The sequence below is a fragment of the Euzebyales bacterium genome, assembly GCA_036374135.1.
GTDB lineage: Bacteria > Actinomycetota > Nitriliruptoria > Euzebyales > JAHELV01 > JAHELV01.
In genome coordinates this window covers 1-115343 of sequence record DASUUK010000065.1, presented here as the reverse complement: position 1 = coordinate 115343, position 115343 = coordinate 1, and the positions used below count along the sequence as shown (strand labels likewise).

Below are 115343 nucleotides of genomic sequence, written 5' to 3'. Positions count from 1 at the left end.
CCCGCCGCCCGGCGCAGATCCTGGCCGGTCAGCACCATGCCTGAGCGCACCGGCGCGAGCAGCCAGGCGATGAAGGCGTCGCGGGAGGCGTCCGGCGGGGGCTGCCGCGGTGATGCGGTGCGCAGGTGCAGTGGCGGGTCGGCCGGCGCGGGCCGCCGGGCGGCGTCCGCGCGCAGCGCCCGCTCGACCAGGAGCGCCCACCGGGGGTAGGGCGCCGCCGCCAGCGCGCGCACGCGCGCGAGGTACAGCGGCAGCCAGGACAGCAGGTGCTCGTGCAGCAACGCGTCTGCCGCGCGGGTGGCCGGCCCGTCGGGCGCGCCCTCCCGCAGGTGGCTGTAGGCGGTGAGCAGCACGGCGAGGTGGTCGGGGTCGGGTCCGGGCACGGCGTCGAGCGCTCGGAAGAAGCCGGCGACGCGGTCCCGGGCCTCACCGCCGAGCTTGCCCTCGGGTCCCAGGTGGACGCTGGCGTAGGGATAGAGGTTGAACACGAAGCAGTCGGTGTGTGCGGCCGCATCGGGCGCAGACGGCAGGTCGAGCAGGGCGGCCAGCCGGACGTGCGATGGTCCGGGCTCCTCGGCGAACGCGGCGAGCGCGCGCAGCAGCTCCATCAGGCTGGGGCGCTGGTCCGGGACTCGCGGTCGGCCGGCAGCGCCCAGGCCTCCCGCTGGGGCCGCAGCGGGCGCTTGAGCCAGTGCGGGCGCCGCTCGCCGGTGGGCGAGACGTCATCGGCCGGCCGGGTCCTGGCCAGCCACTCCATGTAGATCTCGCGCATCCGGACGGTGTCGGCCACGACGTCACCGTAGGCGTCGCCGGGACCGGCGCGTCGGATCCGGACCGGCTGGTGCCAGCAGTGCTGACCCGAGATGGGGTCCGGGTGCACCGGGAAGGTCATGTTCTGATGCACGCCGATGTCGGACCACCAGATGCGCCGCAGATCGGGATCGATCATCGCCGCCGGGTCCGGCAGGGTACGGTCGGCCAGCCGCCACCGCTCACGGTCGCGCACCACTGTGACGTCGGCGGTCTGCATCCTGGGCCCGGGCCGGTCGGCGCCCTCGGTCTCACCATGCGGCTTCCAGCGTCCCATGTGGTGGCTGCACGCGACGACGCCCGGGCGGATCCCCTCGGTCACCCATGCCTTGACGACGAAGTGGCCCGCGCGGGTGTCGACGCGGACGAGATCGCCCGTGGCGATGCCGAGGTCGCGGGCGTGGCGCGGGTGGATCCACAACGGGTTGGTGTGCGCCAACTCGTTCAGCCACTTCGCGTTCGCGCTGCGGGTATGGATCTGCACCGGCAGGCGGAACGTGGAGATCAGCGGCACCTCGCCCTCGTCGAGCCGGTCGGGATGCACGTGGCTGCGGATGTAGGTCGGCAGCGCGTACTCGCGCCACCCCCATGCCGCCAGCGTCGAGGACCAGAACTCCAGCCGACCGGACGGTGTGGGGAACCCGCGGCGCACGACGCCGTCGACCATCACGCCCGCGGCACGGCGGCCCTCGTCATCGGGGTCGGGGCTCGCGCCCGTGCCGTAGCTGATCGCCGGTCCCGGCGCACGGCTGTAGACACGACCTGTGCCGCTGACGGCGACGTCCTCGAGCTCGTCGTCCGGGAGCGCCTCCTCGTGGATCGACCCGACGCCCCTGCTCACCTCGAACCCGCCGTAGCGCCGCATGTACTCCAACGGCGTCAGCCCCTCCGCCTCGGCGGCCTCCGGCAGGCCGGGCACGCCATTGGCGAACACCCAGCCGTAGTAGTCGTCGACGGTCATCTTCGTGCCGGGGCGGTCCGGTGCCTCGTAGTGCCGACGGATCCCCAGTGCTCCGTCGGGATCGATCCGCCACGTCAGCTCGATCCAGAATTCGTTCTCCTCCCAGACCTCGCCGGGGTTCGTCTGCCGCGTGTCGGTGACGGTCTCGCCCAGTCGCTCACGCGCGGCGCGCAGCACGGGCTGGCGGAACCCGATCCACTGCCCGTCGTACTGCTCGTAGGACACGATGTCGTGCCGCTCGGAGCTGTGACCCATCGGCAGCACGTAGTCGGCGAGGTAGGCCGTCTCGTTCCATGTCGGCGTCAGCGCCACGTGACAGCCGACCTTGTCGTGATCGGTCAGCGCCTCGATCCAGCTGAACCCGTCCGGGTTCGTCCACACCGGGTTGTAGACGCGCGTGAAGTAGGTGTCGATGCGTCCACGACCGTCCTCCAGGAAGTGCGGCAGCAGGAACGACAGCTCGTACATCGCCAACGGGTATTCCAGCGGCAGGTGCAACTCGTTCCACACGTCCGGGTGTGCCGGGTTCACGGGCGTCTTCGGCTTCACCTGGTTCCACCCGCTGGGGTAGAAGCCCCCAGGCACCGCGACGGCTCCCATGAGCGCGTTGAGCAGGAACAGCGTGCGCGCCACCTGCCAACCGCCCTCGTTGCCGGCCGCCGCCGAGCGCCAGTTGTGCGTCGACAGTCGGGTGCCCGCACCCGCCACGTCGCGGGCGACCGCCTCCAACGTGGCCTCGTCGACGCCGGACTCGGCAGATGCGAACGCGAAGGTGTAGTCGGCGTACAGGGTCGCCAGTACCTCCTCGAACACCTCGAACGTCGGATCGCGATCCGAGTGCTCGGCGCGCAGGTACTCCTCCCAGTTCCACCAGCGGCGTACGAACTCGCGGTCGTACGCCTTCGTCCGGATGAGGTTGTTGGCGATCGCCAGGCAGATCGCCGGTTCGGAGCCCGGCCACGGCGCCAGCCAGTGGGTTGCGTGCGTCGCGGTGTTCGACAGCCGCACGTCCATTACGATCAGCTTGGCACCGTTGGCGATGCCCTCCATGATCCGTTGGGCGTGCGGGTTGAAGTAGTGACCCGCCTCCAGGTGGCTGGAGATCAGCAGGATGACCTCGGCATTGGCATGGTCAGGGCTCGGGCGGTCCTGGCCACACCAGAACTGGAATCCCGCGCGGGCCCCCGACGAGCACACGTTGGTGTGCGAGTTGTGACCGTCGACGCCCCACGCCGACAGCACCTCCTCGGTGAACCCCAGCTCGCCCGGCCGGCCGACGTGGTACACGACCTCGTCGCGGCGGTCCTCCACGATCGCCGCCCGGATGCGCCCGGCGATGTCGTCCAGCGCGTCGTCCCACGACACGCGTTCCCACCGCCCGTCACCGCGTTCCCCCGCCCGTCGCAGCGGGTGCAGGATGCGATCCGGGTCGGTGACCTGCGTGATCGTCGCCGGGCCCTTGGCGCAGTTGCGCCCGCGCGAGCCGGGCGCCTCGGGGTTGCCCTCGAACTTGCGGACCTGCAGCGAGTCGCGGTCGACGTAGGCCAGCAGCCCGCAGCCGGCCTCGCAGTTGAAGCACGTCGTGGGTACCAGCATGAACCGGCGCTCCTCACGACGCGGCCATGCCTTCGCGTCGTACTCGACCCAGTCGTCCCAGCGCTCCTTCGGCGGGAACATCGCCAGGTGCACACGGCTCGGCCCCGGGTAGAAGGTCTCGCCCCGGGCCTCCGTCTCGGCCCGCGCCGCCGACACCCGGGCGTTCAGTGCATCGAGGTCGGTGTCCACGTCGGGGCTCCTCATCACGCGAGCGGTACGGACTGGCCGGCCTGGACGTAGGCGTGCTCGTGGGCCAGCAGGCCCGCCAGCGCCGGCAGTGCGGCGGCGACACCGACCCATGGCGCCAGCACACCCAGTGCGCACAACACGACGCCGGCGACGAACAGGCGGTGGAAGCGTCCGCCGACCAGTTCGTGGACCGCCATGCGGGCGTGCGCCGTCGGGTGCGCGAGTGTCACCTCACCGGCGACCATCAACAGGTGCACCACCGTCGCGACCGCCAGCACGATCCCTGTCGCCCCGACCGCGTCCGGCGTGAGCCACGCGGCGAGCGGCACCAGCACCGCCGCGCCCGCCAGCAGTGCCTGCACCGCGAAATGTGGTGGCAGCAGTGGGTTCTGCCACAGGTCGCGCGCGGTGGCCTGGGCGAACAGGAACGCCGTGTAGGCCGCGGTCGCCAGCGCGGCCGGAACACCGACGACCAGCAGGGCGACCTGCGGTGCCGTCGCGCCGACCAGGCTCGCACCCATGTGCAGGGTCAGGGCAGCGCCGAAGACCGCGATGATCACGCCGCCACGCACCAGCCAGCTGCGCCACTGCGGCCGCGTGAAGATGTAGTAGAAGCGGGACGAGTGCTCGAGGTCCCAGATGAGGATCGCCCCGGTCAGCGCCAGGAATGCCGCGGACAGCACGGGCACGACCCAGCGCCACAGCACGTCGTCGGTGCCGAGCCACGGGGTCGCCAGCAGCAGTGCGGCGACGAGGTAGACTCCCGCCGCGATCGACTTGGTCCAGGTGTACAGCCCGACCCGCCAGTCCCACGGCACGTCGTGGCCGATGTCGTAGCTCAGCAGTGCCGCGGCCGAGCTGGTCGTCGGCGCGGCCGTGCCGTCCCGCTGCGCCACGGGATCGACCGGAGTGCCCGAGTTGATGCGGTGCGGGTCGGTCTCGGGGTGCTGCTGCGCCCACGCGAAGATGTCCACCTCTGGGCGGCGCGCGGCCAGCGGGTCCAGCGTCGCCTGGCTCGCGCCCTTGTAGTGGACCTTGGGTCGGGTGTCCTTCTCGGGGCGGCGGACCTCGGTCGGGCTGCGCCCGAGCTCCCCCGACACCCGCGACGCCGGGTCGTTGATGTCGCCCACGAGGATCGCCTCGACCGGGCACACCACGACGCATGCCGGCTCGAGGCCCATGTCGATGCGGTGCGCGCAGAAGTTGCACTTCTCGGCCGAGTGGTCGTCAGGGTTGATGAAGATCGCGTCGTAGGGGCACGCGGCCATGCAGGCCTTGCAGCCGATGCACGCCTGCTTGTCGAAGTCGACGATGCCGTCGTCCCGGGTGAACATGGCCGACGTGGGGCACGCGGTCACGCACGGCGCGTCCTCGCACTGGTTGCAGCGCGTGACCTGGAAGTTGCGCCGGACCTGGGGGAACTCGCCGACGTCGACCGCCTTGACGTACGTGCGCGTCACGCCCACCGGCACCTCGTGCTCCGACTTGCAGGCCGTCGTGCACGCGTGGCAGCCGATGCACTTCGTCTGGTCGAGGACCTTGACATAGCGCGGCGCCCGCTGCTCAGGCGCGACGAGCGGCAGCGACCGCGCGGGCTCGGAGGGAACAACGGCCACGCACTGTCCGATCCTCGACGGCTGACGCTGACGTTCGACGGCGGGCACCGGGCGATCGGGACGGAGCATCGCTCGCTGTGACGGGCGCGCGCCGCTGCACGGTCGCGGCCGGCCGCCGGTCGTCGCAACGTCCACTGTGCACCCTCCGGCGGCGCTCCGGTAGGACTGAGCTGCGGTGGAGGTCATACAGTTGGTACATGACCACCCACTGGCCGGATCTTGCGACGCTCGAGTTGCTTCTGCTTGTCGACGACCACGGCAGCATCGGCCGGGCGGCAGGTGACTTCGGCATCTCCCAGGCCTCGGCGAGCCGCCGCCTCAACACGTTGGAGCGCACGTTGGGGGTGCCGCTGCTGGAGCGCAGCACCACGGGGACGCGCCTCACGCCGCAGGGCGCGGTCGTCATCGACTGGGTGCGCGCGACGCTCGAGGCGGCGTCGGACCTGATGACCGGCGTCACCGCCCTGCGTCGCCAGCGTGCGGCAACGCTGGGGGTCGCCGCCAGCATGACGGTGGCCGAGTACCTGGTGCCCGGCTGGCTGACCGCGTTCAGACGGGCCCGTCCCGACGTCGAGGTCGGCCTGGACGTCGCGAACTCCGAGGCGGTCGGCGAGATGGTCGGAAGCCGGCGCATCGACATCGGATTCATCGAGTCACCCTCGATCGCCGACGGCCTGGCGCACCGGCAGGTGGCTACCGACGAGATGCGCCTGGTCGTGGCGCCCGGGCACCCCTGGGCACGTCGCCGGTTCGTGTCGACCACCGAGATCGCCGCCACCCCGTTGGTCGTGCGCGAGCCCGGATCGGGCACGAGGACGGCGCTCGAGGACGTGATCGGCCCAGCGCAGATGGCCGACCCGCTGCTGGAGCTGCCGTCCAACGCCGCGGTCAAGGTCGCCGTCGAGAGCGGGGCGGCGCCGGCGGTGCTCAGCGCGCTCGCGGTCGCCGACGCGGTGCACGAGGGGCGCCTGGTCACGCCGCCGACCGACCTGGTCGTCACCCGGGCGCTGCAGGCCGTGTGGTCGGCCGAGCGACGCCTGTCGCCGCCCGCCGCGAGCCTGCTGCGGATCGCCGAGGCGATGGGTGAGGCCGCGACACAGCCGGTGTGAGCATGGGCGCAATGCGGTGCCGCACAGCACCGGCTCGTCCTCCCCCCGCATCGCCCGCAACGCCGGTGGACTGAGTAGGCATGGAGCGACAAGTGGTGGTACACACCGACGGTGATGAACCGATAACTGGATGGAACCACGTCGATTGAACCACAGATGAACCGTTGACGGGTCCTGGGTCCAGGACTACGTTCAAGCTGTCGAGAGAACTGGACAGCCACACCGTTCCGAGGAGATGTGGCACCGGTTGAGTCGGGCGCCGGAGCCATGCGGGGGCGGTCTCGGCGATGCGCAGCACACGCTGCGTCGAACGGATGACCATGGCGGGCCGCGCAACACCGTCATTCCGGTGGGATCCGGCCGTCACGTCCCGTCACCGTGCGCGGGCGCCTCCCTCCCGATCGGATAATCCAGCCTCGTGGTGCAACGAGCAGTGGTTTTCAGATCGGGGAGGAAGGCTGAGCTCAGCCTACCTCCAGCGTTTCGCGACCAATCGTTCCAATGCCTGTGCCCGCGTACACGTGGCGCAGGCCGCGCGACAGACTCTGGAGCAGATGATGAAGCTTCGAAAGGTAGTTGTAGGCGTACTCGCATTGGCGATGTTGCTGGCGATGTCGGTGCCGGCGCTGGCGGGCAATCCACACTTCGTTGGCCAGCCGCAGGTGGACAACGTCGACGGCGTCCTCACGGTCTCGGGCAAGGTCGCAGGACTCGGCAACGAGGAGCAGATCTTCGTCGAGGTGACCGCCCTCGCCGAGTGCGTGAACCCGGGCGGCAAGAAGCCGTCCGCGGAGAACAAGGATGAGGTGTCCATCAGCGGCACGTTCCCCGTGCAGAACGGCAAGGCGGACTTCTTGCTCGAGCTCGACGGTGCTGCGCAGATCACTCCGTCCTGTGAGCCGCCGATGACGATCGAGTACAGCGACGTCTTCATCGGGGTCGACACGAATGGAGATGGCATCGCTGATCTGACCCGCTTCTTCGCGGGTCCGTTCTAGGATTTCGGCGCCATCGGAGGGGCGGGGCCACCCGCCCCTCCGACTGTTGTCTGGCGGTCAAGCCGTCGACGCGATTGCGTGTAGATGATGCTGGGGGCGCCGTAGCACGGCATGCGTTATTATGGACTCATGAATCCTGAGCGTCTCACTGTAAAGTCCCGCGAGGCCCTCCAGCAGGCGGTCGCTCTGGCGGCGGCCCGGGGGAATCCCGACATCGACAGCCTGCACCTGCTGCACGCGCTGCTCGACGAGTCCGAGGGTGCCGTGCAGCCGACCCTGCTGCGGTTGGGGGCCACGCCCTCGCAGCTGCGCGACACCGTGACCGCCGCGCTGGCGGCGCTGCCGGCCGCGCACGGCGCGACGACCCAGCAGCCGGGCATGAACCGGCGGCTGTCCGCGACGCTGGACCGCGCCGAGCAGCGGGCGGGCGAGCTCGGCGACGAGTACACGTCGACCGAGCACCTGTTGCTCGCGCTGGCCGATGACGACGGTCCGGCCGGCAAGGCGCTGCGCGACGCGGGCGTCCACGGTGATCAACTGCTCGCCGCCCTGCGTGAGGTGCGCGGCAACCAGCGGGTCACCTCGCCGACCCCTGAGGGCACCTACCAGGCGCTCGAGAAGTACGCGGTCAACCTGACCGACGCCGCCCGCAAGGGAGATCTCGATCCAGTGATCGGTCGGGACGAGGAGATCCGGCGCGTCGTGCAGGTGCTGTCGCGGCGCACGAAGAACAACCCGGTGCTCATCGGCGATCCCGGCGTCGGCAAGACCGCGATCGTCGAGGGCCTCGCCCAGCGCATCGTGGCCGGCGACGTGCCGTCGAGCCTGGCCGACCGGCAACTGGTCGCCCTCGACCTGTCATCGATGATCGCCGGTGCGAAGTACCGCGGCGAGTTCGAGGAGCGGCTCAAGGCCGTCCTCAAGGAGATCCAGTCCGCGGAGGGTCGCATCATCACCTTCGTCGACGAGCTCCACACGATCGTGGGCGCCGGCAAGGCGGAGGGCGCCGTCGACGCGGGCAACATGCTCAAGCCGATGCTCGCGCGCGGCCAGCTGCGCATGATCGGTGCCACCACCCTCGACGAATACCGCGACGTCGAGAAGGACAAGGCGCTCGAGCGACGGTTCCAGCCGATCATGGTCGGCGAGCCGAGCATCGAGGACACCGTTGCGATCCTCCGCGGGCTCAAGGAGCGCTACGAGGTGCACCACGGTGTGCGCATCACCGACTCGGCGCTCGTCGCCGCGGCGCGCTTGAGTGACCGGTACCTGACCGAGCGGTTCCTGCCCGACAAGGCGATCGACCTCATCGACGAGGCCACCAGCCGCCTGCGCATCGAGATCGACTCGATGCCCCACGAGATCGACGTGCTCGACCGCCGGGCCAAGCAGCTCGAGATCGAGCGCACCGCGTTGGAGGACAACGTCGAGGATGACCCGGCGGCCGCCGAGCGACTCGACCAGATCACGGCCGAGCTCGGCGAGCTCACCAACCAGCTCGCCGAGCTGAAGGCGCACTGGGAGGCCGAGAAGGCGGCGATCGCTCGGATCCGCGACCGTAAGCAGGCGATCGAGAAGGCGCGTGAGGAGGCCGAGCGGGCGGAGCGCGACGGCGAGCTGCAGCGGGCGGCGGAGCTGCGCTACGGCACGATCCCGAATGCCGAGCGGGACCTGGAGGTCGCGAACGCGGCGCTCGACGAGCTCCAGGCCGAGCGACGGATGCTGCGTGAGGAGGTCGACGCCGAGGACATCGCCGAGGTCGTCAGCCGCTGGACCGGCGTGCCCGTGTCCCGGCTGGTCGAGGGCGAACGCGACAAGCTGCTGCGCCTCGAGGACACGCTCCACGAGCGGGTCGTCGGTCAGGAGGAAGCCGTCAAGGCGGTCGCCGACGCGGTGCGTCGTTCGCGCGCCGGACTGGCCGACGCCGATCGTCCGCTGGGATCGTTCCTGTTCCTCGGGCCCACCGGCGTCGGCAAGACCGAGCTGGCCCGCACGCTGGCCGAGTTCCTGTTCGACGACGAGCGCGCGATGATCCGCCTGGACATGGGTGAGTTCCAGGAGAAGCACACCGTGTCCCGACTGCTCGGCGCCCCACCGGGCTACGTCGGGTACGAGGAGGGTGGCCAGCTCACCGAGCCGGTCCGCCGCCGCCCGTACTCGGTCGTGCTGCTCGACGAGGTCGAGAAGGCGCACCCGGACGTGTTCAACGTGCTGTTGCAGGTGCTCGACGACGGCCGCCTGACCGACGGACAGGGCCACACCGTCGACTTCCGCAACACCGTGCTGATCATGACCTCGAACCTGGGCAGCCAGTTCATCCTGGACCCGACCGAGTCGGACGAGATCATCGCCGAGCGCGTCATGGCGGCGGTGCGCGAGCACTTCCGGCCGGAGTTCCTGAACCGACTCGACGAGACGCTGATCTTCAACCGCCTGTCGCGTGAGGATCTGCGCCGCATCGTCGACGTCCAACTCGAGCGGGTGCGGACGCGGTTCGCCCAGCGCGACCTGACGCTGGAGCTGACCGACGCAGCCAAGGACTGGCTTGCCGACCGCGGCTTCGACCCGGTCTACGGCGCCCGTCCGCTCAAGCGCGTCATCCGCAAGGAGCTCGAGGACCGCGTGGCGCTGGCGCTGCTGGAGGGCGGCGTCACCGAGGGCCAGGCCATCAAGGCCGACGTCAGCAACGACGAGCTGGTCATCAGCTGACGGGGTCGCGGTGCGCGATCGACGGGCGCAGGCGCGGGCCGCGATCGGTTACGGTGAGGTGATGCACCGCGCTCGACCTGACGGGACACCGCCGTGACCAAGACGCCTGACCTCGCCGCCACCGACGTGCTCGTGCAGGTAGGTGACGGGAGCAGGGCGCACGTCTTCCGGCCGCCCGCTCACTCGAACGCCAAGCGCTTCGAGCTGCGCGACGGCGGCACCGCCTACGACATCGCGCTGTGCGGTGCACGGGGCGCCCTGGTGGCCGCGCCGGACGACGCCGAGCTGTGCGCGTCCTGCAGCGCCGCACTCGGACGCGACTGACCCGATCGCGTCGCTATGCTCGCCGCCGTGGACACGGTGGTGGATCCCGGTGCGGTCCGACCGGACGAGGTCGATGCCGCGGTCGTCGGACTGCTCGACGCCCTCGAGGCGATCGACGACGACGGCTGGTATCCACGGCTCCACGTCGAGCGGCCATGGTCGCGGCACAACCCGGTCATCGCGGGGGAGTTCGCACGACCGCGCGCGATCCGCCGCTACCTGCGGCGTGAGCTGGCCGCGCTCGTTGGCCGGGGCGCCGTGCTCCGTGCGCGGCCCTCCCGCCGCGCCCTCGCGCTCGACGATCCGGAGGTGTTCGGCGCCCTCGACGAGGAGCGGTTCGACCTCCGGGCGAAGAAGCTGTTCCTGTTCGCGCCCGAGCGCATGGCGCTGTCGATGGACCGCCTGTCGCACTACACCGGGACCCCGGCGGAGTCGTTCGAGCGCCATGTGATCTTCACGAACTACGCGATGCACGTCGAGGCGTTCCGCGAACGCTTCTCCGACGCCGCGGGCCCCGACCGCGCCGGCCGCCAGATGCCGGCGTGGCACCACCGAACGCCCGAGGGGGACGGCGTCAGTCTCGTCAACATCGGCGTCGGGCCGGCCAATGCGAAGACCATCACCGATCACGTCGCGGTCCTGCGTCCGGACACGATGCTCATGATCGGCCACTGCGGCGGGCTGCGGAACCACCAGCGCATCGGGGACTTCGTACTGGCCACCGCGTACCAGCGGGCCGACCACGTGCTCGACGATGTCCTGCCGCTCGACATCCCGGTCATCTCGAACCACCGCCTCAACACCTTCCTGCTCGACGCGCTGGACGCGCACGACGCACGCCACCGGATGGGCATCGTCCACACCACCGACAACCGCAACTGGGAGTTCAACCAGCGCCGGACGATGGCGGCGGTGCGCGATGCGCGATGCCTCGCCATCGACATGGAGTCTGCGACGATCGCGGCCAACGGCTTCCGGTACCGCATCCCGACCGCCACGCTGCTGTGCGTCTCCGACAAGCCTGTGCACGCCTCGCCGAAGCTGGCTGCCGCCGCCGCGGCGTTCTACGAGGCGAGCAGGCGCAAGCACCTGGCGATCGCGCTCGCCTGCCTCGACCGGGTGCGCCGTGAGCATCCGGACGGCCTGCCGACCCACGACATCAGGTCGGCGGACGAGCCGCTGCTCGGCACCTGACAGCCGACCTCGGCCGTACGGGGCGCGAGGTTGACGGGGCGATTCCGTGCGGTGGCGGATACCGTCGGGGCATGAGCATCCCGTCCTGGCTGCAGGTCGCCCGCGACCAGTGGACGAACCGCGGGCAGCAGCGCCCGTCCTTCGCCGAGGAGCCTGGCCCCGGTCAGGAGTCGGTGTGGGACTACCCGCGACCGCCCGCCGTCGTCCCGGACGGGCGAACCGTCGAGGTCCGCCAAACCGACGGGCGGCTGCTCACCCGGACCGACCGTGCGGTGCGCGTGCTTGAGACGTCGCACCCGCCGACCTTCTACGTCCCACCGGACGCCGTGATCCCTGGGACACTCGTGCCCACGTCGGGCGCGAGCCACTGCGAGTGGAAGGGGCGCGCCGAGTACATGGCGGTCGCGGGCACAGCTGAGCCGGTCGGGTGGCGCTACCCGTCGCCCCACGAGCTGTTCGCCGAGCACGCGGGGTGGGTGGCGTTCCATCCCGGCCGGGTTGCCTGCACCGTCGATGGCGAACGTGTGCGGCCGCAGGCCGGCGCCTTCTACGGCGGCTGGATCACCGACGACGTCGTTGGACCGTTCAAGGGCGAGCCGGGAACCTCCGGCTGGTAGCCGCGTGCGCCCTGTCCGTCTCCATCGGCGGCGATGGGGCACCGGCGGGCTGGTGGCCGCGACAGCGGGCAGAAGTGCACCTTGACATGTGACCCTTTGGTCACATATAGTCTCCGGCGTGGACGAGGTGTTCAAGGCGCTGGCCGACCCGACGAGGCGTGAGCTGCTCGACGAGCTGTTCCGCACCGACGGGCAGTCGCTGAGCGCCCTCGAAGCGCGATTCGACATGACGCGGTTCGGTGTCGCGAAGCATCTGAGGCAGCTGGAGGAGGCGAACCTGGTCGTCACCCGGCGGCGGGGTCGCGAGAAGCTGCACTTCCTGAACGCCGTCCCGATCCGGCTGATCCACGACCGGTGGGTCAGCAAGTACGCGCAGGAGTGGGTCGCCACGCTCAGCGATCTGAAGACACGTCTGGAGCGGACCATGGAAAAGGTGTTCGAGATCTACATCCGCACGACGCCGGAGCGCCTGTGGGAGGCGATCACCGACGAGGAGACGCGGGCGCGGTTCCAGTTCGGCAACCGCGTGCACTCCGACTGGACGCCGGGGTCGACCTACGAGGTGACCAACCCGCGCTTCGACGGCGGGGCGCTGATCGAGGGTGAGAACCTCGAGGTCGACCCGCCCCGGCGCCTGGTGCAGACCTTCCACGCGCGCTGGGACGATGACGCGAAGGTGGCCGGCACGTCCCGGGTGACCTGGGAGATCGAGCCGGTCGGCGACTCGTGCCACCTGACCGTCACGCACGACCAGCTGCCCGAGGGCGTCGGCGCGCTGTGGGGCGGCTGGCCGATGATGCTGTCCGGACTGAAGACCTGGCTCGAGACCGGTGAGGAGCTGACCACCCCCGGCTCCCTGATGTACGGCTGACCACACCGCGTGAGGAGACCCGCCATGCCCGCATCCACCATCACCCAGGTCCGCTCGACGGCGATCAACGTCGCCGATCAGGACGCCGCTCTCGACTTCTACGTCGGGACGCTCGGGTTCGACGTCCGCATCGACACCGGCCCTGGCCCGATGGGTCGCTGGATCGAGGTCGCCCCACCCGGCGCCGTGACGACGATCGCCCTGATCGGTGACGCCGAGCCGGGGCACGCCGGTGCCGACACCGGCATCCGCCTGACGGCTGCCGACGTCAATGCCGACCACGCGGCACTGGCCGAAGCCGGTGCCGATGTCGACGCCGAGATCGCACGGTGGCCGGGCGTCCCACCGATGTTCTCGCTCCGCGATCCAGAGGGCAACACGCTCTACGTGCTCGAGGCCTGAGCCGGGCACGGCCCGCGGTCATCCACTGACGGAGGTACGACCATGACCACCGCGATGCCCCTCGACGGCGTCGAGGACGCCACCGGCCGCAGCTGGGACGAGTGGCGGACCGTGCTCGACGGCTGGAGCGCAGGGTCGATGACCCACGCCCAGATCGCGAAGCGCCTACAGGACACCGAGGACGTCGCCCACTGGTGGGCGCAGACCCTGACGGTCGCCTACGAGCAGCACATCGGGCGGCGGGTACCGGGGCAGGCGAGTGACGGCACGTTCCAGGTCTCGGCCAGCAGGACCATCAACGGCGACCTCGACGACGTGTTCACCCGCTGGCTGGACGTCGTCGCGGACCTCGACGACCGCGCCGACGTGGGGACCGCCCGCGAGCCCGAGACGACGACCAACGAGACCTACCGCTACTGGCGCGTGGGCTTCGCCGACGGTTCGCGCGTCAGCTTCGGTGCCTCGCAGGCGGAGCCGGGCAAGGTCAAGCTCGGACTAGGGCACCAGCGCCTGCCTGCTCCCGACGACATCGAGCGGTGGCGTCCGTTCTGGAAGGCGTTGCTCGCGGAGGTCTGACCGCCGATCGGTCGCCCGTGCGCTCGCGCGGGGCTGGCTACGATCGATCCACGTCCCGACCACGCCTGGAGCTCTCCCCATGACCATCGCCGTCACCGGTGCCTCCGGCCAGCTCGGTCGCCGCGCCGCCGAACTGCTGCTCGACGCCGTCGCCCCCGGCGAGGTCGTGCTCATCACCCGCAGCCCGGACGGGCTGGCCGACCTGGCCGCCCGCGGTGCGGACGTCCGCCACGGGGACTTCGGCGTCCCTGGGTCGCTGCCGGACGCGTTCGCCGGGGTGGACCGCGTGCTGCTGATCTCCACCGACGTTGTCGGTCAGCGTGTGGAAGGCCACAGGGCGGCGATCACCGCCGCCGCCACCGCCGGGGTGCGACACATCGCGTACACGTCGATCCCGCAACCGGTGGCGGACAACCCGGCGGCCGTCGTACCTGACCACGCGGCGACCGAGGAGGCCCTGCGCGACAGCGGCGTCGCGTGGACCTTCCTGCGCAACAACCTGTACGCCGACATGCAGGTGCAGGTCGTGCAGCGTGCCGCGGCCGCCGGCCAACTGGTGGCCAACACGGGCGACGGCGGCACGGCGTACGTCGCGCGCGGTGACTGTGCGGCCGCGGCCATCGGCGTGCTCACGGGCGACGGACACGAGGGTCAGGCGTACGACATCACCGGCCCTGAGGCGCTGACGGCGTACGACCTGGCCGCGCTGGCCGGCGAGGTGTCCGGTGGCCCGGTCGAGGTCGTCACGGTTGACGACCAGGCCTATGTCGACGGCATCGTGTCGGCGGGCATGCCAGCGGCCGTCGCCCAGATGCTCGCTTCCTTCGGGGCCGCGGGCCGGCTGGGGTACCTCGACAGGGTCAGCACGGCGGTGCGCGATCTGACCGGACGCGAAGCGACCGCGCTGCGAGACCTGGTGATCGGCGCGGCCGGCTGAACGCCGGTGCGCCGGCGGCGCAGTGCGCGGTGCCTGGGTAGGACGCGATCGCGCCGATGAGTCACCGGGCCGTGCGATGCGATACCGGTGTACGACATCGGACGGGGCGATGGTGACGACATTGCAGGAGACGGTCGACGCCCAGGTGGCCGCCGGTCGGGTACCCGGTGCCGTTGCACTGGTCTCGCGGGCCGACGACGTCACCGTGGCGACCTCCGGCGTCAGCGCTGTCGGCGGGCCGCCGATGACGCGGGACAGCCTGTTCCGAATCGCCTCGATCACGAAGCCGATCGTGGCGGCGGCCGCGATGGCACTCGTCGACCGCGGGGTGTTCGCCCTGGACGAGCCCGTCGACCGCTGGCTGCCCGAGCTGCGCGATCCCATGGTGCTCCGTCACCCGGACGCTGCTGTCGACGACCTCGTGCCGGCGGCACGGCCGGTCACCGTCCGCCACCTGCTGGCGTTCCAGGGCGGTCATGGATTGCCCGCCGACATGGACGTGCCCGTCGTGGCCCGCCTCGTGGATGATCTGCACCAGGGTCCACCTCGGCCCCAGGCGATGGCGCCGCCAGATGAATGGATGGACCGGCTGGCCGCCATACCGCTGCTCCATCAGCCGGGAGAGGGCTGGACCTACACCACGGGGAGCGACATCCTCGGCGTCCTGCTGGCCCGCGCGCAGGACGCCCCGCTGGGTGCTGTCCTGGACGACACAGTGCTCGGCCCGCTCGGCATGGTGGACACCGGGTTTGCGGTGCCGTCCGGTGGGCTCGACCGCATGACCGCCTACTACCAGCGCGATGCCGACACCGGAGCGTTCGATCTGATCGACCCGCCGGAGGGGCAGTGGGCCACAGTGCCGGCGTTTCCATCGGGCGCAGGGGGGCTGGTGTCGACGGTCGACGACTGGCACGCGTTCGGCCGCATGCTGCTCGCTGGCGGTGAGCACGGCGGGCGGCGGGTGCTGTCCGCCGAGGCCGTCCGGTTGATGACGACCAGCCACCTCGAGTCCGAGCCCGGCAATCCGTTCCTGGAGGGGCACGGGTGGGGGTTCGGCGGGAGCGTCGACCTCGCTGCGGTCGACCCGTGGAACGTCGTCGGCCGGTACGGCTGGGTCGGAGGCACTGGCACCGCGGCATACATCATCCCGTCGAGTGGCACGGTGGTCGTCTGGATGAGCCAGGTCGAGCTCGCTGGCCCTCGCGACTTCGCGGCGATGGCCGCCGTTCTCACCTGGGCGGCACAGCGGGCATGAATCAGGGCCGCCCGAGGCAAGCGCCCCGTTGGTCGCCCGCATGGCCAGCGCGTGCCGCGCTGCTCGCCGGCTACCGGTGGGGCGCAGGCGGTCGAACGCCGTGCCGACGTCGCGGCGCGGCCCGTGCACCGCGATGCCGACAGGTGCGAGACGTCGGTGCGCCTCGCCTACCAGCTGAGGTAACGTCGCAGCACGGCCGCCTCGGCGTCCAGCCGGTCGGCCCGGTCGTGGCGCTCCAGCCGGCGGTACTCCAGCGCGGCGCCGTCGCGGTCGGCGATCTCGGAGTAGAGCACGCGGTTGACCGTGGCGTCGTCCAGTCGGCGCCGTGGCACCTCGGCGGCGCCCAGTCCGAGCAGCGGTGGATCGATGCTGGAGCGCGCCGGCGCGGTGACCGCCTCGGCGTTGTCGATCGCTCCGAGCAGCGACCGGAGTGCCGCCGTGGCGGCCCGGTCCCGCGCCCGCATGGCGCCGCGCAGGTCGGCCGCCAGCTGTGCCCGCAGCCGCACGAGCCGGGCAGGGTGCTCAGGGTCCTCGACCACGGTGCCTCCGTCCACGCCCGTCGGTGTGTCGACGGACGAGCCTACGTTGGCGTTGGGTGGCGCACAGGTCGGACGGTCGCGACGGCTACGATCGGGTGCAGTGACGTTGGACACGGAGCCGGCCCCGGCACGCGGCGACGCCCCGTCTCCGGCGGGTCGCCGGGTGACGGTGCGCCGCGCCCTCCGCGTCGGTTGGATCGTTCTGCTGGTCGCCGCCCTGGTACTCGCGCTGCGGTCGCGCTGGAGCGAGGTCGCAGCCGACCTCGCGACGCTCGACATCGGGTGGCTGGTCGCCGCCGCACTCGCAGGCCTGATCGGTCTGGGCCTGAGCGCCGGCATCTGGCACACGATGCTCATCGGCATCGGCGAACCGCTGCCGGTCGGTGCGTCGCTGCGGGTCTTCTACGTCGGGCAGGTCGGCAAGTACCTGCCGGGGGCGGTCTGGCCGGCGGTCACCCAGGCTGCGCTGGCGCGGGACCACGGCGTCGCGCCGCGGGCGACGGTCTCGGCGATCACGTTGTTCCTGTGGGTGCACCTCGTGACCGGCGCGGTGGTGGGAGTGGCCGTGCTGGCGGCGACCGGCGTGCTGCCGCGCTGGTTGCTGGTCGGCGTGCCGTTCCTGCTGGCCCTGCTGGCTCCACCGGTGCTGCGGTGGTGTCTGCAGCGACTGCTCCGCCTCGCCCGCCGAGAGCCGTTGCGGGCGCTGCCCGACGGCCGCCACCTCATGGCCGCCTGTGCCTGGGCGCTCGGCATGTGGGCCGCGTACGGCGTGCACCTGCACGCCGCGACCGCTGCCGTCGGCCAGCCGGTGGGCCTGTGGCGCGGCGCGGGGGTGTTCGCTGCAGCGTGGGTCGTCGGGTTCGCGCTGCTCGTGGCCCCCGCCGGCGTCGGACCACGGGAGGCGGCGATGGTCGCGTTGCTGCCGCTCGATGCCGCCACGGGCTTGCTGGTCGCGCTCGTGTCGCGCCTGATCATGACCGGCGCTGATGCGGCGTGGGCCGTCGCGACGGGCGTGCGGCCGTCGCTGGTGCGGCCGTCAGCCGCGTCACGTCGACCTGGTACCCAGCAGGCGCCTCCGACGGCGACGACGGGCGACGGTTCCTAGCGCCAGGCCAGTGACCGCGACGCCGCCTCGGCGAGGTCGCCGGCGCTGTTGCCGGCACGGCTGCCGAGCTTGGCGATCGCAGCGCCGAGCAGTTGGCATGCCGCGCTGTCGGTGCGGTCGACGCCGTGCAGTTGCAGGGACTCCAACGCCCACTCGAGCGTGCGTGTCGCGTCCTGCGACAGCTGCGCGCACCGCACGAGCCGGTCGACGGCCGGGTGGTTCGCGGTGGCCGTTGCACCGTCGAGGTGTCGTGCGGCCATGCGGGCCTGCGTGATGAGCGAGGCACGAACGCTTGCCATGCTTCAGATGCTCCGTACTTGAAGGTCGAACGGGGGGTGGGTGGGACCGTCGGGTTCAGTTCCGACGCGCCCAGGTGATGGTCCACGGCAGTGGCTTCTCCACTGCCCGGATGCCGCCCACCTGACTGACGAACTTCAGGAACGACGGCGTGGACCAGTGGTTGAGGTGCCCGGGGGTGTTGCCCCAGTCCTGCACGTGGCGGCCCGCCAACAGGTTGCCCGCCCGGAAGATCGGTTCGCGTGGGACCGACAGCACAAGGTGCCCATCGGTCACGCGGGCCATCTCGGCCAGGCCGATGTGGGGATCGGCCAGGTGCTCCATGACCTCGACCGCGACCACGACGTCGAACGCGCCGTCGGCGAAGGGCAGCCGACCGGCGTCGCCGTGCACGTAGCGCGGGCCGGGGTGCTCACGCCACCAGCCGCGCAGGTCGGCGTCGGGCAGGTCGAGCGCGGTCACGTCGGCCCAACGCTGCTGCAGGCGCTTGGCGATCATGCCTTCGCCACACCCCACCTCGAGCACGCGTCCACGAGGAGCCTCGGCCAGCACGCGGTCGAGGATGCCGTCGAGGCGCGCCAGGAACCGGTTGGTGAGGAAGCGGATCGCCGGGTTGGCCGACCCGTACTTGTGGTGGTGGTTGCCGGTCACGACGTCGGGCGTCTCGGGCGCGGACTCCGGCGCGCCGGCCGGTGGCACGGTCTCAGTCATGGCGGTTCGTCCGCACGATCAGGTCGGCGAGCAGGCCCAGGCTGAACAGGATCAGGCCGCTGAGCACCAACATCGTGGCGTTGCCGGTGATGCGCAGCGACTTCGTGAAGATGTCGAAGATGATCTTGCCGGTGCCCAGCGTGAGCAGCGTCAACGCGACGGGCGCGAACACACGCAGCGGTTCGAAGTAGGTCACCATCCGCACGACCTGCAGGATGTAGCGGTAGGCGTCCTTGATCGGGTGGAAGTGGGACCGTCCCGCCCGCGGCGCGTACGCGATCGGGAGGTACTCGACCAGCAGGCCGTTCGCCAGGAACGCGAGCGTGATCGTCGTCACGCAGGAGAACCCAGCGGGCAGCAGCCCCAGGTACGGCAGCGCGTGCTCGCGGGAGAACGCGCGCAGACCCGAGTTCAGATCGGGGATCCGACTGTCCGACAGGTACTCCGCCAGGCGTCGGATGAGCCACTTCGCGGGCACGCGCAGGAACTTGTAGGTGCCCTCCTCCGACGTGCGGGCGCCGACGACCTGGTGGGCGTGGCCCTCGACCAGGTGGTCGACGAGTTCGGGGATCCGCTCGTTGGGATACGTCATGTCGGTGTCGGTCCACACGACGTACCGGCCGGCGGCCTCGAGCGTGCCGATCCGCCGCGCGGTCCCCGACCCGCGGTTGGTGGGGAAGCGCAGCAGGCGCACGAAGGGCATGCCCTCCACGCGGTCGCCGGTGCCGTCGGTCGAGCCGTCGTCGACGACGAGGATCTCGAATGCGTAGTCGGTCGCCTTCAGCGCTGCCGAGATGCGTTCGACCTCCGCGACGACGTGTCCCGCCTCGTTGTAGGCGGGCAGCACGACGGTGACGTCGAGCGTGGGTCGAGCTTCAGCCATGCGGCAGCCGGTGGGGACGGGGATGGACGGCGCCACGGAAGCATAGCGGTCACGACCATCCGCCGTTCGCCTGCCAGGGCTACGATCACCCGCCGTGAGGTACAGGCGCGCACTCGGAATCGCCGGTGTCCTGGTGGCCGCCGGCGTGGTTCTCGTGGTCGGCGAGATCGTCGCCGCCCGTGGTCGCACATATCTGGTTGACGTGCCGTTCACGTTGGAGCGCACGGTCGGGATGCCGGCCGCCGGGGCGCCGCCGTTGGAGCTGCGGGTGCTGGGTGACTCCACCGCCGCGGGCGTCGGAACCGATCGCGCACGCGACGCATTGCCGTCGTTGCTGGCCGAGCGCGTCGCGCGGCGCACGGGCAGGGCGGTGCACGTCGTCGGACACGGCCGGTCGGGGGCACGGACGGGCGATCTGGCGGAAGGGCAGATCCCGCGCGCCGACGACGCCGACGTGGTCGTCATCGTGATCGGCAGCAACGACGTCATCCACGCGACCGACCCGTGGCGCATGCGCCGGCACACCATCGAGATGCTCGACGAGGCGACCGCGAACGGTGCGCCGGTGGTGCTGGGTGGCATCCCGCGGTTCTACGGAGTCGGCGCCCTCGCCGAGCCGTTGCGTTCGATCGTCGACGGCTATGCGGCCGTGCTCCGCGACGTGCAACGCGACGTGGCAGCCGAACATGCACAGGTCACGTTCGTCGACATCGCCGCGCTCGCCAGTCCGCGGTTCCTCGGGGTACCCGAGTCGATGGCCAGCGACGAGTTCCACCCGAGCACGGTCGGCTACGGCTTCTGGGCCGACGCATTGGCGCCGGCGGTCGTTGCGGCCGGTCGCGCAGGCGGCGTCGAGACCTGACGTGGCCGTGCGCCTGCATGGCCGCCGCCGGACGTGCAACGCTTCGATGGTCCCACGGGTCTACCGTTGTCGTGCCACGCCAGCCGACCCACAGGGAGCGCACCGTGGAGCAGTTCGACGCCGTCGTGATCGGGGCCGGACAGGCCGGGCCCGGCGTCGCGGCCGCCTACGCCGCGCAGGGCAGGCGGGTCGCGATGACCGAGGTCGATCGCGTGGGCGGCACGTGCCTCAACCATGGCTGCCGGCCCACCAAGGCGATGCGGGCCAGTGCCCGTATCGCCCACCTGGCGCGTCGGGCGGGTGACTACGGGGTGCGCACCGGAGACATCAGTGTCGACTTCGCCGCGGTCATGCGTCGCATGCGCGACATGATCGACGACATGCGGTCCGGCATCGAGGAGTGGCTGGCCGGGGAGGACAACATCGAGGTGTTCGCGGGGGCGTCGTCGTTCGACGGCACCGACGACGGCCTGCACCGCGTGCGGACCGGCGACGCGGTCATCGCCTCGGAACGCGTGTACATCGACACCGGCGCACGGGCGACAGTCCCGCCGATCGACGGCATCGACGACGTCGACGTCATGACCGAGGTCGAACTGCTCGCGCTCGACGAGTTGCCGTCGCACCTGCTCGTGGTCGGCGGCGGCTACATCGGTCTGGAGTTCGGGCAGATGTTCCGGCGCTTCGGTGCGGACGTGACGATCCTCGCCGGCGGCGGCGTGGCTGGACGCGAAGACCCCGAGGTCTCGGCTGCACTGGCTGACATCCTCACCGGCGAGGGGGTGCGCCTCGTCGAGGGGCGCGCGTCGCGGATGCGTCCGCACGACGATGGCGTCGCGATCGCGGTGGGCGCCGAGGAGGTGGTGGGCAGCCACGTGCTCGTCGCCACCGGTCGGGCGCCCAACGCCGACCGCATCAACGCCGACGCCGTCGGACTGGAGCGCGACGACCGGGGCTACGTGCGGATCAACGGTCGGTTCGAGACATCGGTGCCCGGCATCTGGGCGCTCGGGGACGTCAACGGCCACGGTGCCTTCACCCACACGGCATACCACGACACGGCGATCCTGCTGGACCAGGAGCGCACCGTCGACGGTCGCATCACGACGTACGCGATGTTCACCGATCCGCCGCTCGGCCGGGTCGGCATGACCGAAGCGCAGGCGCGTGACAGCGGTCGTCAGGTCCTGCAGGCACAGTTGCCGATGTCGTCGATCAGCAGGGCGAGGCTCGATGGTGAGACGGAGGGTCTCATGAAGGTCCTCGTCGATGCCGAGACCGAGGAGTTTCTCGGCGCGGCGTTCCTCGGCATGCACGGCGACGACCTGGCCCAGGTCATCGGGTTCGCGATGCAGGCGGGTGTGCGCTACCCGCAGGTGCGCGACGCGCTGCCGATCCACCCGACGGTCGCCGAGTTCGTTCCCACGCTGCTCGGCGCGCTCGAACCGCTCGACTGAGGAGCCGGCCACCGTGCGGACCTCGCCCTCGCCAGTGCCGCGGCGCGCGTTCGCCCATGCGTCGCCTGCACCCGGGCGTCGGGCGCGCGTTGGAGATCATCGACGTGACTAGCAGCGCCGCACATCGTGCTCGGCACGCTGAACGTCAGGAGCCCGCCGCGCTGAGCAGGCGTGCCTCGATGTCGGGGTCGAGGCCGACCGGCTGGATGTAGGCGCGATCGGGTGGCACCGGCGGCGCGTCGAGCGACTGCAGCCACGCCGACGTGTCGGCGACGGTCTCGTACACGGGCCGGCAGTGCAGGCCGTCGCTGACCGCCTTCGACACGTCCGCGCCATGCATTGCGTCATGGTCCTCGCCGGGCGGCAACCAGATCGGCAGGTCGGTCCACGGCTGGACATCGGCGGCGAGGATCGGCTCCGGCGGCGTCCACCGCAACTCTGCGTCGCTGTCGGTCACCGCGACGCACGCCTCCAGCACGTCGCGCATGGAGGCGTGACCGACGGGGCTGACGACGTCGTAGGGACCGCCGAAGCCGTGCTCAGCCGTGTCGAGGACGAACGCGGCGAGGTCGCGCGCGTCGATGAACTGCACGCCGTTGTCCGCGGGCCCCGGCGCGAGCACCGGGCCACCGCGGGCGATGCGGTGCAGCCACCACGGCAGCCGGCCGATGTCCTCGCGGGGCCCGAGGATCAACCCCGCGCGTGCGAACAGCGCCCGGTCGCCGAATGCCGCCAGTGCGGCGAGCTCGCCGCCGCGCTTGGCCCGCTGGTAGTTGACGTCACCGTCATCGGGCGACGCGTCGCACATGGGCAGGTCCTCGGCGCCGCGCGCCGGCATCGGCCACCGGTAGACCGATCGACTGGAGACGTACACGTACCGGTCGACGCGGTCGACGAGCACGGCTGCCGCGTCGCGAACTGCCGATGGCGCGGACGCCCAGGTGTCGACGACCACGTCCCAGATGCCGTCGTGCAGTGCGGCGAGACCGCCGGATGACGTCCGGTCGCCCGTCAACGAGGTCACGCCGGCGGGTGCCGGCTGCGTGCCGCGGTTGAGGACCGTCACGTCCCAGCCGCGGGCGAGCGCGTCGTCGATGACGGCGGGTCCGACGAAGCTGGAACCTCCGAGGATGAGCAGTCGCTGAACCATGTGACGACAATATCACATTTGATATATCGCAACGCGACGGGTCGTGCATCGGACCCGCAGGTGCGCACGATGACGCCGATGTCACACAGCGCTCGCGCGTCGGTGCAGCCGACGCATCAGCACGACGGTGCAGACCAGCGACACCGCGACACCGACGACCGCCGCCGACACGGCGGCGGAAGGCGTCGCGGCCCACGACGTCCACAGCACCCATGACGTGGGTAGCGGCACGAACGCCCACCGGGCGGGACCGTCCATGAACCACGTCGCCAGCGGCAGGTACAGCGGCAGGCCGAGCCCCTTCATCACCGCCACGCCCTGCACCCGGTTGGTGGCCGTCGCCGCCATCAGCAGCGCCGGCACGACGCTGACCGCGCCTGCGGCGACGGCTGTCGCGGTCGTGCCGGCCGCGCCCGCCGGGTGCGGCACGCCGTCGAGCGGCAGCATCGCCGCCAGTGCGGTCGTCGTCAGCAGCGCCGTCACGCCCAGGCGGTAGGCCAGCAGCGTGGACAGTCCGGCACGCGTGACGTGCAGGGGGCCGAACAGTCCGGCGTCACGGTCCTCGAGCATGAGCAGGCCGGTCAGTGATCCGAACACCACAGGCGTGTGGACCACCAGCAGCAGTCCCTCGATCAGCGGGAGGTGCGGGACGAGTGCGACACCGTGCCGTTGTCGTGCCCACTCGGCGCCCACCGATGCGACCAGACGCGTGACACCTGTGAGCAACGGCACGCTGACCACCAGCGCCACCAGCATGCCGTCGCGCACCAGCGTCCGACGATCGGCGCGAGCGAACGATCGGATCGCCGTCCTCGGCCGATACCGGCGCCCGCGTCCGGGCCACGGCCGCGATGACGGGGACACCTGGACCGACGATGCGGGTCGCGTTGCCGCCGACGACCGTCGTGGCGCGCGTACGATCCACGCCGCCGTGACGACGGTCCACAACGTCAGCCAGGCGATGCCGCTCCACGTCGTCCGACCGAGCAGAAGGTCGACGGCGCTCGTCACCGGCGATGCATACAGCGCCGGTGATGTCGTCAGGCCGGCCAGGTGCGCCAGCGCGGGTGCGATCAGCGGCGCGGCAACGAGCGGCGCACGCATGAGCACGTCGGTCAGCGTCGCCGACGTCGCGGTCACCGCGTACGCAGTCAGACCGAGCAGCGCGGCGAGCAGCGCGACACCGGCGATCCGCGGTGGGACGTTCGCGACGCCCGCGCCGAGACAGACACCCAACCCGGCCGTGATCGACAGACCGGTGATCATCGCGATGCGCGCCGTGACACGCTCGCCCGGCCGGACCGGCGTCACGTGCAGGGCCGCCTCGATACCCTCCAGCCGCTCCAGCACCAGCAGCGCCGGAACGAACAGGAAGCCCAGTGCTGCGACGTCGGTCAGCAGCACGATTGCCGCTGCCGTGCTGCGCGCCGGGGCCGGCACCACCCGCACGACGGCGATCCAGAGCCCGGTGACCACCGCTGTGGCGGCGACCACGCCGAACCGCCACAGCAGTCGCGCCTCGGTGCGGGCCAACCGGCCGACGCGCTCCCGCCCTCCGCGTCCGGGGCCGCGGCTGGTGTGAGGTGAGACCCGCCCGGTGAGCGCGGTCACAGCCGCCGTCCGGTGATGTCGACGAACACGTCGTCCAGCGTCGGCTCGGTGGTGTGCACCGTCTCGACGTCGGGGTTGGCCAGCGCCGCGACCAGGTCGTCCCGGTCACCGTCCAGCGAGAACGTCCGGCTGTGCACCTGTCCGCTGTCCCGGTACTCGACGCGAACCCGGCGGTTGCGGTCGCGCATCGTCAGGGTGCGCGGGGTGTCGCACGCAGCGATGCATCCGTCGACCACGAACGCCACGCGGTCACACAGCAGGGCCGCCGTCTGCATGTCGTGGGTGGTCAGCAGGATGGTCGTGCCGCGGTCGTGCTCGGCCGCGATCAGCGTCCGGATGCTCCGGGCGGTGACGGGGTCCAGTCCGCTGGTGGGCTCGTCGAGGAACAACAGGCTGGGGCCGTGCAGCATCGCGCGCGCCAGGTTGAGCCGGACGCGCATGCCCTTCGACAACGTGCCGACCGCCTGACCCCCGGCTGCGGCGAGCCCGACGGCCTCGAGCAGCTCGTCGATGTCACGGGGCTCGGTCGCGTGCAGCAGCCCGAAGTGCGACAGGTCCTCGCGGACCGTCAGTCGCGCATAGCCGGCTGGCAGTTCGAAGCTGACCCCGATGTGGTCATAGAGCTCGCGCCCCCACGACTGCAGGTCGCGTCCGAGGATCGTGACCGTGCCCGTCCACCCCTCCAGCAGGCCGGTCAGGATCTGCTGGGTGGTCGTCTTGCCGGCGCCGTTCGGTCCGAGGAACCCCAGGATCTCGTTGTCGTGCACCGTGAAGCTCATGCCGTCGACCGCTGGGCGCGACGCCCGGGGATAGGTGAAGCGCAGGTCCTCGACCACGACCGCCACCCGGTCGCTGACCATGTCAGGCGTACTCCACCGTGGATGCCGCACCGTCCCGCAGCGTGGCGTGGGTCGCGAACACGTCGGTCAACAGGTCTGCCAGCGGTCGGCGGCCGTCGTCGCGCTGCCACGCGTCGACCGCCACCTCGAGCAACGAACCCGCCACCGCCACGACGATCCGCGCCCGGTCCGTCGGCACGCCACCCTCCGTGAACACCTCGGCGAGGGCGGTTCGCAGTGCACGGGCGTTGCGGTCCGCGGCCGCCAGCAGTGCCGGCTCCGCGTAGATCAGGCGCGCGCGGTCGAGCGCGATGTCGCGTTCGCGGTCGTAGACGTCATCGAGTAGGTCGACGAGCGCGTCCCGCACGGCGTCGAGTGGGGCGTGCGTCGCGAGACGATGCGCGACGGCGGACAGGATCGGCGGGTCGAACTCGTCCCAGATGACCAGCGATTCCTTCGTTCCGAACCAGCGGTAGACGCTCATCGGTGACACCTCGGCGACGGCGGCGATCTCCTCGACCGTCACCGCGTCGAAGCCCTGCTCGCGGAAGCGTTGGAGCGCGACACGCTGCACCCGCTTCATCGCGTCCAGCCGCTTGCGCTCGCGGAGCGAGGCGGGTCGGTTTGCGTTAGTGACTACCATGAGATAGTAGCTTACAGTTGCTGACCATCGTGCGCTGTGATGGGCGTGGCCCGACTGCCGGTCGCGGGAGTTGCTGAGCAGCTCGCCACGCGGTCCGGCCTCCTCGGAGTACGGACCTGGGGGTTGTCGTAGGTCAGCATCTTCAGGGTCAGCGCCGGCGCCGGACCGTTGCAGCGTGCGCCGGTGTCGGTGCGGCCCACCGTGCCTCGCCGCGGACAGTCGTTGCGTTCGTTCGCGGTGGTCACGACGGGGGCAGGATGGAACCGATGACGACAAGGGGCTCCGCCGTGCCAGTGATCGAGCCGACCGAGCTGTACCACCTCGATGACATGCTCCCCCACCAGGACCGCGCCGTGAAGGACCGTGTGCGGGTATGGTGCGACAAGGAGGTCGTGCCCTACGCCAACGCGCGTTGGGAGGCGGCGGAGTCGATGACCGACCTGCTGCCCGGCATCGTGGAGCTCGACATCGCCGGCGGGACAACGACGGGTTACGGGTGTGCCGGCCTGTCACAGCTCGCCAACGGGCTGGTCTCGTTGGAGCTGGCGCGCGCTGACGGCAGCTTCTGCACGGTCTTCGGCGTGCACTCGGGCCTGGCCATGGGCACCATCGCCATGTTGGGCTCCGACGAGCAGAAGCAGCGCTGGCTTCCGTCGATGGCACGTATGGAGAAGCTGGGCGCGTTCGGGCTGACCGAACCGGAACACGGCTCGGACGCGGTGGCGCTCGAGACCCGCGCCAGGCGCGACGGCGACCGCTGGGTGCTCGACGGCCGCAAGCGCTGGATCGGCCTCGGCGACCGGGCCGACATCGTCATCGTGTGGGCACGTGACGACGATGGCGACGTCGGCGCGTTCATCGTCGAGCACCCCGACGGGCGCAAGGTCGACGGGTTCAAGGCCGAGGTGATCACCGGGAAGATGGGCCGCCGGGCCGTGCTGCAGTCGGACCTGTGGTTCGATGGGGTCCGCATCCCCGCCGAGAACCGACTTGTGCTCGCGAAGTCGTTCAAGGACACGCAGGCGTTCCTCGGCAAGAGCCGCATGGGGGTGGCGTGGGAGGCGGTCGGCCACGCAGAGGCCGCGTACACGTACGCGCTGCAGTACGTGATGGAGCGGGAGCAGTTCGGCCGCTCGATCGCGAGCTTCCAGCTGATCCAGGACAAGCTCGCGCGGATGGTGGCCGAGATCACCGGCATGCGCCTGATGTGCATGCGGATGGCGGAGCTCGCGGCCGAGGGTCGGGCGACGGGACCCGTCGCGTCAGTCGCCAAGATGCACTGCGCCGCGACCGCCCGGACCGTGTGCCAGGACGCCCGCGACATCATGGGCGGCAACGGCCTGCTGATCGAGTACCAGGTCGGCCGGCACCTGGCCGATGTCGAGGTGACCTACACCTACGAGGGCACTGACACCATTCAGGCACTCATCGTTGGCCGTGAGATCACGGGTATGCAGGCGTTCGCCAACTGACGTGCTCCGCGGCGCGCCGCCGCGATCCGCGCGCGGCCGCCGTGGGATACTTCCTCGTATGACCGAGGCCGAGGTGCAGGAACTGCTCGACGCGCTCCCGGGGACGAGGCTGTTCGTCGCGTCGGAGGAGAACGGCTCGCCGGAAGCGGCCTGGGGTGACACGTTCTGCTACTACGACCCCGATGGCACCAACGACCAGAAGTGGCCCTTCGCGACCATAGTCACACACGACACACTCGGGTGGGACGAGGTCTCCCATCTCGATCGGCCCGACGCCTTCCGGCTGAACCTGCATGTGGGTCGAACGCACGTCCCCCCGGCCAGCGACGACATCGACTACAGCGGCAGCAACGCCGTCCTTCCCCACCCGCAGTACGCCGCCCAGGGCTGGGTGGCCATCGTCAACCCGACCGACCGTGACAAGGTCGCGCGGATGGCGTCGCTCGCCCACGATCGCGCCGCGGCGCGGAAGCGGGGCTGACCCTCGCGGCTCCGGGCGGGTGCCGGGACTGCGCTCTGCTCGACCGAGGTGTTCCAGCAGAGCCGTTCGCAAGGCGGAGGTGAACTGCGTGATGGGATGCCATCCTCGACCAGCGCCTGCTTGAAGGGCTGCACGGCGGGATGCGGGTCGCGCCATCGGCCCGTCGCGGACATGGCGGTGGCGCGATTCCAAGATGCGGCTACCCATCAGGATCATCGGGGGTCACGGAGCCGATCCTCCCAACACCTCGGTACGGGACGCGCGATCGTGCGGTCGACCCCGAACCTGATCATGTGTCGCCACTCCGAGAGTCGGCTGACACCAACGGTCGGTGGTTGGCTCGAGCGTGCTGACCGGCGGTCACGGCCGGTTCGGGAGGAGGCTGTGGCCGGTACCGCCCACAGTCGGTCGGCGGTGGAGTGCTGACGCGGGGTACCGTCGGTGGGTGCCATCCACCACAGCGCAGGCCGTCGATGCGGCTGAGCGGTCCGTCCGCGAGTTGCTCGTCGACCCGACGTTCGGGCGCTACTTCGCGGGCAACCTGATCTCCAACTGCGGCAACTGGATCCAGAACGTGTCGGCCGCGACAGCGGTGTTCGCGATCACGCGGTCGGCCACGCTGACCGGGGTCGTCTCGGGCGCGCTGTGGTTCGGCTCGCTGGTGCTGCAGCCCTACGCCGGAGCGGTCAGCGACCGCGTCGACCGACGTCGCATGCTGCTGGTCGGCCAGACGCTCTCGCTGATGGCCTCGGCCACCCTCGCCGTCTGGACCTGGCTGGTCGGGGTCGACGGCCTGCCCGGACCTTGGCCGATCATCGGTGCCACGGTCGTGATCGGGATCGGGCAGGCCATTGCGATCCCGGCGATGCAGGCACTCGTGCCGGCGCTCGTCCCCCCCGTCGATCTCGACCAGGCCATCGCGCTCAACTCAGTGACCTTCACGCTGGGACGCGCGATCGGACCCGGGCTCGCGGCCGGCGTGCTGCTGTTGGGTGGACCGCGACTCGGGTTCGTCGCGAACGCCATGACGTTCGTCCCACTGGTCGTCGTGCTGCTGCTCATCCGTCAGCGCCAGGTCGAGCGCTCCGGCGACACCGACGGTTCGGTGCGCGAGGTGCTGCGCCTGGTGCGCGGTGACCGGAACCTGCTCGTGCTGCTGGCGGCGACGACCACGATCGGCTGGACCAGCGACCCGATCAACACGTTGACGCCGCCGATGGCGGACCTGCTCGGCGCGGGCGAGGCCGCCGTCGGCGTGTTCGTCGCCTGCTTCGGTGGCGGCGCGGCGCTGCACAGCCTGGTGCTGCGCCGGTCCCGCCAGCGACTTGGACAGGACCGTCTCGGCGTCTGGGGTCTCGCGGGGTTCGGCTGCGGCATCATCGGGTTCGCCGTCAGTCCCAGCGTGTGGGTCGCGGCGGGCGCACTGCTGGTCGCCGGGTTCTGCTTCCTCGGTGCGATCACATCCGTCACGACCCGCATGCAGCGCAGCATCGACGAGGACGTCCGCGGCCGGGTGATGGCGCTTTGGGGCGTCACCTTCCTGGGCAGCCGGCCGATCTCGGCGATCGTCAACGGCGGGCTCGCCGATCTCACAGGACCGCGCTTCGCGACCGCGACCGCCGCATGCGCCGCACTCGCGGGCGCGATGCTGCTCGTGTGGGACCGCCGCTACCGCGAACGCACCGCCGCGGTCGCGCACACGTCGGCGGCGTACGCTGCGTCGGCACCGGACGCCGAGCGAGGAGCCTGACCGGTGGGTGCGCCGATCGATCCGATCGATCTCGTGGATGTCGACGCGCTGCTGTCCGGCGACGAGCGGCGCTGGCGTGACAGCACGCGTGAACTTGTGCACGCCCACGTTCTCGATGACGTCGAGGCCTGGCACGACCGTGAGCACTTCCCCACGGAGCTCATCGAGCCGATCGCCGCTGCCGGGCTGCTCGGCATGCACCTCGACGGCTACGGGTGCGCTGGCGCGTCGGCGGTGTCGTACGGGTTGGCCTGCATGGAGCTCGAGGCCGGCGACAGCGGCATCCGCAGCTTCGTGTCGGTGCAGGGCTCGCTGGCCATGCACGCGCTGTGGCGGTACGGCTCCGACGAGCAGAAGGACCGGTGGCTGCCTGACATGGCATCCGGTCGTGCCGTCGGCTGCTTCGGGCTGACCGAGCCGACGGCCGGGAGCAACCCCGCACAGATGCGCACCCGTGCCAGGCGTGACGGTGGCGACTGGATCCTCGACGGCCACAAGCGGTGGAGCACGAACGGCACCATCGCCGACGTCGCCATCGTGTGGGCGCACACCGACGACGGCGTGCGTGGGTTCGTGGTGCCCGCCGAAGCCGACGGGTTCGCGTCGATGCCGATCACCGGTAAGCGTTCGCTGCGCGTGTCGGCGGCGTCGGAGCTGCACCTCGACGGGGTGCGCCTGCCGGGCGCTGCCGTCCTGCCCGGTGCCGAGGGGATGAGTGGGCCGCTGCACTGCCTCGAGGAGGCCCGCTACGGCATCGTCTGGGGTGCGTTGGGGGCGGCGCGCTCGTGTCTGGAGGCTGCGGTCGCGCACGCCACGACCCGCGAGCAGTTCGGACGACCGATCGGCGCATTCCAGCTCACGCAGGCCAAGCTCGTCGACATGGCGCTCGAGCTCAGCAAGGGCCTCCTGCTGGCCGTGCACCTCGGCCGGCGCAAGGACGCGGGCGACCTGGTGCACGTGCAGACCAGTCTCGGCAAGCTCAACAGCACGCGCGAGGCGCTCGAGATCGCGCGGACGGCGCGCAGCATCCTGGGCGGCGACGGGATCACTGACCGCTTCCCGGTGATGCGCCACATGCAGAACCTCGAGACGGTCATCACCTACGAGGGCACGGCCGAGATGCACACCTTGATCGTGGGTGAGGCGATGACCGGCCTGCGCGCGTTCACGTAGCATCACGCCCGTGACGCCCGTCCCGACGATCGTCGACGCGGCCCGCGCGTACCGCGCCGGTGAGCTGTCGCCCGTGGAGGTGGCCGACGCCTGCCTCGATCGCATCGTGGAACGTGACGGGACGATCAGGGCGTTCGCCGAGGTCACCGCCGAACGCGCGCGATGGCAGGCACGGCAGGCGGCCACTGAGCTCGCCGACGACCCGGACGGCCACCGACCGCTGCTCGGCATCCCAGTAGGCGTCAAGGACATCGTCGACGTCGCAGGCGTCCCCACGCGGGCGGGGATCGACGGGCTCGATGCACGACCTGCGACCGCGGACGCCGTCGTCTGGCGGCGCCTTGCGGCGGCGGGCGCGGTCCTGATCGGCAAGACCGCCACGCACGAGCTCGCCTACGGCGTCGCCACACCGCCGGTGCGCAATCCGGCCGATCTCGACCGGATGCCCGGCGGATCATCCGGCGGCTCCGCAGCGGCGCTCGCCGCGGGCATGTGCCTTGGCGCGGTCGGCACCGACACGGCCGGGTCGATCCGCATCCCCGCCGGCCTGTGCGGCGTGGCGGGACTCAAGCCCACGCGCGGCTGGTGTCCCACGGACGGTGTCCTGGCGCTGTCGCCGACGTTGGATCACGTCGGACCGATGGCCCGGACGGTCGGCGATCTCGCACCGCTGCTGGCCGCGATGGCCGACCGTCCCGTCACCGCCGACGCGTCGTCGCTCGCAGGCATGCGGGTGGGTCTGGCCGTCACGGAGACGCTGTGGACGTCCGCCGTGCGGGTCGCGTTCGCGTCGGTGGCCGACACGCTCGCCGCACATGGGGCAGTGGTCGTCGAGGTCGACACGCCGTCGTTTGCGGTGGCGCGGTGGCACGCCGATCGGATCATCGGTGTCGAGGCCGGCGTCATGCACGCCGACCTGCTGGACGCGTCGAGCGGCGGGCTATCGGCGACGACACGAGATCGCCTGGCATCGGCCGACCGCATCGACGGCCCGACCTACTTCCGAGCCGCGGCGCACGCGAAAGCGGTGCGCGCCGGGTTCGAGCGCGCCCTCGGATCGGTCGACGTGCTGCTCGCCCCCGGCGTCGCCTCGACGGCACCGGCCTATGGCGCCGAGGGTGTGGAGGTCGACGGCCGTTGGCGTCCCCTCGGCCACGTGCTGTGCCACAACATGGCCGCGGCCAACCTCGCAGGTCTGCCGGCCGCCGCGGTGCCAGCCGGGCTCGCGGACGACGGGCTGCCGGTGAGCGTGCAGCTGATCGGTCCGTCGGGCAGCGACAGCAGGCTGCTCTCGATGGCGGAGGCGTTGCGGATCGTCGCAGACCGGGGCTGACGGGCCGCGATCGAATGCGGCTGGCGATGTGGCAGCGCTCGACGCCGGACCCCGATCGTGACGACGACGTCCGCTACCGTTTGACGCGATGTCCACAGGACCGACGACTCCGGCGACGCTGGCGCTCGAGGCCGCCGGCGTCCCGTTCCGCGCCCACCCGTACCACCACGATCCGGACACCGAGAGCTTCGGACTCGAGGCGGCAGCGGTGCTCGGCGTCGAGCTCGAACGGGTGTTCAAGACGCTGATGGCCGACGTGGACGGTGAGCTCGTCGTCGGGATCGTGCCGGTCACGGCGAGGCTGCAGCTGAAGGCGTTGGCCGCGGCGGTCGGCGCGAAGCGCGCGACGATGGCCGACCCTGCCGCCGCCGAACGCCGTACGGGCTACGTCGTCGGAGGCATCAGCCCGCTCGGCCAGAAGCGGCCGCACCGTACGGTCCTCGACGAGACCGCCGCGCTGTTCGACACGATCTATGTCTCGGGCGGACGACGCGGGTTCGATGTCGAGCTCGCCCCCGATGACCTGGTGCGGCTGACGTCGGCCACGCTCGCCGACATCGCCCGCTGATCCGGCTCGGCGACGAGGCGCAGCGTCAGGCCCACGATCACGACGCCGGCGACGCCGACGATCAGCGACAGCCACGCGGGGAACAGCGCGACGAGCATCGCGGCGATCGGCCCGGGTACGAGGATCGCGTGGGCCACCGGGCGCAGATCGGGCGTGTCCGCCATGACGCCACGGTTCCGGTGGTCGGTGTCGCGTCCAGCGGTTCGGCGTCACGCCGTCGCGCCGAACACCTGCCACAGCTCGTCGAGGACCGCCGCGGGATGCGCGTGTGACCGCCGGGCGCCGTCACGCACGGCGGCGTGACGGCCACAGCGTCACGGACGGCTAGCATCTCGGGAGCCGGTCGCCCTTGCTCCACCGCCACCAACGGCGGTGGCACCGTAGACAGCCGCGGCGTCGTGCGGTCTCCGGATCGCGTCTCAGCCCACCCGCACCTGAGGTCCTGATGGCCAGCCCCTTGCCCTCACACCTGTTGACCGTCCTCACACCCGATCAGACCGGGATCATCGCCGGCATCGCCACGCTGCTCGACGAGCTCGACGTGGACCTGCTGGCGCTCAGCCAGACGGTGCTGCACGACTACTTCACAGTGCTCATCAGTGCGCGGTTGCCCGCGGCGGTCGACGTCGATGTGCTGCGCGACAAGGTCCAGGCGCAGATCGGTCCGGACGCCACCGTGGCGATCGTGGCGCACCGCGCCCCGACGGCCGCTGCGGTGGATGCCGACCGCTACGTGCTCACGGCGACCGGCCGTCCCCATCCTGGGCTGGTCCGAACCGTCAGTGCCCTCGTGGCCTCGCGCGGCGGCAACTTCACCGACTTCTACAGTCAGACTTTCGGCGATCGGGTGACCATGGTCGCCGAGGTCGACCTGCCGGCCGACGTCGCGCTCGACCAGCTGCAGATCGACCTCGAGCACGCCACGGCAACGTCGGGCGTGCACGTGCGCATCCAGCACCACCGGCTGTTCGTGGCGACGAACGAGATCGCGTTCCGGCGAGTGCAGCCGTGAACGCGCTCCCGGCGCCGCCGCCCCTCACGACAGGCAGATCATGATCCGGTCCGATCCGATCTTCGACACCATCCGGATGTTCCAGGAGGAGCACCTGGACGTGCGGACCGTCACGTTGGGACTCGACCTGCAGGACTGCTCCAGCCCGGTCGCCCGGCACCTGCGCGACAAGGTGCACGCCAAGATCGTCCGCCACGCCGGCGACCTGGGCCGCGCGACGGCCGACATCGAGCGGCGGTTCGGGATCCCGGTCGTCAACCGGCGGATCGCCGTCTCGCCCATGGCGTCCGTCGCAGCAGGTCACGGTCATGACGATCTGATCGCCATCGCCGGCACCCTCGACGGGGCGGCGGGCGCCGTCGGCGTCGACCTGATCGGCGGCTACAGCGCACTGGTGCACAAGCACAGCACGCCCACGGCCAGGGCGCTGATCGACAGCCTGCCGGAGGCGCTCGCGACGACCGACCGGGTCTGTGCCAGCGTGAACGTCGCCAGCACGCGGGCCGGCATCAACATGGACGCCGTGTTGCAGGCTGGCCGGACTGTGCGGGCGATCGCCGACGCGGACGCCGACCACCACGGGTTCGCCTGCGCGAAGCTGGTGGTGTTCGCCAACATGCCCGACGACAACCCGTTCATGGCCGGCGCGGTCCACGGACAGGGCGAGGCCGACGCCGTCGTCAACATCGGGGTGTCCGGTCCGGGCGTCGTCGCGCGCGCGTTGCAGCGATTGATCGATCACGTGGGGCCCGAGCACCTGACGCTCGCCGACGTGGCCGAGGAGATCAAGATCACCGCGTTCCGCGTCACGCGGGTCGGCGAGCTGATCGGCCGGGAGCTCGCCGAGCGGCTCGGTGTGGCGTTCGGCATCGTGGACCTCTCGCTCGCCCCGACCCCCAAGGTGGGCGACTCGATCGGCGAGATCCTGCAGACGATGGGTGTCGTCGAGGTGGGCGCACCGGGCTCGACCGCTGCGATCGCGCTGCTCAACGACGCGGTCAAGAAGGGCGGCGCGTTCGCGAGCAGCAGCGTCGGCGGGCTGTCCGGGGCGTTCATCCCGGTCATGGAGGACGCGACGCTCGCGCAGGCCGCTGCCGACGGAAGCCTGACGCTGGACAAGCTGGAGGCCATGACCAGCGTGTGCAGCGTGGGCCTCGACATGATCGCGATCCCGGGTGACACGCCCGGCGAGACCGTGGCGGCGTTGATCGCCGACGAGATGGCGATCGGTGTGAGCAACAACAAGACGACGGCGGCACGACTGATCCCGGTGCCGGGCATGACCGCCGGCGATCATGTCAGCTTCGGCGGGTTGTTCGGCGAGAGCGTCGTGCTACCGGTGCGTGGCGTAGCCGGGTCCGACCGGTTCGTCCGCTTCGGCGGGCGCATCCCGGCGCCGGTGCAGAGCCTGCGCAATTGACCCCGCGGGCAACCGTCGTCCGCTGCGCACGCCCTGGATGAGCGTGTGCTGTCGTGGCTGGTCGGCCGTGGCGAGCAGCTGTGCCGTGGGATGACGGGCCCGGGGATGGCCGTTGGAATGCGCGAGCCAGGTTCCAGCCGACCTCTGGGACGCCGCCCAGAAGGTCGCGTCGGGGTGATGGCATGCACCCGACGCGTCTCGATCAACTCTTCATCGTGGTCGACGGTCGCGGTGGGTCAGGACTGCAGAGGAGCCGATAGCACACACCCCAGTATCACTGCTGGCCTCCACCGAGGATCTACCGGCGTCCCCGCTAGCCCGGCTGTTCGTCCCGGAGCGCGCGAACGGTTGACGCTGCCGAGCGGCGTCAGCGACATCACGCCACCCGCGCGCTGACAGGGTGTGAACGTGTCGGGCGGGCGCATGGTGGTGAAGCTGGCACCAGTGACCTACTCTGTCCCGCCTCCGAGACGAGTGGTCCAGGGGTCGACATGAAGCTCCATCGCGGTGCCAGTCCATCCGTCATCGCTGCGACGGCCTACTACTTGACGGCGACGGACAGTCGCTCAGATCCTCTCGTCCGCCACCATCTCTTGGCCCTGGCGGCGTTCGATGACAGCCGGTTGCGCGACGCTCACACCTATTGTGACCGTCGCGTCGACAGGTCCCGCGACCCGAGCCACGACCTACGCGCGCTGGACGTAATCGACGACGCGCTCCTGCACCTGCACAAGCGCTGAGCCGGTAGGACCGGCAGTCGGGCGCACCAGCAGTTGCAGCATGAATGGACTCGCACACGACAACCATACGCATCGAGGACGGCCTTGCTGCCGTCGCCGAATGGGAAGCCGAGCAAGGCCGGCTGACCGCCGACGAACGCGCCATGGCCGACCGCCAGCTCGATGCGCTCATCGGCCGACCGCTGCCGCACAGCACGTGATCATCTACGACACCGGCGCGCTGGTCGCCGGCGAACGCAACGACCGGCCGATGTGGGCGTTGCATGACGCGGCGCTGCGCCGCGGGATCACACCCATCGTACCGGCGGGTGCGCTCGCACAGGCCTGGCGCGGCGGTCCACAGGCACGGCTGTCGCAGTTGCTCCGCGGCTGTGTCACCGAACCCTGGACGAGCCGCTGGCCCGTGACGTGGGGTCGCTCTGCGCGACCGCCGACACCTCCGACATCGTCGATGCGTCGGTCGCCCTCATCGCGAGGTCCCGACAGGCGACGATCGTGACGTCTGACGAACCCGACATCAGACACCTCGCCGCCTCAGCAGGCGCCACACTCGTCATCCACCAGATGTAGTGGTGCCGGCGATCCCGGTAGCGGCAGTCCAAGTCCGTACTTCCTCTGTACTTCGGGCTGCTCGTCATGGTCAGGCCGTGGACGGCGTTGGATCTTCGCGTCGACGGGGGCCGGCGCGTGGACGGACGTGGTCAGGACGACCGCGGTCGGGGGCTGAGCGGGCGTCCCGGTCCCGGCATGGGCACCACGGCCCGCCGATCTGGGTGACCACTGCGGATCCGGTGGGTGTACTGGGACGGCACTGTGGCGGCACACGACGAGGGAGGGACCGCGATGGACACCACGACCAGCACGACCACGACCGGTGCGCCCCCGATCCGCAGGACGGCCGTCTGGCCTCGCGGGGTCCCGGCCGTCGGCCAGACCGCCGAGCGGTCGCGGACGATCGGGCCGGACGACATCGACACCTTCGCCGCCATCAGCGGCGACCGCAACCCGCTGCACTACGATGCCGCGTTCGCCGGCTCGACGAAGCTCGGCGGCATCGTCGTCCAGAGCGGCCTGATCACAGCGATCATCAACGGCGCGGCCGCCGAGGGGGTGCCCGGGCCGGGGTCGGTCTTCATGAACACGAACCTGGACTTCAAGGCGCCGGTGCGACCCGGTGACACCATCACCGGCCGCGTCGAGGTCCTCGAGGTCCGCGAGGACAAGCCGATCATGAAGATCCGCGCGACGGTCACCCGCCAGGACGGCGTCGTGTCGGTCGATGGCACCTGCGTCAGCTACACGTTCCCGATGCCGGGCTGACCGTCGGGATCGACGAGGAGACGTTGCCGTTCAGCCGCGACGGATCCAACGAGCTTGCTGCAACCACCCGTTGAATCCGCACCGGCTGCCAGCGGTTGAAGACCGTCGGGGAGCCCCCGGATGCCGGGGAATGCCCTGGATGTGAAGGCGCGGAGTGCGTGGACACGAAGTCCTGTGACCGGCGCAACGTCTGCGTGGTTGCGTGTCGCGAGGTTGAACCCGTGCTCGAGCGCGGTGGCGGCGATGAGCGCATCAGGCAACCGGAGGTTGACATCGCGGCTGATCCGCCCGGCGCGGCCCCGCTTCTCCTGGCGCCGCCCCGTGCGCTACTTCACGAGATCGGCGCGGTGGCGGCCGAAGCGTCCACCGTCGCCCGCCGCCAATTCGTCGTGGGGTGGCACCTCGTAGACCTGCACCCGGTTGTCGAGGAAGTCCGAGAACGCCAGCAGGCTGCCGTCGTCGGACACGTCGAGCCCTGTGGTCTGGTTGCCCCCGACGATCGCGTCGAGCGGTTCCCCGCTGCGCGCGTCGAACGCCAGCACCGACCCCCACTCGGGACCCGGCAGGTAGTAGGACTGCGGGTTGTTGGCACCCCGGTTCGAGACGTACAGCACGCGGCCGTCGGCACCGAGGTCGATGGTGTTCGGCTTGGCGTCCGTGTCGGCCAGTTCGCGCACGCGACGCCCACTCATGTCGTGCACGTAGACCGCGTCGGTGCCCATGTCGTCCGCGTAGAGACGCCCTCGGTCCGGATCCCCGACGAGGTGGCGCATCGCGCCGCCGGTGGTCTCGAGGATGCGTGACGATCCGTCGCGCAGATCGATCCGTTGGACCTGTCCCGCGTCGAAACCGGCCACGTACAGGGTGTCGCCGTCGTCGGTGACGAAGAGCCCACGTGGCGTGGCGACCGTGCGCAGCCGGCGCCGCACGCGCCCGGTGTCGAGATCGATCTCCGACACGTCGTTGCTCGACCAGTTCGAAGCGTAGAGCCTCGACTCGTCCGGGCTCAGCGCCATGACCTTGGTCCACGATCCACCCGTGCGCAGCTGTCGGCGGACGCGGCGCGTCGCGGTGTCGATCTCGAACACCGACGCGCTCTCCATCTGGCTGGCGAACGCCGTCGTCCCGTCGGCGGTGAAGATGACCTCGACCGCACCGTGATCGCCGAGGTCGACCGTCGCCAACCGCCGGCCCGAGCGCGGCCGGTAGACCTCGACACCGGGACCGCCCAGCAGTGTGACCCACAGCTCGCGGCCGTCAGGCGAGAACGCCACCTGTTTCGGTGCCGATCCGGTCCGGAACTGTGCGACCTTGTGATGGAGCTGTCCGCGCGGGTCCAACCACCAGCGCAGCACCCGGTTCCGGTCGACCTTGACCCGCCGGGTCAGGGGCTGCCGGCCGCGGTGGGTCACCGTGACGGTCGGTCGGCCCTCCGGCACCTCCGTGGCGAACGGCGTCGTTCCGGTGATCGCCGGACCGCCGTCGGGCGGCGTGATAATGACCTTCGCGCCCTGCGGCCGGGTGGCGATGCGCACGCGGTGTCGCCGCGCCGGTGTCGCGGGTTGCGTCGGCGCGGCGGAGGCTGTGATGTCGGACGGGGCGGTTGACGCGGCCGCCTCCGTCGCCTGCGCCTGCGCGGGTGCCGGGTCGTCGGAGAACGCGGCGCGCACGGGATCCAGCAGCGTGGTCGTCAGCGCGGGCGACGCGGCCCATCCGACCGCGGTCGCGGCGGCCAGCAGCACCAGCAGGATCACGACGCGGGCCGTCCGGGACCCGCGGGCAGGACGTGAACCGCCTTGCGCCGTCACGACTCGACCCCCTTGCGTCCGTGTGCAGCCTACGCCCGATGACGACGTGTCCCGGTATCCTGCGCGCGACGTCCTCACCGTCGCGCCGGCCCGGTCATGGATCCGAGCGTACGGCGCGTGATTACAATCGCGCGGCCGCCCGCATCACCGGCTCGAGGGGACTCGCCCACATGTCCGCCATCATCGTCGTCGGCACCCAGTGGGGTGACGAGGGCAAAGGCAAGGCCACCGATCTGCTCGCAGACAGCGTCGACTACGTCGTGCGCTACCAGGGAGGCAACAACGCCGGACACACGGTGGTCGTCGGCGATGTCACGCTCAAGCTCCACCTGGTGCCATCGGGCGTCATGTACGACCACGTCACACCGGTGATCGCCGATGGGGTCGTCGTCGACCCCGGGGTGCTGCTGACCGAGCTGGATCAACTCGTTGATCAGGGTCTGGACGCCTCACGCCTGCGCATCAGCGGCAACGCCCACCTGATCATGCCCTACCACCTGGAGCTCGACCGGTTGACCGAACGGCACCTCGGTCGGCAGAAGCTCGGCACCACCAAGCGTGGCATCGGGCCGGCATACGCAGACAAGGCCTCTCGGGTCGGCCTGCGCGTGCAGGACCTGTACGACATGAAGATCTTCCGCCAGAAGCTCGACACGGTGCTCAAGGAGAAGAACGCGATCCTGTCGCGGGTTTACAACCGGCTGCCGATGAAGGCCGCGGACATCGAGACCACGTACCGGGTGTACGCGGAGCGGTTGGGCCCGTACATCGCCGACACGGGCACGCTGCTGCACGACGCGCTGGACTCGGGTCGCGCCGTGCTGCTGGAAGGGGCACAGGGCACGCTGCTCGACCTCGACCACGGCACGTATCCGTTCGTGACGTCATCGAACCCGGTGGCGGGGGGCGCGCTGACCGGCTCGGGGCTCGGCCCCGACCGCATCACCCGGGTGATCGGCATCACCAAGGCGTACGTCACGCGCGTCGGCTCGGGACCGTTCCCCACCGAGCTCGGCGCCGACGGGGCGTCCGCGGACAGCCAGGCGCTGGCCGAGCGGATGACCGAGGCCGGCGGTGAGTACGGGACGACCACGGGTCGCCGACGGCGGGTCGGGTGGTTCGACGCGGTGCTCGCACGGTACGCCCGGCGGGTCAACGGGCTGACCGAGCAGTTCCTCACGAAGCTCGACGTCCTCAGTCAGTTCGACACGCTGCGCGTGTGCCGGGCCTACCGCTATCAGGACAGCGAGTACGAGCACTTCCCGCCGCACCAGTCGATCATCCACCGGGCGACGCCGGTCTACGAGGACCTGCCGGGGTGGCGCACCGACATCACCGAGGTGGAGAACTTCGCGGACCTGCCGAAGGAGGCACAGGCCTACGTCGACCACCTGGAGGAGCTGACGCAGGTGCCGATCCGTTGGGTATCGGTCGGCCCCGCCCGTGGCCAGACCCTGGAGCGTGGCTGACATGGCGGTGCGCCCCGTCAACGAGGACTGGCTGATCGACCAAGCGCCGCGGACGGCGTTGCGGGTCGCCAGCAGCGTCTTCGGGCAGGTCCGCAGCTGCACCGTCGAGTCGCCGGTCGCCGGCGTACTGGTCGTAACGCGCCGGTACGCGACCCCGCTGGTCGCGATCGCGAGCATCGTGCTCGTGCCGCTCACCGTCGGACTCAGCCTGCTCGCGTTGGCGTTCGCCAAGAGCACCAATCGCATGACGGTCCGCGCCGAGCGCGATGGCGACGGGACCCGGCTCGTCCTCGAGGGGCGGATGCCCGCCGGGCTGCTCGATGCCCTGCACGACGCACTCGGCCTGGGGGATCCGCGATGAAGGTGCTGGTGATCGGTGGCGGAGGCCGCGAGCACGCCCTGTGCTGGGGGCTGGACCGTGCGGACTCCGTCGGCGCCATCGACTGCGCCCCCGGCAACGCCGGCATCGCCGACGTCGCGACGTGCCACCCCGCCGTCGACCCCGTCGACCGTGACGCCGTAGTGGACCTGGCGCGGTCGATGGAGGCGGACCTCGTGGTGGTCGGACCCGAGGCGCCCCTGGTCGCGGGCGTCGCCGACGCGGTCCGAGCCGCCGGGATCCCGGTGTTCGGGCCGTCGTCGGGCGCGGCGCGCATCGAGGGGTCAAAGCAGTTCGCGAAGGACGTGATGACGGCTGCCGGCGTCGCCACCGCCCGCTACTGGAGCGGTGACGACCCCGATCTCGCGGTCGCCGCGCTCGACGACTTCGCGCCGCCCTACGTCGTCAAGGCCGACGGCCTGGCCGCCGGCAAGGGTGTCAGCATCTGCGAGGACCGCGATGCCGCCGTGGCTGCGATCGAGGAGACGATGATCGCCGGCCTGTTCGGTGACGCCGGCAACGTCATCGTGATCGAGGAGTACCTCGTCGGGCCGGAGGTGTCGGTGCTCGCCCTCTGCGACGGCGCGGACTGCCGCCCGCTGGCGCCGGCGCAGGACTTCAAGCGCGCGTTCGACGGCGACGAGGGCCCGAACACCGGGGGCATGGGCGCGTGGTGTCCGTATCCGCTGGACGACGCGACGGTGGCAGCGCTGGAGCGCGGCGTGTTCCGTCCCGTGCTCGCCGAGCTCGCCGCGCGTGATCTGCCGTTCGTCGGCGTCCTGTACGCCGGACTCGTGCTGACCGAGCGTGGCCCGCAGGTGCTCGAGTTCAACGCCAGGTTCGGCGATCCGGAGGCCCAGGTGGTGGTGCCCCGGATCCGCACCGACCTGGGTGTGCTGCTGCGAGCGTGTGCCGAGGGCACGCTCGCGGCTGCCCCTGAGATGCGCTGGGACGAGCGCTCCTGCGTGACCGTCGTGCTGGCATCGGGCGGCTATCCGGGCGCGTACGAGACCGGCGTGGTCATCGACGGCCTGGACCGGGTCACGAGAGACGGCGCGATCGTGTTCCACGCGGGAACCTCGCGCGACGGCGATGACGTGGTGACCGCGGGAGGCCGTGTGCTGGCGGTCTCCGGCCTCGGCGACGGCGTCGCGGATGCGCGGGCCGTCGCGTACGCGGCAGCCGACACCATCACCTTCGACGGCCTGCACCGTCGCGAGGACATCGCACGCCGGGCTCCGACCGTCTGAGCACGCGTTCGAGAATGGGGGTGTTCACGACCCACCTCGCTGTCTACGATGGTCTGAGAGTCGGCGAGGAGAGGACGTGCGGACGGCGGCGGGAGCACGGGCATTCATCGCCCTGACGAGCACGCTTGCGATGGTCGTCGCGTTGATCGTGTCGGGGCCGGTCGGTGCCGCCAGCGCGTCGATCCCGAGCCTCGATCAACCGCTCGTCGACGGGGCGTTCGTGCCGGATCCCCACGCGAGCCTGGGGGTCGACCGGCCACCGGAGGACGGCCCGACGTCCCCGGACGAGCAGTACGTCGCGTCCAGACCGCCCGCGTCAGAGGGCTCGACCGCACTGATGCGCGAACGCACGACCGACGGCGTCGAGGACTGGGCGCTCGAGCTGCTCGACAGCGCCGGCGAGGATGAATCGCAGCTGTATGCGCTGGCCGGATCGGTGCCACCGGCGACCGTGACGGGGCTCGACAGCGTGCAGCCGGCGCTGCTCGCGGTGCCTGAGGTCGTGCTCGCCGCGTATCGGAACGCTGCTCGCTTGGCGCCCTCGGTGGTCGACGGGTGCCGCGTCGACTGGGCCACGCTGGCCGGCATCGGCCGCGTCGAGTCGCGCCACGGCATGTTCCGCGGGCCCGACAGCGTGATCGACGCGCGCGGCGACATCGCCGATCCGATCATCGGTCCGGCGCTCGACGGCAACGGGTTCGCGGCCATCCGCGACAGCGACGAGGGACGTTGGGACGGCGACAGGGAGTGGGACCGCGCGGTCGGGCTCATGCAGTTCATCCCGACCAGCTGGCAGCAGTTCGGCCAGGACGGCAACCAGGACGGCACCCGTGACCCGCACAACGTCTTCGACGCAACGCTCGCGGCCGTCGACCACCTGTGCAGCACCCACCCTGGCGACCTGCTCGACGACGAGTTGCTCGAAGATGCCCTCCACTCCTACAACCACTCGACCGCGTACGTCGTTGAGGTGATGCGCTGGATCGAGGTGTACCGCGACGCCGACACGTCGCTGCTGCTCGCCGGATCGCTCGCGGGCGCCGACGAGCTGCGCAACCCGTTCTCGGGCGCGCTCACACTCGTGAACTTCGACAACACCCCGGGCGGGCGCGTGCTCAGGATCGCGGGTGGCGGCAGCTCCTCCTCGGGCTCCGGCGGCGTGGTCGTACGCAGTGACGACAGCGGCACGGGGCCGGGTTCCGCGTCGAGCGCCACGACGCCGTCGGCACAGGGTGGCGCGTCGTCGAAGACCTCATCCAAGTCCTCCACGACGTCGTCGACGAAGACCACCGCCAAGAAGTCGTCGAAGAAGAAGTCGACCACGTCGTCGCCGTCGCCGAGTCCGTCGCCCTCGCCGTCGCCGTCGCCGTCGCCCAGCCCGTCCCCGTCGCCGAGCCCGTCGCCGTCGCCCAGCCCGTCCCCGTCGCCGACGCCGACGACCGAGCCGGAACCTGCCCCGGCTCCCGCGCCCGAGCCTGAGCCGGCCCCTGAGCCTGAACCTGAGCCGGCCCCTGAGCCTGAACCCGAGCCGGTCCCTGAGCCTGAACCTGAGCCCGTCCCTGAGCCTGAGCCGACCCCCACTGCCCAGCCCGAACCGTCGCCGGATCCGACGCCGGCCACCGAGCCGGAGGAGAGCCCGACACCCTGACGACCGCGCCCGTCGCGTGCCTGGCGCTGCGGCGGCCGCCGAGGGGCGACAATGGGCTCATGATCCCCGACATCCTCGCCGCGCGTTACGCGTCGACCGAACTGGCGGAGCTCTGGTCGCCTCACACGAAGGTCGTCGTCGAACGGCGGCTGTGGCTCAACATCCTGCGTGCGCAGCGGGCGCTGGGCGTCACCGTTCCCGACGGGGTGATCGCCGACTACGAGGCGGTGGTCACCGATGTCGACCTCCAGAGCATCGCGGAACGTGAGCGCGTCACCCGCCACGACGTGAAGGCGCGTATCGAGGAGTTCTGCGCACTCGCCGGCCACGAGCACGTGCACAAGGCCATGACATCGCGGGACGTCACCGAGAACGTCGAACAGTGGCAGATCCGTCGATCGCTCGCACTGATCCGCGACCGGATGGTCGCGACGCTCGCGCGTCTTGCGGCCCGCGCGGTCGAGTTCGAGCACGTCGTGATGGCCGGACGGTCGCACAACGTGGCGGCCCAGGCGACGACCCTGGGCAAACGCTTCGCGTCCGTGGCCGAGGAGCAGCTGATCGCGTACGAACGGATCAGCGACCTGCTCGAGCGCTACCCGCTGCGTGGGATCAAGGGCCCGGTCGGAACGGCTGCCGATCAGCTCGACCTCCTGGACGGCAACCTCGACGGGCTCGTCTCACTCGAGTCGACCGTCGCCGATGGTCTGGGCTTCGATCGTGTGCTGGACTCGGTCGGGCAGGTCTACCCGCGATCACTGGACTTCGATGTCGTGTCGGCGCTGGTGCTGGCGGCGGCGGCGCCCTCGAGCCTCGCGACGACGATCCGCCTGATGGCCGGTCACGAGCTGATCACCGAGGGGTTCCGGGCCGGACAGGTCGGCAGCAGCGCCATGCCGCACAAGATGAACACGCGGTCGTGTGAACGCATCAACGGCCTGGCAGTCGTGCTGCGCGGCTACGCAGCGATGACCGGCGAGCTGGCGGGCGCGCAGTGGAACGAGGGCGACGTGTCGTGCAGCGTCGTGCGCCGCGTCGCGCTGCCGGATGCGTTCTTCGCGGCCGACGGGCTGTACCAGGCTCTGTTGACGGTGCTCTCCGAGCTCGGCCCGTACCCCGCGGTGATCGAGCACGAACTGGACCGCTACCTGCCCTTCCTCGCTACCGGTCGGGTGCTCGGCGCAGCGGTGCGGGGCGGCGTCGGTCGCGAGACCGCCCACGACGTCATCCGCGAGCACGCGGTGGCGGTCGCGCTGGACATGCGCGAGAAGGGGCTCGAGCACAACGATCTGCTGGACCGGCTCGCCGCCGACGACCGCCTGGGGCTGTCCCGGACCGAACTGCACGCGCTGGTCGCCGAGCCCGAGACGTTCACCGGCGCGGCGTCACGGCAGGTGCGCGCGGTGGCCGACAGGGTGGCGGACGTCGTGGCGGGCCATCCGACGGCCGCCGCGTACGAGCCCGCCCCGATCCTGTGATGCGGCGGGGTCAGGTCGTGGTACGGGCCCTGGGGCTGCGATCGACCGCTGGGTAGCCCCAGCGTTCAAGGCGGTCCCGCGCCTGCTCGATGCGGTGTGCGGGAGCCGGCTCGGCCCAGTGGTCGGGTCGGTCCAGCGCCGTCCCCACCGTGATGGTGTGCGGATCGATGCCGTCGGCGACCTCGTCCCAGGTGAGCGGAGCGGACACCGTGGCCTCCGGTGTCACGCGAGGGCTCCATGCGGCCACCGTGTGCTGACCCTGGCCGTGCCGGGACCAGTCGATGAGCAGACGTCGGCCGCGGTCGGCCTTGCGCATCTCGACGGTCAGCTGGTCTGGGTGGCGATCGGCGAGGCAGCGGGCGAGCGCGAGGGCGAAGCCGCGCAGCTCGGTGAAGCCGTACCGGCGCTCGACGCGGACGACGACGTGCAGCCCGCGCTTGCCGCTGGACTTCACCCGGGCGGCGAGCCCGAGCTCGTCGAGCAGTTCCCGCAACCGCAGCGCAACCGTCGCGACGGGTGGGTCGTCGCCTGAGGGATCGAGATCGAACAGCAGCGAGTCGGGACGGTCGGGACGATCCGTCGTCGACAACCAGGCGTGCAGTTCCACGACGGCCATCTGGGCCGCCCACTGCAGCTCGCGCCGACCGGCGATCACCAGGTAGCTCACGTCGCGCTCCGACGACGCCGACCATGTCGTGAAGCGGTGCAGGTCCTCGGGCACGTCGTCGCCGAGGTGCTTCTGCACGAACCCGGACCGGTGGATGCCGTTGGGGTGACGTTTGAGTGTCAGCGGCCGGTCCGCCACGGCGCGCAGCAGGCGATCGTGGGCAGCGCTGTAGTAGTCCCACAGGTCGGCCTTCGTGATCCCCGCGTCGGGCCACAGCAGCTTGTCGGGACTCGTCAGCCCGGGTCGGCTGTCAGCCGACAACCTCGAACCGCCGTTCGTTCTCGACCGGGTCGACGTGGTCGACCTCGACATCGTCGACCGTGGCCATCGGTGGCCCGGTGCGGCACTCGTCGATCAGCTGGTCGACGTCGTTGCGTGTGCCCTGCACCTCCGCCTCGACCCGGCCGTCAGCGGCGTTGCGGACCCAGCCGGTCAGGCCCCGCGAGCGCGCCTCGTCGGCCGTCGTCGCGCGGAAGAACACGCCCTGCACGCGGCCCGACACCCACAGGTGGACACGGATGATGTCATCGCCTTCGCTCATGCAGGCCAGTCTTACCGGATCTCGGGCGATCCCAAGCGTTCCACGGGCGGGTCCCCTCCGCCATACCGACGTGCCACCTCGTGGACACCACGTGTGCCTCCCGCGAACCCTGCTCGAGGCACGCATCTCGCGTCGAAGACGACCCGTCAGTGTGCCGTGACCGCGCCGCGCCGCGGATGCGCGGCTAGGGTTTCCGCCAACGGCTGATGCCGGTCCGCCTCCGCGGGCTCGGCGATCGTGGAGAGTGGAGCAAGCATGGCGCACACGCCCGCCGTGGTCGTCGAGAACCTCAGCAAGGCGTTCGGCCGGACGCGCGCGCTCGTCGGCATCGATCTGGCGATCCGCGAGGGCACGGTGCTGGGGCTGCTCGGTCCGAACGGTGCCGGCAAGACGACCGCCGTGCGCGTGCTGTCCACGTTGCTGCGTCCCGACGACGGACGCGCGACCGTCTTCGGCGTCGACGTCGTCGAGCAGCCGGCACTCGTGCGGTCGCTGATCGGCCTCGCCGGCCAGTACGCCGCGGTCGACGAGTTGCTGACCGGGCGGGAGAACCTCCGGATGGTCGGCCGCCTGTACCACCTGCGTGAAGCTGACGTGAAGGCACGGGGCGACGAACTCCTCGAACGCTTCGACCTCGTCGACGCCGCCGACCGGCCGGTCAAGACCTACTCCGGCGGCATGCGGCGGCGGCTCGACCTCGCGGCGAGCCTGGTCAACCGCCCGCGGCTGCTGTACCTGGACGAGCCGACCACGGGCCTCGACCCGCGCAGCCGCGTCGATCTGTGGCAGATGATCAAGGCGTTGGTCGATGACGGGACGACGCTTCTGCTGACCACGCAGTACCTCGAGGAGGCGGACCGGCTGGCGGACGAGATCGCGGTCATCGATCGCGGACGCGTGATCGCCGAAGGCACGGCCGACGAGCTGAAGTCGTCCGTCGGCGGCCAGGTCGTCGAGGTGAAGGTCACACGACCCGACGACGTGGCGCGCGTCGTCGACCTGATGAGCAGGGTCGGCGAGAGCGAGGCGAGCCGCACCGGGGACCTGACGATCACGGTCCCGGCGACCAACGGCGTCGCCACCGTCGCCGACGCCGCCGGCGCCCTCCGCAACGAGCAGGTGGACGTGACCGATCTCGCATTGCGCCGGCCGACGCTCGACGACGTCTTCCTCGACATCACCGGCCGCGTCGCCGAGGACGAGCCGTCCATGAACGGCGAGGGACCACGGCGCAGGGGTCGTCCTCGTCAGCGGCAGACGACGTGAGGAGTCCCCGACCATGACCACCATCGCCGCGGAGCGGACTGAGGCGCCGTCCCCGCAACGGATCGGGCTCGGCACAGCGCTCTCTGACGCCGCAACGATCACGCGTCGGTACCTGACGCACATCAGACGACAGCCGCAGCTGCTGGTCTTCTCGACCATCCAGCCGGTCATGTTCGTGCTGTTGTTCCGCTACGTGTTCGGCGGCGCCCTGGAGCTGCCGCCGCAGTACAACGACAACTACTCGAACTTCCTGCTGCCCGGCATCTTCGTGCAGGCCGTCGCGTTCGGATCGACCCAGACGGCGATCGCCCTCGCCGACGACCTGTCGAAGGGCGTGATCGATCGGTTCCGGTCCCTGCCGATGGCCCGCTCGGCCGTTCTGCTGGGCAGGACCACGGCCGATCTCGTGCGCGGGTGCTTCGTCGTGCTGATCATGACCGTCGTCGGTCTGATCATCGGCTTCCGCCCCGATCCGCTCGGTCTGCTGGGCTCGATCGCTGTCGTCGTCGGCCTCGGCTTCGCGATGAGCTGGATCTATGCGCTGGTCGGCATGTCGGTACCGAACGCCGAGACGGCGCAAGCGGCCGGCTTCGTCGTCACCTTCCCGCTGGTCTTCGCCAGTGCGGTGTTCGTGCCGACCGAGACCATGCCGGGCTGGCTGCGTACGTTCGCCGAGAACAACCCGATCACCCACGTCGCCGAGGCGTCGCGCTGGCTCGCCACGGGCATCGGTGACGCGTCGGATCACCTGGCGTGGTCGCTGATCTGGATCGCCGGCATCCTCATCGTGTTCGTTCCGCTCGCGGTCCGTCGCTACCGACGGATGAGCTGATCGACACCGTGCGTGTGGTGCGCCGCCGCGGCCGGACCGCCGCGGTCAGTCGAGGCGATCCCACAGGCCGCGCACGTACGCGGCCTGGCCGACGTGCTCGAGGGCGTCGTCGAGCACGCTGACCAGTCGGACGGCGACGGTGACCGGGGGGTCGTAGCGCTCGTCGATCACCCGGTCGAGTGTGTCGGCGTCGAGTGTGTCGAGATCGCGTGCCACCGCGGCGGCCACTGCGTCGTGGTACGCGAGCAGCGCGTCCGCGCTCTCGGGAAGCAGCGCGGCGACCTCGTCGGACGTGTGGCCGAACCCGTCGTCCATCGCGCCGGCCGGCAGGCCGAACCGCGTCGCCCAGTCCGCGGTCGTCCAGAGCTGCTCGCGGCCCGTGATCTCCGCCACCTGCGCGTCCTGGATGCGGCTGAGGTGCCACACGAGCCAGCCGATCGGGTTGGCCTCGGCGTCCGGTCGCCAGACCAGACCGTCGACGTCGAGCCCGCCCACGGCCTCGTGGACTCCCTGCGTCGCACGGTGGAACCCGTCGTGGAGCAATCCGATCCCGTCCATGAGGATCACGGTATCGGACCGGCGGCTGCGGCGCCTTGACCCCGAACACCGTGCCGAATGCGGCCACACCGACGTCGTCGACGGCCGCGGTCAGCCCGACGTGTCGTCCGCCTCGACGGCCAGCAGGGTCTGGTCGCGCGCCACCTGATCGCCGGGTCCGATCGAGAGCTTGCGCACGACGCCGTCCGCCGGCGCGCGGAGCTGGTGCTCCATCTTCATCGCCTCCATCACGACCACCGGTTGGCCCGCGCGCACCTCATCACCGTCGGCCACGTGGACGCTGAGCACCGTGCCCGGCATCGGCGCGAGGACCGGTCCACCGTGCGCCTCCGCGTCGCCGGCTGCAGCGAGCTGCTGCTGGCGGCGCACCGCCCAGACCGTCCCCCGATCGGACACCCACGTGATGTCGCCATCGTCAGCGTGGACGTAGCGGCGCACGAGGCCACCGACGTCGACGTGCAGCCAGTCGCCGCTGACATGTGCGGCGGCCGCCATGACGTCATCGTCGTCGATCCGCACCGACGCGCGGGCGGCCGGTCCCTGCAGGTGCACGGTCACCGCCCGGCCGCCGGATGTCAGGCGCACCGGCGTCCACGCGGCGCCCCCGATCCGCCAGCCGTTGTGCAGATCGAAGACGCTGTGGCCGGCACGACGCTCACGGGCGAGCTGGTCCGCGAGCGCGGCGGCGACGAGAACGTGGTCCGGCGGCTGCGTCGCCGTCAGCGCGTCGAGCTCGCGTTCGACCAGTCCCGTGTCCATCGCGCCGTCGCGCACCGCCGGGTGCGCCACGAGGCGGCGCAGGAACCCGACGTTCGTGGGGAACCCGAGCACGACGAAGCGCTCCAGCGCCGCCCGGAGGCGCAACAGCGCCGCGGGGCGGTCGGGTCCATGGACGATCACCTTCGCCAGCAGCGGGTCGTAGACACTGGGCACGGTCGTGCCCTCGCCGATGCCACTGTCGACGCGCACGCCCGGTCCGGAGGGCTCGCCATATGCCAGCACGCGGCCGCCCGTCGGAAGGAAGCCCCGCGCCGGGTCCTCGGCGTACACCCGCGCCTCGACGGCGTGGCCGCTCGACACCACGTCGTCCTGTCCGAACGTGAGCGCCTCGCCGGCCGCGATGCGCAGCTGCCACTCGACCAGGTCGATCCCGGTGAGCAGCTCGGTGACGGGATGCTCCACCTGGAGCCGCGTGTTCATCTCGAGGAAGTAGAACGTGTCCGGGTGGTCGGCCGGCACGATGTACTCGATCGTCCCGGCACCCTGGTACCCACAGGCGAGGGCCGCGGCTACAGCGCTCGCACCGATCGCCGCGCGTGCATCACCGTCGAGCAGCGGCGACGGTGCCTCCTCGACGACCTTCTGGTGGCGCCGCTGCAGGCTGCACTCGCGTTCGCCGACGTGCACGGTCGTGCCATGGCGGTCCGCAAGGACCTGAACCTCGATGTGCCGAGGTCGTTCCACGAATCGCTCGAGCAGCACCCGGTCGTCGCCGAAGGCCGCGGCCGCCTGCCGCCGGGCGGCGCCGATCGCCTCCCGCAGATCGCCGAAACCGGTGACCACCGTCATGCCCTTGCCGCCGCCCCCGGCGACCGGCTTGACCATGACGGGCAGGCCGACCTCGGCCGCGGCGGCCACCAGAGCGTCCTCGTCGAGGTCTCCGTCGTCGGTGCCCGGGACGACCGGGATGCCCGCGTCGCGCATGAGCGCCCGCGCCCGCGCCTTGTCGCCCATCGCCTCGATCGCGCCGACCGGTGGGCCGACGAACGTCACCCCGGCGGCCTGGCAGGCGCGTGCCAGCGCAGGGTTCTCCGAGAGGAACCCATAGCCGGGATGCAGCGCCGTCGCACCCGTTTCCACGGCCGCCGTGACCACCCGCTCGGTGTGCAGGTAGCTGTCGGCCGGCGCCGCCGGACCCAACCGCACCGCGAGGTCGGCCAGGCGCACGTGCGGGGCGTCGGCGTCGGCATCGCTGAACACCGCGACGGAGGTCACACCCAGGCGCTGCAGGGTGCGGATGATGCGCACGGCGATCTCGCCGCGGTTGGCGACGAGCACGCGGTCGAACATGATGGTCGGGCTCACATCCGGAACACCCCGTACCCGGGCTCGCCCAGTGGCGCGTTGGCGCACGCCGACAGTCCCAGCCCGAGGACCATCCGCGTGTCGAGAGGATCGATCACCCCGTCGTCCCACAGGCGCGCGGTCGCGTGGTAGGGGTGCCCCTGCGTCTCGTACTGCTCGCGGATCGGCTCCTTGAACGCCTCCTCGTCGGCCGGCGACCACCCGCCGCCGTCCGCTTCGATCCTGTCGCGCCGCACCGTGGCGAGCACGGTCGCCGCCTGCTCCCCACCCATGACCGAGATGCGGGCGTTGGGCCACATCCAGACGAACCGCGGGTCATAGGCGCGGCCCGACATCGCGTAGTTGCCGGCTCCGAACGACCCGCCGATGATCACGGTGAGCTTGGGCACCCGCGTGCACGCAACCGCCATCACCATCTTCGCGCCGTGCTTGGCGATGCCGGCCGCCTCGTACTCCCTGCCGACCATGAAGCCGGTGATGTTCTGCAGGAACACGAGCGGCACGCCACGTTGATCGCACAGCTCGACGAAGTGCGCGCCCTTGAGTGCCGACGAGCTGAACAGCACTCCGTTGTTGGCGACGATGCCCACCGGGTGGCCATGGATGCGCGCGAACCCGCAGACGAGCGTGTCGCCGTAGCTCGCCTTGAACTCGTGGAACCGGCTGCCGTCGACCACGCGCGCGATCACCTCGCGCACGTCGTAGGCGGTTCGGTTGTCGGGTGGCACGACGCCGTACAGCTGCGTCGGGTCGATCTCGGGCTCCTCGGCGTGCGCGACATCCCACGGCGGCTCCGGGCGTGGTCCGACCGTCGCCACGATCGACCGCACGATCGTCAGCGCGTGCGCGTCGTCGTCCGCAAGATGGTCGACCACACCCGACTCGCGGGCGTGCAGCACGCCACCACCGAGCTCCTCGGCCGACACGTCCTCCCCGGTGGCAGCCTTGACCAGCGGTGGCCCGCCCAAGAAGATCGTCCCCTGGTCACGGACGATGACCGTCTCGTCGCTCATCGCCGGGACGTACGCCCCGCCGGCCGTGCAGCTGCCCAGCACGGCGGCGATCTGCGGCACCCCCGCCTTCGACAGCAGCGCCTGGTTGCGGAAGATGCGCCCGAAGTGCTCGCGGTCGGGGAACACCTCGTCCTGCAGCGGCAGGTAGGCGCCACCGGAATCGACCAGGTAGACGCACGGCAGCCGGTTGTCCATCGCCACCTGCTGGGCGCGCAGGTGCTTGCGGACCGTCACCGGGAAGTACGTGCCGCCCTTGACGGTGGCGTCGTTGGCGACCACCATGACCTCGCGCCCGCTGACACGGCCGACGCCGGTGATCAGGCCCGCCCCGGGCGCCTCGTCGTCATACATGCCGTGCGCGGCCAGTGGTGACAGCTCGAGGAACGGCGTGCCGGCGTCGAGCAGCGCGTCGACACGGTCGCGCGGCAGCAGCTTGCCGCGGCCCGTGTGGCGGTCACGCGCCCGCGCGCCACCGCCCTCCGCGGCGGACGCGAGCTGCGCGCGCAGATCCGCGACCAGCCGCCGGTGGGTGCCCGCGTAGCCGGCGAACCGATCGGACCCGGGGTCCGCGGCAGAGGTCAGGACGGTTCCGGCGCGCATCGGCTGACAGCCTACGCCCGCCGTCCACACGCGGGCTCGGGTCCGAGCCACATCCACCTGGTGCGGCGCCCGATCGGGCTCACGCAGCGTGCAGTGCCGAACACCCCACAGTAGACGATGAACGGTCTCGTTCCCAGTCTGTTCTCCGGCACGTGGACGGACTAGGTTGATCGTGCACGCTCTCAGCCGCGGACGAGTTCGGGGGTCTGATCATGAGCTTGGTCGCGGTGCGTCGACCGACGCGAACGGTCCTGTCCATCGCCCTCGCGGCCGCGCTGGTGACGGGAGTGCTCACCCCGCCTGCGCACGGTCAGGCGCCCGACGGTGCATGTGCGGCCCCGGTGCCGATCGATGAGGTCAGCGACGGCCTGACGGGGACGGGCCTGACCGTGTCCGACGGCACGACCCCCGAGCCGTTCGACGCGGAGGTGCTCGGGGTGCTGGTCGACGGCATCGCGCCGGGCATCGACTTGATCATCGCCGACCTCTCCTCACCCGCAGTCGAGCGTGCCGGCATCTGGGCAGGCATGTCGGGTTCACCGGTCTACGCCGCCGACGGCCGGCTCATCGGGGCGGTCTCCTACAGCCTGGCGTTCGAGCAGTCGTCGATCGCCGGCCTCACGCCGGCGGCCCAGATGACGAAGCTCTACGACTACCCGGGGGCGACGCAGTCGCTGTCGCTCAACGACAACGTGCAGCTGCCGACGGCGCTGCAGCAGGCCGCGGTCGAGGCGTCTGACGCAAGCAGCGCGGAGGTCGGTGAGGGCATGGCGCCGCTACCGGTGCCGCTCGCGGTGTCCGGACTGCGCAGCTCGCGCCTGCCGGAGCTCGAGAAGCGGCTGCGGAGTCGGGTTGAGATCGCCTCCTTCGCCGCGTCTGCCGCGGGGGCGGCCACGGCCGACCCGAGTGAGATCTTCCCGGGGAGCAACTTCGCCGCGGCACTGTCCTACGGCGACGTCAGCGCCGTCGGCATCGGGACCACGACCGACACCTGCGACGGAATGGCACTCGCCTTCGGTCATCCGTTCCTCTGGACGGGCCGGACCGCGTTGAGCGCGCACACAGCGGACGCGATCGTCATCCAGCCCGACGGCGGGTTCTCCTACAAGATCGCCAACCCCGGCGGCGTGGTCGGCACGGTGGACCAGGACCGGTTGACCGGACTCCGTGCCGCGCTCGGCGACGGCCCCGAACCCACGGTCATCTCGTCCACGGTGCGGTCGTCGACGACCGGTGAGTCCCGGGACGGCCGGACCTTCGTCAACCGGGACGACGACGTGCCCGACATCGCCCCGTTCCACCTGCTTGCCAACCTGGATCGGATCCTCGACAAGATCGGTGAGGGACGGGCGTCGCTGACGTGGACGCTCGAGGCGACCGACCGCCAGGGTGAGGCGTTCCAGCTGCGGCGCAGGAACCGCTTCGCCAACCGGTTCGACGTCTCGTTCGAGTCGATCTTCGAGATGCTCGACTGGCTGTTCGTCATCGAGCAGCTCGGCGGCAACGTCTCGTACGAGACGATCCACATGACCTCGACCGTCAACGAGTCGTTCGACCGGCTGCAGTTCGGTGCCGTAGCGGTGAAGGTCAACAGGAGCCGGTGGCGCGACATCGGCTCGATCTCGCGGCTGCGTCCGAACCCGGGCGCGTTGATCCGCGTGCGTGTCGGTGTCAAGCGTCAGGGCAGCGACGCGGTCCACCGCACCCTGTACCGCCGCATGCGGGTGCCGCACCGGCTGTCCGGCCAGTCGATGACGCTCGGGGTCTTCGGTGGTGCGAGCGTGCAGGGTGAGACGAACATCTTCGCCGCGACGACGCTGAACGGTGCGCTGCAGCGGATGCGCCGGACCGACAGCGCCGACGAGCTGCTGGTGCGGCTGCAGCGCGCGCGGGGGCCCGAGGCACCGGGGCCGTTGGTGCTCGCCGAGACCGAACGCCTGTTGACGAACGTGCTCGGAGGTCGGCGAACGGTCCGGGTGACGGTCCGATAGCGCGGCGGTTCCGTACCGGACGCTCCGCCAGCGGCTGCGGCATTCGGGACGTGGTGGTACGGAGCAGCTACAGATCCTTGGCGAAGCAGCGGGACCGCGGTGAGCACCGGTGGTACCCGTACGGCGCGATCGGGTGGTACCCGGCGCTGGCGTACAGGGCCATCGCCTCGGGCTGTGCCGTGCCGGTCTCGAGCACGGCCTGGCCGTAGCCGAGGTCGCGGGCGCGCTGTTCGAGCGTCGTCAGCAGTCGCCGGCCGATGCCGGTGCCGCGATGCGCCGCGCGGACGTACATGCGCTTGATCTCTGCCGTGTCGTCGTCGTGGCGGCGGACCCCTCCGCACGCGACGGGGTCGCCGTCGACGCGCACGACCACGAACGCGCCGGTCGGCGGCCCGAACTCGCCATCTGCGAGCGGGGTCTCGTCGCGGCCGCCGTAACGGATGACGTACTCGTGCTGGACCTCTTCGATGAGCGCGGTTGACACGGCGTCGTGGTAGTCCGCGTCACGCAGGTCGATGCTCATGGGGACCACCTTGACATCGACTGCGCCGCTGCGGCAACCGCCCCCGGCGGTGGCGACTCGCAGGCGCAGTCACGATCGCAGACGAGACCGGGCGGAGCACCCGTCTTCACGTTCGGCCGATGCAGGAGTGGCCGGTCCGCGTCACCCTCGCAGCAGTCCGCACGTCAGCGCGCGCACGGCCTGCTTGATGCGCTCGGGGTCGTAGCCGCTGGTGCGGCGCTGGTGCAGGTAGTGGTCGGCTGTCAGCGATGCCAGCAGAGCGTCGGTGAGGGGTCCGGCGTCGAGGTCAGGGCGGGCCTCGCGCAACAGGATCGCGACGTGCAGGCGCCGGAAGCGCTGCGGCGGGCTGGTGGCCCACTGGTGACCGGTCTCGACCTCGGCCAGCAGGTCGCCGACCTCCTCCAGCTGATCGATGAGCGCGCACAGGAATGCGGGGAGTCGCTCGTGCGCGGACGCGCCCGGCCCCAGTGGGGGGTCGCCGGACAGCACAGCGGCCTGAAACGCCTGCTCGCGCTCGTCGAGGACGGCCTGCATCAGCCCCCCGCGGTCGCCGAACCGTCGGTAGATGGTGCCCTTTCCCACGCCCGCCCGTGCCGCGATGTCGTCGATCGAGATCTCGCACGGTGTCGTCGTGCGCAGCAGTTCCCGCACGGCGGTGAGGATGCGTTCGCGGTTGCGCGCGGCGTCGGCGCGTTCCTGCGGCGGCTCGCCGGCGATGGGTAGGAAGCGTTCGGTTGACAATCGGACTCCGGTCCGCATACAGTGTTTATCCGGACTACGGTCCGGTTATTGTACACACAACGCACCCGACGCAAAGGCACACCGATGAGCACCACAGGAACCGCCACGACCGCCGACGCGCTCCCGACCGGCACCTGGAACATCGAACCGGCTCACAGCAGCGCGAACTTCTCGGTCCGACACCTGGGGTTGTCGAAGGTCCGTGGCCACTTCGAGAAGGTGGAAGGCACGCTCGAACTGGCCGACGACCCCACGCAGTCGTCGATCAACGTCACGATCGATGCAGGCTCGATCCAGACCAACCAGCCCGACCGCGACGGGCACTTGAAGTCGGCGGACTTCCTGGATGTGGAGAACCATCCGGTGCTGGAGTTCCGGAGCACGCGGATCGCCAAGGAGTCCGACGAGGACTGGATCGTTGAGGGCGAGTTGACCGTCCACGGTGTGACCAGGCCGGTCACGCTCGATGTGGAGTACCTCGGCACCGCCCAGGACCCGATGGGTGCCGGTCAGCGCATCGCCTTCGAGGCCGAGACCAAGATCGTGCGTCACGACTTCGGTCTGACGTGGGAGGGTCCGAAGGACGCCGGCGGCATCCTGGTGGGCCGCAAGGTCGACATCGACATCGATGTGGAGTTCGTACAGGCGCAGTAGACTGCACCGCTGGTTCTGACAGCCCCGGGCTCCCCAGCCCGGGGCTGTGGTCGTCCGACCACCTGACCTTTCGTACGGGAAATCCGGGTCAGGCCTTGCCCAATAGGACATGTGCTGGCATGGTTATCGTGGCCCATTTGTCGCGCGACAGATGGCCTGTAATGACTAGCTACGCCCGCGAGGGTAGATCGGAGACAGCGCAGGATGGGGCGGACACCGCTATTCAGGTTCACGGTACGCGCGCTGCAGCGTGCGCGTCAGCTCAACCTCGAGGCCGCCGGGCAACCGGCGGCCGTTCAACGTCCCGGGTACCGGGTATCGCGACGGCAGTTCCTGAAGTCGGGTGCGACGGCGGCCGCGGCGGCCGGGCTCGCCACCACGACCGGCGGCGGGCTCGTGAGCGCACGCGCCATGGATCCGCCCAGGATCGCGATCGTGGGCGGCGGTCTCGCCGGCCTCAACGCGGCGCTCTGGCTCCAGGACCTGCGGATCGACGCGACCGTGTACGAGGCCCGGGACCGGGTGGGTGGACGGTGCTACTCGCGGAAACTCGTGCACGACAACACCGAGTACGTGTTGGACTACGGCGGGTCGTTCATCAACAGCGACCACGCGGACATGCTCGCCCTCATCGACCGTTACGAACTGCGGGACGAACTCTTCGACCGGGTCGAGGACGCCGATGATCAGCCCTACCAGGCCGAGGCGTACTACTTCGACGGCAAGCTCATCCCGGAGGCCACGTTCGCGACGGACCTCCAGGCGATCGCCGAACAGATCTCCCGCGATGCGGCGCTGCTCGATCAGAACTGGAGCAAGTGGGCTTCACGGTTCGATGCGCTGTCGGTCGCCGACTACCTCGACCAGCACGCCGACAAGTTGACCGCACCCGGCACGCGCGAGGTCCTCGAGCAGGCCAACCGCAGCGAGTACGGCTCCGAGCCTCGAGACTCGTCAGCCCTGCAGCTGCTGTTCCTGCTGCCGGTCGCCGACGGTGAGCACGTCGAGATCCTCGGCTACAGCGACGAGAAGTATGTGCTCGAGGGCGGCATCGGTCGACTTCCGGATGCGATGGCTGCCGAGCTCGGCGACCGTGTGCAGCTCGGTCGTGTGTTGACGCGCGTCGAGGATCGCATGTCGACCTACATGTTGACCTTCGCGGACGGCGAGGTCGTCGAGGTCGACGCCGTGATCGTCACGGTGCCCGCGTCGCTGCTGCGCACCATCGAGTGGACCGTCACGTTGCCGTCGCAGTTCCGCCGATACATCCGCGACATCGACCTCGGGCGCAACGAGAAGACGTTCGTCGGCTTCACCCCGCGGATCTGGCGTACGCAGCAGGTATGGACCAACGGGATGTGGGTCGACGGATCGCCGCTTCCGGGACCTGACAAGAACACCAACGGCTACTGCGTGGCGTGGGAAGCCACGCAGCGGGAGGGCCCGGACGCCCCAAGCGGCGCGGTGACGTTCTACTTCGGCGGCGCCCAGGTACAGAAGAATCGGACGAGCGTCCGCGACTTGGCCAGGAGCCTCTACACGATCATCCCGGGTGACGCCGACGATGACACCCACAACGGCTTCAGTGCAGCCACCGACTGGGCGAACGAAGAGTTCACCCGGGGCGCGTACATCAACTTCAAGCCTGGGCAGCTCACGACCTACGGCCAGTACTTCTGGATCGAGAACGAGCTGAGCGTGGCGTTTCGCAACCTGGTGTTCGCCGGCGAGCACTTCAGCGATCTGTGGTACGGGTTCATGAACGGCGGAGCCGAGACGGGTCGCCTCGCGGCCAACTACGTCGCAAACCGGCTGCCCCCCGGTTGACAGCTGGCGAGATCTGCGGATCCGATGCTCGCCGGGTGGGTTGACCACCCGCTCGGCGAGCTGTTTGCGAACGACCCGCGACGGCGAGGCTGATCCTCCGGGCCGCATGTGGCGGCTGGTCGTCGACGAGGGAGTGTCGTCATCATGGCCGAGATGAGCTACCGCAGGCTGGGGCGCTCCGGCCTCAAGGTCAGCGTCCTGTCGTTCGGATCATGGGTGTCGTTCGGTGACCAGCTCGACGTCGAGTCCGGCGCCGCATGCATGGATGCCGCCTATGAGGCGGGCATCAACTTCTTCGACAACGCGGAGTCGTACGCCGGCGGCCGGTCGGAGGAGATCATGGGTGCCATCATCGCCGACCTCGGTTGGGAGCGGCACGCCTATGTCATCTCCTCGAAGTACTTCTGGGGGGTGCGCGACGGCGTGAACAGCCGGAGAACCCTCAACCGCAAGTATCTGCTCGAAGCCATCGAGCCGTCACTCGAGCGCCTCGGCCTGGAGCACCTCGATCTCATCTACTGCCACCGCCCCGACTCCGACACGCCCGTCGAGGAGACGGTCTGGGCGATGAGCGACATCATCTCGGCCGGCTACGCCCACTACTGGGGCACCTCGGAGTGGCCGGCCGACGACATCCGCGCGGCCTACGAGATCGCCGACCGGCACCACCTGCACAAGCCGGTGATGGAGCAGCCGCAGTACAACCTGTTCGTCCGCGACAAGGTCGAGGAGGAGTTCGCGCGCCTGTACGAGGACATCGGCCTCGGCCTGACGACGTGGAGCCCCCTCGCGTCCGGGCTGCTGACCGGCAAGTACATCGACGGCGTGCCCGAGGGCAGCCGGGCGGCACTCGAGGGCTACGACTGGCTGCGCGAACGCGTGACCGATCCCGAGGCGAACGCGAAGGTCAAGCAGCTACGGGATGTCGCCGATGACCTCGACTGCACCCTCGCGCAGCTGTCGATCGCGTGGTGCGCGGCCAACCCGAACGTGTCCACCGTGATCACGGGCGCCAGCCGCGTCGAGCAGGTGCACGAGAACCTGGAAGCGCTCGACGTCCTCGAGCAGCTCGACGACGACGTGCTGGAGCGCATCGACGACATCATGGTCTGACAGGGAGTTGTCAACGCTGGTGGCGCGGTGTGCGGCCGCCCTCTGGGGAGAGTTGTCAACGCCGGCGGCGGGTTGTCTCCCCGGTGACGCGGGCTGACCGGCTCATGGGGAGAGTTGTCAACGCGGGCGGCTGGTTGTCTCCCCGGTGACGCGGGCTGACCGGCTCATGGGGAGAGTTGTCAACGCCGGCGGTGCAGATTCTCCCCACAGCGGTCAGGGTTGCAGACGCTCGGCCAGGTGGCGGATCGCCAGCGGATAGCGGTATTCGATGCTGGAGTGCGTGGCGTCGAACAGCTCGAAGTGGCTCGGCTGGACGCCCACATCGGCCAGGGCGTCGCGGAACGCCATCGCCCCGAGGTCCAGCCAGAACTGGTCGCGTGTGCCCGCGTCGACCCAGATCGCCCGCAGTCCGCGCACAGCGTCAGCGCGGTCGGCGACCATCCGTACCGGGTCCCAGGCGAGCCAGCGCTGCCAGACGTCGTCGATGATCCTGCCGGTGGCGGTGTCGAACGGCAGGTTGACCGTACCGTCTGGGTCCGCCGACCAGCACGCGGCCATGGTCCAGGCGTTGATGATGACGTCATCCTCCGGACCGACGCCGTGCGGGCGGCTGCGCCAGTTGTCCCAGAACACATCCCACGAGCCGTCGTAGCGGTCGCGCAGCGTCCGCGCGACGATGCGGAAGTCGCCGCCGAAGCAGGTCTCGAACAGGGCGTCGCCCGCGTGGGTCGCCAGCGCACCGAACAGGTCCGGGCGCAGCATCGGCGTGATCATCGCGCCGTACCCTCCCGACGACTTGCCCGCGATGCCGCGGTGGGACGCGCTCGCGAGTGTGGGGTACCGCTGGTCGACGAACCCCACGACGTCGTCACAGAGGTACGTGTGGTAGTCGCCGACCGCGGGTGAGTCGACGAACTGGCTACCGCCGAGGGAGGTGAAGCAGTCGACGAACACCAGACGGACCGGCGGGTGCGAGGGATCGGCCAACGCCGCGTCGAAGCGCTCGAGCGCGCTCTCGCGCAGCGCCAGGCGGTAGCGCCACATGTCGAGGTGGCCCGTGAACCCCTGGATGACGTAGATCGTCGGTGTGCGCTCGTCGGCGGCCACGTGCGGCGGCGTGAGCACCCACAGCGGACGCGTGGCGGGATCGCCGAGAGGGTTGTCCGCGAGTGCGGCGCTCGTGATCTGATGTTCGTCGAGAGCGCCCCGCAGGTCGCGCCCCCACGGGGCATGGACGTCAGCCATCGGAGATCCGATCAGGGTCGGTGCGTGTCAGCCCGCGGCGCGTTCGCGTTCGCGCAGCTCCACGCGCCGGATCTTGCCCGACACCGTCTTGGGCAGCTCGTCGACGAACTCGATGCGCCGTGGGTACTTGTAGGGCGCGGTCGTCGCCTTCACGTGATCCTGGATCTGCGTGGCGAGGTCGTCGGACGGCTCGTGGCCCGACGCCACGACGACGAACGCCTTGACGACCTGCCCGCGGTCACGGTCGGGCACGCCGATCACCGCCGTCTCGGCGACCCCTGGGTGCTCGATGATCGCGGACTCGACTTCGAACGGCCCGATCCGGTAGCCCGCCGAGATGATGACGTCGTCGTCGCGCGAGACGAACCAGAAGTAGCCGTCCTCGTCGACGTGCGCCCGGTCGCCGGTCAGGTACCAGTCGCCCCGGAAGGACGCCGCGGTCGCTTCGTCGTCGTCCCAGTAGCCCGCGAACAGTCCGACGGGGCGCTCCGGCGCGACCCGCACCGCGATCTGACCCTCGTTGCCGGGGTCCAACACGTTGAGGTCGTCGTCGACCACCGCGATGTCGAAGCCGGGGGTCGGTTTGCCCATCGAGCCCGGCCTGAGCGGCAGGCACCGGTAGTTGGCCACGATGTTGACCGTCTCGGTCTGACCGTACCCATCGTGGATCTCGGTGGCGGTGGCGTCACGCCAGGCGTTGAACGTCTCGGGGTTGAGCGGTTCGCCAGCGGCGGTGCAGTGGCGTAGGGTCGAAAGGTCGTAGTGCGACAGATCCAGTTGCACCAGCGCGCGGTAGATCGTGGGGGGTGCGCAGAACGTCGTGACGCCGTGCTCCGCGATCATGCCGGCCATCACGCTGAAGTCGGGGCTGCCCTGTGGGTTCCACATGAGCACGGTGCAGCCGATCGACCACTGACCGAACAGCTTGCCCCACGCTGCCTTGGCCCAGCCGGTGTCGCTGACCGTCCAGTGCACGTCGTCGGGGCGCAGGTCGTGCCAGTAGCGCGCCGTGATCTGGTGGCCGATCCCGTACGAGGCGTGCGTGTGCAGCACCATCTTCGGGTGGCCGGTCGTGCCCGATGTGAAGTACACCAGCAGCGGATCGTCCGCGGCGGTGTCGTGGGCACTCACGGTGTCCCGGGAGGCGGTGGCGCCTTCCGCCAACGCGACCCAGTCGTCGCGCGCCTCATCGGTGGTGATGAGGTGGACGAGGTCGGGGCAGCGCTGCCGGGCGACGTCGACCTTCGCTGTGCCGGCGCCGTCGGTGATTGCGATCCGCGCCTGTGAGCGCTCGATGCGGTAGGCGATGTCGTTGGGCTGCAGTTGGGTCGTTGCCGGCATCGGGACCGCGCCGAGCTTGAACGCTCCGAGCAGGACGTCGTACCACTCGACGATCCGCGGCAGCATGACGAACACCCGGTCACCGGGCTCCACGCCCAGCGACGCCAGGAACGCTGCTGTGCGGTCAGCGCGATCGTGCAGATCGCCGAAGGTCACGTGGTGCGCCCGGTGGCCGTCGGCGGCCACGGCGATCAACGCGGGCCGACCTGGCTCGATCGCCGCCCAGTCGTCGATGACGTCGCGGGTGTAGTTGAACCGCTCCGGGACCGCGAGTGAGAACGTCGCCCGCGTGTCGTCGTAGTCGGTCATGTTCATGACGTCGTCCATGCGGCCATACCCCTCGCGTTGCTCCACCCGGATGGATCATGCCTGACCGGCCCCGGGCACAACCATGGTCAATCGCGCGACGGCGCAGGACCTGCTGGGCCGGACATCGCACGACCGAGGCGATCGGCCACGGCCCGGAGGTCCTCGCCGATGCGGTCGCGCTGTTGTTGGTCGGGGAAGCGGTAGGCGGGGCCGAACACGGTGAGCGAAGCCAGCGGTTGCCCATCGTCGGCAAGCACGGGCGCCGCCGCGCCGGTGACGCCAGCGACCCACTCCCCGGCCGCCCAGCCGTAGCCGCGACGTCGGATGCCATCGAGTCGGCGGCGGATCGCGTCGGGGTCCGTCAGCGTGCGGTCGGTCGGCCGGGACAGATCGCGACCCAGGTAGGCGTCGAGCCTGTCGTCGGGCCACGACGCCATCAGCGCGAACCCGCCCGCGACGGTGTGGGGCGCGAACCGTTGTCCGGTCCAGTCCGGCACGGTCACCGCTTCGGGGCCGCGCGCCTGCGCCGCGTAGATCAGGTCGCTTCCGTCGCTGACCGCCAGCGCGGCGTCCTCACCGAAGCGGTCGACGAGTTCGGTCAGGTACGGGTGGGCCAGGCCGAGCAGGTGGGAGATCGAGTGGCCGCCACCGGTCACCGCCGCGAGCCCGGGCCCGGGCTGCCAGGTGCCGTGTGCGGGGCCCCGACTGACGACCGCGATCGACTCGAGCGTCATCAACAGGCGGCTGGTCGTGCTCGGTGCCAGGCCGGTGTGCTGCGCCACGGCGGACAGCGGCACGGCGGCTTCGTGGGACGCGAGGGTGCGCAGGACGTCGAACGCGCGCAGCACCGATTGGACGTGCTCGACCACCCGTTGACCACCTGTGTACGCATCGACTACGCTCTCTTCCAGAATACAGAACGTTCCACATGATGGAATTCATCTCGGACGGTGATGCCATGCGGCCGGCCGGATCGGTGATCGTGACCTGCGCGGTGACGGGCAGCGCGCACACGCCGACGATGAACAACGACCTGCCGGTCACCATCGACGAGATGGTCGACGGTTCGGTCGCGTCGGCGGCGGCCGGGGCGGCGGTCATCCACCTCCATGCGCGGGACCCGCGTGACGGTCGGCCCTCGGCTGACGTCGGCCTGTTCCGTGAGTACTGCGCGGGCATCAAGTCGCAGTGCGACGCGGTCCTGTCGCTGACAACGGGTGGAGGGCCAGGGCAGTCCGTCGACGAGCGCCTGCGGGTGGTCCGCGAGCTCGAGCCCGAGCTCGCCACGTGCAACCTGGGCTCGATGAACTACGGGCTGTTCCAGATGATCCCCCGATACGAGGGCCGCTGGAAGTACGACTGGGAGGAGCCGTTCCTCGAGTCGACCCGGCACGAGCCGTTCATCAGTCGCTTCTCCGACATCGAGTACATGCTGACCGAGCTCGCGGACCAGACCGGCTGCCGGTTCGAGTTCGAGGCGTACGACATCGGGCACCTGTACACGCTCGCGTTCTTCGCCGACCAGGGGCTCGTGACACCGCCGATCTTCCTGCAGTTCGTCATCGGCACGCTGGGCGGCATCGGCCCGGCCGTCGAGAACGTGTTCCACATGAAGGAGGCGGCGGTGCGGCTGTTCGGTGACGACCTCGAGTGGGGCATCCTCGGCGGCGGCCGGGCCCAGTTCGATCTGATCACCGCTGGTGCGACCCTCGGCGGGAACGTCCGGGTCGGTCTCGAGGACTCGATCTACCTTCGCAAGGGCCGGCTGGCGGAGTCCAACGCGGAGCAGGTCGACAAGATCGTGCGCATCCTCACCGAGCTGTCGCGTGAGCCGCTGAGCGCGGCACGGACACGGGAGGTGCTCGGTCTCAAGGGCCTGGACCGCGTTGCGTTCTGACGACGCCCCCGTGACCGCCGTGCCGCAGGACACGTTCGGGGTGATCGGTGCCGGCGTCATCGGCACCGGATGGGTCGTGCGAGCGCTCGGCCGTGGGCTGGACGTCGTGGCGCACGATCCGGCGCCGGGCGTGCGGGACCGGGTGCGCGACGCCGTCGTGCGGGCATGGCCGGCCGTCAGCCGCCTCGGCCTGCATCCCGGCGCCGATCCCGATCGCCTGGCGTTCGTCGACACCATCGATGCGGTGGCCAGGACTGCCGGGTTCATCCAGGAGGCCGTGCCGGAGGACCTCGGGGCCAAGCGTGCCGTGCTGGCGGCCACCGACGAGGTGGCCGGCGCCGACGTGGTCATCGCGTCGTCGACCTCAGGGCTGCGGCCGACGACGCTGCAGGCTGGTCTGCGCCACCCTGGCCGTGTCGTCGTGGGGCATCCGTTCAACCCCGTGTACCTGCTGCCGCTGGTCGAGGTCGTCGCGGGCGAGCGCACGACGCCCGACGCCGTCGACCGCACCCGTGCGGTCTACGCCGACCTCGACATGCACCCGTTGATCGTGCGGCGCGAGACGGACGGCTTCGTCGCCGATCGCCTCCTCGAGGCGGTGTGGCGTGAGCAGCTGCACCTGCTCGCCGAGGGCGTCGCCACCACGTCCGAGCTCGACGAGGCACTCGTCTACGGGCCGGGCCTGCGGTGGGCGGCCATGGGCACCAACCTCACCTACCACCTCGGCGGCGGCGAGGGTGGCATGCGCCACATGCTCGCGCAGTTCGGGCCGGCGCTGGCGTGGCCGTGGGCGCGGTTCGAGGCGCCGCCGCTGACCGAGGCGCTGACCGCCGCGCTGGTCGATGGCACCCGGGACCAGGCGGCCGGGCGGTCCGTCGCAGAGCTCGAGCGGCTGCGCGACGAGGCGCTGGTGTCGGTCATGCACGCGCTGCGCGGCACCGGGCTGGGCGCGGGCGCGATCGCGTCCCGACGCGAGGCCCGCACGCTCGCCGCCGGCGCTCCGCTGCGGTGGCACGCGGATCACGACGTGCCGGCACCACTGCCGCTGTATGCGTGCACGGTCGCCCCGGACTGGGTCGACTACAACCGGCACATGACCGAGTCGGCGTACCTGTACGCCTTCGGCTGGGCCAGCGACGCGTTCTTCCGCTACATCGGCATCGACGAGGCCCACCGCGACGCCGGCGCCTCGTACTACACCGTCGAGAGCCACCTGGTGTACCGGCGGGAGGTGGGCGAGGGCGAGCCGCTGCGCTTCACCACCCAGCTGCTGGGTCACGACCTCAAGCGGCTGCACCTGTTCCACACGATGAGGCACGGCGCGAGCGGCGACGTGCTGTGCACCAATGAGCAGATGCTCGTCCACGTCGACACGGCGGACGGCCGATCCGCGCCCGTGCCCCCTGCGCGGCTCGACGCGCTGCGCGCGGTCGCGGCGGTCCACGACCAGCTGCCGAGGCCGGACCGCGCGGTGCTGGCGATCGGGGGGTGAGTGGTGGACTTCGAGCTCAGCGACGAGCAGCGGATGATCCTGGACGTCACGCGGGCGTTCGTGGACGCCGAGCTCGCGCCGCACGAGGAGGAGGTCGAGCGCTCCGGGCGGGTCCGCCCGGAGCTGGCCGAGCAGATTCGTCGGCGTGCCCTCGACGGCGGGCTCTACGCGGCCAACATGCCCGCCGAGCTCGGCGGCGGCGGACTGGGCACCCTGGATGTCGCGCTGATGGAGCGCGAGTTGGGTCGCACCGCGATGGCGCTGCAGTACATCGTCGCGCGCCCGTCCAACATCCTGCGCGCGTGCACCGGTGACCAGGTCGACCGCTGGCTGCTGCCGACGATCCGAGGTGAGCGCGTCGAGTGCCTCGCGATGTCAGAGCCCGACGCCGGGTCGGATCTCCGTGGCATGCGCTGCCGGGCGGTGCGTGACGGCGACGACTACGTCATCACCGGGACCAAGCACTTCATCAGTCACGCAGACGTCGCCGATTACGTCATCCTGTTCGCCGCGACCGGTGACGATCACGACGCGCAGCGGGGGCGGCGCAGTCGCGTCACAGCCTTCCTCGTCGACCACGGTACGCCCGGCTTCGAGGTCGCCGAGGGGTACCGGTCGGTGTCGCACCGGGGGTACCACAACGCCGTGCTGCGGTTCGACGGCTGTCGCGTGCCGGTCGCCAACATCCTCGGGGATGAGCATGATGGCTTTGCCGTGGCGTCGACATGGCTGTCGTCGTCGCGGCTCCAGGTGGCCGCGACGTGCCTCGGTCGTGCGGATCGTGCGATCGAGCTCGCGACCCGGTGGGCGGCCGACCGCGTGCAGTTCGGGCGGCCCATCGGGCGCTTCCAGGGCGTGTCGTTCAAGTTGGCGGACATGGCCGCGCGCCTCGCCGCGGCCGAGCTGCTGACCTACCGGGCGGCATGGCTCGACGACCAGGGCCGGATGACCGACGCCGACGCGGCGATGGCCAAGCTGGTCGCGTCCGAGATGCTGGCGTTCGTGACCGACGAGGCCCTGCAGATCCTCGGCGGCATGGGGCTGATGGACGACTTGCCCCTCGAACGGTTGTGGCGCGACGCACGCGTGGAGCGCATCTGGGACGGCACGTCGGAGATCCAGCGCCACATCATCTCCCGCTCCATGTTGCGCGCCGTCGGCGGGTGACCGTGGTACCGGACCGCCTGCGGCGGCTGCTCGACCCCGCGACCATCGCCGTCGTCGGCGGGGCCGAGGCAGCCGAGGCGATCGCACAGTGCGACCGCCTCGGCTACGCAGGCGACGTGTGGCCCGTGCACCCGACGCGGCGGCAGATCGGCGGACGGCGCGCGGTTGCAGCGGTCGATGTGCTGCCGGGTGCGCCGGACGCTGCGCTGGTCGCCGTCGACCGCCACCGCACGATCGATGTCGTCGCGGCCCTGCGCGCAGTCGGCGCCGGAGGTGTCGTGTGCTTCGCATCCGGGTTCGCGGAGGTCGGCCGCGAAGGGGCACTGTTGCAGGAGCGCCTGCGCGTGGCCGCCGGCGACATGCCCCTGCTCGGTCCAAACTGCCACGGGTTCGTGAACGCGCTGTCGGGTGCGGCGCTCTGGCCCGACGCCCAGGGCTGTCTCCGCGTCGGTCGCGGTGTCGCGGTGGTGACGCAGTCGGGCAACCTGGCCCTGTCGATCACCATGCGTCGCCGCGGACCGCCGGTTGCGCAGGTCATCACGGTCGGCAACCAGGCCGGCGTGCGGCTCGAGGACTGCGTGGCCGTGCTCGCGTCCGACCCCCGCATCACCGCGATCGGGCTGCACGTCGAGCAGTTGACCGACCCGGTCGCCTTCGGCCGCGCTGCGATCCGGGCCTGGGACCACCACACTCCCATCGTCGTGCTGCAGACCGGGGTGTCGACGGAGGGCGCCGTGCTGGCCCGCACGCACACTGCGTCGCTGACCGGCCGGACCGCCACGTACCGGTCGCTGTTCGCCCGCTACGACGTCGCCGTCGTGCACTCGGCCCCGGCGTTCGTCGGCGCGCTGGCGGTGTTGCACGCCTACGGCCGGCTGGGTGGCACGCGGGCCATATCGCTGTCCTGCTCGGGAGGGGAGGCGGCGCTGGTGGCCGACCGTGGTCATCACCACGGCGTCACCTTCCCCGTGCCGCCACCGGACGTCGCGGCCGGGATCGCACGCGCACTGGATCAGCGCGTGGCGGTCACGAACCCGTTGGACTACCACACCTTCCAGTGGGGCGACCGCGCCGCGCTGGAGCGCGTCTTCACGGCAGCGCTGCGCGGCCCCGTCGACGTGGGACTGCTCGTCGTCGACTTTCCGGGCGCCGACCACGATGCCCGGTCGTGGCAGGTCGCTGTCGACGCGGTCGTGGCGGCGCAGCGGGCGACGGGTGTGCCGGTCGTCGTGACGGCCGTGCTGCCCGAGAACCTGCCGGCGTCGGTGAGCGCTGAGCTGGCCGACAGCGGCGTGCCCGCAGTGGGTGACGTCGACACCGCGCTCGCCGCGGTTGCGGCGGCGGGCCGTCGTGGCGGACGCCCCGCGTTGCACCGGGGTGCTTCCACGGACCTGCCCAGGGCGCTTCGCCGCCGGGACCCGCCCGCGTCGCGCGCGCTGCTGGTCGGCGGCGGCGTCCTGGTGCCGCCCGGGCGCTTCTGCACCCGCGCCGAGATCGGTGCCGTGGCGGAGGAGGTCGGCTACCCGGTGACCGTCAAGGCCACCGAGCACGAGCACAAGACCGACATCGGTGGTGTCGCGGTCGACCTGCGGACGGCCGCGGAGGTCCGCGCCGCCGTCGCGGCCATGATGGACCTGGGCGACCGCTTCCTGGTCGAGCGTCACGTGCCGGAGGTCGTGGCCGAACTGCTGGTCGGCGTGCGGCGCGAGGGCGCGATCGGATACAGCGTCACGATCGGCGCCGGCGGGCTGCTGGTCGACCTGCTCGACGACCTGGTCACCTTGTTGGCGCCCGTGCGTCGCGACGAGGTGATGGCGGCGCTCGCGACCTTGAAGGTCGGCCGTGTGCTGTCCGGGCACCGGTCCCGCCCCGCAGGGGATGTGGTTGCGGCTGCCGACGCCATCTGCCGGATCGTCGCCATCGCCACATCCGATCCCACTGTCGTCGAGCTCGAGGTCAACCCGCTGCTCGTGCTGACCGAGGGTGTGCGGGCGGTCGACGTGTTGGTGCTGGAGACGAGTGACATGGCAGGTGACGACCCATGACCGACGTGCACGTCGCAGCGACACCCCCGCTGCTCGTAGTCACGCTGCAGCGCGGCACGGCCAACACCATCGACGCTGCCACGAGCCGCCGGCTGGGTGAGGTGTTCTCCAGGTTCCGCGACGACGCGCAGCTGCGGGTTGCCATCGTCACGGGCGCGGGACCGCGGTTCTTCAGCGCAGGTTGGGACCTGGGTGCCGCGGCCAGCGGTGAGGCGTACGACGCCGACTTCGGCGCCGGCGGCTTCGGCGGATACGGCGAGCTCGCCGGTCTGCGCAAGCCGGTGATTGCGGCGGTCAACGGCATGGCGGTGGGTGGTGGGTTCGAGCTGGTGCTGGCCGCCGACCTCGCCGTGGCGGCCGATCACGCGACGTTCTTCCTACCGGAGACGGCGGTCGGGGTCATCCCCGACAGCGGCAGCGTGCGTCTGCCGCGGCTGCTGCCCAGGCCGGTGGCGATCGAGGTGCTCATCGCGGGTCGTCGGCTGAACGCGGACGAGGCGCTGCGGTGGGGCGTGATCAACCGCGTCGTCCCCGCCGACGGGCTGATGACGGCGGCCACCGAGCTCGCCGAACGCATCGTCGATGCCGCGCCGCTGGCGGTCGAGGCCGTGCTCGACCTGGTCCGCCGGACCGAGCAGATGGCTGTCGTCGACAGCATGCGCCTGCTGCGCTCGGGCACGGTCGATCCCTACGAGCGCATGCTCGCGTCGGATGACGCGCTGGAGGGTCCCCGTGCGTTCGCCGAGCGGCGCCCCCCGCGGTGGACGGGTGGCTGATGGTGGACAGCGATCGCCGTGCTCACGTCGCCGCATCGCCGGGTCGGACACCCGGGACCTCCAGCGAGTGGCTGTCCGGGTAGGCGGCCCGTGCGGATGATCGGACCCGTGCTCGATCAGCTCGTACAGATCAGGCCCGTGTCGAACGCACGCTTCTCGGGATCGTGCGCCGCCACGCCCCCGACGGTGGGCGCTACGGCGATTCGGTCGCCTCGACGTGCGTCACGGGGATGCGCAGGGTCCGGGAGGCGCGCGAGACGAGATCCATCTTGAGCCAGCGAGAGGCGCCGGCCGGCAGCGTCGACAGGATGACCTCGTCGCACTGCCATCTGCGGAGCGCGTCCTGGATGGCGTCGAGCGGGCGCTCGTCGCCGACCTGACCATCGACCTCCGCGCCGAGGTCCCGGAAGCGCTCGATCGCGTCGTCCAGGCGTCGCCGTGCGATCGCCCACGCCTCGTCCACGGTATGGGTCCACCCTTCCGGGTTGACGTTGGCGGGCACCACGACGTGGAACCGGCAGGGTCCCTCGGAGGTCCGACGTCGCAGCTCGGCGAGCAGATGCGCGCCGCCGAGCGTCTGGTTGGCGACCACGAGATAGTCGGTCATGGTGCACGCTCCCGGGGTGGTAGAGTCTACTTCAGCGCGACGCGGCTGTGTAGGCCCCGCCTCGTCGACCGGGGCGGAAACGCAGTGCCGTGTGCCCCCGGCAACGCCCGTTGCGCCCGGTCGGACGCACGAGGCGGACAACGGATGCACGGCGCCTGTTTCCCGCGACGGCCTCAGCCCGTAGCATCCGCGCATGCTGCTGACCGCTGCCACGATCTGGACGGGGACCGGTGCCGTGATCGATGCCGGCACCATCGCGATCGAGGGTGGGCGCATCGCCGCGATCACGACCGGACCGCCACCATCGGGAACCTCGGCGTCCGATGTCATCGACCTGCCCGGTCACACGATCCTGCCCGGCTTCCAGGACGCGCACTGCCATCCCGGCCACGGTGGTGTGCGGCGGTTGTCGTGCGACCTGACCGACGCCGACAGCAGACCCGCCTGCGTGTCGGCGGTGGCGGCGTACGCGCTGGCCAACCCGCACGACCCGTGGGTCACCGGCGGTGGATGGAGGATGTCGCACTTCCCCGGCGGAAACCCGAGACGCGAGGACCTCGACCGGGTCGTGCCCGACCGGCCCGTCTTCCTCGTCAACGCCGACGGGCACGGCGCCTGGGTCAACAGCCGCGCGCTCGAACTGGCCGGCGTCGCCGCCGACACACCCGATCCCGTCGACGGTCGGATCGAACGGGATCCCGATGGTGGTCCGACCGGCGCGTTGCACGAGGGCGCCATGGACCTGGTGCGCCGGCACCTTCCGCCGTCCGGTCCCGACCGGCAGGTCGAAGCACATCGTGCGGGCCAGCAGCACCTGCATGAACTGGGCGTCACCGCCTGGAGCGACGCGTGGGTCACACCGGCCGAGCTGGCCGCCTATCAGACGCTGGCGGATGCAGGCGAGCTGACCGCACGCGTGACGGCGGCGCTGTGGTGGGAACGCGACCGCGGACTCGAGCAGATCGACGACCTGGTCGCGCAGCGCGGTGCCACCCACGGCGAGCGCCTGTCAGCCGGCACGGTCAAGATCATGGCCGACGGCGTGGTCGAGAACGGCACGGCGGCCATGCTCGAGCCCTACCTCGACCCCGACGGCGGACCGACGACCAACGTGGGGCTGCGCCACCTCGACCCGGAGCTGTTGACCGCCGCCGTGGTCGAGCTGGACCGGCTGGGATTCCAGGTGCACGTCCACGCGATCGGCGACGCGGCCGTCCGGGACGCGCTCGACGCGTTCGCGGCCGCACGCCGGGCCGGGGGGAGCGGTCGCCGGCACACCATCGCGCACCTGCAGGTCGTCGCGGCGGAGGACCTGCCGCGGTTCGCAGAACTCGGCGTGATCGCCAACGCTCAGCCCTACTGGGCCCAGTTCGAACCGCAGATGACCGAGCTCACCCTTCCTCTGCTCGGTCCGGTCCGCGGAGACCTGCAGTACCCGTGGGCCGGTCTGCTCGCGCATGGCGCCGTGCTCGCCTTCGGCAGCGACTGGCCGGTATCGACCGCCGACCCGCTGCGTGGCGTCGAGGTCGCGATCACGCGCACCGACCCGGAGCATCGCGGCGCCCAGCCCTTCCTGCCCGAGCAGCGCATCGGGCTGCACGACGCGCTGGTGGCCGCGACGCGCGGCAGTGCGTTCGTCAACGGCACCGCAGACTCGACCGGAACGGTCGCGCCAGGGATGGCAGCCGATCTCGCCGTGCTGGACGGTCGGCTCGTGGGCCGCGATGCCGTGGCACCCGCGGACCTGACCGTCGCGCTGACGATGGTCGACGGAGTCATCGTGCACGAAGCGCCTTGAACGGAGATTCAAATACTGCGACAATCATCGCGGAGCCTGGTTCCACGAGACACGGGGTTGACCGGCTTCGCCGGACAAGCAGCCACGGGCGGCCAGGAGGTGTGACGGTGTCCGCGCCAGCGCTCGACCCGGCAGATCTCGCGCGCAGCGCCGCCCCGCACGCGCAGGCGCGCACGTTGCCGGGCGCCGCCTATCACGCCGCCGACGTCTTCGCATGGGAGCAGCGTGAGCTGCTACCCCGGTCGTGGGTCTGCGTCGGGCGCAGCGACGACCTCGCCACGCCCGGTGACCGCCGCGCGCTGTCGGTCGGAGCCGAGCCCGTGGTGCTCACCCGGGACAGCGATGGTGGGCTGCACGCGCTGTCGAACGTGTGCCGCCACCGTGGCCACGAGGTGGTCGCGGCCGGCGACAGCTCCGGCACGACGCTGCAGTGCCCGTACCACGCGTGGACCTACGGCCTTGACGGGCGCTTCCGGGGCGGTCCGCGGCTGCGCCAGACTCCCGACTTCGACCGCACCGACCCGTCGCACGGCCTCGTCGCACTGCACGTCGCCGAGTGGCGGGGCTGGATGTTCGTCGCGGCCACGACCCACCCGCCGGCGTTCGCCGCGTGGGTCGACGGGCTCGACGCGATCATCGGTCCGTACGGCCTCGAACGCATCCGCACGGTCGTGACGCACGACTACGAGGTCGCGGCCAACTGGAAGCTGCTGATCGAGAACTACCACGAGTGCTACCACTGCGACGAGATCCACCCGGAGCTGCGCAGGGTCAGCTCGCCGCGCAGCGGGACCGACATGGTCCCGAGCGGTGCGTGGCGCGGCGGCACGATGGAACTGCTGGACGGCGCCGAGACGATGTCGCTCGATGGGCGCAGCCGTGGTGTCGTGATGCCCGGTCTCGACCCGGCCCTGCGCACGACCGTCTGGTACGTCAGCGTGTTCCCGAACCTGCTGCTGTCGGTGCACCCCGACTACGTGATGACGCATGTCCTGCGACCGCTCGCGCCGGACCGCACCGCCGTCAGCTGCAGTTGGTTGTTCCCGCCCGAGGCGGTGGACCGACCCGGGTTCGACCCGTCGTACGCCGTCGAGTTCTGGGACATCACGAACCAGCAGGACTGGGCGGCCTGCGAAGGGGTGCAGCGCGGCGTGGGCGGCATCGGCTACCGGCAGGGGCCGTTCAGCGGCGACGAGGCGTCGGTGCACCGCTTCGTCCAGCAGATCGCGAACGCCTACCTCACCGGCACGTCGGGTGCCGTCCTCGCAGATCGCGCCGACTGACGCCGCCGGCGTTCGCCGACGGCGGCCGCGAGCAGCATGCATGCGGGCGCGATCACGAGCGCGAGCAGTGCGGTCCGCAGCCCGAAGCGGTCGCCCACCCAGCCCATGACCGGCGGGCCGACCACGAAGCCGCTGTAGCCGACGGCGGTGATCGCGGCGATCGCCCTGCCCGCGTCGGCCGCGCCGCCGACCATGCCGAACGCCGCCGGCGCGGCGACCGACAGGAAGAACCCCAACAGCAGGAACGCGCCGCCGGCGACCGCCGTCGTCGATGCTCCGACCACTGTGGCGCCGGCGACCAGCGAGCCGGCGCCCGAGACCAGCAGGGTCGCATGACGGCCAAGCCGGTACAGCACACGCGCGGCGAACAGGCGGCCGGCCGTGATCGCCAGGGCGAACGCGGCGAAGGCGACCGCGGCGCCCATGACCGGGCCCTGCAGCGTCGTGCGCACGAACAGCACCGCCCAGCCATCCATCGAGCCCTCGATGAAGAACGCGCACAGCACGACCAGGGCGGCGATCTGCAGGTCAGGGCGTCCACGCAGGACTCCCAGCGCCAGGCCGGGCGGGGGCGGTACCCCCTCGGACGGCGGCTCGTGGGGAATCAGAGCGACCACCGCGATGGCGGCGAGCCCGTGGGCGAGGCCGATGGAGACGAGCACCGCCGCTGGCAGCCAGCCCGCTGTGGTGGCGGTCGCCGCGAGCAGCGCGCCCGTGGCGCCGCCGGCACCGTATCCGGCATGGATGATCTGCAGCGCGGGGCGGTCGGTCGCCGCCTCGATCTCACCGCCCGCCAGGTTGACGAGCACGTCCACCATCCCGATGCCCACACCGAGCACCGCGAACGCCGGGGCCAGCCAGGGGCCCGTGGCGACCCCGACGAGCAGGCTCGCGGCGCCGGCCAGCCCGAACGCGGCCGCCAGGGCGTGGTGACGCGCCGGGCGCACCATGAGATCGCCGCCGAACGTCATCGTGGCGATGGCCGTGACGGACGTGACAGAGAACAGCCCACCGATCGCGGCCAGCGTCAGGCCGCGCACGTCCAGGTACTCGACGAGCACGACCGCCCACGCGCCCCAGAACGCGCCGTACACGCCATAGCCGAGCACCAGTGCGCTCACGCCGTGTTGCGGCGACCGCGGGCGTGGGCGCGACGCCTGGGCGGTCCGGCCATTGCCCGAGGGAGCCATCGCTGAGTATCGTATTCGAACGGCCGTTCAAATTTGGAGTCGATCCATGCTGACAGAGCCGCTGACCACGAACGAGCAGGCAGCGATCGAGAAGCTGATCGCCGAGCAGGAGCAGGTGTTCCTCCGCGGCCAGTCGCGGTCCGCGGAGTTGCTGGCGGAGGCCCGGCAGGTCCTCGCGGGCGGTGGCACATCGAGCTGGCAGATCGCCCGTCCGCAGATGATCTGGTTGTCCCACGGCGCAGGCTCCACGATGGTCGATGCCGATGGGCGATCGTACGTGGACATGCACGGCGGCTACGGCGTCGGCGTCGCGGGCCACGGTCACCCCGCGATCGTCGCGGCGGTCACCGGTCGCGTCCCGCGGGGTACGCACTTCGCGCAACCCACGCCCGACGCGATCGTGGTCGCGACCGAGTTGGCGCGGCGTTGGGGTCTGCCGTTGTGGCGGTTCGGCAACTCGGGCACCGAGGCGACGATGGACGCCGTCCACCTGATGCGGGCGATCTCAGGGCGCGATCGCATCCTCAAGGCCGAGGGCTGCTACCACGGCCACCATGACTCGGTGATGGTCTCCGTCGCCAACGAGATCGACGAGATCGGTCCGGCGACGCGACCGACGTCCGCGGCGGCCGGAGCGGGGATCCCGGGCGTGCTGACCGACCTGACGACGATCGTGCCGTTCAACGACCTCGATGCCGTCGCGCGGGCATTGGACGAACACGCTGGCGAGATCGCGGGCATGATCGTCGAGCCCATCATGATGAACGCCGGCATCATCCCGCCGGACGACGGTTATCTGGCAGGGCTGAAGGAACTGCTGCACGACCACGACGTGTTGCTGGCGTTCGACGAGGTCAAGACGGGCATCACCACCGCTGCGGGCGGTGTCACCGAGGTCTCGGGTGTGACGCCCGACATCGTCACCCTCGCCAAGGCGCTGGGCGGCGGCGTTCCGTGCGGGGCGATCGGTGGCACGGCCGACGTCATGGCCTACATCGCCGATGGCCGCTACGAACAGGTCGGGACCTTCAACGGAAACCCCCTGACGATGGCCGCGGCGCGTGCGATGCTGACCGAGGTGACCACCCCCGAGGCGTACGCGCACCTCAATGCGCTGCGCGACCAGTTGGTCGACGGCGCGGCGGAGATCGTCGAGCGCTACGGGCTGCCGGCATATCCGCTGGGCTTCGGCGCCAAGGGCAGTGTCACGTTCGCTTCCGAGCGCGTTCGCAACTATCGTGACTTCATGCGGATCGACGATCAGCTGTCGCACCTGCACTGGCTGTTCCAGCACAACAACGGCGTGTTCCTTCCGCCATGGGGCAAGGCCGAGCAGTGGACGCTGTCGGTGCAGCACTCGCATGACGACGCCGCACTGTTCCTGTCGAACTTCGAGGCCTTCGCGGCCGCGCTCCGCGGATAGCGGCAATGGCGGCTGAGCGCGTCCACCTGGCGGGGCTGACGAAACGCTTCCGGGACGTGGTCGCGGTCGACGCCATCGACCTGGATGTCACCGCCGGTGAGTTCTTCTCGCTGCTGGGCCCCTCGGGATGCGGCAAGACGACGACACTGCGGCTGATCGCCGGGTTCGAACGCCCCGACGGCGGCGAGATCCGCGTCGGCGGGGTCGACATGTCCACCACGCCGCCGCATCGCCGGCCGGTGAACACCGTCTTCCAGCACTACGCGCTGTTCCCCCACCTGAGCGTGCACGACAACGTCGGGTTCGGGCTGCGGTTCACGGATGCGGGCACCGACGAGCGCCGCCGCCGCATCGCCGAGGCGTTGGAACTGGTCCAGCTCGGCGACCTGGGGCGGCGGATGCCGGCGCAGCTGTCGGGTGGACAGCAGCAGCGAGTGGCGCTGGCCCGTGCGCTGGTGCTCAGCCCGTCGGTGCTGTTGCTCGACGAGCCGCTCGGTGCCCTGGACGCCAAGCTGCGCAAGCTGCTGCAGGTCGAGCTGAAGGCGCTGCAGGAGCGTGTGGGCATCACCTTCCTGTACGTCACGCACGATCAGGAGGAGGCGCTGACGATGTCGGATCGCCTGGCGGTGATGGACGCCGGAAGGATCCGCCAGGTCGGCACGCCGCGCGCGGTGTACGAGTCACCGGAACACGCGTTCGTCGCCGACTTCCTCGGCGCCGCCAACCTGCTGGACGCCCAGGCCACAGGGGTCGACCAGGACGGCCGCGTCCGGGTCCGCATCGACGATCTGGAGCTGCGCGCGTCCGCCGCCGGCCGTGAGCTCAGCGGGCCCGTGAAGCTGGTCATCCGCCCTGAGCGGGTGGTGCTCGATGCCGTGGACAGTGCCACCGTGACCCAGGAGAACACGCTGCGCGGCGTGGTTGAGCGGACGGTGTTCCAAGGTCCGGTCACACAGGTGATCGTCGGGTTGTCGGGACAGCGGCGGGTGCAGGCGCTGCTGGCCAACCAAGGCGGCGACGCGGGGTGGCCCGCCGGCGCCACGGTGGCGGTCCATCTGCCGGCGGCGGCGCTCCGTGCCCTGCCGGTCGAGCGCACGCAGACCGAAGCGGAGGCCGCTGCGGCCGTGGCCCCCTGATCTGCGACGCCCGGCTGCATACGCGGGCGGGGACCTCCCGAGGAGCGGGAGTCGGTCGTCAGGTCCCGGCATCGAAGCCGACGCGGCCCGACTCGTACGGGTGGGTGGTGATCACTCGGGCGTCCGCGCTCTACAGGTCGAACTGTGCGAGGTCCTCGACCGCGGAGCCGCGCTCCCCCGAGCGGCTGCGGCTGCGGCGCAGCGCGATGCCTGCGCCGACGACCGCGACCAGTGTGATGACCAGCAGGATCGTGGCCAGCGCGTTCAGCGCCGGCGTCGGCCCCAGGCGCGTGCTGCTGTACAGGCGCACCGGCAGCGTGATCGAGTCCTGACCCGCCGACAGGAACGCCGAGATCACGAAGTCGTCGATCGAGATCGCGAACACCAGCGCGAGGGCGGCGTAGATGGCGGGCAGCAGCAGGGGCAGCAGCACCAGGCGCATCGCCTGCCAGCGTGACGCGCCCAGGTCCATGGCCGCCTCCTCGTACTGGGCGGTCACGGCGAACAGGCGGCCGCGCAGCACGACCACCACGTAGCTGATCGTGAAGGTGACGTGTCCGAGCAGCTGCGCGGGCGTGCCGAGCTCGACGAAGCCAAAGAGGTTGGTGAACACCAGGAACAGGGCGACGCCCATCACGATCTCGGGCGTGATCAGCGGGAACAGCATCAGGGTGTTCGCCGCGCGGGCTCCCCGGCCCTGCCACCGGGCCAGGCCGACCGCCAGCCCGATGCCGAGCGGTGTGGCGATCAGCATTGTGAGCACGGCGATCTTCAGGCTCTGCATCAACGACGCACGCAGTGCCGGGTCGCTGACCACCGACAGCGCCGGGTCGGTCACGTACCAGCGCAGCGAGAAGCCCTGCCACGCGCTGCGGGAGCGGCCGGCGTTGAACGAGAACTGGATCGCGATGAGCACGGGGACCAGCGCCCACACCAGGTACAGCGCGGTGAACGCCGCCAGCCATCGCGGCCGTCGCCATGGGTTCGCCAACCACTCCCGCACCCGCTCCACCCGCGACCGACGTTCGGTGCGGTCCGCTGCCGGCCGGGTCGTCGCCTCCCCACTCATGCGCGTGCCTGTCGGGTCTCACGCGCCACGCTGAACAGGTAGTAGCTCATCAGCAGCCCCACGAACGCCATCAACACGACCGTGATCGCCGCGCCCTCGGTCCCACCGATGCCCGAGCTGATGAACTGGTCGATCTCGTTGCCGATCATGCGGGTGCGCGGCGATCCTGACAGCAGGTTGGGCGTGTAGTAGTCACCGAACATCGGGAGCATGATCAGCACGGTGCCGGCGAGGATCCCCTGGCGCGAGAGCGGAAGCGTGACCCGCGTGAACGTCCGGAACGGGCTGGCGCCAAGATCCCGCGACGCCTCGAGCAGGTCCTCGCCGATGCGGTCCAGCGCGGCGTACAGCGGCAGGATGAAGTACGGGATGTAGCCGTACACAAGTCCGAGGACCACTGTCGACGAGCGTCCCGCCAGCCAGTCCTGTGGCGCGCTGAGCAGCCCGAGCGCCACCATCGCCTGGTTCGCCAGACCGTCGACCGACAGCAGGTTGACCCACGCCAGCATCCGCATGATGTAGTTGATCCAGAACGGCAGGATCAGCAGCACGAGCAGCGGGACCTTCCAGCGGCCCGCGCGGCGCGCGATGAAGTACGCCACGGGATAGCCGATCACGATGCACAGGGCCGATGCGACCACCACATAGGTCACCGTCCGCAGGAAGAGCGGGGTCAGTCGCCCGCCCGCGAGGTCCTGCAGCACGCCGATGAACGTGGTCGGATCCCAATGGAGCGGGTTCCACACCGGCTGGGCGAGACCGAACAGCGGATCGATCGTGCCCATGGCGACGGCGAGGATCGCGTAGAACGGGACCACGAACAGCAGGAGCAGCCAGACCACGCCTGGGAGGGCGAACAGCGGCCACAGCAGGTTGCGATCCGACGTACGGCCCTGGCCGCTGTGGACGGCCGCCCGGTCAGGCACCGGCCTGCGCCGACGCCCACACCCGCTGCCACAGCTGATCGGCCTCCGGCGTCAGCTGCAACGGCACCTGCCCCCGCTCGAAGTCGCCCTCACGCACCACCGCCGACTCGAGGTTCGGCGGCACCCACTCGTCGGCGACGAGGGTGTCCGGGTTGATCGACGTCAGCGGTGGCTGGTAGCCGGTCCACCCGAAGTTGTGCAGCGCGTTGTCATTGTCGAGCATGAAGTTGAGGAACTCGTGTGCGAGCACGGGGTGCTCGGCGTTCGCCGTGATGACCATGGTGTCGTTCGCGATGAGCCCCCCGGCGTCGCCGCCTCCCGACGGGGGCCAGTAGTAGCGCAGCACCGATGGATCGCCGCCTTTGGGCATGTAGTACTGCGCGTTGACCATGTCGCCCGACCACGCGTGGTGGATGCCGAGCTTGTTCTCCGGCAGCTTGATGTACGCGCCGTCGATCGAGTAGCGGATGTTGACCAGATCAACCAGCTCGGACAAGCTGGCGCCCGCCTCCTCCAGCACGACCGGGTCGGTGGTGTTGGGATCGAGCACGCCGTTGTGGAACAGCGCGACCGAGATGGTCTCGCGGTTGTCGTCGTACAGCCCCACCTCGCCCTTGTACTGCGGGTCCCAGAAGATGTCCCAGGGGTTGTCGATGCTCTCGGGATCGAGCTCGACGCGGTCGGTGCGCCATGCCAGCCCGGTCTGGTAGATGGCGTACGGCACGCTGTAGCGCGAGCCCGCGTCGTAGTACGGGTCAGCCAGCTCGGCCCACACGTTGGCGTCGAGGTTCGGCAGGTAGTCGTGGTTGAGCGGCTGCAGCAGCTTGCCCGCCACGTACTTGGGCAGCACAGGTGAGGTCGGGAAGAAGACGTCGACCTGCAGCTCGCCGGACGCCAGCTTCCGCAGAGCCTCGTCGAGGTTGTAGAAGGTGGTCAGTTCGTAGTCGACGCCGAACTCCTTGCTGAAGCGCTTGAGCGTGTCGACGTTGAGGTAGTCCGCCCAGTTGTAGATCTGGAGCGGACCGGCCTCGGGCTCGAGTCCCGACTCGATCGATGGGATGTCGTCGAAGAGGGGCTGCTCGACGGGCTCTCCCGGTGAACCGATCGCGAGCCCGCCCGTGTCATCGGGTGCGCTGCTGGTCGCCTCGGATGCACCGCCGCCAGCGTCATCGGTCGTGGTGGCCGCACCGCCACAGGCGGTGAGCAGCGCCCCGCCGGCGACGCCTCCGGACAGACGCAGGAAGTCGCGTCTGGACAGCCCACGTGGAAGGATGAGGCGTTCTTTGGGATGGCGCATCGAGCTTCTCCTCTGGGTCAGTGGGTCGTCACCTCATCGAGCTGGAAGTCGAGGCGGCGCATTGCATGGGCCAGCGACACCGACAGCATGTGGGCGCCGTCGACGTCTGCGTCGTCCAGCGCGACCTGGAGCGCGAGGCCGTCCATGAGCGCGGCGAGCTCGAGTGCGAACTCATGGGGATCGATCACCGTCGCGAAGACGGCGCGGCGCTGCCCGGAGCGCACGACGTCGGCGATGGTCGAACGCCACCTCCGATCCAGTGCCGCGCGACGTCGGGCGACGTCGGGATCGTGCAACGCGCGTGCCCACAGCTCCACCCAGAGCCGCCACTCGGCGTCCACGCCATCGTGGGCGTCAGGTGTCGACGGGCACGACCCGGCGATCAGCTCGGCCAGCTGCCGCCGCGGGTCGTCGATCGCCGAGATCGCGCGGAAGGTGTGCAGGTAGAACGCGTCCTCGGCTGCCGCGAGCGCCTCGGCGAGCAGGCGGTCCTTGCTGTCGAAGTAGTACAGGATCAGCCCGGTGCTCATCGCGGCGGCCTCGGCGATGTCTGTGATCCTCGCCTCGCACAGTCCCCGGTCGCTGATGACGTGAGCTGCCGCGTCGAGGATCTGCTGCCGACGTTGCTCGTGTTGCGCGGGTCGTGAAGCCAACGATCGTCTCCGTAGGTCCTTGATTCTGTATTCAAGACAACGGACCGAAGGACGTCAACCTGCACCGACGGCTGGGATCGCCCGCACAGGCGCGAGCTCGCCGACTCGCAGACCTTCCGCATGCCGGCGACGGTCGGCTACGCTCCAACAAGTTTGAATGGCGACTCAAGAGGATTGCGCATGCGGACGAACGGCTACGACGCGGTCGTCATCGGCGGGGGCCACAACGGGTTGGTCGCCGCCGCCTACCTCGCGCGCAGCGGGGCGCGGGTCGTCGTGTGCGAGGCCCGTCACAAGGTCGGTGGCGCCGCGGCGACGGATGCACCGTGGCCCGACGCGCCCGAGTTCAAGGTGACGACGTACTCGTACGTGATGAGCCTCATGCCCGGGGAGATCATCCGCGACCTCGAGCTCGCGCGCCACGGGTACAAGGTGCACCCGATGGGCCCGTACTACGTCGCGTTCCCCGACGGCGGCTCGCTGACGATCGGCTCGGAGGACGTGGCCAGCGACACGGCTGCCATCAAGCGGTTCAGCGCGCGTGACGCGTCCGCCTACCCTCGGTGGAAGGAGTGGCTGGGCGGCATCGCCGACGTGCTCGCGCCCCTGCTGCTGACCGTCCCGCCCAGGCTGGGCTCGCGCGATCCCCAGGATCTGGTCGACCAGCTCAAGCTGCTCTGGCGCCTGCGCGGGCTGGACAGCCGCCGCATCGGCGACGTCACCCGGCTGCTCACGATGAGCATCGGTGACCTGCTCGACGACTGGTTCGAGTCCGAGCAGGTCAAGGCCGCGCTCGCTGTCGACGGTGTGATCGGCACGTGGGCAGGTCCACGCGCCCCCGGCACCGCCTACGTGCTCGCCCACCACGAGATCGGCGATGTCGGCGTCGGCCTCGGCTCGTGGGGATACCCCGAGGGTGGCATGGGAGCAGTGTCCGACGCGATCCATGCGTCCGCCGTCTCGGCCGGTGCCGAGGTGCGCCTGCATGCGCCCGTCGAGCGGGTGCTCATTCGTGACGGCCGCGCGACGGGCGTCGTGCTGGAAGGCGGCGAGGAGCTGTACGCGTCGACCGTCGTCACCACCATCCACCCCCAGATCACGTTCCTGCGCCAGATCGACGCGCGCGACCTGCCGGCCGACTTCGTCGAGGCCATCACCCGGTGGAGGTCGCGGTCCGGCACGGTCAAGATCAACCTGGCCCTGTCGGCACTGCCGGACTTCATCGCTGATCCGGGTACCACCGCCGGTGTGCACCACGGCGGTGCCATCGAGCTCAGCCACTCCATCGACTACCTCGAGGACGCGTTCCAGGAGGCGCGTGCCGGGCGACCTGCCGCCCGTCCGTTCTCCGACGGTGTCATCCCGACGGTGTTCGACCGCACGCTGTGTCCGGACGGGTACCACATCATGTCGCTGTTCACGCAGTGGGTGCCCGCGACCTGGGCCGACGAGCAGGACCGGGACGCGCTCGAGGCGTACGCCGACCGGGTCATCGCCGGGTACACGGAGCTCGCGCCGAACTTCGCCGACGCGATCGTCCATCGGCAGGTGCTGGGTCCGAAGGACATGGCCGACGAGCTCGGACTCGTCGGCGGCAACATCTTCCACGGTGAGCTGTCCGCCAACCAGCTGTTCCACATGCGCCCGGCCGCCGGCCACGCCGACTACCGGTCCCCCATCGTCGGGCTGTACCAGGCCTCGTCGGCCACGCACGCCGGTGGTGGGGTGTGCGGGATCCCCGCGATGCTGGCCGTGCGTCAGATCATCAGCGACCGTACGAGGGCCGCACGCCGACGCCGGCGATTCGTGCCGGCGCGCGATGACGGTCGCGGGCGCGCAGCGGCTTCGTGACGCGCGCGGCGATCGGCGAGACTGCGACCGTGGACGTCGCAGGGCACAGTGCGCTGCAGCCGCTGCTCGATGCGCGGTCGGTCGCGGTCGTCGGTGCCAGTCCGCGACCCGGTGCGGTCGGTCGCCTCGCCATGGACCAGCTGCTAGGCGGGGGGTTCACGGGCGCCGTGCACCCCGTCAACCCGCGCCACGACGACGTGTGCGGTCTCCCGTGCGCCCCCACGCTGGAGGACATCGGCGCAACGGTCGATCTGGTGGTGCTGGCTGTCGGCGCGCGGCGGCTCGAAGCGCAGCTCGAGTCCGCCGCCGAGACGGGTGTACGGGCAGCCGTCGTCTTCGCCAGTGCCCACGAGCACGACGCGGGAGTCACGCCGCTGCCGTCGCGCCTCGCGGCGATCGCCCGCACGGCGGGCATGGCACTGTGCGGCCCGAACAGTATGGGGTTCGTCCACCTCGACGTCGGGCTTCGGGCGACCGGTTACGACCAACCGTTGGACCTGGCGCCCGGTCCGGTCGCGCTGCTGACGCATTCCGGTTCGCTGTTCACGTCGATGCTCCACAACCGACGGGGCGTGCGGTTCAACCTGGCGGTCTCGACGGGCCAGGAACTGGTCACCACCATGGCCGACTATCTGCGCTACGCCGTTGCGCGAGCCACGACGCGGGTGGTGGCGCTGTTCTGCGAGACGGTCCGCGATCCGGACGGGTTCGTCGCCGCGCTCGCCGAGGCCCGGCGCCGCGACGTCGCCGTGGTGGCGTTGACCGTCGGTCGCCACGCCGAGTCCCGTGCCCTGGTCACAGCCCACTCCGGTGCGTTGGCGGGGGCCGACGGCGCGTACGAGGCGGTGTTCGACGCCTACGGGGTGCACCGGGTGCGCACGATCGATGAGCTGCTCGACACCGCCGCCGTACTGGCGATGGATCGCGCCGCAGCACCCGGTGGGCTCGCGGTCATGCACGACTCCGGTGGCGAGCGGGCCCACGTGCTGGACCTCGCGCTCGACGGCGGCGTGCCGCTGGCGGAGCTGGCGCCGCGGACCCGCGCGGCGTTGGCCGCGGTCCTCGACCCTGGCCTGCCTGCCACGAACCCGCTGGACGTGTGGGGCAGCAGCGTCGGGTTCCACGACGTGTTCATGGCGTGCGGCACGGCACTGTTGCGAGACCCCGACACGGCCGTGCTGGCCTTCTGCGTCGACTTGCCGGACCGCGACGACGACAGCTACCCGCGCATCGCCCGCGAACTGCATGCCGGGACCGACAAGCCGGTGGTCGTCCTGGCCAACGTGGCCGGCGCGGTCAATCCGGTCGTCGCCGATCAGTTGCGCTCCGATGGGATCGTCGTGCTCGAGGGGACGGCGACGGGACTGGCGGCGCTCTCGCACCTGCTGGCCCGCCGTGACCGGCGATCGCCCGCGCCGGAGACGGTGCCCGCGGTCGGCGACCCCGAGGTGCGGGAGCGCTGGCGCAGCCGGCTGCGCGACCGGGCGGTGTGGGACGAGGCGGACGCACTCGCGCTCCTGGCTGAGCATGGAGTGCCGGTCGTTGCGCACCGCCGTGCCGACACCGCTGATGACGCCGTCAGGGCGGCCGCGGACCTCGGCTACCCGGTGGCGGTCAAGACCGCAGCACCAGGGATCGGTCACAAGACCGACCTCGGCGGCGTCCACCTCGGGCTCGGCGATGCAGCGGCGGTCCGCGCCGCCTATGACCAGGTGGCCGCTCGGCTCGGGCGTGACGTGACGGTCGCGGCGATGACCCCGCCAGGCGTCGAGTTGGCGCTCGGCGTCACCGTCGATCCGGCGTTCGGCCCGCTGCTCGTCGTCGGCGCCGGTGGTGTGCTGGTCGAGATCATCGAAGACCGCCGCGTTGCGCTCCCGCCGGTCGGTCCTGCCCGCGCTCGCCGCCTCCTCGACGACCTGGTGCTGGCGCCGGTGCTGCGTGGCGTGCGTGGTGGACCTGCGGTCGATCTCGCTGGCGTGGCCGCGACCATCGCCGCGCTGTCGCAGGTCGCGGTCGACCTCGGCGATCTGCTGACCGCCGTGGACATCAACCCGTTGGTCTGTCGAGCCGACGGCTGCGTGGCGGTCGACGCACTGGTGGTCCCGGCCGTCGCGGACGCGGCGGAGGTCGGAGAGAGGTGAGGTGAGCGCCGATGGACGTGCTGTCGACCGACGATCTGGACCTGCAGGAGCGGACGCGGGCGTTCGTCGACGCCGAGCTGATCCCGTACGAGGTCGAGGCGGAACTGCACGGCGGGCACCTGCCCGACGAGGTGCTGGACCGCCAGCGTCGCCGGGCCGCCGAGCTCGGGCTGCTCGGCATCAGCGTGCCGGCCGGGTACGGCGGCCCGGGCTACTCCGTGTTGCAGCAGGCACTGGTGTCCGAGCAGATCGGCCGCGTGACCAACACGCTGGGCTGGATCGTGACCACGCCGCCGCGCTGGCTGGCGGAGGTCGCCACACCGCAGCAGCTCGATCGCTGGGTGCTGCCGACGTTCCGCGGTGAGCGCCACGAGTGCTACGCGATCACCGAGGAGGGTGCCGGCTCCGACGTCGACGGCATCGCCGCGACGGCCTCCCGTGTCGACGGCGGCTGGGTGCTGCGCGGCGAGAAGTGGCACGTGACGTCGGCCAACCTGTCGGACTGGTGCCTGTTCCAGGCCAAGGTGGCCGACGGACCGCACGCGGGTGCCCACGCACTGTTCGCCGTCGACCTCGACGCAGCCGGCATCCGGGTGGTCCGCACGCCGATGTATGCGCAGGTGTCGGCCCACGAGCATCCGGTGATCGCGTTCGACGATGTCCGGGTCGGCGACGACGCCCTCGTCGGCGCGCTCGACGACGGCATGCGTTGGACCCACGAGTGGTTCCGCTACGAACGTCTGATGATCGCCGCACGCTGCTGCGGCGCCGCCGACCGCTTGATCGAGGAGGTCTCGGCGTTCGCCGAACAGCGGCAGACCTTCGGTCGTGCCCTGCTCGACCACCAGGCTCCGGCGTTCATGCTCGCCGACGCCGTGACCGAGTTGTGGGCGGCTCGTCTCATGACCTATCGCACGGCCGCCGAGATGGACGCCGGAGCCGACGTCAAGCGCCAGCACGCGCATTGCTCGATGGTCAAGCTGTACGCATCCGAGATGGCCAATCGGGTCGCCGACCGCGCGGTGCAGATCTTCGGTGGCCGCGGCTCCATGCGGGAGAACGTCGCCGAGCGCTTCTACCGTGAACTGCGCGTCGACCGCATCTGGGAGGGGCCGTCGGAGATCCAGCGCATGATCATCACGGACCAGTTGCGCAAACGTGGCATCGGCATCACCCGGTAGCCCACGCTCTCCGACGTCGGCGCACACATCGGCGGGTCCGGACCGCGGTCGGTCAGGCGGCGGGCATCGGCCAGGTGTGGACCGGTTCCCCGGTGCGCATGGCGTCGATGTAGCGGTCGGTCATCGCGACCAGGGCCCGCGCGCGGCCGAGCCGCGGTTCGAGGGCTGCCGTGGCGTGGTGCTGCCACCGGGCGCCGGTGCGTCCCGTGTTGACGCGGGCGTCGAGCAGGGCGAACAGGTCGTCGACATCGCCGGCCTCGACCCCGTGGTCGAGCAGGGCCTGCCGGGCGGGTTCCAGCAGCTGCAGTGCCAGCTCGCGGGCGCCGATACGCTCGAGTCCGGTGCGGTTGAACGGGGACGCCAGCGTGGCGTCGATGCCGTCCCTGGCCGCGGCGAGGAAGTTGTCGCGGGCCTGCTCGAACGGGAGCATCGTCGTCCATGCGTTGATCTCGGGCATGGCCGCCAACGTCAGGCCGAGGGCGAAGGCGGCGTTGGCCACCATGTCGACCGACGTCGGCCCGGCGGGCAACGCTCGCAGCTCCACGCGCAGGTGACCGCCAGCGCCCGGGTCGTACACCGCGCGATTCCAGGTCCAGATCGATCCGAGGTGCATGCGCAGCTCGTCCAGGCCTGGGATCGACCCGACGTGCACCGCGGCGCGGGGATCCTCGTCCGACAGGATGGGCAGCAGCGGCTCGTGGGTGCGGACCGCGTCGGCGAAGGCTTCCATCGCGTGGCGCTCCAGCCACCGCGAACCGAACGACACGCGTGACGGCAGCGTGCGCCGACGGTGACCGTCACGGAAGTCAACCGACTGTTTGAACAGTGCGATCCGCGTCTCGTCCCACAGCCGGTGCTCCAGGAAGAACGGCGAGTTGCCCGCGATCGCCAGTGCGGGCGCCGTCGCGAGCTGCGCGGCGTTGTACAGGTCGACGAACCGTCCGGGGGCCACCCGGATGTGCAGCTGGAACGATGTGTTCGCACCCTCGAGCGAGACATCGTCGGCTTCGGCGACCAGGTGGTCGTCGCCGGAGATGTCGATGCGGTAGGGCTCGGACCGCAGCACCCGGAGGCGGTGATCGAGTGCCTTGTAGCGCGCTTCGTCGGTGACCGACGACGGACCCAGGTCGCCGACGCGCATCGTGGGCAGCGTGCCGATGGCGACCGCGGCGCCCCCGAGGTCCGCGGCGGCGGCGTCGACGATGGCGTAGACCTCGTCCATCTCTGCATGCATCGCAGCGAACGGGGCTCCCGCCAGCGGCAGCGGGGTCATGTTTCCCTCGAGGTTGCAGCGGTTGACCTCCTTGGTCAGCCGCCCGTCGGTGATGCGGTCGTGCACCTCGGCGTTGGAGAGCAGCGGCGCTCGCTCGTCATCGACGATGAACAGCTCCAGTTCTGCGCCCATCGTCTGCTCGCCCTCGCCGAAGCCGGGCGTTGACAGCAGGACGTCGAGTGCCATCAGGCACTGGTCGAGCTTCTCGCGCATCCGCTCGTACTCGTGCTCCGAGAACTGCTCGCGGTCCACCGCGTCTGCCATCAGACCTCACCGTGCTCGCCCGACCCGTGTCACCATCCGCAGGACACCATGCTCCGAACGGGTCACGACTAGTCCTCGATCGAGGAGCGCAGCAACGGCACCGTGCGGTGGGCGATCAGGGTCCGCAGCACGATGGTGGTCGCGATCCGCACGACCGAGTCGTCGGCGACGACCCGATCGATGACTCGTTGCAGATCGCTGTTGGACCGGGCTGCCACGCGGACGAGCAGGTCGCCGGGGCCCGTGACGGTGTGGGCCTCGAGCACCTCGGGGATATCGGTCAGGTGACGCGTCACCGCATCGTGGCCGAGCCCCTGCCGGATCTCGAGCGTGCAGAACGCGGTCACGGGATGACCCAGGCCGGCGACGTCCAGATCAGGTCCGAACCCCTGGAGCGTCCCATCACGTTCGAGACGCCGCAGCCGCGCCTGGACGGTCGCGCGGGCGACGCCGAGACGGCGTGACGCCTCGAGCACGCTGATGCGGGGCTCGGTGTCGAACAACGTCAGGATCTCTGCATCCAGGCGGTCGACCATGTGCCCTCCGTCCGGTACAAATTGAACAGTGATCGCGACATGTGCGTGAGCGAACTGTACAGAATGTGCAGCCAATAGCGGTGATATTGTCAATCCGGTCGCAGTCGAACACAGTGGGTGTGTCGCGCGACTGAGGAGGACCACATGACCGCTCGGCTCACTGAGACCCCGCCCGACGCCGTCGATGAGGAGCGTCTGCTCGGCCTCGTCGACCACGATCCACAGACGGATCCGTTTCCCGTCAACGCCCTGGACGCCGTCGTCTTCGTGGTCGGTAACGCGACCCAGACCGCGCACTTCTACCAGTCGGCGTTCGGCATGGAGCTCGTCGCCTACGAGGGCCCGGAGACCGGCGAGCCGGACCACAAGGCGTTCATGCTGCGCTCCGGCAGCGCTCGGTTCGTCGTGAAGGGTGGGGTGAGGCCCGACAGTCCGTTGCTCGACCACCACCGCGCACACGGCGACGGCGTCGTGGATCTGGCCATCGACGTCCCGGACGTCGACCGGTGCATCGCGCGCGCGCGCGAGCAGGGCGCAACGATCCTGGTCGAACCGCACGACAGCAGCGACGAGCACGGCACGGTGCGCACCGCCGCGATCGCGACGTACGGCCAGACCCGCCACACCCTGGTCGACCGCTCGCATTACGACGGTCCCTACCTGCCCGGCTACGTCGCGCGTTCGTCGAGCTACGTGAAGCGCGACGGGGCGCCGCGCCGGATCTTCCAGGCCGTCGACCACTGCGTCGGCAACGTCGAACTGGGCGCGATGGACACCTGGGTCGAGTTCTACAACCGCGTCATGGGCTTCACCAACATGGCCGAGTTCATCGGCGACGACATCGCCACGGAGTACTCGGCGTTGATGTCGAAGGTGGTCGCCAGCGGCAACCACCGCGTCAAGTTCCCGCTCAACGAGCCGGCCGTGAGCAGGCGCAGGTCCCAGATCGACGAGTACCTGGAGTTCTACGACGGGCCGGGCTGCCAGCACATCGCGCTGGCGACCGGCGACATCCTCACCTCGGTCGACGCGCTGCGCGCCGAGGGGGTCGAGTTCCTGTCGACACCGGACACCTACTACGACGACCCCGAGCTGCGCGAGCGGATCGGCAAGGTGCGCGTGCCGATCGACGAGCTCAAGTCACGGGGCGTGCTCGTTGACCGTGACGAGGACGGCTACCTGCTGCAGATCTTCACGCGCCCCATCGGTGACCGCCCCACGGTGTTCTTCGAGCTGATCGAGCGTCACGGCTCGCTCGGGTTCGGCAAGGGCAACTTCAAGGCGCTGTTCGAGTCGATCGAGCGGGAGCAGGAACTGCGCGGCAACCTGTAGCGGTCGCCACCTTCAGCGTGGCGGCGCGTGCCGGCGGCCGGTGTCGGTTGCCTCGCCGGACCTCGAGCGGCCGCGACGCCGATGACTACGTGGGCCTGCCCGGCACGTAGGGCGTCCAGGGCATGACGGGCTGCGGCTCCTCGAGGTTGCGGTAGCGCTCGAAGTCTCGTTCGAGCTCCTCGAGCGCCCGCTGGCGCGAGCCGAACCCGTCGACCGTCACCTTCTTCTGCTCGAGGTCCTTGTAGATCGAGAAGAAGTGTGAGATCTCGTTGAGCAGGTGGTCGGGAACGTCGTCCAGTTCCTTGATGAACTCCCAGGCCGGGTCCTTGCTGGGCACGGTGATGATCTTGGTGTCGCGGCCCTTGTCGTCGGTCATGTAGAACACGCCGACCACGCGCGCCGAGATCACACAGCCGGGGAACGTCGGGTCGCCGAGGATGACCAGCGCGTCGAGCGGGTCACCGTCCTCACCCCAGGCCTCGGCGACGAAGCCGTAGTCGCCCGGGTACTGCACGGCGGTGAACAGCTTGCGGTCGAGCCGGAACCGGCCGGTCTCGGTGTCCCATTCGTACTTGTTGCGTGAGCCCTTGGGGATCTCGACGTACACGTCGATGATCGTCGGCTCGGGGTCGTCGCTGGTGTCCTCGGCCCGGCGACGCTCCTCGGACTCCTGCGCGTCGCCCTGGGCCTGCTGCTCGGGATGCTTGGTCCGGCCGTCGCCACCCTCCGACCGTCCACCATCGGAGCTCTGCGCCTGGGCCTCCGCCTCGTCCGCGCTCTGGTCCTGCGACGACATCGTGTCTCCTTGCCTGCCCGTCTCGTCCGTCGCCGGCCCGGATCCGCGAGCCGCTACGTCCATCCGAGCCGGTCCAGCCTGTCGACCACGCCGCCGACGTAGCTGGCGCCGAAGTGCCACACGTGGATCAGCAGGTGATACAGCTGCAGCGCCGGGCGACGCTGCGCTGCGCCGCTCGGCAGCGGCCACACGGAGTCGTACCCATTGAAGAACGCCTCAGGCACACCGCCGAACATCGCCGTGAACGCCATCTCCAGCTCGCGGTCGGCCATCCACACAGCGGGATCGATCAGCCAGCGACCGTCGATGATGTTGCCGCTCCACAGGTCGCCGTGCACCAGGCTCGGCGTCGGCTCGTGCGCGCCGAGCAGCGCGGGCAGTGGGCCGACGATCGCGCGTTCGATGCGGGCACGCACGGTGCCGGGCAACGCGTCGGCGGCCAGCAGAGGCCGCAGGCGGTGCTCGGCGAAGAAGGCCGACCAGTCGTCGGACCATCCGCCCGGCTGCACCGCCCGCCCCAGCAGGTTGTCGCGGTGCCAGCCGAAGCGTCCGTCGCCGCCGTCCCGGTGCACGGTCGCGACCCGTGCGCCGAGATCGTGCCAGGCGGGGGCGCCCTGCACGTGGCGGAGGACCAGGACGTCACCCTCGGCACCCAGCACCGCGGGCACGGGCGCGCCCGCGGCGTCCAGCGCCCGCAGGCCGTCGACCTCCACGTCCACGGCGTACGGGGCCTGCTTGACCGCGACCGGGCTCCCGTCGTCAAGTGTTCCGGCCCACACCTGGCAGATCATGCCGCCACCCAGCGGCCGCGGGTCGTGCAGTCGCCCGAGATGGCCGGGCAGGGCCGGTGGGCCCGACGCGGCCGTCATGCGGTGGTGTCGCCGTCGAGCCGCTCGACGATGTCGTCGACCAGGCCGTCGGCGGCGGCCCGGCAGATCCTGACGACCTCCGTGAAGCCCTGCCGTCCCCCGTAGTAGGGGTCGGGCACGTCCGGCCTGGTCGCGTCGGCGTCGTAGTCGCGGAACAGGCGGATGCGCGAACGGACGTCGTCGTCGGGCGCCATGGCCCGCAGGTCCGCCAGGTTGTCCCGGTCCATCGCGAGGATGAGGTCCCACTCCCCCAGTTCGTCCGCAGTGACCTGACGCGCGGAGCCGTGCAGTCGCAGACCGTCCTCGCTCGCCGCGGCACGCATGCGGCGGTCCGGCGGGCGCCCGACGTGCCAGTCGCCGATCCCCGCCGAGTCCAGCACGACCCGGTTGGCGATGCCGACGTCGATCAACGCCTCGAGCGTGGCCGCCTCGGCCGTCGGCGACCGGCAGATGTTGCCGAGGCAGACGAAGAGCACGCGCATGCGACTAGCCCTGTGCGCCCGGCTGGGTCAGGCCCTCACCGACCCGGCGCAACACGCGTCCCCGCACGCCGTCGGCGTCGAGCTGCCGGGTGGCGAGCGTGCCGTCGCGTTCCAACGGCAGCAGCGTCAGCGCGACCATGCCGCTGTCGTCGGGCGCCGCGCTGGTGATCACGCCGTTGCGCTCTCCCACGCGGACGTCGCCGTCGACCGGCACGGCGGCGTCGAAGGCCGCGGTCCACAGGGCGCGGCGGGGGCGTCCGAGGTTGTAGGTCTTGGCGATCGACTCCTGGCCCGGATAGCAGCCTTTGCGCAGGTGCACGTGGGTGGGCAGTAGACCGAGCTCCTGGGTGCGGCGCCCGGCCGTGATCTCGCGACCCCACACCGGCACGGCGGCCCGGATCCGCCACCGTTCCCAGTCGGCGGCGGCGGCCGTGGGGAGGTCGAGATCGCGCTCGCGCGCCTCGACCCACGCCGAGGGACCGAGGTAGTCGACGCCGCCCGACCGGTCGCGGACGACGATCCCGTCGCCCTGCGGAGCGGCGGTCATCGGTTGCGTGCGGGCACCGGGCAGCCCCTCGCAGTCCGGCCCGCGCACGCTGATCATGCGCCAGTCTGCGGACAGGTTCTCGGCCGTGGCCTCCAGCAGGAACGTGAAGCGGTTCAGCGTGTCGACCAGGCTCGCCGTGACCTCCGGGGGCGTGGTGAGCAGCACGTCACCCGCCCGGACGACCGCTCGCCCTTCGGCGAGTGCGGTGCCCTTGGCGTCCAGGTGGAGGAAGTCGGCGACCGTGCCCGCGCGCGCCTGCTCGAGATCCTGTGAGAGCAGGCTGTGCAGGTACGTCAGGCGATCATGGCCGGAGACGCGGATCACGCCGACCGGTCGGGCGTACATCGCGGTGGTGGTGTCGAGCGGGCCCATGACCGCACGGTAGCGCGCCATCGCGGCGATGGCCGTTGCCATTCGCGGACACCGATGTCATGCTGGCCGGACGACAGAAAGGAGGTGGTCCAGCGCATGAGTTCTGATAGTTCACGCGTGACCGTCGAGGTGATGAGGCGCTAGCGCCTATCCGGTCAACGAGGCATCCGACCGGACCACCATAGGTGCCTCGCGATACCACCCTCCTCACCCGCTCGTTCGTCCGTGGGAGCTGGTCACACCCACCCACCCGGAACCGCCCGACAAGCGGTGTTCGCCGGGGATCGTGACGTTCGACGGCGAGTGCAGGATGCCGACGGCCCGGGCCATCACGGCCCGGGCCGTTCTGTGTCCCGACCCGCCCGGTGTGACAGCGCCGGGCGTTGGCACGCGCCCGTCCGGTCGCTCACGACCCGGGGGTGCCACGCCCTGCGGAGCCTGCGGACGATCGCGGCCATCGCGTGCGATGATCGGCGCCCGGGTGGGCCGGTGCCCGCTCGACGAGGCCTGCCAGGGGCGATGGACGTACAGACGACGACCACACGTGATGACGGGGTGCGCGACCGCCCGGTCGTCGACCGAGCCCGCGTGGCTGTCAGCGAGCGGCACGACTACCTGTCGGGCATCACCGGTCTGCGCGCGCTCGCCATCGTCGGTGTCGTGCTCGCGGCCGCGGGCAACGGGTGGCTGACCGGCGGGCGGACGGTCGGCATCGAGGTGCTCTTCGTCCTGAGCGGCTACCTCACCGTCACGACGCTGACGCCGGCGGACGGGTCCCGGACCACCGTCGTCGAGTTGATCCGTCGGTGCGGAGGGCGGGCCCGCCGGATGCTCCCGGCGCTGCTGACGCTGCTGGGGGGCGTGTCGCTGTTCGTGCTGGCCGACCGACCTGAGGAGCTGTACCGGCTGGGGGGTGACATGCGGGCGACGCTGGTCGGCGTCGTCAACTGGCACCTCATCACGCAGCCGGCGGGATCGGGGCCGTCCGCGCTCGAGCACCTGTGGGCTCTCGCGGTCGGCGTGCAGTTGACGGTGGTGGTCGCGCTCGTCGTCGTCGCGGTCCGCTCCCCGCGCGCACGGGGTGTCGCTGCCATGGCGGCGGTCGGCGGCGCGGTCGCGGCCAGCGTCGCGCTGGCGGTGCTGACCTCGGACGGCGACCTGGGCCTGCGGCTGCTGTACGGCACAGACGTGCGCTCCGGCGGGCTGCTGCTCGGCGCAGCGCTGGGTCTCGTCCTGCGCCCGGCCCGGCTGGATGGCGTCGGCGGCGTGCGGAGACGACGTCTGCGCGGTCTCGGCCTGTTGGCGCTCGGCGGACTGGTCGTCATCATGCTGACCACCGGCCCGACCGCCGCGTGGTTCGGTCGGGGCGGGCTGTTGGTCACCGATCTGCTCGCTGTGCTGGCGCTGGCCGCCATCGTGCGCGGCGCCCCGTTCCCGCTGCTGGACCGCCCCGCGACCCAGTGGATCGGTCTGCGCGCCTACGCGATGTACCTGTGGCAGTGGCCGGTCATCGTCGCGCTCGGTGGCCCGTCCACGGTGTCGCGTCCCGTGTACACGGCCGTCTACCTGCTGGCGGTCGTCCTGCTCGGAGACCTCACCTACCGCTTCGTCGAGGTACCCCTCGACAGCACATGGCGGGTGCCGGGGACCGGGACCGCCGGTCGGCCGGGCCTCGCCGCCGGCGTGGCCGCGCTGGCGTGCGGAGCCGCGTGTGCCGCCGCGCTGCTGACACCGCCGCCCGCGCCATGAGGCCGACGGCCGTCACGCACGCAACCGCAGCACCGGTCGCGTCGTCACGGCGCGGTCGGGCCACCCGCGACCAGGTGCGGTTATGATCCGCCGCTATGACGCCGCGTGACCGTCCCGAGCCCGTAGGCGACCGCGGGGCGGTGCTCGACGTCCTCACGGAACACCGCGCCATCCACGCCTACGGCATCATCGACGCCGTCCAGTTCTGGGACACCTCCCGCTGGTGGGTACGTGACAACGGTGTCGTGGGCCACATCGGCCTGCCGGGGGTCTCCGACGCGGTCGTGTACGCGGTGTCCGCTGTCTACGCCGCGGCGACGATTGCGCTGCTCACCGACATCGTCGACGACCTGCCCGATCGGTTCGCGGTCACAGGTCCGTCCGGTCTGGCCGCCCGCATGCAACCGACGCACTCGGCCACGCGGGTCGAGCCGTACGTCAAGATGCAGCTCATCCGACCCGACCTGCTTCCCGACCCGGGCCCGGGCGTACGCATGCTCGAGCCAGCCGATGGCGAGGCGTGCACGGTGCTGCTCGAGCAGACGAGCGGATCGCCGGACTTCTTCCGCCACGACCTGCTGGGCACGGGCCGGCACACCGGGATCTTCGACGGCACCACCCTGGTCGCCATGGCGGGTACGCACGTCATCGACACCAACCTGGGCCTGGCGGCGATCGGCAATGTCAACACGTTGCCCGCCTACCGCGGGCGTGGTCTGGCGCGGCAGGTCGTCGCCGCGCTCTCGCGCCGGTTGCGTGACGAAGTCGATGTCGTCGCGCTCAACGTGGATCGCGACAACACGCCGGCGCGCAACCTGTACGAGGGCCTGGGCTTCCTGCCGCTGATGGAGTACGAGGAGTCCGAACTGGTCCGCCGTTGACCGCGACCAGCGTACGATTGCGATCGGACGGCGGTGCCCGTGGTGGTGCCGTCGGTCGACGAGTGACAGGAGCGGGTCGTGACGCGTTGGATCGCACTGGTGCTGGGGTTGATGCTGCTGGTCACCGCCTGCGGCGGTGCCGCCGAGACGGACACCTCGGAGGCGGATGACGACGCGGGCGCCGCGACCGGGACCACCGCTGAGGCGGTTGCGTCCGACGCGTCGTCGGCGCCTGCGTCCGCCGCGTGTGACGTCGCCAGCCTGCCGCTGACAGAGGACCGAACACTCACGGTCGCGACGGGTGAGCCCGTGTTCGAGCCGTGGATGGTCGAGGACGACCCGAGCAACGGTGAGGGCTTCGAGAGCGCGCTGGTCTACGCGCTCGCCGACCAGCTTGGATTCGCCGAGGGCGACGTGGAGTGGGTGCGCACCGGCTTCGACGAGGCGATCGCGCCGGGTGACAAGGACTACGACTTCAACATCCAGCAGTACTCGATCACCGAGCAGCGCGACGAGGTCGTCGACTTCTCGGACGGCTACTACGAGGTCGAGCAGGCGCTCGTCGCCGCCGCGGGCTCGCCGGTGGCCGCGGCGACGACCGTCGAGGACCTGCAGTCCGCGCGCCTGGGCGCCGCGATCGGCACGACGAGCCTCGACTACATCGACCAGGTCATCGAACCGGAGACACAGGCCCAGGTGTTCGACGACAACGCCGCCGCCAAGGCCGCGTTCGACGCTGGGCAGGTCGACGGCCTCGTGTTCGACCTGCCGACGGCCTACTTCATCACGGCGGTCGAGATCCCCGACGCGTCGATCGTCGGCGTGCTGCCACGAGCGGACACGGGACAGCCCGAGGAGCTCGGCATACTGTTCGAGGAGGGCAGCGAGCTCGTGCCCTGCGTCAACGAGGCACTGGCGGCGCTGCGTGACGACGGCACGCTCGAGGAGCTCGAGGAGGAGTGGCTGAGCCAGTCCGGCGACATCCCGACGTTGACGAACTGAGCGGCGGCGCCGGCGTCGGCGACGGCATGGACCGGCTGTGACCGGCTCCGGCCCGCGCTCAGGTGTGGGCTCGTCGCAGGAGCCCGTCTCATGGACCGGGTCGGGTGCGCTCGGGCCCGTGCGCGGCTGGCTCGCCGAGGAAGGAGCGCGCGGGGCGCTGATCGCGACGATCAGCACCCTTGGCGTGGTCGCGGTCGCGGCCTGGGCGGTCCTGACGAGCGACAACTGGGACGCGGTCCGGGCACAGTTCTTCAATCCCGAGGACTTCGTCGCCGCGTGGCCGGATGTGCTCGCCGGGTTCTGGCTCGATCTGCGCATGTTCGTCATCGCACAGATCGCGATCCTGGTGTTCGCGCTGCTGGTCGCGGTCATGCGCAGCCTGCGCGGTCCGGCGTTCCTGCCGCTGCGTCTGCTGGCCGTGCTCTACATCGACCTGTTCCGCGGCGTGCCGTTGATCCTGGCGATCCTGCTGTTCGGGTTCGGCGTCCCGGCCCTCGACATCCCGGGTGTCCCACGCAGCCAGCTGTTCTGGGGCGTCACCACGCTGGTGCTGTCGTACTCGGCCTACACCGCCGAGGTGTACCGGTCGGGCATCGACGCCGTCCCGGAGAGCCAGCGGTCCTCGGCGCGATCGCTCGGGCTGACGCAGTGGCAGGGCCTGCGGTACGCGATCCTGCCGCAGGCTGTGCGCAACGTGGTCCCGGCGCTGCTCAACGGTCTCGTCAGCCTCCAGAAGGACGTCGCGCTGGTCAGCGTGCTCGGCGTGCGTGAGGCGGTCCGGGCCGCGGAGATCTACACGTCGCGCACCTTCAACTACACGTCGTTCATCGCTGCCACCCTGCTGTTCCTGCTGATCAGCATCCCGGCCGCCCGGTTCGCCGACTGGTACACCGCCCGCGACCGGGCGCGACGCTCGCAGATGGCGGCATGAGCGCCCGCGACGCTCCACGAACGCCCCGGCTCCAGCTGGAGGGGGTGCGCAAGCGCTTCGGCGCGAAGGTCGTGCTCGACGGCATCGACCTCACTGTCGAGGAGCACGAGGTCGTGTGCCTGATCGGCCCGAGTGGCTGCGGCAAGTCGACGCTGCTGCGCTGCATCGACCTGCTCGAACGCATCGATGGCGGTCGCATCCTGCTCGACGGGCGGGACATCACCGCGCCCGGCGTCGACGGCACCGCGATGCGCAAGCGCATGGCGATCGTGTTCCAGTCGTTCAACCTGTTCCCGCACATGACGGTGCTCGACAACGTGACGCTGGCACCGCGCAAGGCCCACGGCGTCGGCCGCAGGGAGGCGGAGGCGACGGCCCGCGAGCTGCTTGGCCGTTTCGGGCTCGGCGACAAGGCCGACGAGTACCCCGAACGGCTGTCGGGTGGGCAGCAGCAGCGCGCGGCGATCGTCCGCGCGCTGACGATCGATCCGGATCTGCTGCTGCTCGACGAGATCACCTCGGCGTTGGATCCGGAGCTGGTCGGTGAGGTGCTGGCCGTCATCCGCGAGCTCGCCGGCGCCGGCATGACGATGGTGCTGGCGACCCACGAGATGGGCTTCGCCCGCGACGTGGCCCACCGCGTCTGTTTCCTGCACGACGGCCGTGTGCTCGAGTCAGGGCCGCCCCACCAGGTGCTTGCGGACCCCGCCGAGGAGCGCACCCGCCAGTTCCTGGCGCGCATCATCGACGCCGGCCGCCTCTGATCCGCGTTCTGGGGAGAGTTGTCAACGTGTGCGCGCCGTGGTCTCCCCAGGTTCGCGGGCCGTTCGCGTTCTGGGGAGAGTTGTCAACGTATGCGCGCCGTGGTCTCCCCAGATCGCAGGGCGGGGCACCCCATCGGGCGGTCAGCGGGTGAGAACCGCAGCCGTCGCCTGATCGGCCTTTGTGCGCGCTCCCGGGAGTCCGCGTGCACGATGGGCGATCCGGTACCATCGGCCCCGGTCGATCCGTTCTAGCAGAGGTCCACTCGTGCGCCGCTCGCTCATCGCCGCCCTCTCCGCGCTCCTCGTGCTGGCCGCCGTGCCGGCATCGGCGCAACCGCCGTTCCCGGAGACGATCCCGCTGACCAGCGAGGCGACCGCCACCACCGGATTCCAGGGCGAGGGCGTCGTCGCGCGTGGCTCGACGGCCTACGCCGGGTCGCTGGCGACCGGCACGATCGTCACCGCCGACCTGGTGACGGGGGACGTCACGACGCTGGTCGCGTCGGCCGGTGGACCGGCGGTCGGGCTGGCGCTGGCCGGCGACCTGCTGTTCGTGGCCGGTGGTCCCACCGGTGAGCTGCGTGTCTACGACGCGACGAGCGGAGACGAGATCGCTGTCGTCCAGCTGTCCGATCCCGGTGCCGGCTTCATCAACGATGTCATCGTCACGGGCGACGCCGCGTACGCCACCGATTCGTTCAACGCGACGCTGTACCGCGTGCCGCTGACCGGTCGCGAAGTGGGCGAGCCGGAGCCGCTCACCCTGACCGGGGACTTCGAGCTCGCTCCCGGCTTCAACGCCAACGGCATCGAGGCGGTCGGTGGTGGCGACGCGACCCGCCTGATCCTCGCGCAGTCCGCTGACCCGACGGACGGCACCGGCAGCGCGCTGTACCTGGTCGAGCCCGGTGAGAACGAGGCCGAGGCGATCCGCATTGCGATCGACGGCGACGTCACGAACGCCGACGGCATCGTGCTCCGCGGACGCACCCTCTACGTCGTCGAGAACCAGCAGGACCGCGTCGCGATCGTGCGCCTGTCGGGGGACCTGACCAGCGGAACCGTCACCGGGTATCTGACCGACGACGACCTCGCGACGCCGACCACCGCGACGCTGGCGCTCGGCGCGCTGTACGCGGTCAACGCACGGTTCGCCGACCTCGGGATGGGTGCGGATCCGACGACACTCGACTTCGAGATCGTGCGCGTCGAGCTGCGCTGAGACTCTGCTCGGACCGACACCGTCCGCGTCGGGCTGCGTTGCGGCTACGTGGTGACGATGCCACGCGCGCCATCGTGGACGCGCAGCCGGCGACCGACGAGGGCCGGGCGCCGGCGCGTGCGGGACGGCTCGAACAGGTTCCGTCGCCAGGTCAGCGGCGGTCCTGCAGGAACCTGAAGCGGTCGCGCGTCGCGGTGACCGTGTCGGCGTCGATGTCGCACACCAGCGTTGCCTCGCCACCGGCGGCTGACGCCAGCACTTCGCCCATCGGGTCCACGACCATCGTGTCGCCGGCGTAGGTCAGCCTGCCGCCGGTCCCCACACGGTTGACGCCGATGACGTAGGCCTGGTTCTCGATCGCGCGGGCCCGCAGGAGCGTCCGCCAGTGCTCCCGTCGGGTGTCCGGCCAGTTGGCCGGCACGACGTACACATCGGTGTCGAGCGCCGTCGCCCAGAACTCGTCCGCGAAGCGCAGGTCGTAGCACACGAACAGTGTGGTCCGCAGCCCGTCGACGTTGACCGTGACGTAGCGGTCACCGGCACGGAAGTGCTCGTGCTCGCCGGAGTGTGTGAACGGATGGATCTTGCGGTAGCGCTGCACCTCACCCGACGGCGACGCCAGGATCAGGGTGTTGTAGGGACGCTCGCGGTCCTCGGCGCGCTCGGCGACCGACCCCGCCAGCCACGCGTCGTGTCGCTGGGCCTGTTCGACAAGGAACGACGTCGCGGGCCCCCCGGCCGGCTCGGCCGTGACGTCGGTCCGCATCGAGAACCCTGTGGCGTACATCTCGGTCAGCACGATCAGGCGCGCGCCGGCGCCCGCGGCGCCGGCGACCCTGGGTGCCAGCGCCGCGAAGTTCGCCTTGGGGTCCTCCCACACGATGTCGTGCTGGATGGCGGCCACGCGCATGTCATCCCTCTCCCTCGAGCGCCCGTCCGGCGGTCACCCGCCGTGCGGCAGCTTCGACAGTCGGCGCAGTCCCTCGTCGATCAACGCCTCGGACTTGCAGAACGCGAAGCGGACGAGTGGTGCGCCAACGGTCGTGTCGTCGTAGAAGACCACCTCGGGCACGGCGGCGACCCCGACCCGCTCGGGAAGTTGCGCGCAGTAGGCCATGCCGTCGTCGTAGCCCAGCGGGCGGATGTCCGCGGTCGCGAAGTACGTGCCGGCCGGCGTCGGGACGTCGTACCCGAGCTCCCGGAGACCGGCGCAGAGCTGATCACGGCGGGCCCGGTAGAGGTCCGTCAGCTCGTCGAAGACGGCATCGCCCAGCCCCAGTCCGTACGCGACGGCGTGCTGGAACGGTGTGCCGTTCGTGAAGGTCAGGAACTGCTTCGTGGTCCGCAGCGCGGTCGTCAGCGCCGGTGCTGCGCACGCCCAGCCGACCTTCCACCCGGTGAACGAGAAGCTCTTGCCCGCCGACGAGATGGTGACCGTCCGCTCGCGCATGCCCGGCAGCGTCGCGAGCGGCACGTGCGCGCCGTCGAACACGAGGTGCTCGTACACCTCATCGGTCACGGCGATCAGGTCGTGCTCGACGCACACCCTCGCGATCGTGGCGAGCTCGCCCTCGTCGAAGACCCTCCCGGTCGGGTTGTGGGGGCTGTTGATCACGAGCAGTCGCGTCCGTGGCGTGACGGCGCGCTCCAGCTCGTCCACGTCGAACCGGAACGTCGGCGGCCGCAGCGTGACGGCGCGCCGTACCGCGCCCGCCATGGCGATCCCCGCGGTGTACACGTCGTAGTACGGCTCGAAGGTGACGACCTCGTCACCGACCTCGCACAGCGCGAGGATGGTCGCTGCCAACGCCTCGGTCGCTCCGGCGGTCACCGTGATCTCGTCGTCGGCGTCGAACGCCAGCCCGTAGCGGCGCCGCTGATGGTCGGCGATGGCGTGGCGCAGGGCCGGTACGCCCGTGCCAGGCGCGTACTGGTTGTGACCGGCGCGCATCGCAGCGATCGCAGCGTCGCGGATCTCGGCCGGTCCCTCGACGTCGGGGAAGCCCTGCCCGAGGTTGACCGCGTCGTGCCGGACGGCCAGCGCAGTCATGACCGAGAAGATGGTCGTGCCCAGCCCCTGCAGTCTGGAGATCAGATGCGGTGACCGCCGTGTCATCGCCACCTCGTCGTCGACGCCGGTGTCGATGCTATCGGCCGCGGCTGGCCGATCGGTCGATTCGCGAGATGCTTACGTATGTGCGAGTCTCTAGGACTCGGTGACACGCAGGCCGGGCGCCGGGGGCCAGACACGATCGTCCACGGTGCCGCCGATCCGGGTCACCGTCATCGGCCGGATGATCGGCACGGCATCAATCCCAACGTGAGCGGACGCATGGGGTCAACCACAGCCAGCCCAACCAATAACCGCAGCCCGCGTGCGGCTGACGCGCCCGCGTCGTCAGCGCCCGGATCGACGCGCCAGTCGCTCAAGAGCCGCATCCTGTCGAGGGCACTGCTGATCTCGATCCTGCCGCTCCTGCTGCTCGGCACGATCGCCCTCAGCAGCCTGGTCGGGCTGTCCCGGTCAGCGGAACGCAACCTCGACGCCAGCCGCGAAGGGCTGGCACGCGACGTTGTCGGGCGCGCAGTGCGGACCGAGGCGTTCGGCGTCGCCCAGGACGTCGACCGGGCCATCGGGGAGCGTGTCGACGACGTGATCGCCCTGTCGGCGTCGCCGTCGGTGCGCGACGCCGCGAGCACCGGATCCGAGACCGGCGACACCCTGGTCATCCGCCCGACGAGCGAGCTCGAGTCCGAATTCGACCGGCAGCGGCGGCTGGGCGCCGGGTCGACCTCCGACCGCTACCTGCGGTCGGTGACGCAACGTCAGCCGCAGTTCTCGGAGCTGTTCTTCACCGAGCGCAACGGGTTGGCGGTCGCCGCCTCCGCCAGGACGAGCGACTTCGTACAGAGCGACGAGACCTGGTGGAACGGTGCGTGGGAGGACGGGCTGTACCTCGGCGACGTCGAGCGCGACGACAGCTCCGACGCGGTCGGTCTGACCGTCGCCGCACGCATCGAAGCAGCAGACGGGTCGCAGCGCCTCGGTGTTGTGAAGGGCGTGATCCGGCTCGACGAGGTGCAGCGCATCGCCACCCGGCTGGCGCGCGAGACCGGCAGCGACATCACCCTGCTCACGCGTGACGGCCAGCTGCTCGCCGAGACCAGCTCGGAGCACAGCGCGTCGCGCATCATGAACGCAGACATCGAGTTCGACGAGGAGCGGGCTGACACCATCACCCGGGCGCTGGAGAGCGAGAAGCCCGGCTTCGTCCTCGCCGACCGCGCGGTTGCGGCGTTCGCACCGCTCGACGCCGTCGACGGCCGACTGTCGTCGTTGGTCGATGACTACAACGACGTCGACAGCGATGCCGTCCAGTGGGTCGCGATCGTTGAGCAACCCAACGACATCGCGTTCGCCCCGCTCAGCGGGCTGTCGGACGTCCAGCAGGGGCTGAGCCGCACCGCGCGGACCTTCGGCGTCGTGATGCTGATCGTCATGCTGATCGCTGTGCTCGCGGCGTTCATCGTGTCGACCCGCCTTGCACAGCGGATCGTCGAACCGCTCCGCTCGCTGGGCTCCACGGCGCGCAACATCGCCGACACCCAGCTGCCGATGCTCGTCCACCGGGCGCAGACGCTGCCGGGCGACGACGACGAGACACCGCAACTGCCCGCCGTCGAGCTGCACACGCACGACGAGATCGAGGATGTCGCCGACGCCTTCAACGTCGTCAGCGGCACCGCCGCGGAGCTCGCGGCCGACCAGGCGCGCAGCCGTCGCAACGTGTCACGTATGTTCGTCAGCCTGGGACGGCGCAACCAGAACCTGCTGAACCGCCAGCTCGAGTTCATCGACAAGCTCGAGCGCGACACGAACGATGCCGATCTACTCGATGACCTGTTCCGTCTCGACCACCTCGCGACGCGGATGCGACGCAACGCCGAGAGCCTGCTGGTGCTGGCCGGCGAGGAGCCCGCGCGCCGCTGGTCCGAGCCGGTGTCGCTGACCAGCGTGGTCCGGGGCGCGATCGCCGAGGTCGAGGACTACCGGCGCGTGAACCTCGAGGGCGTCGACGAGGCCGCGCTGGCCGGCAGCGCCGTCGGTGACGTCACGCACCTGGTCGCCGAGCTCATCGAGAACGCGGTGCAGTTCTCGGCGCCGGACACGTCGGTGCTGGTCGTCGGCCGGCGGGTCGTCGACGGGTACGCGCTCGCGATCGTTGACGACGGCGTCGGGATGAGCCCCGAGCAACTCGACGACGCCAACCACCGGATCGAGACCTCGCCCGAAGTAGACCGGGTGCCGTCGAGCTTCCTCGGCCTGTTCGTCGTCGGCCGGCTCGCGGCACGTCACGGCATCCGTGTGCGACTGATGGAGTCGACCACGGAGGGCATCACCGCCAAGGTGCTGTTGCCCGCGGCGTTGATCGATCCGGCGACGCGTGGGCCGTCCAACGAACTGCCTGCCGGCCGGGCGCCTGCCCTGCCCACAGGCAGCGGCACCGACCGGGGGCCGCGGCAGGCTGAGCGACGCGACGACCGGACGGGGCGCGGCTCCGACGATGACGTGCGGCCCGACCGTCGCGCACCGGTGCGTGCGCGTGCGGCGGCGTCGAACCGCGCGGAGGCGTTCGTCGACGACAGATCGGACGATGACGCCGACACTGACACCACAACGGCGCCATTCGGACGCGTCGATGTCGACCTCGATGCCCCGCCGCGTCATCGGGACGAGGTGGGCAACGACCACGCGTCGGATGGGCACTCCGGTGGTCGGCGCGACGTCGGCTGGAGCTGGACCGCCGCCGATCCCGACGATCACGTGGCCGATGGGTCCGGCATCGACGATGGCGACACCGGCGAGATCCGTGGCGGGTCCATCGGAGCGACCGCGGAACGCGGGCGGAGCAGCGGTGGATCGGACGACTGGGGTGCGGATCAGGACGCGACGGGCGTTGACAGACCGGCCGACGTGCAGCCGTGGGACCGATCGGGTGCACACGGAGACCCATCGTCCTCATCGGTCTGGGACACCGCGGTGCGGACCCAAGGCGCTGACGAACAGGACGCCGCTGACGCCCGTGAGCGCGACGATGCCGCCGACAGCGATGCGCGCGAGCGCGCTGACGTGGACGTATGGGGATCGGACGACGCCGGCTCCGACCACGCGGATGCTCGCGATGACGGCGACGGGCATGATGCCGACGCGGGGTGGGCGGATCGGGACGCCGCGTCCGACGGCCGCGACGAGGACGTCGACGTGGCTGGGTCCGAACGCCCGGCGGACGAGGGATCGGCAGACGACCCGGACGCCGTGCCGGTGTTCGAGGTCCGACGTCGGTCATCGCGACGCGACGGCAACGGCAGGCCCGCGAACGGACAGCCACCGGCTGGCCGCGCCGTGCTGCGTACAGAGCGAACGGCGTCAGATCGGCGGGAGCAGACGACCGACGCATCGGCCGACCAGCCACGGCGCGCGCCATCCCGCGCCACCGCGTACGCTGACACCGACGACAACGGCGTCACGCTCACGACGGCCGAACGTGACGCGCGCGCAGCGCGTGATCGACTCGCGCGCTTCCAGCAGGCGGTCCAACGTGGTCGGTCGGAGGCCAGCCGTCAGCACGACGGGGGAGAGCACGGCGATGCGTAAGTTGAGTGGCAGCGCTCGCAACTTCAACTGGCTGCTGTCGAACTTCGTTCGCGACGTCGCAGGCGTCCGCGAGGCGATCGCGGTCAGCTCCGACGGCTTCCTGCTCGCCGGCTCGGCCGGAAGGGATCGCGACGGGGTCGAGCAGTTCGCGGCGATCGTATCGGGCCTCACCAGCCTGACCAACGGCGCGGGCAGCCTGCTGGGCTGTGGCGACGTCGAACAGGTCATCGTCGAGATGTACGACGGCGTGCTGTTCGTGTCGGCGATCAGCGACGGCTCGACCCTCGCGGTCCTCGCAGACAAGGACTGCGACATGGGCCTTGTCGGTTATGAGATGACCCTGCTCCTCGACCGCGTCGGCACGACGCTCACGCCGGCACTCATCAGCGAGCTCAAGAACGCACTCACGGTATGAGGCAACCCTCGGCGGCCGACGACGACGGGCGGCTGGTGCCGCCTTACATCGTCACCGGCGGCCGCACACGGTCGGACGGCGCCGACCTGGCGCTCGAGACGTTGGTCACCACCACCACCGAGGGCCGCGACGCCGCCGGACGACACGTGTTCGAGCAGCGGCGGATCCTCATGATGTGTCATGAGCCGCTCTCGATCGCCGAGGTCGCCGCGACCCTGGAAGTGCCGGCGGGCGTGGCGCGGGTCCTCATCGGCGATCTCGTCGCGGACGGGACGCTGCGCGTCAGCCGGCCGACCGATACGAACGAACAGCTGATCAGGAGGCTGATCGATGGCGTCCGCTCCCTCTGACGGGTTCGGGCTGGCTCCGCAGCCCAAGTCGGTCAAGATCGTCGTCTCCGGCGGTTTCGGTGTCGGCAAGACCACCTTCGTCGGTGCCGTGTCCGAGATCGTGCCGCTCCGGACCGAGGCGGCGATGACGACGGCCAGCACCGACGTCGACGACTCGAGCTGGTTGCCGCAGAAGACGACCACCACCGTCGCGATGGACTTCGGCAGGATCACCTTCGACGAGGCGCTGCGGCTGTACCTGTTCGGTACGCCCGGGCAGGACCGCTTCGGGTTCATGTGGGACGACCTCGTGCGCGGAGCGCTCGGCGCGGTGGTCCTGGTCGATACCCGCCGACTCGACCACTGCTACGCCTCGATCGACTACTACGAGGCGCGCGACATCCCGTTCATCGTCGCTGTCAACCAGTTCGACAACGCGCCGACGCACCATCGCGACGACGTGCGGTACGCGTTGAACGTCGCCGATGACATCCCGATGGTGCGGTGCGACGCCCGTGACCGCGCGTCGGTCAAGGAGGCGCTCGTCACGTTGCTGGAGGCCGTGCTGCGCGCGGTCCAGCGCGACGCCGCGCAACCCGGGGAGTCGTCCGTGGCCGCCGGCACGCAGGGGCGCTGATCCCGCCCACTGGGCTCACACCCGCACGCGGGTGTCCGGGGTCGCCGGTTCGTGCTCGTCGACCATCTCGGTGAACGCCCGAGGTGCGGCGATGCACGCGGTCCCCAGCAGCGCACACGCAGCGGTGGCCCACAACGTCGTCTGGCGTGCCTGCAGGATCGTCGTCGATCCGCCGAGCAGGACGACGGCGGCCACGAGCGTCGCGCTGATCAGCACGGCCCACAACGCGACCGGCAGGCCGAGCACGTGCAGACCTTGCGTAGGTGTCGACGACGCTTGCCACGCTGCGAACGCTGTCGCGGCGAACGTCCCACCCATCAGGGCCGGGAGCATCACCGCCGTCACCTTTGTGTGCGCAGCGAGGATGTCTGTGGGGTCGGCGCCTGCCTCGCCGAGGAACCGGTAGACCACGATGAGGACCACGATCTGGACCACGCACAGCACGCCGACGATCACGAGCATGACCTGGGCGACGGTCGTCCACGCGCCGGCCTGGCCGGGCGGGTGCTGCTCCGACGCTCCGGTCGTGCCTGCGGTCGCACCGCCGACGGTGTCGGGCAGGTGTGGCGTGGTGACCGCGTCTTCGTGCGCCGGGACGTCGTCGGCGCCCGGCGACTGCGGGTCGTGATGCTGCGCGTCGGTGCCCGCCGCCGCGTCGGCGACAGCGAACGCGGTCGGCGAGGCCGATGCGGCGTGGTTGAGATGCCCGGCGTCATGGGGCCGGTCCGCACCGTCGGTCGTTGAGAGGCCGTCGGGAGATGACCGGTCGTCGACGTCGGCCACGTCGCGGCGGCCGTCGATGCCGTCGTCGGGCGTGACAGGGTCCGGATCGATCGTGATGTCGCCGGTCGTGGTGACGGTGTCGCCGGTCACGTCACCGCTGGTCGTCGTATCATCGGGCGCCACTGTGTCGGTGTCCGGCGTGCCCGGTCCATCCAAGGGTGGCATGTTCGCGGTGCCCGACTCCGGGACCGTGCCCGCGTCGACCGATGCCGTCGCCGTGTCCCATGCCTCGTCGGTCGTGGAGTCGATGCCGTCATTCCACGTGCCGCCCGGCTCAGCGGCGCCCCGGTCGTCCCACGCCGGGGCCTCCTCGGTGTCGGTCGTCCCGTCGGCTGTCGTGGCTGCGTCGACGGTGCCGGTCGTCCGGTCGGCCGTCGTGGTTGCGTCGGCCGTGTCCGTGGGCAGGCCGATGTCGCCGGTGTCGTCGACGCCGAGGAACTGCGGGATGTCCGTGGTGTGATCGGTGTCAGCGGTGTGGTCGACGCTGGCGACGTAGGCGGTGCCGGCGTCGTCGCCGATGTCCGTGGTGTCGTCGATGTCCGCGGTGCGATCGGTCTGCTGCGGTGCGTGCGCGTCCGACGTGGACGGCGTGGGGGCCGCAGCGGTGAACGTCGCGTCGTCCACCGTCGCCGCGGACGCACGACCGACCGTCGCGGCGTCTGTGTTCCGGTCGCCCACCGGATCGACCGGCTCCAGCGGGACGGTGGGCAGGTTGGCGAACCGGCCGGTGATCTCGACCGTCGGCTCGGACGGATCCGCCACGTCGGTCTCATCGGCCGTCGGCGTGGGTGGTGCGAGCGGACCGGAGTCGTCGAGGGTGTTGGTCCGTTCGGTCACGTTGTCGGCGGTGAACGCGCCCTGGTCGTGCTGTTCGCGCGCCACGATGGGCTGCAGGCGGTCGGTGCTGTCATCCGCCCCGGGCGCCGGCTGCTGGAAGGCCTCCAGCAGTGACGCAGCGACCAACGAGATCTCCGTCCGTTGCTCGGACGCGTCGTCGCCCGGGGCGATCTCCCGGAGCACGATCTGCTCGCCGTGGCCGGACGCCCTGTTCGGTCGCGCCGGAACGGGCAGGTTGTCGCTCGGTGCCGGTGCCGTCCCGCCGACGTCCGCGGCCTGCTCTTCCGCCGGTGCGCCACGGGCGTTCTCGAGCACGCTCGTCAGCAGGGCGGTGACCTCGGTACGGTCGCCATGTCCTTCGGCACGGCAGGACGAACAGACACGAGTTCCCTCCCTCGTGTCCCAACCGCACACTTCACACGCTTGCATGCCAACCGCTCCCATGGGAAATCGAAGCACCACCCACGGCCGACGACAGCGGACCGTGTACTGTAGCCGACCCGTTCGTCAGCGCCGAATCGACGCGGGTGGGCCGATCGCGCCGTCGGCGCGCCTACCAGTGAAGCACAGCGTCCGCGGTCCGCAGCAGTGCGGACTGTTCGTCGGCGTCGGCGATGCTGACGCCGGGGATGAGGTCCGTGCTGTCCAGGCCCTGGTGCCGGGCGCTGACGGCGTCGACATAGACCAGCACGCCGGATTCGAGCAGGCCGCGCAGATCGCGTGCGCACCGGCTGTTGGGCAGGTCATGGCCCGCGAGCGTCGCGGTGGGGGCGTCCCCGCCCTGCGCCGCGTACTCGATCGCGACACCGCGCAGCAGGACCGTCAGGTCCACGTCCTCGGCGACGGCGTAGATGTTGGCCTCGAGCACCGGGTCGGTGGTGGACATGGCGGCCGGCGCCGCAGTGAGGATGCTCACGACACGACGCGCCACGGCTGTCCACCTCCCGGAGCCAGCACCACGTCGGCGGCGCGCACGAACCGCCACAGATCCGCCTCGTCGCCGACGATCACTCCGTCCACCATCTTGCGGCCCCCGGTGGCGCCGGCCTCGACCACCCAGTCCAGCGTCGCTCCGTGCACCCCGCGGCGCACCAGCGCGCGGGCGGCGTCGGCGATGGAGCCGTCATCCAACGCGAGATCGACGGCGGTGCCGTGGGCGAAGATCATGACCCGGTGCCCCGCGGCGAGCAGGCGATCGGCGAGCTGCAGCGCCGTGGCGGCGGCCGCCGAGCTGGTCGCCGACGACAGCACGACGGTGATGGCACGGCTCACCACCACTGCGCCCTCGTCTCGGGTTCGCCGACCAGCTGTGCCACGGCCTCGAGGTCCACGAGCTCGACCTCGGTGTCACCGGGAACGATCAGGCGCTCGGCCGCCGCGTGGTCGTGCGCCCACACGCGCACGCCGGCCTCGGTGGCCTCGCGCAGGTTCGCAGCGTCGTCGTGGCCGGGTCGCAACACGATCGTGGCGGCGTCGAGCAGCACCACCACGACGTCCTCACCGTCGCGCGCCCACCCGGAGCCGAGGGCCAGCGCCTCGGCGGGTTGCTGCGATGTCAACAGTGCCACGGTCATGTGCGCCCCTTGCGGATCAGCAGCCGGATCGCCGGGCGCCCCTGATCGTCGGCGGCTCGTTCGACGCCGATCAGCTCGTGACCGGCCCGATCGGCCCACCGCGCGAACGCCGCGGGTGAGCCCGGCCCGCCGGCCAGCACCTCCAGCACGGAGCCGGGATCCAGGGCGGTGATCGCCCGCATGGCGCGCACGACGCCGGTTTCGCGGGGTGCGCCCCGCGCATCGATCCTGCCCGCCACCGTCACCATCAACCGCGAGGTCGTCGGTCCGGCCGCCGCCGGCCGGACCGCCCATCCGGGACCGCCGCCGTCGCCCACATCGGCCACGGGTGAGAGTTGGACCTGGCGCCAGACGCGGGAGAAGGCCCCGCTTAACAGGCCCCACTCGATCGCGCCGGCGAGTCCTCCGCGCACCGGTCGCAGCGGATCGAGCGCACCACCGAGACGACTGAGCAGTGACCCGGCGTCGTCCGCCCTGTGGACGTGTACGAGGTAACCGCCGGAGCGCAGGATGCGTGCCACGGCCTCGACGGCCTCGGCCAGCGACTCGACCGGCTCGGCGTGCTGCTCCGCCAGGCGTCCGCCCTCCCGCGTGGCGGCCTGCCGCACCGCCTCGAGCCGCCCGCTGCCGTGCGCGCCGCCGTTGCCGTTGACGATGACCTCGCCCAGCAGCCGAAGCAGGTTGGACGGCGTCCGCGTGGCGTCCGCGGCCGGGTCGACGCGGACCTCGTCAGCCGCCGCCTCCGGGCGCGCGAGGTAGAGCTTGGCCGGGCGCCCGCCGCCCGGGTGCTTGCGGCTGCTGACGACCACCAGGCCCGCGTCGGCGAGGGTCTCCAGGTGCGTGCGCGCGACGTTGGGGTGCAGTTCGAAGGCGCCGGCGATGTCACGGACCGTCTGTCCCTCGCCGACGCGACGAAGGTGCTCGTAGATGCTGGCGCGCGTCGTACTGCGCAGCGCGCGACGGGTGCTGACATCGGCGGTGCGGCGGACCCAGCGGTCAGCGGTCAGCTGGGTCCGCTCGCTGCCGTCATCCACAGGTGGGTCGGAAGCCGCGCGATGTGACCACGTCACTGTCGACGGGTTCCATCGGGTGCGGTGAGTGGACGACGTGCATGTCTGCTTTCTACCGTATTGACAAGCAGCCTCGGCCACACCGGCCCAGCCGGGGGGATATTTCACAGTAAACACTTGTCAGGTGGCCAGCATCTGCAGCCACAACACCGCCAACGGGGCACCCAGCAGCACGGCGTCGGCGGTACCGAACAGCAACGCGTCCGCCGTCCGTGTCCCGTGCTCATCCGTCCGGAGCACATGGCGCAGGCGGGCACCGAGCAGTGCTGCGAACACGGCGGCCAACGCCAGCCCTGTCGTCAGCGTCGGCGCCGGCGGGTCCGGTATGCCGACGGCGTACATGGTGGCGCCGCCTGCCACCGCGGCTGCTGCGGCCACGATGATGCGGTAGCGGTCGCGGTCGCCCGCCGACGGGCTGCTCGTCGCGATCACCGCGACGTCGGTAACCCCGATCACCACCAGCGTGGCCACTGTGGCAGCCGTGCCGAGCAGGTCGTACAGCGCGACCAGGGACGCGGCGCCCACGCCGACGATGAGGCCGGCGAACATCGTCGAGCCGACCACCGCCGCCGTTTCGTGACGCCGGGACGACGCGAACGCGAGCAGGAAGGTCAGCATCACGCCGACGGCCAGCGTGGCGCCCGTCCAGACGATGCTGATGCCAGGCGTGACCGTCAGAAGCGCGACCGGCGTCGTCCCCAGCAGGACGGCGGCGGGCAGGACGGTGCGCACACTCGTGGCACCCAACGCACCGTGCAGATCGACGAGGCTGCAGACCGCCACGACCAGGACCGCGAGGCCCAACACCCAGCGACCGGCGACGGCACCGAGTGCCAGCATGGCCGGCACGAGCACCGACCCGCCGAGCAGCAGCAGGTGGCCACGTCGTCGGGTCGCGCTCACGGCCGAGCCGCCACTGAACGGCGGGAGCAGTGCCAACTCGGCGCCGTCCGGCACGTCGACGGCGTCGTCGAGCGCAACCCGGGACCCGTCGAGCACGCCGGACGCGACGGTCACCCGGGTGGCGAACGGCTCACCGAAGCGGTCACACAGGCCGGCGACGATCACGGGAACCGTGTCGGGCGGAACCTGGACCTGCGCGGTCCCGGCCGCGTCACGCAGCGCAGCGAACAACCGCACCGTGACCGCCACGAACGACCTTTCGCATCACCTGCCCATGGGCAGCGTAGCCCGTCGGCGTTCCGGCCGACCGCGGCGGGCGATGCCGCCGGCCGGGGTGCTACCGTTCACTGCGTTGGACCGACGTGCCGGAGGTGTGCGTCGGTCGGTCGGATGTCGTCGCCCGCGGCGACCCCGGTGACAGACACGGTGGCTGTAGGCGGCGGTCAGTGGACGGAAGCGACGGGCAGTGAGACTGCTCATTCTCTCCGATGGCGACAGTGCGAAGACGCTGTTGCCCGCGTTGGAGTTCCTCGATCACAGCGTGTCCGTCGCCCCGCTCCACCCGCGCGAGGCGGGCGAGGCCGCGGACTGGGACCTGATCATCGTCGACGCGACCGACGACCTGGGCGCCGCGTCGAGCACGTGCCGGTCGATCGCCGCTGCGGACCGGTCGCGCCCGGTGCTGGTCGTCGTTGACGACGGCAGTCTCGCGGCGATCAAGGGCACATGGGGCTTCGACGACTGGTTGCTCCCCCGCGCACGGCCCGCAGAGCTGGAGACACGGTTGCGCCTGCTCGCCGAGACGGCGCGCAGCGCCCGCTCGTCGCGGGCGCGCATCGGCGACCTGTCGATCGACGAGGAGACGTACGTCGTGCGCCTGCGCGGCAAGCCGCTCGACCTGACGTTCCGCGAGTTCGAGTTGCTGAAGTACCTGGCGAACAACCCGGGGCGGGTGTTCACGCGGTCGCAGTTGCTGCAGGAGGTCTGGGGCTACGACTACTTCGGTGGCACCCGCACGGTCGACGTCCACATCCGTCGCCTGCGCGCCAAACTCGGGACCGAGTACGAGCAGCTGATCGGCACCGTCCGCGGTGTCGGGTACAAGCTCGATCCCGCCGCCCCGAAGGCTGACGAGTAGCGCCGGTGGCCACCTACGAAGTCAACCCCGCCGGCGTCGCGAAGGCCGAGCAGATGATCGACGCCGGTCAGTACGTCGTGTCCAGCAACTGGGGCGACGTCCAACCTGACGCCGAGGCCGGCAACGCCATGCTCGAACGCCACGGGTGGGACGGGTACGGCGCGTGGCACCTCGGCCTCACCGTCGGCGCGACCGACGAGACCAAGGGCCGCTACGCGTTCGTGTTCGGCGACTACCGCCGTGTGCACCGGTCCGGCCTGATCGCCTGCCGCTACCGCGCTGCCGAGTGGGACCACAAGGACGTCGAGCTCGCCGCCCACGAACTGCTCCAGCGGTTGGACGCCCGCCGAGCCGGTCAGTAGGCGGGGCGCAGGAGGTCCCGGGTCGCCCCGTCGACGGCGGAATCGATCCACTGCTCGTAGCACACGTCGAGGTACTCGTGGGCGAAGCCCGCGGACTCGTACAGGCGCACGGCAGTCGTGCTCGCGCAGTCGACGTACAGGATCGCCTGCCGGCACCCGCGGTCGTACAGGTGCGCCACGCCGGCGTCCAGCAGGCTGCGCCCCAGGCCCTGTCCCTGTGCCGACGGATCGACGGCGAGCACGTACACCTCGCCGACGGGCTCGTGCGCAGGCACCTCGTCGGACTCGTGGCCGTGCCACTTGGTCCAATGGAAGCCGACCAGGTCGTCGCCCCGCCACGCCATCAGCAGGTCGTCGGGCTCGAACCAGTCGCGTTGCCGCCGCTCGGCGAAGTCCTCCCGCGTCCACCCGCCGTTCTCCGGGTGTCCCTCGAACGCCGCGTTGTTGACGGCCAGGAAGGGGTCGTCGTCGCGGGGGCCACGGTAGGGGCGCACGTCGATGCCGTCCGGGTGGGTCGGTCGCTGCGGGGGGTCGTCGAGCCGGCGTGCCATGAACGCCAACTCGCGCTGGATGTCGTACCCGAGTTCGAACGCGAGCGTCTGGTCGGCCTGCTCCACACGGTGGACCCACAGGAACACCCAGCCGCCGCCGGCGCGGGCGATGGCGGCGCGTGTCTCGTCGAGCAGCGCGGTCGCGACCGTTCCGCCCTCACGTTCGTCGGGATGCACCACCACCTCGACCGCGACGCGCGGGCGTTGGCCCGGGTGGCCCCAGCGGGTGTGCACGTAGCCTATGAGGCGGCCATCGTCGTGGGCGAGCACGCCGAGCCAGCCCGTGGCCCCGACCTTGAGGTGCGAGTACTTGTGCTCGCCCACGGGCCGGTGGCCCTCGATGCGGGTCGTCGCCTCGATCAGGTCGAGGATCTCGTCGAGAACCTCGCGGTCCAGTACGGTGCGTGACTCGATGCGCAGCATGGTGGCGAAGCGTAACGTCAGGCGGGGCGAACACGTTTGTCGATCGGGCGTCCCGGCAGGCAGTTCGCGGCCGACTCGCATGCGGCGTGCGGGACGGCTACACTCCCACGGCGACGGTCGCTTGCCGCGTGGCTGCAACACGGGCCGTTAGCTCAACGGGTAGAGCTCCGGACTTTTAATCCGGCGGAGCGGGTTCGAGTCCTGCACGGCCTACTCTTTGAGGACAATTGCATGGAGCTGTGGAGCAGTTAGGAGTGCTCGTCACCCTGTCAAGGTGAAGGTCGCGGGTTCAAATCCCGTCAGCTCCGCCCACGACGGCCGGTCACCCCCGGCCGTTGTCGTTCCCGAAGGGACGGCGCCCGGTCAGGTAGCTCAGTTGGTAGAGCGCGCGACTGAAAATCGTGAGGTCGGCGGTTCGACCCCGCCCCTGACCACAAACCGCCTCTGACCAGCAGGTTTATCCACAGAACCGCCTCGGTCGATCGAGCACACCGCTCGCTCAGCGCATAACTTCGACGCCTCGGATCCACGGGTGACCCCGCGGACCGGGCCGCCGAAGGGGGCTGACGGCCATGAGCGACCTGTTCGAACCGGACGTGCTGGCATTGTTGCTGCGGCAGTGGTCGCGCAGTCTGCGGGCGCGCAACCGCTCGCCGCGGACGGTCGAGACCTACACCGACAGCGCCCAGGAGCTGGCCGCGTTCGCGCGGAAGCACGGTCACGCCGAGCTGAATCGGGCGTTGATCGAGGACTACCTCGCCGACCAAGCGTCCCGGTGGAAGCCGGCAACGGTGGCGTTCCGGTACCGGTCGCTGCAGCAGTTCACCAAGTGGCTGACGGCCGAG

Annotated in this window: 104 protein-coding genes and 3 tRNA genes (1 of these 107 running past the window's edge); 64 read left to right on the top strand and 43 right to left on the bottom strand. The window is 70.7% G+C overall.

All coding sequences use genetic code 11. The features are described 5' to 3' along the window. The 3 genes in view from VFZ70_10355 to VFZ70_10345 are tightly spaced (at most 14 nt apart) and all read right to left on the bottom strand, a layout consistent with a single transcriptional unit that may run on beyond the window. Positions 1-608, bottom strand: the 5' portion of a protein-coding gene (locus tag VFZ70_10355; GenBank protein ID HEX6256197.1) for a molecular chaperone TorD family protein. It extends 256 nt beyond the left edge of the window; 608 of the gene's 864 nt are visible here — the first part of the coding sequence; it begins with the start codon at positions 606-608; its stop codon lies off the left edge, out of view. Continuing rightward, a complete protein-coding gene (locus tag VFZ70_10350) occupies positions 608-3556 on the bottom strand; it encodes a molybdopterin dinucleotide binding domain-containing protein (GenBank protein HEX6256196.1) in 2949 nt (982 codons plus the stop codon). Before VFZ70_10350 ends, VFZ70_10355 begins: the two co-directional genes overlap by 1 nt. Positions 3557-3570: 14 nt before the next feature. Further along, positions 3571-5172 carry a 4Fe-4S dicluster domain-containing protein gene (locus VFZ70_10345; GenBank protein HEX6256195.1) on the bottom strand — a complete coding sequence of 534 codons (1602 nt, stop codon included), beginning with the start codon at positions 5170-5172 and terminating at the stop codon, positions 3571-3573. A gap of 197 nt (positions 5173-5369) precedes the next feature. Between VFZ70_10345 and VFZ70_10340 the strand changes: the two genes are divergently transcribed. From VFZ70_10340 to VFZ70_10290, 11 genes are all read left to right on the top strand, one after another. Then, positions 5370-6281 (top strand): LysR family transcriptional regulator, encoded by a 912-nt coding sequence (locus VFZ70_10340; GenBank protein HEX6256194.1) that lies wholly within the window; start codon positions 5370-5372, stop codon positions 6279-6281. A 599-nt stretch (positions 6282-6880) separates the two neighbouring features. Beyond that, positions 6881-7279, top strand: coding sequence for a hypothetical protein (locus VFZ70_10335; protein ID HEX6256193.1), 399 nt, complete (start codon positions 6881-6883; stop codon positions 7277-7279). 129 nt (positions 7280-7408) lie between these two features. Continuing rightward, positions 7409-9988, top strand: a complete 2580-nt coding sequence (gene clpB / locus VFZ70_10330) for an ATP-dependent chaperone ClpB (protein HEX6256192.1) — start codon at positions 7409-7411, stop codon at positions 9986-9988. 93 nt (positions 9989-10081) lie between these two features. Beyond that, the gene (locus VFZ70_10325; protein HEX6256191.1) at positions 10082-10312 is read left to right on the top strand and encodes a hypothetical protein; all 231 of its coding nucleotides are present in this window, start codon (positions 10082-10084) and stop codon (positions 10310-10312) included. Between the two features lie 27 nt (positions 10313-10339). After that, positions 10340-11506 (top strand): hypothetical protein, encoded by a 1167-nt coding sequence (locus tag VFZ70_10320; GenBank protein ID HEX6256190.1) that lies wholly within the window; start codon positions 10340-10342, stop codon positions 11504-11506. Between the two features lie 71 nt (positions 11507-11577). Beyond that, entirely contained in the window at positions 11578-12123 is a 546-nt protein-coding gene (locus VFZ70_10315) for a DUF427 domain-containing protein (protein HEX6256189.1), read from the top strand. Between the two features lie 118 nt (positions 12124-12241). Continuing rightward, positions 12242-12994: a metalloregulator ArsR/SmtB family transcription factor gene (locus tag VFZ70_10310; protein ID HEX6256188.1), complete on the top strand. Its 753-nt coding sequence runs from the start codon at positions 12242-12244 to the stop codon at positions 12992-12994. A 24-nt stretch (positions 12995-13018) separates the two neighbouring features. Next, the gene (locus tag VFZ70_10305) at positions 13019-13396 is read left to right on the top strand and encodes a VOC family protein (protein ID HEX6256187.1); all 378 of its coding nucleotides are present in this window, start codon (positions 13019-13021) and stop codon (positions 13394-13396) included. A 42-nt stretch (positions 13397-13438) separates the two neighbouring features. Next, positions 13439-13972, top strand: coding sequence for a hypothetical protein (locus VFZ70_10300; GenBank protein HEX6256186.1), 534 nt, complete (start codon positions 13439-13441; stop codon positions 13970-13972). Positions 13973-14051: 79 nt separating this feature from the next. Then, the gene (locus tag VFZ70_10295; GenBank protein HEX6256185.1) at positions 14052-14909 is read left to right on the top strand and encodes an SDR family oxidoreductase; all 858 of its coding nucleotides are present in this window, start codon (positions 14052-14054) and stop codon (positions 14907-14909) included. A 109-nt stretch (positions 14910-15018) separates the two neighbouring features. After that, positions 15019-16164, top strand: a complete 1146-nt coding sequence (locus VFZ70_10290; protein ID HEX6256184.1) for a serine hydrolase domain-containing protein — start codon at positions 15019-15021, stop codon at positions 16162-16164. A 167-nt stretch (positions 16165-16331) separates the two neighbouring features. On the opposite strand, the gene VFZ70_10285 is transcribed toward VFZ70_10290, so the two are convergent. Then, on the bottom strand, positions 16332-16703 hold the full coding sequence (locus tag VFZ70_10285; GenBank protein ID HEX6256183.1) for a hypothetical protein: 372 nt from the start codon (positions 16701-16703) through the stop codon (positions 16332-16334). A gap of 100 nt (positions 16704-16803) precedes the next feature. On the opposite strand from VFZ70_10285, the gene VFZ70_10280 reads away from it, so the two are divergent. Further along, positions 16804-17808: a lysylphosphatidylglycerol synthase transmembrane domain-containing protein gene (locus VFZ70_10280; protein ID HEX6256182.1), complete on the top strand. Its 1005-nt coding sequence runs from the start codon at positions 16804-16806 to the stop codon at positions 17806-17808. Here the strand turns inward: VFZ70_10280 and VFZ70_10275 are convergent. From VFZ70_10275 to VFZ70_10265, 3 genes are read right to left on the bottom strand one after another with little or no spacing between them, the layout of a single operon-like run. Then, positions 17805-18107, bottom strand: coding sequence for a hypothetical protein (locus VFZ70_10275; protein ID HEX6256181.1), 303 nt, complete (start codon positions 18105-18107; stop codon positions 17805-17807). The two genes, VFZ70_10280 and VFZ70_10275, sit on opposite strands and share 4 nt — an antisense overlap. 55 nt (positions 18108-18162) lie before the next feature. After that, positions 18163-18816 carry a class I SAM-dependent methyltransferase gene (locus VFZ70_10270; protein HEX6256180.1) on the bottom strand — a complete coding sequence of 218 codons (654 nt, stop codon included), beginning with the start codon at positions 18814-18816 and terminating at the stop codon, positions 18163-18165. Beyond that, positions 18809-19699: a glycosyltransferase family 2 protein gene (locus VFZ70_10265; protein ID HEX6256179.1), complete on the bottom strand. Its 891-nt coding sequence runs from the start codon at positions 19697-19699 to the stop codon at positions 18809-18811. Before VFZ70_10265 ends, VFZ70_10270 begins: the two co-directional genes overlap by 8 nt. Before the next feature lie 94 nt (positions 19700-19793). On the opposite strand from VFZ70_10265, the gene VFZ70_10260 reads away from it, so the two are divergent. Together VFZ70_10260 and VFZ70_10255 are read left to right on the top strand one after the other, a co-directional pair. Beyond that, positions 19794-20561, top strand: a complete 768-nt coding sequence (locus VFZ70_10260; GenBank protein HEX6256178.1) for an SGNH/GDSL hydrolase family protein — start codon at positions 19794-19796, stop codon at positions 20559-20561. A 104-nt stretch (positions 20562-20665) separates the two neighbouring features. Then, positions 20666-22018 carry a mercuric reductase gene (locus tag VFZ70_10255; GenBank protein HEX6256177.1) on the top strand — a complete coding sequence of 451 codons (1353 nt, stop codon included), beginning with the start codon at positions 20666-20668 and terminating at the stop codon, positions 22016-22018. A 145-nt stretch (positions 22019-22163) separates the two neighbouring features. Here VFZ70_10255 and VFZ70_10250 read toward each other — a convergent pair whose 3' ends face one another. The 4 genes from VFZ70_10250 to VFZ70_10235 form a co-directional block, all read right to left on the bottom strand. Then, positions 22164-23168, bottom strand: a complete 1005-nt coding sequence (locus tag VFZ70_10250; GenBank protein ID HEX6256176.1) for an NAD-dependent epimerase/dehydratase family protein — start codon at positions 23166-23168, stop codon at positions 22164-22166. Positions 23169-23249: 81 nt separating this feature from the next. After that, a complete protein-coding gene (locus tag VFZ70_10245) occupies positions 23250-24779 on the bottom strand; it encodes a hypothetical protein (GenBank protein HEX6256175.1) in 1530 nt (509 codons plus the stop codon). Then, positions 24776-25639, bottom strand: a complete 864-nt coding sequence (locus VFZ70_10240) for an ABC transporter ATP-binding protein (protein HEX6256174.1) — start codon at positions 25637-25639, stop codon at positions 24776-24778. The genes VFZ70_10245 and VFZ70_10240 overlap by 4 nt, the downstream gene beginning before the upstream one ends. A gap of 1 nt (position 25640) precedes the next feature. Then, complete coding sequence (locus VFZ70_10235; protein HEX6256173.1) at positions 25641-26201, bottom strand: TetR family transcriptional regulator; 561 nt, start codon at positions 26199-26201, stop codon at positions 25641-25643. A 326-nt stretch (positions 26202-26527) separates the two neighbouring features. Here VFZ70_10235 and VFZ70_10230 point away from each other — a divergent pair, with 326 nt between their 5' ends. The 10 genes from VFZ70_10230 (at position 26528) to VFZ70_10185 (ending at position 37530) form a co-directional block, all read left to right on the top strand. Then, positions 26528-27733: an acyl-CoA dehydrogenase family protein gene (locus tag VFZ70_10230; GenBank protein HEX6256172.1), complete on the top strand. Its 1206-nt coding sequence runs from the start codon at positions 26528-26530 to the stop codon at positions 27731-27733. 58 nt (positions 27734-27791) lie between these two features. Then, positions 27792-28214 carry a DUF6194 family protein gene (locus VFZ70_10225; GenBank protein ID HEX6256171.1) on the top strand — a complete coding sequence of 141 codons (423 nt, stop codon included), beginning with the start codon at positions 27792-27794 and terminating at the stop codon, positions 28212-28214. 445 nt (positions 28215-28659) lie between these two features. Further along, a complete protein-coding gene (locus VFZ70_10220) occupies positions 28660-29964 on the top strand; it encodes an MFS transporter (GenBank protein HEX6256170.1) in 1305 nt (434 codons plus the stop codon). A 3-nt stretch (positions 29965-29967) separates the two neighbouring features. After that, on the top strand, positions 29968-31137 hold the full coding sequence (locus VFZ70_10215; protein ID HEX6256169.1) for an acyl-CoA dehydrogenase family protein: 1170 nt from the start codon (positions 29968-29970) through the stop codon (positions 31135-31137). 10 nt (positions 31138-31147) lie between these two features. After that, positions 31148-32470: an amidase gene (locus VFZ70_10210; GenBank protein ID HEX6256168.1), complete on the top strand. Its 1323-nt coding sequence runs from the start codon at positions 31148-31150 to the stop codon at positions 32468-32470. Positions 32471-32558: 88 nt separating this feature from the next. Continuing rightward, a complete protein-coding gene (gene ybaK, locus VFZ70_10205; protein HEX6256167.1) occupies positions 32559-33038 on the top strand; it encodes a Cys-tRNA(Pro) deacylase in 480 nt (159 codons plus the stop codon). 445 nt (positions 33039-33483) lie between these two features. Beyond that, positions 33484-34050, top strand: a complete 567-nt coding sequence (locus VFZ70_10200; GenBank protein ID HEX6256166.1) for an ACT domain-containing protein — start codon at positions 33484-33486, stop codon at positions 34048-34050. A gap of 40 nt (positions 34051-34090) precedes the next feature. Further along, the gene (locus tag VFZ70_10195; protein HEX6256165.1) at positions 34091-35470 is read left to right on the top strand and encodes a PFL family protein; all 1380 of its coding nucleotides are present in this window, start codon (positions 34091-34093) and stop codon (positions 35468-35470) included. A gap of 784 nt (positions 35471-36254) precedes the next feature. Continuing rightward, the gene (locus VFZ70_10190; protein ID HEX6256164.1) at positions 36255-36410 is read left to right on the top strand and encodes a hypothetical protein; all 156 of its coding nucleotides are present in this window, start codon (positions 36255-36257) and stop codon (positions 36408-36410) included. A gap of 643 nt (positions 36411-37053) precedes the next feature. Continuing rightward, complete coding sequence (locus VFZ70_10185) at positions 37054-37530, top strand: MaoC family dehydratase (protein HEX6256163.1); 477 nt, start codon at positions 37054-37056, stop codon at positions 37528-37530. A 326-nt stretch (positions 37531-37856) separates the two neighbouring features. On the opposite strand, the gene VFZ70_10180 is transcribed toward VFZ70_10185, so the two are convergent. Next, positions 37857-39284, bottom strand: a complete 1428-nt coding sequence (locus VFZ70_10180; GenBank protein HEX6256162.1) for a beta-propeller fold lactonase family protein — start codon at positions 39282-39284, stop codon at positions 37857-37859. A gap of 224 nt (positions 39285-39508) precedes the next feature. Here VFZ70_10180 and VFZ70_10175 point away from each other — a divergent pair, with 224 nt between their 5' ends. From VFZ70_10175 to purB, 5 genes are all read left to right on the top strand, one after another. Continuing rightward, complete coding sequence (locus tag VFZ70_10175) at positions 39509-40807, top strand: adenylosuccinate synthase (GenBank protein ID HEX6256161.1); 1299 nt, start codon at positions 39509-39511, stop codon at positions 40805-40807. Between the two features lies 1 nt (position 40808). After that, positions 40809-41168: a hypothetical protein gene (locus VFZ70_10170; GenBank protein HEX6256160.1), complete on the top strand. Its 360-nt coding sequence runs from the start codon at positions 40809-40811 to the stop codon at positions 41166-41168. Next, positions 41165-42436, top strand: coding sequence for a phosphoribosylamine--glycine ligase (purD, locus tag VFZ70_10165; protein ID HEX6256159.1), 1272 nt, complete (start codon positions 41165-41167; stop codon positions 42434-42436). The genes VFZ70_10170 and purD overlap by 4 nt, the downstream gene beginning before the upstream one ends. A gap of 76 nt (positions 42437-42512) precedes the next feature. After that, positions 42513-44084: a lytic transglycosylase domain-containing protein gene (locus VFZ70_10160; protein ID HEX6256158.1), complete on the top strand. Its 1572-nt coding sequence runs from the start codon at positions 42513-42515 to the stop codon at positions 44082-44084. Between the two features lie 59 nt (positions 44085-44143). Beyond that, positions 44144-45562 (top strand): adenylosuccinate lyase, encoded by a 1419-nt coding sequence (purB, locus tag VFZ70_10155; protein HEX6256157.1) that lies wholly within the window; start codon positions 44144-44146, stop codon positions 45560-45562. Positions 45563-45572: 10 nt separating this feature from the next. Here purB and ligD read toward each other — a convergent pair whose 3' ends face one another. Continuing rightward, on the bottom strand, positions 45573-46490 hold the full coding sequence (gene ligD, locus VFZ70_10150; protein HEX6256156.1) for a non-homologous end-joining DNA ligase: 918 nt from the start codon (positions 46488-46490) through the stop codon (positions 45573-45575). Next, positions 46480-46770: an acylphosphatase gene (locus VFZ70_10145; protein HEX6256155.1), complete on the bottom strand. Its 291-nt coding sequence runs from the start codon at positions 46768-46770 to the stop codon at positions 46480-46482. The genes ligD and VFZ70_10145 overlap by 11 nt, the downstream gene beginning before the upstream one ends. A gap of 255 nt (positions 46771-47025) precedes the next feature. Between VFZ70_10145 and VFZ70_10140 the strand changes: the two genes are divergently transcribed. Together VFZ70_10140 and VFZ70_10135 are read left to right on the top strand one after the other, a co-directional pair. Further along, positions 47026-48036 (top strand): ATP-binding cassette domain-containing protein, encoded by a 1011-nt coding sequence (locus VFZ70_10140; GenBank protein HEX6256154.1) that lies wholly within the window; start codon positions 47026-47028, stop codon positions 48034-48036. Between the two features lie 13 nt (positions 48037-48049). Then, positions 48050-48868, top strand: a complete 819-nt coding sequence (locus tag VFZ70_10135; GenBank protein HEX6256153.1) for an ABC transporter permease — start codon at positions 48050-48052, stop codon at positions 48866-48868. Between the two features lie 45 nt (positions 48869-48913). Here VFZ70_10135 and VFZ70_10130 read toward each other — a convergent pair whose 3' ends face one another. The 3 genes from VFZ70_10130 to VFZ70_10120 all read right to left on the bottom strand — a co-directional run bounded on the left by VFZ70_10130 (position 48914) and on the right by VFZ70_10120 (position 53124). After that, positions 48914-49426, bottom strand: a complete 513-nt coding sequence (locus VFZ70_10130; protein HEX6256152.1) for a DinB family protein — start codon at positions 49424-49426, stop codon at positions 48914-48916. 90 nt (positions 49427-49516) lie between these two features. Beyond that, on the bottom strand, positions 49517-51511 hold the full coding sequence (locus tag VFZ70_10125) for a biotin carboxylase N-terminal domain-containing protein (protein ID HEX6256151.1): 1995 nt from the start codon (positions 51509-51511) through the stop codon (positions 49517-49519). Then, positions 51508-53124 (bottom strand): carboxyl transferase domain-containing protein, encoded by a 1617-nt coding sequence (locus VFZ70_10120; protein HEX6256150.1) that lies wholly within the window; start codon positions 53122-53124, stop codon positions 51508-51510. The genes VFZ70_10125 and VFZ70_10120 overlap by 4 nt, the downstream gene beginning before the upstream one ends. 212 nt (positions 53125-53336) lie before the next feature. Here VFZ70_10120 and VFZ70_10115 point away from each other — a divergent pair, with 212 nt between their 5' ends. After that, positions 53337-55115, top strand: a complete 1779-nt coding sequence (locus VFZ70_10115) for a hypothetical protein (protein HEX6256149.1) — start codon at positions 53337-53339, stop codon at positions 55113-55115. 67 nt (positions 55116-55182) lie between these two features. Here the strand turns inward: VFZ70_10115 and VFZ70_10110 are convergent, their stop codons facing one another. Together VFZ70_10110 and VFZ70_10105 are read right to left on the bottom strand one after the other, a co-directional pair. Then, a complete protein-coding gene (locus tag VFZ70_10110) occupies positions 55183-55638 on the bottom strand; it encodes a GNAT family N-acetyltransferase (GenBank protein HEX6256148.1) in 456 nt (151 codons plus the stop codon). Positions 55639-55779: 141 nt separating this feature from the next. After that, positions 55780-56379 carry a TetR/AcrR family transcriptional regulator gene (locus VFZ70_10105; GenBank protein HEX6256147.1) on the bottom strand — a complete coding sequence of 200 codons (600 nt, stop codon included), beginning with the start codon at positions 56377-56379 and terminating at the stop codon, positions 55780-55782. Positions 56380-56463: 84 nt separating this feature from the next. Between VFZ70_10105 and VFZ70_10100 the strand changes: the two genes are divergently transcribed. From VFZ70_10100 to VFZ70_10090, 3 genes are all read left to right on the top strand, one after another. After that, entirely contained in the window at positions 56464-57033 is a 570-nt protein-coding gene (locus tag VFZ70_10100) for a YceI family protein (protein ID HEX6256146.1), read from the top strand. Positions 57034-57237: 204 nt separating this feature from the next. Beyond that, the gene (locus VFZ70_10095) at positions 57238-58860 is read left to right on the top strand and encodes an FAD-dependent oxidoreductase (protein HEX6256145.1); all 1623 of its coding nucleotides are present in this window, start codon (positions 57238-57240) and stop codon (positions 58858-58860) included. A 144-nt stretch (positions 58861-59004) separates the two neighbouring features. Further along, a complete protein-coding gene (locus VFZ70_10090) occupies positions 59005-59973 on the top strand; it encodes an aldo/keto reductase (GenBank protein HEX6256144.1) in 969 nt (322 codons plus the stop codon). A gap of 213 nt (positions 59974-60186) precedes the next feature. On the opposite strand, the gene VFZ70_10085 is transcribed toward VFZ70_10090, so the two are convergent. The 3 genes from VFZ70_10085 to VFZ70_10075 form a co-directional block, all read right to left on the bottom strand. Next, positions 60187-61218: an alpha/beta hydrolase-fold protein gene (locus tag VFZ70_10085; GenBank protein HEX6256143.1), complete on the bottom strand. Its 1032-nt coding sequence runs from the start codon at positions 61216-61218 to the stop codon at positions 60187-60189. A 27-nt stretch (positions 61219-61245) separates the two neighbouring features. Further along, complete coding sequence (locus VFZ70_10080; protein HEX6256142.1) at positions 61246-62886, bottom strand: AMP-binding protein; 1641 nt, start codon at positions 62884-62886, stop codon at positions 61246-61248. Positions 62887-62954: 68 nt separating this feature from the next. Further along, positions 62955-63737 carry an IclR family transcriptional regulator gene (locus VFZ70_10075; GenBank protein ID HEX6256141.1) on the bottom strand — a complete coding sequence of 261 codons (783 nt, stop codon included), beginning with the start codon at positions 63735-63737 and terminating at the stop codon, positions 62955-62957. Between the two features lie 59 nt (positions 63738-63796). On the opposite strand from VFZ70_10075, the gene VFZ70_10070 reads away from it, so the two are divergent. Genes VFZ70_10070 through VFZ70_10050 form a run of 5 tightly spaced genes read left to right on the top strand, consistent with a single transcriptional unit; the run spans position 63797 to position 70245 of the window. Then, entirely contained in the window at positions 63797-64765 is a 969-nt protein-coding gene (locus VFZ70_10070; protein HEX6256140.1) for a 3-keto-5-aminohexanoate cleavage protein, read from the top strand. Between the two features lie 10 nt (positions 64766-64775). Next, positions 64776-66257, top strand: a complete 1482-nt coding sequence (locus tag VFZ70_10065) for a 3-hydroxyacyl-CoA dehydrogenase NAD-binding domain-containing protein (GenBank protein HEX6256139.1) — start codon at positions 64776-64778, stop codon at positions 66255-66257. Between the two features lie 3 nt (positions 66258-66260). Next, entirely contained in the window at positions 66261-67424 is a 1164-nt protein-coding gene (locus VFZ70_10060; protein HEX6256138.1) for an acyl-CoA dehydrogenase family protein, read from the top strand. Next, positions 67421-69469 (top strand): acetate--CoA ligase family protein, encoded by a 2049-nt coding sequence (locus VFZ70_10055; protein HEX6256137.1) that lies wholly within the window; start codon positions 67421-67423, stop codon positions 69467-69469. The genes VFZ70_10060 and VFZ70_10055 overlap by 4 nt, the downstream gene beginning before the upstream one ends. Beyond that, positions 69466-70245, top strand: coding sequence for an enoyl-CoA hydratase-related protein (locus VFZ70_10050; protein ID HEX6256136.1), 780 nt, complete (start codon positions 69466-69468; stop codon positions 70243-70245). The genes VFZ70_10055 and VFZ70_10050 overlap by 4 nt, the downstream gene beginning before the upstream one ends. Before the next feature lie 193 nt (positions 70246-70438). On the opposite strand, the gene VFZ70_10045 is transcribed toward VFZ70_10050, so the two are convergent. Next, positions 70439-70852, bottom strand: a complete 414-nt coding sequence (locus tag VFZ70_10045; protein ID HEX6256135.1) for a hypothetical protein — start codon at positions 70850-70852, stop codon at positions 70439-70441. Positions 70853-71045: 193 nt separating this feature from the next. On the opposite strand from VFZ70_10045, the gene VFZ70_10040 reads away from it, so the two are divergent. After that, a complete protein-coding gene (locus VFZ70_10040; protein HEX6256134.1) occupies positions 71046-72650 on the top strand; it encodes an amidohydrolase in 1605 nt (534 codons plus the stop codon). Positions 72651-72757: 107 nt separating this feature from the next. Continuing rightward, positions 72758-73933: an aromatic ring-hydroxylating dioxygenase subunit alpha gene (locus VFZ70_10035; GenBank protein HEX6256133.1), complete on the top strand. Its 1176-nt coding sequence runs from the start codon at positions 72758-72760 to the stop codon at positions 73931-73933. On the opposite strand, the gene VFZ70_10030 is transcribed toward VFZ70_10035, so the two are convergent. After that, complete coding sequence (locus VFZ70_10030) at positions 73885-75054, bottom strand: MFS transporter (GenBank protein ID HEX6256132.1); 1170 nt, start codon at positions 75052-75054, stop codon at positions 73885-73887. The genes VFZ70_10035 and VFZ70_10030 overlap by 49 nt on opposite strands. 115 nt (positions 75055-75169) lie before the next feature. Here VFZ70_10030 and VFZ70_10025 point away from each other — a divergent pair, with 115 nt between their 5' ends. Together VFZ70_10025 and VFZ70_10020 are read left to right on the top strand one after the other, a co-directional pair. Continuing rightward, complete coding sequence (locus VFZ70_10025) at positions 75170-76546, top strand: aspartate aminotransferase family protein (GenBank protein HEX6256131.1); 1377 nt, start codon at positions 75170-75172, stop codon at positions 76544-76546. Between the two features lie 5 nt (positions 76547-76551). Next, positions 76552-77682 (top strand): ABC transporter ATP-binding protein, encoded by a 1131-nt coding sequence (locus VFZ70_10020; protein HEX6256130.1) that lies wholly within the window; start codon positions 76552-76554, stop codon positions 77680-77682. Between the two features lie 130 nt (positions 77683-77812). Here VFZ70_10020 and VFZ70_10015 read toward each other — a convergent pair whose 3' ends face one another. From VFZ70_10015 to VFZ70_10000, 4 genes are read right to left on the bottom strand one after another with little or no spacing between them, the layout of a single operon-like run. Beyond that, complete coding sequence (locus VFZ70_10015; GenBank protein HEX6256129.1) at positions 77813-78751, bottom strand: ABC transporter permease; 939 nt, start codon at positions 78749-78751, stop codon at positions 77813-77815. Further along, the gene (locus VFZ70_10010; GenBank protein HEX6256128.1) at positions 78748-79677 is read right to left on the bottom strand and encodes an ABC transporter permease; all 930 of its coding nucleotides are present in this window, start codon (positions 79675-79677) and stop codon (positions 78748-78750) included. The genes VFZ70_10015 and VFZ70_10010 overlap by 4 nt, the downstream gene beginning before the upstream one ends. Further along, positions 79670-80974, bottom strand: coding sequence for an extracellular solute-binding protein (locus VFZ70_10005; protein HEX6256127.1), 1305 nt, complete (start codon positions 80972-80974; stop codon positions 79670-79672). The genes VFZ70_10010 and VFZ70_10005 overlap by 8 nt, the downstream gene beginning before the upstream one ends. Positions 80975-80991: 17 nt before the next feature. Further along, positions 80992-81627 (bottom strand): TetR/AcrR family transcriptional regulator, encoded by a 636-nt coding sequence (locus VFZ70_10000; protein HEX6256126.1) that lies wholly within the window; start codon positions 81625-81627, stop codon positions 80992-80994. Positions 81628-81807: 180 nt separating this feature from the next. On the opposite strand from VFZ70_10000, the gene VFZ70_09995 reads away from it, so the two are divergent. The 3 genes from VFZ70_09995 to VFZ70_09985 are packed head-to-tail and all read left to right on the top strand — an operon-like array spanning position 81808 to position 86800. Next, a complete protein-coding gene (locus VFZ70_09995) occupies positions 81808-83478 on the top strand; it encodes an NAD(P)/FAD-dependent oxidoreductase (GenBank protein HEX6256125.1) in 1671 nt (556 codons plus the stop codon). Further along, positions 83475-85619, top strand: a complete 2145-nt coding sequence (locus VFZ70_09990) for an acetate--CoA ligase family protein (GenBank protein ID HEX6256124.1) — start codon at positions 83475-83477, stop codon at positions 85617-85619. The genes VFZ70_09995 and VFZ70_09990 overlap by 4 nt, the downstream gene beginning before the upstream one ends. An 11-nt stretch (positions 85620-85630) precedes the next feature. After that, positions 85631-86800 (top strand): acyl-CoA dehydrogenase family protein, encoded by a 1170-nt coding sequence (locus VFZ70_09985; protein ID HEX6256123.1) that lies wholly within the window; start codon positions 85631-85633, stop codon positions 86798-86800. A 52-nt stretch (positions 86801-86852) separates the two neighbouring features. Here the strand turns inward: VFZ70_09985 and VFZ70_09980 are convergent, their stop codons facing one another. Then, positions 86853-88337, bottom strand: a complete 1485-nt coding sequence (locus tag VFZ70_09980; GenBank protein ID HEX6256122.1) for a hypothetical protein — start codon at positions 88335-88337, stop codon at positions 86853-86855. Between the two features lie 68 nt (positions 88338-88405). Continuing rightward, positions 88406-88873 (bottom strand): Lrp/AsnC family transcriptional regulator, encoded by a 468-nt coding sequence (locus tag VFZ70_09975; protein HEX6256121.1) that lies wholly within the window; start codon positions 88871-88873, stop codon positions 88406-88408. Positions 88874-89017: 144 nt separating this feature from the next. Between VFZ70_09975 and hppD the strand changes: the two genes are divergently transcribed. Continuing rightward, complete coding sequence (gene hppD, locus VFZ70_09970; GenBank protein ID HEX6256120.1) at positions 89018-90205, top strand: 4-hydroxyphenylpyruvate dioxygenase; 1188 nt, start codon at positions 89018-89020, stop codon at positions 90203-90205. Between the two features lie 85 nt (positions 90206-90290). On the opposite strand, the gene VFZ70_09965 is transcribed toward hppD, so the two are convergent. From VFZ70_09965 to VFZ70_09950, 4 genes are read right to left on the bottom strand one after another with little or no spacing between them, the layout of a single operon-like run. Then, entirely contained in the window at positions 90291-91001 is a 711-nt protein-coding gene (locus VFZ70_09965) for an inorganic diphosphatase (protein ID HEX6256119.1), read from the bottom strand. A gap of 53 nt (positions 91002-91054) precedes the next feature. Next, complete coding sequence (locus VFZ70_09960; GenBank protein HEX6256118.1) at positions 91055-91870, bottom strand: fructosamine kinase family protein; 816 nt, start codon at positions 91868-91870, stop codon at positions 91055-91057. Continuing rightward, a complete protein-coding gene (locus VFZ70_09955; protein HEX6256117.1) occupies positions 91867-92352 on the bottom strand; it encodes a low molecular weight protein-tyrosine-phosphatase in 486 nt (161 codons plus the stop codon). The genes VFZ70_09960 and VFZ70_09955 overlap by 4 nt, the downstream gene beginning before the upstream one ends. A 4-nt stretch (positions 92353-92356) precedes the next feature. After that, complete coding sequence (locus VFZ70_09950; GenBank protein HEX6256116.1) at positions 92357-93313, bottom strand: hypothetical protein; 957 nt, start codon at positions 93311-93313, stop codon at positions 92357-92359. A gap of 546 nt (positions 93314-93859) precedes the next feature. Here VFZ70_09950 and VFZ70_09945 point away from each other — a divergent pair. The 6 genes from VFZ70_09945 to VFZ70_09920 all read left to right on the top strand — a co-directional run bounded on the left by VFZ70_09945 (position 93860) and on the right by VFZ70_09920 (position 99820). Further along, positions 93860-95020 (top strand): acyltransferase, encoded by a 1161-nt coding sequence (locus VFZ70_09945; protein HEX6256115.1) that lies wholly within the window; start codon positions 93860-93862, stop codon positions 95018-95020. Between the two features lie 95 nt (positions 95021-95115). After that, positions 95116-95901 carry a GNAT family N-acetyltransferase gene (locus VFZ70_09940; GenBank protein HEX6256114.1) on the top strand — a complete coding sequence of 262 codons (786 nt, stop codon included), beginning with the start codon at positions 95116-95118 and terminating at the stop codon, positions 95899-95901. Positions 95902-95979: 78 nt separating this feature from the next. Continuing rightward, a complete protein-coding gene (locus VFZ70_09935) occupies positions 95980-96903 on the top strand; it encodes an ABC transporter substrate-binding protein (protein ID HEX6256113.1) in 924 nt (307 codons plus the stop codon). Between the two features lie 37 nt (positions 96904-96940). Further along, positions 96941-97834 carry an amino acid ABC transporter permease gene (locus VFZ70_09930; GenBank protein ID HEX6256112.1) on the top strand — a complete coding sequence of 298 codons (894 nt, stop codon included), beginning with the start codon at positions 96941-96943 and terminating at the stop codon, positions 97832-97834. Next, positions 97831-98598 (top strand): amino acid ABC transporter ATP-binding protein, encoded by a 768-nt coding sequence (locus VFZ70_09925; GenBank protein ID HEX6256111.1) that lies wholly within the window; start codon positions 97831-97833, stop codon positions 98596-98598. Before VFZ70_09930 ends, VFZ70_09925 begins: the two co-directional genes overlap by 4 nt. A 265-nt stretch (positions 98599-98863) precedes the next feature. Beyond that, on the top strand, positions 98864-99820 hold the full coding sequence (locus VFZ70_09920) for a hypothetical protein (GenBank protein HEX6256110.1): 957 nt from the start codon (positions 98864-98866) through the stop codon (positions 99818-99820). 151 nt (positions 99821-99971) lie between these two features. Here the strand turns inward: VFZ70_09920 and VFZ70_09915 are convergent, their stop codons facing one another. Beyond that, positions 99972-100730: a carbon-nitrogen family hydrolase gene (locus VFZ70_09915; protein HEX6256109.1), complete on the bottom strand. Its 759-nt coding sequence runs from the start codon at positions 100728-100730 to the stop codon at positions 99972-99974. Between the two features lie 33 nt (positions 100731-100763). Then, complete coding sequence (locus VFZ70_09910; protein HEX6256108.1) at positions 100764-101936, bottom strand: pyridoxal phosphate-dependent aminotransferase; 1173 nt, start codon at positions 101934-101936, stop codon at positions 100764-100766. A 216-nt stretch (positions 101937-102152) separates the two neighbouring features. Here VFZ70_09910 and VFZ70_09905 point away from each other — a divergent pair, with 216 nt between their 5' ends. Genes VFZ70_09905 through VFZ70_09890 form a run of 4 tightly spaced genes read left to right on the top strand, consistent with a single transcriptional unit; the run spans position 102153 to position 106857 of the window. Continuing rightward, positions 102153-105476, top strand: coding sequence for an ATP-binding protein (locus VFZ70_09905; protein ID HEX6256107.1), 3324 nt, complete (start codon positions 102153-102155; stop codon positions 105474-105476). Then, positions 105469-105891 carry a roadblock/LC7 domain-containing protein gene (locus VFZ70_09900; protein HEX6256106.1) on the top strand — a complete coding sequence of 141 codons (423 nt, stop codon included), beginning with the start codon at positions 105469-105471 and terminating at the stop codon, positions 105889-105891. The genes VFZ70_09905 and VFZ70_09900 overlap by 8 nt, the downstream gene beginning before the upstream one ends. Next, complete coding sequence (locus VFZ70_09895; GenBank protein HEX6256105.1) at positions 105888-106241, top strand: DUF742 domain-containing protein; 354 nt, start codon at positions 105888-105890, stop codon at positions 106239-106241. The genes VFZ70_09900 and VFZ70_09895 overlap by 4 nt, the downstream gene beginning before the upstream one ends. After that, positions 106222-106857 carry an ATP/GTP-binding protein gene (locus tag VFZ70_09890; GenBank protein ID HEX6256104.1) on the top strand — a complete coding sequence of 212 codons (636 nt, stop codon included), beginning with the start codon at positions 106222-106224 and terminating at the stop codon, positions 106855-106857. Before VFZ70_09895 ends, VFZ70_09890 begins: the two co-directional genes overlap by 20 nt. A 15-nt stretch (positions 106858-106872) precedes the next feature. Here VFZ70_09890 and VFZ70_09885 read toward each other — a convergent pair whose 3' ends face one another. From VFZ70_09885 to VFZ70_09860, 6 genes are all read right to left on the bottom strand, one after another. After that, positions 106873-108792 carry a hypothetical protein gene (locus VFZ70_09885; protein HEX6256103.1) on the bottom strand — a complete coding sequence of 640 codons (1920 nt, stop codon included), beginning with the start codon at positions 108790-108792 and terminating at the stop codon, positions 106873-106875. A 238-nt stretch (positions 108793-109030) separates the two neighbouring features. Then, positions 109031-109363, bottom strand: a complete 333-nt coding sequence (locus VFZ70_09880; protein HEX6256102.1) for a hypothetical protein — start codon at positions 109361-109363, stop codon at positions 109031-109033. Between the two features lie 26 nt (positions 109364-109389). Next, positions 109390-109752, bottom strand: a complete 363-nt coding sequence (locus VFZ70_09875) for a DsrE family protein (protein ID HEX6256101.1) — start codon at positions 109750-109752, stop codon at positions 109390-109392. Beyond that, positions 109746-110051, bottom strand: coding sequence for a hypothetical protein (locus VFZ70_09870; GenBank protein ID HEX6256100.1), 306 nt, complete (start codon positions 110049-110051; stop codon positions 109746-109748). Before VFZ70_09870 ends, VFZ70_09875 begins: the two co-directional genes overlap by 7 nt. Further along, the gene (locus tag VFZ70_09865; GenBank protein HEX6256099.1) at positions 110048-111085 is read right to left on the bottom strand and encodes a helix-turn-helix domain-containing protein; all 1038 of its coding nucleotides are present in this window, start codon (positions 111083-111085) and stop codon (positions 110048-110050) included. The genes VFZ70_09870 and VFZ70_09865 overlap by 4 nt, the downstream gene beginning before the upstream one ends. Before the next feature lie 156 nt (positions 111086-111241). Next, entirely contained in the window at positions 111242-112273 is a 1032-nt protein-coding gene (locus tag VFZ70_09860) for a hypothetical protein (GenBank protein ID HEX6256098.1), read from the bottom strand. Between the two features lie 217 nt (positions 112274-112490). On the opposite strand from VFZ70_09860, the gene VFZ70_09855 reads away from it, so the two are divergent. Both VFZ70_09855 and VFZ70_09850 read left to right on the top strand, forming a co-directional pair. Continuing rightward, positions 112491-113162 (top strand): response regulator transcription factor, encoded by a 672-nt coding sequence (locus tag VFZ70_09855; protein ID HEX6256097.1) that lies wholly within the window; start codon positions 112491-112493, stop codon positions 113160-113162. 5 nt (positions 113163-113167) lie between these two features. Beyond that, the gene (locus VFZ70_09850; protein ID HEX6256096.1) at positions 113168-113524 is read left to right on the top strand and encodes a hypothetical protein; all 357 of its coding nucleotides are present in this window, start codon (positions 113168-113170) and stop codon (positions 113522-113524) included. On the opposite strand, the gene mshD is transcribed toward VFZ70_09850, so the two are convergent. Continuing rightward, positions 113518-114498, bottom strand: coding sequence for a mycothiol synthase (gene mshD, locus VFZ70_09845; GenBank protein HEX6256095.1), 981 nt, complete (start codon positions 114496-114498; stop codon positions 113518-113520). The two genes, VFZ70_09850 and mshD, sit on opposite strands and share 7 nt — an antisense overlap. 141 nt (positions 114499-114639) lie before the next feature. Between mshD and VFZ70_09840 the strand changes: the two genes are divergently transcribed. The 4 genes from VFZ70_09840 to VFZ70_09825 all read left to right on the top strand — a co-directional run. Next, a tRNA-Lys gene (locus VFZ70_09840) sits at positions 114640-114711 on the top strand. A gap of 20 nt (positions 114712-114731) precedes the next feature. After that, a tRNA-Asp gene (locus VFZ70_09835) sits at positions 114732-114806 on the top strand. Between the two features lie 53 nt (positions 114807-114859). Further along, a tRNA-Phe gene (locus tag VFZ70_09830) sits at positions 114860-114932 on the top strand. 138 nt (positions 114933-115070) lie between these two features. Then, positions 115071-115343: phage integrase N-terminal SAM-like domain-containing protein (locus tag VFZ70_09825; GenBank protein HEX6256094.1), on the top strand; the 273-nt coding region annotated here is incomplete at its 3' end.

Excerpts from the sequence above, each read along its gene's own strand:
- VFZ70_10095 (HEX6256145.1), top strand. The coding sequence starts at position 57,238 with ATGGGGCGGACACCGCTATTCAGGTTCACGGTACGCGCGCTGCAGCGT.
- VFZ70_10315 (HEX6256189.1), top strand. The coding sequence starts at position 11,578 with ATGAGCATCCCGTCCTGGCTGCAGGTCGCCCGCGACCAGTGGACGAAC.
- VFZ70_09895 (HEX6256105.1), top strand. The coding sequence starts at position 105,888 with ATGAGGCAACCCTCGGCGGCCGACGACGACGGGCGGCTGGTGCCGCCT.
- VFZ70_10145 (HEX6256155.1), bottom strand. The coding sequence starts at position 46,770 with ATGAGCGAAGGCGATGACATCATCCGTGTCCACCTGTGGGTGTCGGGC.
- VFZ70_10135 (HEX6256153.1), top strand. The coding sequence starts at position 48,050 with ATGACCACCATCGCCGCGGAGCGGACTGAGGCGCCGTCCCCGCAACGG.
- VFZ70_10265 (HEX6256179.1), bottom strand. The coding sequence starts at position 19,699 with ATGGCTGAAGCTCGACCCACGCTCGACGTCACCGTCGTGCTGCCCGCC.
- VFZ70_10110 (HEX6256148.1), bottom strand. The coding sequence starts at position 55,638 with ATGAGCATCGACCTGCGTGACGCGGACTACCACGACGCCGTGTCAACC.
- VFZ70_10170 (HEX6256160.1), top strand. The coding sequence starts at position 40,809 with ATGGCGGTGCGCCCCGTCAACGAGGACTGGCTGATCGACCAAGCGCCG.
- VFZ70_09980 (HEX6256122.1), bottom strand. The coding sequence starts at position 88,337 with ATGGCAGACGCGGTGGACCGCGAGCAGTTCTCGGAGCACGAGTACGAG.
- VFZ70_10005 (HEX6256127.1), bottom strand. The coding sequence starts at position 80,974 with ATGCGCCATCCCAAAGAACGCCTCATCCTTCCACGTGGGCTGTCCAGA.
- VFZ70_10020 (HEX6256130.1), top strand. The coding sequence starts at position 76,552 with ATGGCGGCTGAGCGCGTCCACCTGGCGGGGCTGACGAAACGCTTCCGG.
- VFZ70_09995 (HEX6256125.1), top strand. The coding sequence starts at position 81,808 with ATGCGGACGAACGGCTACGACGCGGTCGTCATCGGCGGGGGCCACAAC.
- VFZ70_10200 (HEX6256166.1), top strand. The coding sequence starts at position 33,484 with ATGGCCAGCCCCTTGCCCTCACACCTGTTGACCGTCCTCACACCCGAT.
- VFZ70_09905 (HEX6256107.1), top strand. The coding sequence starts at position 102,153 with ATGGGGTCAACCACAGCCAGCCCAACCAATAACCGCAGCCCGCGTGCG.
- VFZ70_10045 (HEX6256135.1), bottom strand. The coding sequence starts at position 70,852 with ATGACCGACTATCTCGTGGTCGCCAACCAGACGCTCGGCGGCGCGCAT.
- VFZ70_10175 (HEX6256161.1), top strand. The coding sequence starts at position 39,509 with ATGTCCGCCATCATCGTCGTCGGCACCCAGTGGGGTGACGAGGGCAAA.
- VFZ70_09900 (HEX6256106.1), top strand. The coding sequence starts at position 105,469 with ATGCGTAAGTTGAGTGGCAGCGCTCGCAACTTCAACTGGCTGCTGTCG.
- VFZ70_10070 (HEX6256140.1), top strand. The coding sequence starts at position 63,797 with ATGATGGAATTCATCTCGGACGGTGATGCCATGCGGCCGGCCGGATCG.
- purD (HEX6256159.1), top strand. The coding sequence starts at position 41,165 with ATGAAGGTGCTGGTGATCGGTGGCGGAGGCCGCGAGCACGCCCTGTGC.
- VFZ70_10085 (HEX6256143.1), bottom strand. The coding sequence starts at position 61,218 with ATGGCTGACGTCCATGCCCCGTGGGGGCGCGACCTGCGGGGCGCTCTC.
- VFZ70_10240 (HEX6256174.1), bottom strand. The coding sequence starts at position 25,639 with ATGGTCAGCGACCGGGTGGCGGTCGTGGTCGAGGACCTGCGCTTCACC.
- VFZ70_09910 (HEX6256108.1), bottom strand. The coding sequence starts at position 101,936 with ATGACACGGCGGTCACCGCATCTGATCTCCAGACTGCAGGGGCTGGGC.
- VFZ70_10225 (HEX6256171.1), top strand. The coding sequence starts at position 27,792 with ATGACCGAGGCCGAGGTGCAGGAACTGCTCGACGCGCTCCCGGGGACG.
- VFZ70_10230 (HEX6256172.1), top strand. The coding sequence starts at position 26,528 with ATGACGACAAGGGGCTCCGCCGTGCCAGTGATCGAGCCGACCGAGCTG.
- VFZ70_10025 (HEX6256131.1), top strand. The coding sequence starts at position 75,170 with ATGCTGACAGAGCCGCTGACCACGAACGAGCAGGCAGCGATCGAGAAG.
- VFZ70_09940 (HEX6256114.1), top strand. The coding sequence starts at position 95,116 with ATGACGCCGCGTGACCGTCCCGAGCCCGTAGGCGACCGCGGGGCGGTG.
- VFZ70_10130 (HEX6256152.1), bottom strand. The coding sequence starts at position 49,426 with ATGGACGGGATCGGATTGCTCCACGACGGGTTCCACCGTGCGACGCAG.
- VFZ70_09975 (HEX6256121.1), bottom strand. The coding sequence starts at position 88,873 with ATGGTCGACCGCCTGGATGCAGAGATCCTGACGTTGTTCGACACCGAG.
- VFZ70_10080 (HEX6256142.1), bottom strand. The coding sequence starts at position 62,886 with ATGGACGACGTCATGAACATGACCGACTACGACGACACGCGGGCGACG.
- VFZ70_10270 (HEX6256180.1), bottom strand. The coding sequence starts at position 18,816 with ATGACTGAGACCGTGCCACCGGCCGGCGCGCCGGAGTCCGCGCCCGAG.
- VFZ70_10115 (HEX6256149.1), top strand. The coding sequence starts at position 53,337 with ATGAGCTTGGTCGCGGTGCGTCGACCGACGCGAACGGTCCTGTCCATC.
- VFZ70_10305 (HEX6256187.1), top strand. The coding sequence starts at position 13,019 with ATGCCCGCATCCACCATCACCCAGGTCCGCTCGACGGCGATCAACGTC.
- VFZ70_10335 (HEX6256193.1), top strand. The coding sequence starts at position 6,881 with ATGTTGCTGGCGATGTCGGTGCCGGCGCTGGCGGGCAATCCACACTTC.
- VFZ70_09960 (HEX6256118.1), bottom strand. The coding sequence starts at position 91,870 with ATGACGGCCGCGTCGGGCCCACCGGCCCTGCCCGGCCATCTCGGGCGA.
- VFZ70_10015 (HEX6256129.1), bottom strand. The coding sequence starts at position 78,751 with ATGAGTGGGGAGGCGACGACCCGGCCGGCAGCGGACCGCACCGAACGT.
- VFZ70_09965 (HEX6256119.1), bottom strand. The coding sequence starts at position 91,001 with ATGTCGTCGCAGGACCAGAGCGCGGACGAGGCGGAGGCCCAGGCGCAG.
- VFZ70_10120 (HEX6256150.1), bottom strand. The coding sequence starts at position 53,124 with ATGCGCGCCGGAACCGTCCTGACCTCTGCCGCGGACCCCGGGTCCGAT.
- VFZ70_09890 (HEX6256104.1), top strand. The coding sequence starts at position 106,222 with ATGGCGTCCGCTCCCTCTGACGGGTTCGGGCTGGCTCCGCAGCCCAAG.
- VFZ70_10295 (HEX6256185.1), top strand. The coding sequence starts at position 14,052 with ATGACCATCGCCGTCACCGGTGCCTCCGGCCAGCTCGGTCGCCGCGCC.
- VFZ70_10250 (HEX6256176.1), bottom strand. The coding sequence starts at position 23,168 with ATGGTTCAGCGACTGCTCATCCTCGGAGGTTCCAGCTTCGTCGGACCC.
- ybaK (HEX6256167.1), top strand. The coding sequence starts at position 32,559 with ATGTCCACAGGACCGACGACTCCGGCGACGCTGGCGCTCGAGGCCGCC.
- VFZ70_09950 (HEX6256116.1), bottom strand. The coding sequence starts at position 93,313 with ATGGCAACGGCCATCGCCGCGATGGCGCGCTACCGTGCGGTCATGGGC.
- VFZ70_10190 (HEX6256164.1), top strand. The coding sequence starts at position 36,255 with ATGGACTCGCACACGACAACCATACGCATCGAGGACGGCCTTGCTGCC.
- VFZ70_10185 (HEX6256163.1), top strand. The coding sequence starts at position 37,054 with ATGGACACCACGACCAGCACGACCACGACCGGTGCGCCCCCGATCCGC.
- VFZ70_10235 (HEX6256173.1), bottom strand. The coding sequence starts at position 26,201 with ATGAAGCGGGTGCAGCGTGTCGCGCTCCAACGCTTCCGCGAGCAGGGC.
- VFZ70_09870 (HEX6256100.1), bottom strand. The coding sequence starts at position 110,051 with ATGACCGTGGCACTGTTGACATCGCAGCAACCCGCCGAGGCGCTGGCC.
- VFZ70_10300 (HEX6256186.1), top strand. The coding sequence starts at position 13,439 with ATGACCACCGCGATGCCCCTCGACGGCGTCGAGGACGCCACCGGCCGC.
- mshD (HEX6256095.1), bottom strand. The coding sequence starts at position 114,498 with ATGCTGCGCATCGAGTCACGCACCGTACTGGACCGCGAGGTTCTCGAC.
- purB (HEX6256157.1), top strand. The coding sequence starts at position 44,144 with ATGATCCCCGACATCCTCGCCGCGCGTTACGCGTCGACCGAACTGGCG.
- VFZ70_10340 (HEX6256194.1), top strand. The coding sequence starts at position 5,370 with ATGACCACCCACTGGCCGGATCTTGCGACGCTCGAGTTGCTTCTGCTT.
- VFZ70_09985 (HEX6256123.1), top strand. The coding sequence starts at position 85,631 with ATGGACGTGCTGTCGACCGACGATCTGGACCTGCAGGAGCGGACGCGG.
- VFZ70_10195 (HEX6256165.1), top strand. The coding sequence starts at position 34,091 with ATGATCCGGTCCGATCCGATCTTCGACACCATCCGGATGTTCCAGGAG.
- VFZ70_10050 (HEX6256136.1), top strand. The coding sequence starts at position 69,466 with ATGACCGACGTGCACGTCGCAGCGACACCCCCGCTGCTCGTAGTCACG.
- VFZ70_10090 (HEX6256144.1), top strand. The coding sequence starts at position 59,005 with ATGGCCGAGATGAGCTACCGCAGGCTGGGGCGCTCCGGCCTCAAGGTC.
- hppD (HEX6256120.1), top strand. The coding sequence starts at position 89,018 with ATGACCGCTCGGCTCACTGAGACCCCGCCCGACGCCGTCGATGAGGAG.
- clpB (HEX6256192.1), top strand. The coding sequence starts at position 7,409 with ATGAATCCTGAGCGTCTCACTGTAAAGTCCCGCGAGGCCCTCCAGCAG.
- VFZ70_10290 (HEX6256184.1), top strand. The coding sequence starts at position 15,019 with ATGGTGACGACATTGCAGGAGACGGTCGACGCCCAGGTGGCCGCCGGT.
- VFZ70_10040 (HEX6256134.1), top strand. The coding sequence starts at position 71,046 with ATGCTGCTGACCGCTGCCACGATCTGGACGGGGACCGGTGCCGTGATC.
- VFZ70_09915 (HEX6256109.1), bottom strand. The coding sequence starts at position 100,730 with ATGCGCGTGGCCGCCATCCAGCACGACATCGTGTGGGAGGACCCCAAG.
- VFZ70_10275 (HEX6256181.1), bottom strand. The coding sequence starts at position 18,107 with ATGGCAAGCGTTCGTGCCTCGCTCATCACGCAGGCCCGCATGGCCGCA.
- VFZ70_10140 (HEX6256154.1), top strand. The coding sequence starts at position 47,026 with ATGGCGCACACGCCCGCCGTGGTCGTCGAGAACCTCAGCAAGGCGTTC.
- VFZ70_09955 (HEX6256117.1), bottom strand. The coding sequence starts at position 92,352 with ATGCGCGTGCTCTTCGTCTGCCTCGGCAACATCTGCCGGTCGCCGACG.
- VFZ70_09925 (HEX6256111.1), top strand. The coding sequence starts at position 97,831 with ATGAGCGCCCGCGACGCTCCACGAACGCCCCGGCTCCAGCTGGAGGGG.
- VFZ70_10100 (HEX6256146.1), top strand. The coding sequence starts at position 56,464 with ATGAGCACCACAGGAACCGCCACGACCGCCGACGCGCTCCCGACCGGC.
- VFZ70_09880 (HEX6256102.1), bottom strand. The coding sequence starts at position 109,363 with ATGTCCACCACCGACCCGGTGCTCGAGGCCAACATCTACGCCGTCGCC.